This window comes from Serratia sp. Je.1.23.a (genome assembly GCF_051129805.1).
Lineage (GTDB): Bacteria > Pseudomonadota > Gammaproteobacteria > Enterobacterales > Enterobacteriaceae > Serratia > Serratia liquefaciens.
Map to the genome: position 1 here is coordinate 115,344 of NZ_JBCPSR010000003.1, position 115,343 is coordinate 230,686.

Annotated in this window: 107 protein-coding genes and 2 tRNA genes (2 of these 109 cut by a window edge); 46 read left to right on the forward strand and 63 right to left on the reverse strand. The window is 54.5% G+C overall.

All coding sequences use genetic code 11. The features are described 5' to 3' along the window. From AAZT04_RS12775 to AAZT04_RS12820, 10 genes are all read right to left on the reverse strand, one after another. Positions 1–445, reverse strand: partial view of an antitermination protein gene (locus AAZT04_RS12775; RefSeq protein ID WP_013813827.1) — the 5' portion only. Its footprint begins 377 nt before the window's first position; the window shows 445 of its 822 coding nt (coding positions 1–445); it begins with the start codon at positions 443–445; the stop codon falls past the left edge of the window. Next, positions 442–1,479 carry a DUF968 domain-containing protein gene (locus tag AAZT04_RS12780; RefSeq protein ID WP_434680378.1) on the reverse strand — a complete coding sequence of 346 codons (1,038 nt, stop codon included), beginning with the start codon at positions 1,477–1,479 and terminating at the stop codon, positions 442–444. Before AAZT04_RS12780 ends, AAZT04_RS12775 begins: the two co-directional genes overlap by 4 nt. Continuing rightward, positions 1,476–2,207: a Rha family transcriptional regulator gene (locus AAZT04_RS12785; RefSeq protein ID WP_262240954.1), complete on the reverse strand. Its 732-nt coding sequence runs from the start codon at positions 2,205–2,207 to the stop codon at positions 1,476–1,478. Before AAZT04_RS12785 ends, AAZT04_RS12780 begins: the two co-directional genes overlap by 4 nt. Positions 2,208–2,348: 141 nt before the next feature. Then, entirely contained in the window at positions 2,349–2,888 is a 540-nt protein-coding gene (locus AAZT04_RS12790; RefSeq protein ID WP_434680381.1) for a phage N-6-adenine-methyltransferase, read from the reverse strand. Further along, positions 2,885–3,127: a hypothetical protein gene (locus AAZT04_RS12795; RefSeq protein ID WP_434680383.1), complete on the reverse strand. Its 243-nt coding sequence runs from the start codon at positions 3,125–3,127 to the stop codon at positions 2,885–2,887. Before AAZT04_RS12795 ends, AAZT04_RS12790 begins: the two co-directional genes overlap by 4 nt. Further along, positions 3,124–4,221, reverse strand: coding sequence for a hypothetical protein (locus tag AAZT04_RS12800; protein WP_434680385.1), 1,098 nt, complete (start codon positions 4,219–4,221; stop codon positions 3,124–3,126). The genes AAZT04_RS12795 and AAZT04_RS12800 overlap by 4 nt, the downstream gene beginning before the upstream one ends. Then, positions 4,218–4,397 (reverse strand): DUF4222 domain-containing protein, encoded by a 180-nt coding sequence (locus AAZT04_RS12805; protein WP_434680387.1) that lies wholly within the window; start codon positions 4,395–4,397, stop codon positions 4,218–4,220. Before AAZT04_RS12805 ends, AAZT04_RS12800 begins: the two co-directional genes overlap by 4 nt. A gap of 1 nt (position 4,398) precedes the next feature. Next, complete coding sequence (locus AAZT04_RS12810) at positions 4,399–5,070, reverse strand: phage antirepressor KilAC domain-containing protein (RefSeq protein WP_434680389.1); 672 nt, start codon at positions 5,068–5,070, stop codon at positions 4,399–4,401. Between the two features lie 248 nt (positions 5,071–5,318). Further along, a complete protein-coding gene (locus AAZT04_RS12815; protein WP_434680391.1) occupies positions 5,319–5,789 on the reverse strand; it encodes a YmfL family putative regulatory protein in 471 nt (156 codons plus the stop codon). 25 nt (positions 5,790–5,814) lie between these two features. After that, positions 5,815–6,063: a hypothetical protein gene (locus AAZT04_RS12820; RefSeq protein ID WP_434680393.1), complete on the reverse strand. Its 249-nt coding sequence runs from the start codon at positions 6,061–6,063 to the stop codon at positions 5,815–5,817. 86 nt (positions 6,064–6,149) lie between these two features. Between AAZT04_RS12820 and AAZT04_RS12825 the strand changes: the two genes are divergently transcribed. From AAZT04_RS12825 to AAZT04_RS12895, 15 genes are all read left to right on the forward strand, one after another. After that, positions 6,150–6,884, forward strand: a complete 735-nt coding sequence (locus AAZT04_RS12825) for a LexA family transcriptional regulator (protein WP_434680395.1) — start codon at positions 6,150–6,152, stop codon at positions 6,882–6,884. 11 nt (positions 6,885–6,895) lie between these two features. Continuing rightward, positions 6,896–7,237, forward strand: coding sequence for a hypothetical protein (locus AAZT04_RS12830; RefSeq protein WP_434680397.1), 342 nt, complete (start codon positions 6,896–6,898; stop codon positions 7,235–7,237). Further along, positions 7,224–7,529, forward strand: a complete 306-nt coding sequence (locus AAZT04_RS12835) for a hemolysin XhlA (RefSeq protein ID WP_434680399.1) — start codon at positions 7,224–7,226, stop codon at positions 7,527–7,529. Before AAZT04_RS12830 ends, AAZT04_RS12835 begins: the two co-directional genes overlap by 14 nt. A gap of 293 nt (positions 7,530–7,822) precedes the next feature. Beyond that, on the forward strand, positions 7,823–7,981 hold the full coding sequence (locus AAZT04_RS12840; protein ID WP_434680797.1) for a DUF1391 family protein: 159 nt from the start codon (positions 7,823–7,825) through the stop codon (positions 7,979–7,981). Between the two features lie 493 nt (positions 7,982–8,474). Then, positions 8,475–8,846 carry a hypothetical protein gene (locus tag AAZT04_RS12845; RefSeq protein ID WP_434680401.1) on the forward strand — a complete coding sequence of 124 codons (372 nt, stop codon included), beginning with the start codon at positions 8,475–8,477 and terminating at the stop codon, positions 8,844–8,846. Between the two features lie 52 nt (positions 8,847–8,898). Next, on the forward strand, positions 8,899–9,726 hold the full coding sequence (locus AAZT04_RS12850) for a YfdQ family protein (protein ID WP_434680403.1): 828 nt from the start codon (positions 8,899–8,901) through the stop codon (positions 9,724–9,726). An 83-nt stretch (positions 9,727–9,809) separates the two neighbouring features. Next, positions 9,810–10,343 (forward strand): HD family hydrolase, encoded by a 534-nt coding sequence (locus tag AAZT04_RS12855; RefSeq protein WP_434680405.1) that lies wholly within the window; start codon positions 9,810–9,812, stop codon positions 10,341–10,343. Then, a complete protein-coding gene (locus tag AAZT04_RS12860) occupies positions 10,343–10,528 on the forward strand; it encodes a DUF1482 family protein (RefSeq protein WP_434680407.1) in 186 nt (61 codons plus the stop codon). The genes AAZT04_RS12855 and AAZT04_RS12860 overlap by 1 nt, the downstream gene beginning before the upstream one ends. Beyond that, on the forward strand, positions 10,525–11,208 hold the full coding sequence (locus AAZT04_RS12865) for a hypothetical protein (protein WP_434680409.1): 684 nt from the start codon (positions 10,525–10,527) through the stop codon (positions 11,206–11,208). The genes AAZT04_RS12860 and AAZT04_RS12865 overlap by 4 nt, the downstream gene beginning before the upstream one ends. Then, the gene (locus tag AAZT04_RS12870; RefSeq protein WP_434680411.1) at positions 11,205–11,723 is read left to right on the forward strand and encodes a hypothetical protein; all 519 of its coding nucleotides are present in this window, start codon (positions 11,205–11,207) and stop codon (positions 11,721–11,723) included. The genes AAZT04_RS12865 and AAZT04_RS12870 overlap by 4 nt, the downstream gene beginning before the upstream one ends. Beyond that, positions 11,723–12,355, forward strand: a complete 633-nt coding sequence (locus AAZT04_RS12875; RefSeq protein ID WP_434680413.1) for a hypothetical protein — start codon at positions 11,723–11,725, stop codon at positions 12,353–12,355. Before AAZT04_RS12870 ends, AAZT04_RS12875 begins: the two co-directional genes overlap by 1 nt. After that, a complete protein-coding gene (locus tag AAZT04_RS12880) occupies positions 12,352–12,933 on the forward strand; it encodes a 3'-5' exonuclease (protein ID WP_434680415.1) in 582 nt (193 codons plus the stop codon). Before AAZT04_RS12875 ends, AAZT04_RS12880 begins: the two co-directional genes overlap by 4 nt. 48 nt (positions 12,934–12,981) lie before the next feature. Continuing rightward, positions 12,982–13,200 carry a hypothetical protein gene (locus tag AAZT04_RS12885; RefSeq protein WP_269935844.1) on the forward strand — a complete coding sequence of 73 codons (219 nt, stop codon included), beginning with the start codon at positions 12,982–12,984 and terminating at the stop codon, positions 13,198–13,200. Beyond that, on the forward strand, positions 13,200–14,378 hold the full coding sequence (locus AAZT04_RS12890; RefSeq protein ID WP_434680417.1) for a phage integrase Arm DNA-binding domain-containing protein: 1,179 nt from the start codon (positions 13,200–13,202) through the stop codon (positions 14,376–14,378). Before AAZT04_RS12885 ends, AAZT04_RS12890 begins: the two co-directional genes overlap by 1 nt. A gap of 991 nt (positions 14,379–15,369) precedes the next feature. Continuing rightward, positions 15,370–15,741, forward strand: coding sequence for a DUF805 domain-containing protein (locus AAZT04_RS12895; RefSeq protein ID WP_048759249.1), 372 nt, complete (start codon positions 15,370–15,372; stop codon positions 15,739–15,741). 829 nt (positions 15,742–16,570) lie between these two features. On the opposite strand, the gene AAZT04_RS12900 is transcribed toward AAZT04_RS12895, so the two are convergent. From AAZT04_RS12900 to AAZT04_RS12915, 4 genes are all read right to left on the reverse strand, one after another. Further along, positions 16,571–16,646, reverse strand: a tRNA-Thr gene (locus AAZT04_RS12900). Between the two features lie 6 nt (positions 16,647–16,652). Then, positions 16,653–16,740, reverse strand: a tRNA-Ser gene (locus tag AAZT04_RS12905). A 156-nt stretch (positions 16,741–16,896) separates the two neighbouring features. Then, positions 16,897–17,226, reverse strand: coding sequence for an osmotically-inducible lipoprotein OsmE (gene osmE, locus AAZT04_RS12910; protein WP_041414766.1), 330 nt, complete (start codon positions 17,224–17,226; stop codon positions 16,897–16,899). A gap of 67 nt (positions 17,227–17,293) precedes the next feature. Beyond that, positions 17,294–18,727, reverse strand: a complete 1,434-nt coding sequence (locus tag AAZT04_RS12915) for a PepSY-associated TM helix domain-containing protein (RefSeq protein ID WP_434680420.1) — start codon at positions 18,725–18,727, stop codon at positions 17,294–17,296. A 168-nt stretch (positions 18,728–18,895) separates the two neighbouring features. Between AAZT04_RS12915 and AAZT04_RS12920 the strand changes: the two genes are divergently transcribed. Further along, positions 18,896–19,387: a DUF2946 domain-containing protein gene (locus tag AAZT04_RS12920; RefSeq protein ID WP_337047887.1), complete on the forward strand. Its 492-nt coding sequence runs from the start codon at positions 18,896–18,898 to the stop codon at positions 19,385–19,387. 9 nt (positions 19,388–19,396) lie between these two features. Here AAZT04_RS12920 and blaSPR read toward each other — a convergent pair whose 3' ends face one another. Further along, positions 19,397–20,293, reverse strand: a complete 897-nt coding sequence (blaSPR, locus tag AAZT04_RS12925) for an SPR family subclass B3 metallo-beta-lactamase (RefSeq protein WP_337047888.1) — start codon at positions 20,291–20,293, stop codon at positions 19,397–19,399. Between the two features lie 79 nt (positions 20,294–20,372). On the opposite strand from blaSPR, the gene AAZT04_RS12930 reads away from it, so the two are divergent. Further along, a complete protein-coding gene (locus AAZT04_RS12930; protein WP_434680423.1) occupies positions 20,373–21,275 on the forward strand; it encodes a LysR family transcriptional regulator in 903 nt (300 codons plus the stop codon). Positions 21,276–21,281: 6 nt separating this feature from the next. Here AAZT04_RS12930 and AAZT04_RS12935 read toward each other — a convergent pair whose 3' ends face one another. Next, entirely contained in the window at positions 21,282–21,749 is a 468-nt protein-coding gene (locus AAZT04_RS12935; RefSeq protein WP_020827796.1) for a DUF1348 family protein, read from the reverse strand. 112 nt (positions 21,750–21,861) lie between these two features. Here AAZT04_RS12935 and AAZT04_RS12940 point away from each other — a divergent pair, with 112 nt between their 5' ends. After that, positions 21,862–22,440, forward strand: coding sequence for a TetR/AcrR family transcriptional regulator (locus tag AAZT04_RS12940; protein WP_129940893.1), 579 nt, complete (start codon positions 21,862–21,864; stop codon positions 22,438–22,440). Here AAZT04_RS12940 and AAZT04_RS12945 read toward each other — a convergent pair. Both AAZT04_RS12945 and ompC read right to left on the reverse strand, forming a co-directional pair. Then, complete coding sequence (locus tag AAZT04_RS12945) at positions 22,434–22,850, reverse strand: VOC family protein (protein ID WP_129940894.1); 417 nt, start codon at positions 22,848–22,850, stop codon at positions 22,434–22,436. The genes AAZT04_RS12940 and AAZT04_RS12945 overlap by 7 nt on opposite strands. 153 nt (positions 22,851–23,003) lie before the next feature. Beyond that, complete coding sequence (ompC, locus tag AAZT04_RS12950) at positions 23,004–24,134, reverse strand: porin OmpC (protein WP_020827799.1); 1,131 nt, start codon at positions 24,132–24,134, stop codon at positions 23,004–23,006. 721 nt (positions 24,135–24,855) lie between these two features. Between ompC and AAZT04_RS12955 the strand changes: the two genes are divergently transcribed. Genes AAZT04_RS12955 through rcsB form a run of 4 tightly spaced genes read left to right on the forward strand, consistent with a single transcriptional unit; the run spans position 24,856 to position 29,837 of the window. Then, positions 24,856–25,260, forward strand: coding sequence for a DUF4186 domain-containing protein (locus tag AAZT04_RS12955; RefSeq protein ID WP_046373073.1), 405 nt, complete (start codon positions 24,856–24,858; stop codon positions 25,258–25,260). A 55-nt stretch (positions 25,261–25,315) separates the two neighbouring features. Continuing rightward, positions 25,316–26,470: an MFS transporter gene (locus tag AAZT04_RS12960; RefSeq protein ID WP_020827801.1), complete on the forward strand. Its 1,155-nt coding sequence runs from the start codon at positions 25,316–25,318 to the stop codon at positions 26,468–26,470. Positions 26,471–26,491: 21 nt separating this feature from the next. Continuing rightward, complete coding sequence (gene rcsD, locus AAZT04_RS12965) at positions 26,492–29,194, forward strand: phosphotransferase RcsD (protein ID WP_434680427.1); 2,703 nt, start codon at positions 26,492–26,494, stop codon at positions 29,192–29,194. Further along, on the forward strand, positions 29,187–29,837 hold the full coding sequence (gene rcsB, locus AAZT04_RS12970; protein WP_004947156.1) for a response regulator transcription factor RcsB: 651 nt from the start codon (positions 29,187–29,189) through the stop codon (positions 29,835–29,837). Before rcsD ends, rcsB begins: the two co-directional genes overlap by 8 nt. 50 nt (positions 29,838–29,887) lie before the next feature. Here the strand turns inward: rcsB and rcsC are convergent, their stop codons facing one another. Both rcsC and gyrA read right to left on the reverse strand, forming a co-directional pair. Then, positions 29,888–32,758, reverse strand: a complete 2,871-nt coding sequence (rcsC, locus tag AAZT04_RS12975; protein ID WP_434680430.1) for a two-component system sensor histidine kinase RcsC — start codon at positions 32,756–32,758, stop codon at positions 29,888–29,890. A 164-nt stretch (positions 32,759–32,922) separates the two neighbouring features. Beyond that, positions 32,923–35,574, reverse strand: a complete 2,652-nt coding sequence (gene gyrA / locus AAZT04_RS12980) for a DNA topoisomerase (ATP-hydrolyzing) subunit A (RefSeq protein ID WP_046373071.1) — start codon at positions 35,572–35,574, stop codon at positions 32,923–32,925. A gap of 212 nt (positions 35,575–35,786) precedes the next feature. Here gyrA and ubiG point away from each other — a divergent pair, with 212 nt between their 5' ends. After that, on the forward strand, positions 35,787–36,512 hold the full coding sequence (gene ubiG, locus AAZT04_RS12985) for a bifunctional 2-polyprenyl-6-hydroxyphenol methylase/3-demethylubiquinol 3-O-methyltransferase UbiG (RefSeq protein ID WP_115058429.1): 726 nt from the start codon (positions 35,787–35,789) through the stop codon (positions 36,510–36,512). Positions 36,513–36,572: 60 nt separating this feature from the next. Here the strand turns inward: ubiG and AAZT04_RS12990 are convergent, their stop codons facing one another. After that, positions 36,573–37,301, reverse strand: a complete 729-nt coding sequence (locus tag AAZT04_RS12990; RefSeq protein ID WP_048759271.1) for a FadR/GntR family transcriptional regulator — start codon at positions 37,299–37,301, stop codon at positions 36,573–36,575. Between the two features lie 287 nt (positions 37,302–37,588). Here AAZT04_RS12990 and AAZT04_RS12995 point away from each other — a divergent pair, with 287 nt between their 5' ends. From AAZT04_RS12995 to yfaE, 9 genes are all read left to right on the forward strand, one after another. Next, on the forward strand, positions 37,589–38,275 hold the full coding sequence (locus AAZT04_RS12995; protein ID WP_262258718.1) for an RraA family protein: 687 nt from the start codon (positions 37,589–37,591) through the stop codon (positions 38,273–38,275). 70 nt (positions 38,276–38,345) lie between these two features. After that, entirely contained in the window at positions 38,346–39,650 is a 1,305-nt protein-coding gene (locus AAZT04_RS13000; RefSeq protein WP_434680433.1) for an MFS transporter, read from the forward strand. 2 nt (positions 39,651–39,652) lie between these two features. Further along, entirely contained in the window at positions 39,653–40,666 is a 1,014-nt protein-coding gene (locus AAZT04_RS13005) for a zinc-binding alcohol dehydrogenase family protein (RefSeq protein ID WP_020827809.1), read from the forward strand. 25 nt (positions 40,667–40,691) lie between these two features. Further along, positions 40,692–41,453: an SDR family NAD(P)-dependent oxidoreductase gene (locus AAZT04_RS13010; RefSeq protein WP_020827810.1), complete on the forward strand. Its 762-nt coding sequence runs from the start codon at positions 40,692–40,694 to the stop codon at positions 41,451–41,453. A 73-nt stretch (positions 41,454–41,526) separates the two neighbouring features. Further along, a complete protein-coding gene (locus tag AAZT04_RS13015) occupies positions 41,527–41,853 on the forward strand; it encodes a UxaA family hydrolase (RefSeq protein WP_020827811.1) in 327 nt (108 codons plus the stop codon). Beyond that, entirely contained in the window at positions 41,846–43,075 is a 1,230-nt protein-coding gene (locus AAZT04_RS13020; protein WP_129940900.1) for a UxaA family hydrolase, read from the forward strand. Before AAZT04_RS13015 ends, AAZT04_RS13020 begins: the two co-directional genes overlap by 8 nt. Positions 43,076–43,670: 595 nt before the next feature. Further along, positions 43,671–45,959: a class 1a ribonucleoside-diphosphate reductase subunit alpha gene (nrdA, locus tag AAZT04_RS13025; RefSeq protein WP_020827813.1), complete on the forward strand. Its 2,289-nt coding sequence runs from the start codon at positions 43,671–43,673 to the stop codon at positions 45,957–45,959. A 68-nt stretch (positions 45,960–46,027) separates the two neighbouring features. Then, on the forward strand, positions 46,028–47,158 hold the full coding sequence (gene nrdB / locus AAZT04_RS13030) for a class Ia ribonucleoside-diphosphate reductase subunit beta (RefSeq protein ID WP_020827814.1): 1,131 nt from the start codon (positions 46,028–46,030) through the stop codon (positions 47,156–47,158). A 3-nt stretch (positions 47,159–47,161) separates the two neighbouring features. Further along, positions 47,162–47,422, forward strand: a complete 261-nt coding sequence (gene yfaE / locus AAZT04_RS13035; protein WP_041414773.1) for a class I ribonucleotide reductase maintenance protein YfaE — start codon at positions 47,162–47,164, stop codon at positions 47,420–47,422. Positions 47,423–47,716: 294 nt separating this feature from the next. On the opposite strand, the gene AAZT04_RS13040 is transcribed toward yfaE, so the two are convergent. Continuing rightward, positions 47,717–48,913, reverse strand: a complete 1,197-nt coding sequence (locus tag AAZT04_RS13040; RefSeq protein ID WP_434680438.1) for a nicotinamide mononucleotide deamidase-related protein YfaY — start codon at positions 48,911–48,913, stop codon at positions 47,717–47,719. Between the two features lie 244 nt (positions 48,914–49,157). Here AAZT04_RS13040 and tyrP point away from each other — a divergent pair, with 244 nt between their 5' ends. Further along, on the forward strand, positions 49,158–50,366 hold the full coding sequence (tyrP, locus tag AAZT04_RS13045) for a tyrosine transporter TyrP (RefSeq protein WP_041414776.1): 1,209 nt from the start codon (positions 49,158–49,160) through the stop codon (positions 50,364–50,366). A gap of 50 nt (positions 50,367–50,416) precedes the next feature. Here tyrP and AAZT04_RS13050 read toward each other — a convergent pair whose 3' ends face one another. Then, a complete protein-coding gene (locus AAZT04_RS13050; RefSeq protein ID WP_020827818.1) occupies positions 50,417–50,959 on the reverse strand; it encodes a YfaZ family outer membrane protein in 543 nt (180 codons plus the stop codon). A 334-nt stretch (positions 50,960–51,293) separates the two neighbouring features. On the opposite strand from AAZT04_RS13050, the gene katA reads away from it, so the two are divergent. Further along, entirely contained in the window at positions 51,294–52,730 is a 1,437-nt protein-coding gene (gene katA / locus AAZT04_RS13055; protein WP_048759292.1) for a catalase KatA, read from the forward strand. A gap of 178 nt (positions 52,731–52,908) precedes the next feature. Here the strand turns inward: katA and menE are convergent, their stop codons facing one another. From menE to menF, 6 genes are all read right to left on the reverse strand, one after another. Next, the gene (gene menE / locus AAZT04_RS13060) at positions 52,909–54,294 is read right to left on the reverse strand and encodes an o-succinylbenzoate--CoA ligase (protein WP_048763028.1); all 1,386 of its coding nucleotides are present in this window, start codon (positions 54,292–54,294) and stop codon (positions 52,909–52,911) included. Further along, a complete protein-coding gene (gene menC, locus AAZT04_RS13065) occupies positions 54,282–55,253 on the reverse strand; it encodes an o-succinylbenzoate synthase (RefSeq protein ID WP_174574544.1) in 972 nt (323 codons plus the stop codon). The genes menE and menC overlap by 13 nt, the downstream gene beginning before the upstream one ends. 11 nt (positions 55,254–55,264) lie before the next feature. Next, the gene (gene menB, locus AAZT04_RS13070) at positions 55,265–56,122 is read right to left on the reverse strand and encodes a 1,4-dihydroxy-2-naphthoyl-CoA synthase (RefSeq protein ID WP_020827822.1); all 858 of its coding nucleotides are present in this window, start codon (positions 56,120–56,122) and stop codon (positions 55,265–55,267) included. A gap of 11 nt (positions 56,123–56,133) precedes the next feature. After that, positions 56,134–56,901 (reverse strand): 2-succinyl-6-hydroxy-2,4-cyclohexadiene-1-carboxylate synthase, encoded by a 768-nt coding sequence (gene menH / locus AAZT04_RS13075; protein WP_048763024.1) that lies wholly within the window; start codon positions 56,899–56,901, stop codon positions 56,134–56,136. After that, the gene (menD, locus tag AAZT04_RS13080; RefSeq protein ID WP_115058422.1) at positions 56,901–58,574 is read right to left on the reverse strand and encodes a 2-succinyl-5-enolpyruvyl-6-hydroxy-3-cyclohexene-1-carboxylic-acid synthase; all 1,674 of its coding nucleotides are present in this window, start codon (positions 58,572–58,574) and stop codon (positions 56,901–56,903) included. Before menD ends, menH begins: the two co-directional genes overlap by 1 nt. A 251-nt stretch (positions 58,575–58,825) precedes the next feature. Further along, positions 58,826–60,118, reverse strand: coding sequence for an isochorismate synthase MenF (menF, locus tag AAZT04_RS13085; protein WP_130016465.1), 1,293 nt, complete (start codon positions 60,116–60,118; stop codon positions 58,826–58,828). Between the two features lie 287 nt (positions 60,119–60,405). Here menF and AAZT04_RS13090 point away from each other — a divergent pair, with 287 nt between their 5' ends. Next, a complete protein-coding gene (locus tag AAZT04_RS13090) occupies positions 60,406–69,048 on the forward strand; it encodes a GH36-type glycosyl hydrolase domain-containing protein (RefSeq protein WP_434680443.1) in 8,643 nt (2,880 codons plus the stop codon). Between the two features lie 43 nt (positions 69,049–69,091). On the opposite strand, the gene elaB is transcribed toward AAZT04_RS13090, so the two are convergent. From elaB to idnO, 3 genes are all read right to left on the reverse strand, one after another. Next, positions 69,092–69,403 carry a stress response protein ElaB gene (gene elaB, locus AAZT04_RS13095; RefSeq protein ID WP_020827827.1) on the reverse strand — a complete coding sequence of 104 codons (312 nt, stop codon included), beginning with the start codon at positions 69,401–69,403 and terminating at the stop codon, positions 69,092–69,094. Between the two features lie 86 nt (positions 69,404–69,489). Then, complete coding sequence (gene idnD, locus AAZT04_RS13100; RefSeq protein ID WP_048763018.1) at positions 69,490–70,521, reverse strand: L-idonate 5-dehydrogenase; 1,032 nt, start codon at positions 70,519–70,521, stop codon at positions 69,490–69,492. A 24-nt stretch (positions 70,522–70,545) separates the two neighbouring features. Next, the gene (idnO, locus tag AAZT04_RS13105; protein ID WP_020827829.1) at positions 70,546–71,310 is read right to left on the reverse strand and encodes a gluconate 5-dehydrogenase; all 765 of its coding nucleotides are present in this window, start codon (positions 71,308–71,310) and stop codon (positions 70,546–70,548) included. Between the two features lie 269 nt (positions 71,311–71,579). Here idnO and AAZT04_RS13110 point away from each other — a divergent pair, with 269 nt between their 5' ends. Continuing rightward, positions 71,580–72,563: a LacI family DNA-binding transcriptional regulator gene (locus AAZT04_RS13110; RefSeq protein WP_020827830.1), complete on the forward strand. Its 984-nt coding sequence runs from the start codon at positions 71,580–71,582 to the stop codon at positions 72,561–72,563. A 1-nt stretch (position 72,564) separates the two neighbouring features. On the opposite strand, the gene AAZT04_RS13115 is transcribed toward AAZT04_RS13110, so the two are convergent. The 5 genes from AAZT04_RS13115 to AAZT04_RS13135 all read right to left on the reverse strand — a co-directional run bounded on the left by AAZT04_RS13115 (position 72,565) and on the right by AAZT04_RS13135 (position 78,061). Continuing rightward, positions 72,565–73,059, reverse strand: coding sequence for a DUF1097 domain-containing protein (locus AAZT04_RS13115; RefSeq protein ID WP_020827831.1), 495 nt, complete (start codon positions 73,057–73,059; stop codon positions 72,565–72,567). Positions 73,060–73,324: 265 nt separating this feature from the next. After that, complete coding sequence (locus tag AAZT04_RS13120) at positions 73,325–74,569, reverse strand: MFS transporter (RefSeq protein ID WP_404780065.1); 1,245 nt, start codon at positions 74,567–74,569, stop codon at positions 73,325–73,327. A 170-nt stretch (positions 74,570–74,739) separates the two neighbouring features. Next, positions 74,740–75,603 (reverse strand): DMT family transporter, encoded by an 864-nt coding sequence (locus tag AAZT04_RS13125; RefSeq protein WP_401658479.1) that lies wholly within the window; start codon positions 75,601–75,603, stop codon positions 74,740–74,742. 112 nt (positions 75,604–75,715) lie between these two features. After that, positions 75,716–76,141: a cupin domain-containing protein gene (locus AAZT04_RS13130; RefSeq protein WP_046373055.1), complete on the reverse strand. Its 426-nt coding sequence runs from the start codon at positions 76,139–76,141 to the stop codon at positions 75,716–75,718. Positions 76,142–76,231: 90 nt separating this feature from the next. Beyond that, positions 76,232–78,061 carry a thiamine pyrophosphate-binding protein gene (locus AAZT04_RS13135; protein ID WP_434680448.1) on the reverse strand — a complete coding sequence of 610 codons (1,830 nt, stop codon included), beginning with the start codon at positions 78,059–78,061 and terminating at the stop codon, positions 76,232–76,234. 338 nt (positions 78,062–78,399) lie between these two features. Between AAZT04_RS13135 and AAZT04_RS13140 the strand changes: the two genes are divergently transcribed. From AAZT04_RS13140 to AAZT04_RS13150, 3 genes are all read left to right on the forward strand, one after another. Then, a complete protein-coding gene (locus AAZT04_RS13140) occupies positions 78,400–79,275 on the forward strand; it encodes a LysR family transcriptional regulator (protein WP_128864613.1) in 876 nt (291 codons plus the stop codon). A 129-nt stretch (positions 79,276–79,404) separates the two neighbouring features. Next, positions 79,405–79,665 (forward strand): type II toxin-antitoxin system RelE family toxin, encoded by a 261-nt coding sequence (locus AAZT04_RS13145; protein ID WP_115060981.1) that lies wholly within the window; start codon positions 79,405–79,407, stop codon positions 79,663–79,665. 39 nt (positions 79,666–79,704) lie between these two features. Next, the gene (locus tag AAZT04_RS13150) at positions 79,705–80,070 is read left to right on the forward strand and encodes a helix-turn-helix domain-containing protein (protein ID WP_046373053.1); all 366 of its coding nucleotides are present in this window, start codon (positions 79,705–79,707) and stop codon (positions 80,068–80,070) included. 62 nt (positions 80,071–80,132) lie between these two features. On the opposite strand, the gene nuoN is transcribed toward AAZT04_RS13150, so the two are convergent. The 14 genes from nuoN to lrhA form a co-directional block, all read right to left on the reverse strand. After that, the gene (nuoN, locus tag AAZT04_RS13155) at positions 80,133–81,590 is read right to left on the reverse strand and encodes an NADH-quinone oxidoreductase subunit NuoN (RefSeq protein ID WP_044552632.1); all 1,458 of its coding nucleotides are present in this window, start codon (positions 81,588–81,590) and stop codon (positions 80,133–80,135) included. A gap of 6 nt (positions 81,591–81,596) precedes the next feature. Then, entirely contained in the window at positions 81,597–83,126 is a 1,530-nt protein-coding gene (gene nuoM, locus AAZT04_RS13160) for an NADH-quinone oxidoreductase subunit M (RefSeq protein ID WP_020827841.1), read from the reverse strand. A 100-nt stretch (positions 83,127–83,226) separates the two neighbouring features. Further along, on the reverse strand, positions 83,227–85,074 hold the full coding sequence (gene nuoL, locus AAZT04_RS13165) for an NADH-quinone oxidoreductase subunit L (RefSeq protein WP_020827842.1): 1,848 nt from the start codon (positions 85,072–85,074) through the stop codon (positions 83,227–83,229). Next, positions 85,071–85,373 carry an NADH-quinone oxidoreductase subunit NuoK gene (gene nuoK, locus AAZT04_RS13170; RefSeq protein WP_012146014.1) on the reverse strand — a complete coding sequence of 101 codons (303 nt, stop codon included), beginning with the start codon at positions 85,371–85,373 and terminating at the stop codon, positions 85,071–85,073. The genes nuoL and nuoK overlap by 4 nt, the downstream gene beginning before the upstream one ends. Next, positions 85,370–85,930 (reverse strand): NADH-quinone oxidoreductase subunit J, encoded by a 561-nt coding sequence (gene nuoJ, locus AAZT04_RS13175; protein ID WP_020827843.1) that lies wholly within the window; start codon positions 85,928–85,930, stop codon positions 85,370–85,372. The genes nuoK and nuoJ overlap by 4 nt, the downstream gene beginning before the upstream one ends. 13 nt (positions 85,931–85,943) lie before the next feature. Beyond that, entirely contained in the window at positions 85,944–86,486 is a 543-nt protein-coding gene (nuoI, locus tag AAZT04_RS13180; protein ID WP_004947256.1) for an NADH-quinone oxidoreductase subunit NuoI, read from the reverse strand. 14 nt (positions 86,487–86,500) lie between these two features. Further along, the gene (gene nuoH, locus AAZT04_RS13185; RefSeq protein WP_020827844.1) at positions 86,501–87,478 is read right to left on the reverse strand and encodes an NADH-quinone oxidoreductase subunit NuoH; all 978 of its coding nucleotides are present in this window, start codon (positions 87,476–87,478) and stop codon (positions 86,501–86,503) included. Continuing rightward, a complete protein-coding gene (nuoG, locus tag AAZT04_RS13190) occupies positions 87,475–90,213 on the reverse strand; it encodes an NADH-quinone oxidoreductase subunit NuoG (protein WP_434680453.1) in 2,739 nt (912 codons plus the stop codon). Before nuoG ends, nuoH begins: the two co-directional genes overlap by 4 nt. 79 nt (positions 90,214–90,292) lie before the next feature. Next, positions 90,293–91,645 carry an NADH-quinone oxidoreductase subunit NuoF gene (gene nuoF / locus AAZT04_RS13195; protein WP_020827846.1) on the reverse strand — a complete coding sequence of 451 codons (1,353 nt, stop codon included), beginning with the start codon at positions 91,643–91,645 and terminating at the stop codon, positions 90,293–90,295. Next, entirely contained in the window at positions 91,642–92,193 is a 552-nt protein-coding gene (gene nuoE, locus AAZT04_RS13200; protein WP_104410952.1) for an NADH-quinone oxidoreductase subunit NuoE, read from the reverse strand. The genes nuoF and nuoE overlap by 4 nt, the downstream gene beginning before the upstream one ends. Before the next feature lie 2 nt (positions 92,194–92,195). Further along, positions 92,196–93,992, reverse strand: a complete 1,797-nt coding sequence (nuoC, locus tag AAZT04_RS13205) for an NADH-quinone oxidoreductase subunit C/D (RefSeq protein WP_020827848.1) — start codon at positions 93,990–93,992, stop codon at positions 92,196–92,198. A gap of 95 nt (positions 93,993–94,087) precedes the next feature. After that, positions 94,088–94,762 (reverse strand): NuoB/complex I 20 kDa subunit family protein, encoded by a 675-nt coding sequence (locus AAZT04_RS13210; RefSeq protein WP_012146021.1) that lies wholly within the window; start codon positions 94,760–94,762, stop codon positions 94,088–94,090. 23 nt (positions 94,763–94,785) lie between these two features. Further along, positions 94,786–95,223, reverse strand: a complete 438-nt coding sequence (locus tag AAZT04_RS13215; RefSeq protein ID WP_020827849.1) for an NADH-quinone oxidoreductase subunit A — start codon at positions 95,221–95,223, stop codon at positions 94,786–94,788. 711 nt (positions 95,224–95,934) lie between these two features. Continuing rightward, positions 95,935–96,870: a transcriptional regulator LrhA gene (gene lrhA / locus AAZT04_RS13220; RefSeq protein WP_434680457.1), complete on the reverse strand. Its 936-nt coding sequence runs from the start codon at positions 96,868–96,870 to the stop codon at positions 95,935–95,937. 860 nt (positions 96,871–97,730) lie between these two features. On the opposite strand from lrhA, the gene AAZT04_RS13225 reads away from it, so the two are divergent. Then, on the forward strand, positions 97,731–98,945 hold the full coding sequence (locus AAZT04_RS13225) for a pyridoxal phosphate-dependent aminotransferase (RefSeq protein WP_020827851.1): 1,215 nt from the start codon (positions 97,731–97,733) through the stop codon (positions 98,943–98,945). 117 nt (positions 98,946–99,062) lie between these two features. Next, positions 99,063–99,662 carry a 5'-deoxynucleotidase gene (gene yfbR / locus AAZT04_RS13230; protein WP_401658472.1) on the forward strand — a complete coding sequence of 200 codons (600 nt, stop codon included), beginning with the start codon at positions 99,063–99,065 and terminating at the stop codon, positions 99,660–99,662. Positions 99,663–99,688: 26 nt separating this feature from the next. On the opposite strand, the gene AAZT04_RS13235 is transcribed toward yfbR, so the two are convergent. The 4 genes from AAZT04_RS13235 to yfbV form a co-directional block, all read right to left on the reverse strand. Further along, the gene (locus AAZT04_RS13235) at positions 99,689–101,530 is read right to left on the reverse strand and encodes an SLC13 family permease (RefSeq protein ID WP_434680460.1); all 1,842 of its coding nucleotides are present in this window, start codon (positions 101,528–101,530) and stop codon (positions 99,689–99,691) included. Positions 101,531–101,627: 97 nt separating this feature from the next. Then, positions 101,628–102,284 (reverse strand): sugar phosphatase, encoded by a 657-nt coding sequence (locus tag AAZT04_RS13240; RefSeq protein WP_046373051.1) that lies wholly within the window; start codon positions 102,282–102,284, stop codon positions 101,628–101,630. A 16-nt stretch (positions 102,285–102,300) separates the two neighbouring features. Further along, entirely contained in the window at positions 102,301–102,795 is a 495-nt protein-coding gene (locus AAZT04_RS13245) for a YfbU family protein (protein WP_020827855.1), read from the reverse strand. Positions 102,796–102,941: 146 nt separating this feature from the next. Continuing rightward, positions 102,942–103,397 carry a terminus macrodomain insulation protein YfbV gene (yfbV, locus tag AAZT04_RS13250; RefSeq protein ID WP_020827856.1) on the reverse strand — a complete coding sequence of 152 codons (456 nt, stop codon included), beginning with the start codon at positions 103,395–103,397 and terminating at the stop codon, positions 102,942–102,944. Positions 103,398–103,751: 354 nt separating this feature from the next. Here yfbV and ackA point away from each other — a divergent pair, with 354 nt between their 5' ends. After that, positions 103,752–104,954, forward strand: coding sequence for an acetate kinase (ackA, locus tag AAZT04_RS13255; RefSeq protein ID WP_020827857.1), 1,203 nt, complete (start codon positions 103,752–103,754; stop codon positions 104,952–104,954). A gap of 74 nt (positions 104,955–105,028) precedes the next feature. Continuing rightward, the gene (gene pta, locus AAZT04_RS13260) at positions 105,029–107,191 is read left to right on the forward strand and encodes a phosphate acetyltransferase (protein ID WP_041415539.1); all 2,163 of its coding nucleotides are present in this window, start codon (positions 105,029–105,031) and stop codon (positions 107,189–107,191) included. Positions 107,192–107,257: 66 nt separating this feature from the next. On the opposite strand, the gene yfcD is transcribed toward pta, so the two are convergent. Together yfcD and yfcE are read right to left on the reverse strand one after the other, a co-directional pair. Next, a complete protein-coding gene (yfcD, locus tag AAZT04_RS13265) occupies positions 107,258–107,815 on the reverse strand; it encodes an NUDIX hydrolase YfcD (protein WP_020827859.1) in 558 nt (185 codons plus the stop codon). Positions 107,816–107,905: 90 nt separating this feature from the next. After that, positions 107,906–108,457, reverse strand: a complete 552-nt coding sequence (gene yfcE, locus AAZT04_RS13270; RefSeq protein ID WP_129983424.1) for a phosphodiesterase — start codon at positions 108,455–108,457, stop codon at positions 107,906–107,908. Between the two features lie 259 nt (positions 108,458–108,716). On the opposite strand from yfcE, the gene yfcG reads away from it, so the two are divergent. The 3 genes from yfcG to AAZT04_RS13285 all read left to right on the forward strand — a co-directional run bounded on the left by yfcG (position 108,717) and on the right by AAZT04_RS13285 (position 110,765). Beyond that, positions 108,717–109,346, forward strand: coding sequence for a GSH-dependent disulfide bond oxidoreductase (gene yfcG / locus AAZT04_RS13275; protein ID WP_020827861.1), 630 nt, complete (start codon positions 108,717–108,719; stop codon positions 109,344–109,346). Between the two features lie 104 nt (positions 109,347–109,450). Further along, the gene (gene folX / locus AAZT04_RS13280; protein ID WP_012146035.1) at positions 109,451–109,822 is read left to right on the forward strand and encodes a dihydroneopterin triphosphate 2'-epimerase; all 372 of its coding nucleotides are present in this window, start codon (positions 109,451–109,453) and stop codon (positions 109,820–109,822) included. 28 nt (positions 109,823–109,850) lie between these two features. Continuing rightward, positions 109,851–110,765, forward strand: a complete 915-nt coding sequence (locus AAZT04_RS13285; protein WP_046373050.1) for a TIGR01777 family oxidoreductase — start codon at positions 109,851–109,853, stop codon at positions 110,763–110,765. 44 nt (positions 110,766–110,809) lie between these two features. Here AAZT04_RS13285 and hisP read toward each other — a convergent pair whose 3' ends face one another. The 6 genes from hisP to purF all read right to left on the reverse strand — a co-directional run. Then, a complete protein-coding gene (gene hisP / locus AAZT04_RS13290; RefSeq protein WP_020827863.1) occupies positions 110,810–111,583 on the reverse strand; it encodes a histidine ABC transporter ATP-binding protein HisP in 774 nt (257 codons plus the stop codon). Between the two features lie 18 nt (positions 111,584–111,601). Next, complete coding sequence (locus AAZT04_RS13295) at positions 111,602–112,306, reverse strand: ABC transporter permease (RefSeq protein ID WP_020827864.1); 705 nt, start codon at positions 112,304–112,306, stop codon at positions 111,602–111,604. Next, entirely contained in the window at positions 112,303–112,989 is a 687-nt protein-coding gene (locus tag AAZT04_RS13300) for a histidine ABC transporter permease HisQ (RefSeq protein WP_020827865.1), read from the reverse strand. The genes AAZT04_RS13295 and AAZT04_RS13300 overlap by 4 nt, the downstream gene beginning before the upstream one ends. Positions 112,990–113,074: 85 nt before the next feature. Continuing rightward, positions 113,075–113,857: a histidine ABC transporter substrate-binding protein HisJ gene (hisJ, locus tag AAZT04_RS13305; protein ID WP_020827866.1), complete on the reverse strand. Its 783-nt coding sequence runs from the start codon at positions 113,855–113,857 to the stop codon at positions 113,075–113,077. A gap of 302 nt (positions 113,858–114,159) precedes the next feature. Then, on the reverse strand, positions 114,160–114,732 hold the full coding sequence (locus tag AAZT04_RS13310; protein ID WP_020827867.1) for a UbiX family flavin prenyltransferase: 573 nt from the start codon (positions 114,730–114,732) through the stop codon (positions 114,160–114,162). A gap of 131 nt (positions 114,733–114,863) precedes the next feature. Beyond that, positions 114,864–115,343: the 3' end of an amidophosphoribosyltransferase gene (gene purF, locus AAZT04_RS13315; protein ID WP_020827868.1), read on the reverse strand. Its footprint extends 1,038 nt past the window's final position; only the last 480 of its 1,518 coding nucleotides appear in the window; its start codon lies beyond the right edge, outside the window; it ends in the stop codon at positions 114,864–114,866.

A 115,343-nucleotide genomic window follows, 5' to 3' on the forward strand; every position in this document is an offset into this window, starting at 1 on the left:
ACCCATTCTTGATGCTGAATTTGTTCTCTTCCCACTCGATGGCCAGCTCGTTGCGGTTAATCTGGGTTTTTCGCACCAACCCTCTACCCTGGCAGCACGAACACGACTCAGCTGACAATGCCGAACGACAAAACTCACCGTAAGCCATTGCGGCCATGATACGCAGGCAACGACCAAACTTAGCCCCGGCGGCTCGCTTTATCGCCCTTGGCGCTTTCTTGCTGGCAAATTGAGTCAGCATATCAACCGACCGCTGGCGATCCTCTTCACTGACACCATACTTGCCGAGACAAAGTGCCATGCCAAATACTGCCTTGGCTTCTACCATGCCGAGTGCTGCCATGATGTCAGTACCCGTTAATGCTTCGCTCGCCGTGGCTCTGGACGAGTCGGAAATATTCAGGCTTTTAGGGCTGAAGTGTTTCAGTGCTGATTCGAGATTCATCGTTTTGCCCCGCGCTTGTTTGCCGTGCTGATCGCCCCAATACCAAATGCCTTGTTCAACGTGCGCACCAGGTGGAATAACTGGCTGCCGTGCTTGGCCTCCCATGCGGCCACATCATCATGCAGCTCGTCATGGCATTCACGGGTCAGGGGGATGGTGAAAATGTCATGTGGTTTGGTGCCGGTGCCGCCGAGCCCGTGATCAATAATGTGGTGCGGGTCGTCTGCCGGGCGTTTGCAGCCACAGCAGCATGGCTGTGACTTCACCCACTGGGTGTATTTCTCGCACTCCCAGCGGGTAAGCTTGGGCAGCAGCATAAAACCGGCTGGTGGCTCGGGGTCGACATCAACGGTCAGCGCCGGTTTCACCTTCTCCACGCACTCGTTAATGATCGCCTGTGGGGCTTTCTCCCAAACAATATCCGCCTCTCTGCGCGTTCCCGTTGGGATGGTGGCTGGTGGAAGGCGTAGGGAGAACCGGGCTACCGCATCAGGCAATAGATCTGACACCTGCAGCAGCACAGCCCACCAGCATAATTCCGGAAGGCTAAGCTGGTGGTCCTCACCAAACATGAAATGAGAGCGGGCGCGGTAAACTACCCACTCCGCCACGTTCTGCGCAGCGATAACATCCAGCTCCGGCAACGTTTGCTCCCGCAGGCGGTGCTCATGGTGCCAGCACAGGCGGACCGGGCGGCCGTCATAGTCCAGGATGTCCATATTATGGTGGTGGTAATCGTCGCCGGTGGTCCACTGACATTCTGTGCTGCGCATCAACCACTCTTTCAGGCCTGCAACACCACCAGCTGCATCTATGACCCGTTCATTCTGGAAGAAAGAGGACAACCGCGGATCCGCCGCCAGGCTCTGATCTACTGCTGGCAGCAGGCCGGAAGGCAGCGGTTTTAACTCTTCCGGCTCACTGGCGATCAGCAGACGGCTGCGCCCGCTGAAATAATGCAGCAAGTCGCTACCTGGGCGTAGCAGTACCACACCCAGTTCACGCTGCAGGTAAGGGGTTAGTAGCAGCCTCACTCTGCGCCTCTTCGGATTTCGAAGCGCCCTATCGCCGGGTGCTGCCAGAATTTGCCTTTCTTCGGCGGGGTTGATTCGTCCAGCAGGGTGCGCATGGCGGTTTCGAATTCACATTCTTCGATAACCGTAACATTCGACAAAATGCCGTTGGGCGCCATGAAAGGGACTTTTTTGTTGGGGACGGAAAAGGCGGCGGCCAGATCTTTCACCTTCTGGCTTGAGATTCCAGACTTTGCCGAAAGGTTGCGGATGGTTTCCCAGCCGGCGGGGATGGAACCAGAAGATATTTCCTCGATCTTCTGCTCTACGCCATTTACCTGCTGCTGAATGGCCATCATCTTGCGCTCAGAAATTGCAGCCTCGTTTACCATGCGAGCAAGCATTTCAAGCTGAGTGAGCGGTGGCTGGGCGTGTTCAAGTTCCTGCCAGCGATCGACCAGGCGGGCGGTAAACTCAGGGGAAAGCTGTGCAACAACGATAATACTGTCACGCTTACCCTTCTCACCTTCAAAAACGTAATAGCTTACAGGCCGACCTGCTGTAGGCTTTTCCTCAGTTTGAGGGAAAGCAATGACGCCCTTGCTGACCAGGCTCTCAATGGTCCGCTTTACGTTATCGTGGCGAGACTCTACCAACTCGGCGATCTCCAAGCTGGTCATGGCTAATTCGAGGGTGTTAACGGTAGGTTGGTACGCGTAAGCGCCACCAATCAGATTAGACTGATTCATGTTCTTTTCTCCACACATGTTTGTAACGGTCCCGCCCCGCTATCTGCAAATAGACGGAACCAACCAGCGTATCTCTTACCCCTGCAAGGGTGGATGCGCACGGATCACTATATTGCTTATTTTTCATGATGTCACCCCCACTTATGCCGCCACTTCGCGAAGCACATCGGTACCGATGCCGATCAGATCTTCACGAGATACCGTGGTGAACTGGCACCGCGGCTTGATGAATGGCCGCCAGATAAACAGCATGCTGCCCTTGCTGTTACCGTTCTTGCCGGGCTTACCTGTGGCTGAATTGATAAACGCCAGACGCCCATCAGTGATCAGTCGGACTTCATCGACCGTCTGCAGCGCCAGCGAGAACCAGCCCGTTGAAGTATCGGCTGGCAGCAGCATCACAATCGGTTGATTCTGTGCACGACATTGCTCTGCAGCCTTCTCCACCCAGGGTGTAATTGCGCTATAGGGTGGATTGCACCAGATGGCGCCGTAGCTCTCCCACTCCGCCACCAGCGCGTTATCCTGCTCTGTCAGGTAACGGGCACACAGCGCGTTGCTGTGGTCTGCTGCAGCGTCCAGGTAGAAACCAAACTCAACATCAAGTGCACTGAATATCTCGATCGGGGTCTGCCAACGGTCTTTGTGCTCTGTAGGTGTGTTGCTTGAATATACGGTCACAGGATCCCCCTTTGCTGTTCAGCGGTGGTCAGCAGCTTGATGAAGCGATAACGCGCCTCGATGTTGAATTGGGTCAGTACACGCACCCAGTTACGTTCCCGGGCGATACGGCGCAGATCCTGATCATCAGCCCAATACCCGCGCAAATACCGCAATGACCACCAGCGGCGAACCTGTTGCAGCATGGCCACCAGCGGAAATACGGTGACACCTAAAATTTGATGTGTTGCTGGTTTCATCCTGCCAACCTCCCCAAGTCATTCTCGCTGGCCTGAGCCACTGCATTCGCCCAAATTCCTACCCATGCCTTGCGAGCATCGTAATCGGTCATGCGCCCCAGTGAACCCGCCAGGCGCTGGGCTATGGTCTCTACCTCGTTGCGTGGCTTGCGGCGCTGGGTCACGATACGCAGGTAAGCATCATCGCGGGCGGTGGTGTCCAGTCTCTCGACTTTCGGCAGGTCGTTGGCCCGTTCTTCCTTGACCGACAGGTAGCATTTCTCGGTGATCAGGTAGTCGAAATCCTTCTTGCGCCATGTCTTGCCGCTGGTGGTATCCGGGCGGTCTTCGAGCATCCAGCGGCATTTCTTGGCGATGTAGCGCAGGTAAGCACCCCACTTCTCGATGTTCAGGTCGTACTCTTTCCACAGCTTGCGCAGCACTTTGCGGCGGGCTTCGGTCACTTTGATAACCTGTGGCAATTCAGGCAACGTGTCGTGGAAGGTTTTCAGCACAGCCTGATAATCAATTTTCAGAGAATCATCCGCTTGCGGGTCGGCTGGCTCAGCCAGTTGACCAACAGGTTTTATGATCTGTTTGTTCTGATCTGAGTAATGATCTGTATAGAGATAGGATTCCGTAGAATCGCGGCGTTGTTCCTGCACTTCTGCGTTTTCCATTCCGTGATTCTGCGTAATGGATTCCGTAACTTCGCGTTTTCCATTCCGTGATTCTGCGGATTCCACTGCTGGCGGGAATATCAGAGCAATTAGCTTTTCACCGTCGATACGATAATGGTTCTTCGGGGTGCCATTCACCTTACGGGTAGATACTTCAATAACACCCGGCAAATACTTCTTGCGGAGTTTGCTAACAACGCGCTGTACCTGGTCCTCACTGACCCCACGCAGTTCACCCGCAAGCTCTTCATGCGTTTTGTAAAACCAGCCATCGTCCTGTGATGACTTCCCTGTCCAGAACACCAGCTGATTCAGCACGGCGGCCAAAGCAAAGGACTGCTGATCACTGGCAAAGAAGTCCAAGTACGGGCCTGGGATCACAATGCAGTTCTTCTGCCCAGACATGGCCTGAACAACTTCAAATATTCTGCTCATACGTCAAACCTGATAAATCGTGACCGGAAAATAATCATCGGCGTGGTGATCGCCCATTCTTGCCCTACCGGGCTGTAGGTGACGGTCTCGCGCTCCGGATCTGTGCTGTGCACCAGCACCACTGCGTGATTGCTATCGCGGTAATGGCAGCCAGCCTGAATAAGTAAGTTCGCCATATCAGCTCACCATCAGCTCAGAGGCGTAACGCTCAGCGATCCACTGGATGCCGCGCGGCGTTACCCGGGTTTGAGTGAAGGCATGACCAAAATCTGATTTGCCGGTTTTAACCGCGAAAAGACCGTCACGCTGGCGGAGGGCATGAGGTAAAAGATTGCCCGATAGGCGAAACAAAACCTTGTCCCGCAAAAGCGCATCAATCATCGCCTTCTCTGGCATGTTCAGGATTTTGGCTGTCTCACGCAGGCTCTTGGCACCGCTGGCGTCAACGTAGTGATCGACAAAGGCCACTTTCGGGGCGTCGGCCTGCACCTTCTGCTCCAGGGCTGCTTTCTGCTCTGCCATGTCGGCGGCCAGGCGCAATGCCTCAGGAAGTGACTGTGGGACAGAGGTCTGGTTTTCCAGCTCTTGCCACCGGTCGACCAAACGGGCTGTAAATTCAGGTGATAGCTGGGCAACCACAACATAGCTGTCACGCTTGTTCACCTGGTACTCGCTGTACTGTCGACCGTTCTGGGGGTGGGTGTACGGCATTGCCGCATACCCCGATATCGCGCCGCGCTTCACCAAACGGTCAATGGTGGTGCAGACGTCAGAATGGCGGGACTCAACCAACTGAGCGATTTCGCGGCTGCTCATGGTTCTATTTGCCGAAGTGATCATGGTATTCATACATCCTCCCGCACACGCGTCAGCCACTTACCGCCATCTACCACCCAGCGCGCAAACTGGTAGTTGCTGGCAATCCACCGACCCATTACATTTACTTCATACCGGAACGGCGACGCAGATTTACCGCCAGTCATTGCACGGCAGCGGATTTGCGGCACCATTGAATTTCTGGTTAAATTGCTCATGCGATTATTTCTCCACACACTGATTTACTCGCACCGACGCCCAGCGGCTGCAACCTCTGGGCGTCAACCTTTTGGGCCTTTCCCTAACCCGTACAGGCTCAAGAATCCAATGAGCTCCGCTGTTTTCGTCGCTACATAGCGATCCAGTTTCTTCCACAAGGCTTTCTCCTCTTCTTCATCGATAACACCGTCAGCCATAGCCTCCTGCATTTTCTGGTCATACTTGCCGCGGTTGATGTCACCCTGCAGGCGAACGTGATGGAGCTCTACAGAGTCGATCTCTGCTGGGTTAGTCTTATCCACCAGCAACTTGTTACGGCGGCTTGCGTGGTACTCGGCCAGATAATTGGTGTTGGAAAATTCCTCTATCGCCTCAACCTCGTGATATTCGAAGAAACGGCACCCGTTCTTTTCATAGAGGTTGTTGTTGAACTGTGTCAGCGTCATGCCAAGGGCGCCGGCCATTGCCGATCTACCGCCTGGGTACGCAGAACACATCGCCTTCACTACATCTTTCAAATTTGGCTCTACCATGTTGTTTTTCCTTTGGTAGTTACGTTTATGCAACTGATTCGTTAGTCTTTTTCGGGCGATCAGGATTAGCCTCGACTAAGAGCCATTCTTTTGTGAATTTTCCACCTGAAGCACTGGCTAGCATTTCTGCATAGTTAGTTTTTTGGGTGTATTCGGTCCTTGGCAGGCATGCATTCTTCACCCACTTATGAATAGCGACCGGGGACTTCTCGCAAATTTTTGCTGCCGCAGCTTGGCCACCAACGGCTTCAACTGCGAATTCGACAGGGTTCATTGACGCTCCTAAAAATCACAAATTAACCAAAAGTTAATAATAAATATTAACTGACAGCTAAGTCAAGTTCGACGGATGATTAACCAATGGTTAAGAGAGACAATTCCAAAGTATCCTTTACCGCCAGATTGCTTGAAGCCTGCCAACTGGCCGGGCTTTCTGAACGCGGGAAAAATAAAAAGCTCGTAGACTCCATGAAAAAGATCGGGGTCGAAGTATCTACGCCTGGCGTTTGGAAATGGTTCAATTCTCAAGCAATACCTGACGCCGAGAATATCGTTGCCCTAAGTAAGGTGCTTGGTGTTCGCGCCGAGTGGCTTGAATACGGGGTTGGCCAACCTACAGAGACTGGTGAAGTAAAAAGCATGATTACTGATTCAGAGTCTGACGTTTACCGCGTTGAAGTGTTGGATTTAGCGGTAAGTGCGGGATCGGGGAGCTATATGCTTTCTGACTATGTTGAGGTGCTATACGCGATCGAGTTCACCAATGAACACGCCAGATCCTTATTTGGCAACCGCACGCCTGAGCAAGTAAAGGTAATGACAGTAAGCGGCGACAGCATGGCCACTACGTTGATTTCAGGTGACCGATTATTCGTAGATATTGCCGTCCGTCACTTCCTGACAGATGGAGTGTATGCCTTTGTGTTCGGCAAGACATTTCACGTTAAGAGATTACAGATGCAGGGCAACCGCTTGGCTGTTCTTTCCGATAACCCAGTATATGAAAAATGGTATATCGAGGAAGGAACCCAAGATCAGTTTTACGTTATGGGTAAGGCATTGATTCATGAATCAATAAAATATAACAAGCTTTGATGGTGACCAGGATGGCGAGCGAACAAGGTTTCGAAATCATTACCTTTGATGCGTTTATTTCGTTTTTGAACGTCAAAGGGGTCGCATTTAAGTGCAACCTCTGTATGCGTGAGCAGTTAACTGTCCCTCAAGTTTCAGCTTCATGTAACATGCCTGTAGGCACAGCGCTTGGCACATATGTCAACGTCTTCAAAGAAGAAAGTATTTACGGTGGGGTCGCAGACAGGTTTTATATTTCTCTCATCTGTAAAAACTGCGGACATGTCATGAAGATCGACGCCTACACTGTTTTGAATTGGGCGAAAGAGTATTTTGCCGCCCTTCGAGAAGGAGAAAAAAATGCCAACTCCTGACAGCAATGTTGTACCATTTACTAAAGACATTCCCAGTGTGCCGCCTCGACATGGCGGTGGAGATGACGGAGGTGATGAAATGCTTGAGAAAAGAGTAAAGCTGCTTGAAGATACTCTTGCTGAAATCCGAACCGATATAGCAGTAATGAAGTCTAACTATGCGACAAAAGAAGACATTGCGTCCGTTCGTATAGAAGTCCACCAGGCAATTTCAGCTCAGACAAAGTGGCTTGCCGCCACAATGCTAGGAATTACCGGCCTAGCCATGGCCGTAGCAAAACTAATTTTCTAACCCGGTCATAGCACCGGGTTTTATCTCTAAAATTTCCCATCCCTAACCAAGATCTCAGCTTCCCCAGCTATGAAAGCTGGCTGGTCATCTTCCATATCAACCTCCTCTTTCCTGTTCATTTTTTCACCTCACCATACTTAATCAGAAAATTAAATTCTATTTAAAATCAACCAATAACTGATTAACAACCAAAAAATTAACCAATGGTTATTTACAATAATTATCCAATGGTTAATTATATATTCATCGACAGCGCACGGGCGCACAGCCAGATACTCAGTAAGGGCAACGAGATGAACTCTACTTATGACATGGGCAACAACGAAACCGCTAAAACCGGCATTTTCCCTAACGGTAACGGTACTTTCACCGCAATGACCTTCACTAAGAGCAAAGAGTTTAAAACTCAATCTAGTGCCGCTAAATGGTTGAATCGCCAACTGGCTGGCTAAAGCAAATGCCGCGCCCTACGGGGCGCACTGAGGCAATCATGAGCGCAAAAGGTTGGAAGGCAGTGGTCTATAGCATTGTGGCTTGCATCCCGTTCTGGTTGGTTGTTGGTTTTTGTGTAGTGGTGGCAGTCGCCGGGTAACAGGCGCACAACGGCATGCTCACTCGCCCTTTCCCTCAATTCTGGGAGCGGTGGAGGATCCTAACTCATGAGTGAGCATACCGTTGTGGATCTGGCTGGTGGACTTCGGGGCGTTGTCCGCCGACCACCACAACCATGTTAGTGCTGTGTGTAGTCTTTGGCGGCCTCGCCGAGCTTCTACCCCTCGGAGGTGAAGATAATGTTCGTAGGCTGGCCGCCCTTTTTTTACACATCAGGTAGCGCACTGGGCAGTTCAATTTTTCATATTGCACAGTATAAAAACCCTGTACCGGTGCGCTACCTGGTGTGTGGAGAAAACCGCGGCGTTCGCCGCTTCGTGTGAGGAGTATTCAATGAGTGAAGACCGCAAGACCAACGTACCGGAATTTCTGGGCGAACTGGATGCCGGTGTGTTTCAAAATAAAATCTCAGCAGCTTTAAACGCTACGGCTCTGGGTGTTCTCAATAATGGTGGCAAGGGGAAGGTTGTTCTTACCTTTGACCTTGACCGCTTAAGCAATTCAGTTGAAGAAAAACGTGTTGCTATTAAGCACCAACTTAAATTTGTAACTCCTACCCCGCGCGGAAAAGTTTCAGAAGAAGACACCACTGAAACACCAATGTATGTCGGTAAAGGTGGAAAGTTAACAATTCTGCAAGAAGACCAAGGCCAGCTATTTACTGTTAACGGAGAAACCGACGGTAAATTACGCGTCGCTAAGTAATACTGCGACTTATTAATAAAAACAGTTATTTTCAACATATAGGATTATATCTATGTCTCAATTAGATGGCAGCGCAATTCAACAAATTAAAGACCTTGTTATTTCAGGTTATCATCTCAGTGATGTCGAAGGGTTGGCCTGTTCAACTGCGATCTTGCCAAAAGATGTAAGTGTTGAAAGCCTTGAGCGTTTCCAGAGCTTCCGTTTCCGTTTCCGTGGGGCAATGGAGACAACCAGTATTGAAGATTTTGTGCGTTATTCAACGGGCTATGCAGGCACTGAAGAATTAGCTCGTTGCTTCATCGACGCTGAAAATATGAGCGCAAAATCTATCTTCAACATTGGTACAATTGATAATCCAGGTCATGCCGATAATATCGCGGCGATCAAGCTAAAAAAGACCGCTCCATTCAGAGCCTTGCTGGCAATCGATGGTGAACGCCTGCGTCAAAAAAATATCGCTGAATGGTTAGAAGACTGGAGCGATAGCCTAAAGGCGTTCGATGCTGAAGGTAACTCAATGCCAATCTCTCAAGCCGCCACCGCAGTTCGCCGTGTCAGCATTAAGCAAATGTCAGAAGCGGATCATGAAGACGGTGATTTCAGCGGTAAAAAATCACTCATGCAAAGCATTGAAGCCAGCAGCAAAGACGTTATGCCAGTTGCATTCGAATTTACTTGCGTACCGTATGAAGGCCTAGGGGAACGTAGTTTCAGCCTTCGCAACAGCTTATTAAAAGGCGATGAGCCATTATTTGTTCTGCGAATTGTCCAGCTCGAAGCTCAGGAAGAAGCTATTGCCAACGAGTTTCGCGATCTACTGATCGGTAAATTCGATGGAGATTCTGTTGAAACTTTCATTGGTAATTTTAAAGCTTAATTAAACTTCAGTAATACAGCCTCAAATACCCCAGCAATGGGGTATTTGGTGAAGTGTTGCCAAAAACTGTGTGGAGAGAAATTATGTCTTGGATTCTAACATTTACTGGCAAGCGTTTTGATTACGCCGCGCCATCCGTGGACGATATTTGCATTGAAGATATCGCTCAAGCGTTATCGCATGAATGCCGTTTTAACGGGCATATTCCTGAATTTTATAGTGTGGCTCAGCACTGTGTTATTGCAAGCCAGATAGTGCCTCCTGAGTACGCACTTGAAGCATTATTGCATGATGCTCATGAAGCTTATTGCAAAGATATTCCATCGCCGCTTAAGCAATTAATTCCTGACTATCGTGGCATTGAAAACAATATTGATTTTGTTATTCGTTATAAATTTAATCTGCCAGCAACAAATAGCCCCGCCGTCAAGCATGCCGATCTGGTGATGCTGGCCACCGAACGCCGCGACCTTGATATTGACGACGGCACACCCTGGCCAATGCTCGAAGGGATCACCCCTTCTGAAGATTTCCTCGTCTCTCCGGTAAACCCGGTGCAGGCACGGACCATGTTCCTGCAGCGCTTCCACCAGCTGACCGCTGAGAGGGTTGCGTGATGTTCGGCCTGTTCCTGCTCGTCTGCTACACGTACCAGCCGTGTGAGTTCGTGCCGCAAGGCTGGGTGTATCCAGATCAAAGCAACTGCCTGGCGGATGTCCACCAGCAGCAGTTACCACCGCAGTATGAATGCCTGCCGGTAGATGGCGTGATCCCGGCACGGCACCAGGGAGAAAAGGAATGAAAGAAGAAAACGTTCTGGAGCGCTTCAAGTCCGATACCCGCAATCATTCAATATCCGTTGATAACGATAACGGTGTGTTTAGGCACCTGCATTTTTCACAGGGCGGCAGCAGCTGTTATCACTTCACTTTGACCACCTGGCCTGGCCATCTGTGCATTGGCGGCGATATGGGCACTTACGTTTTCCGCCGGCTGCATGACATGTTCGATTTCTTCCGTATGGATTACCGCGACTACCAACGCCACGGTGATGACCCAGTGATCAACATAGGCTACTGGGCTGAAAAGCTTCAAATGGGTTGCGGCTACAGCCGGGAAATATTTACTGAATGGTCCTCAGATGCTTTCGAAGCGCGTGCCCAGGAGTTTTACGATGACTGGCTGCAAGATATTGAAGATGCCGATGGCATAACTGACGAAATCAAAGCGGAAGAACTGGCAAGCATCAACGAGCTGAAGCGCGGCTCATATAGCGAGTGGGAAGCCGGTATCGCATATCAGGATTTCAGTTCCGAATACGTCGACCTTAGCGACTTTTGGGAAGACAGCTGCAGAAGGGTTACGAGTGGTTTTACCTGGTGTCTGTTCGCCATCGTCTGGGGTATCCAACAATATGACCGCCGTAACCTGGTAAACGGCGCCATGAATAAGTTCTTTGTCTATCAACTGGAGGCAGCATGAACCAATTAATCACAGCAATAGCACCGCAGCGCGATGAAAACGGCTACTGGACACACCCTGATTACTTTGTGCCGGCTAACGGTGGAGAGTTTGCAGCGCCTGGCGAGTTTGAAGCGTGGCTGGATACCAATCGGATCGTTGGCCATCTCCAGTGGATGGAAAGCGATGTCACTGACGAACAGCTGGAAGCCCTGGAAGCAGGTGATGGTGATATCAGCCAATGGAACCCAACCACGCCAGATGGTGATGGCTGGTTTATCGGCTCTATTCACGATACTGAAGACGGCCCAGTTTGCTACTGGCTCCGCCCTATCGAAGGTGAGCCAACTGCATTGGCAGACCTCATCAGCAGATGCCATTTTGAGGCACTGAAGATCGAGTTTTTCCGACTGCACCAAGCATGCACACGGGCTGCTTACGATTATTTCTGCGCTTGCGAGCTGGGTGAAGAACGCAGCAACGCTGGTGAAATTTATCAACGTATCCGTTTGGCTACTCGCCGCGGGGGCTACTGATGAGCAAAGAGGCTGAAAAACGCTGGGAGTGTTTCAATACTCTATGTGAAGAGATGGCAGGCTTGGCCAGTGATATTTTAGAGCTGGAAGAAGAATGCCGGGCAGACGGTTTTCCCCGGGATCGCCTTGTAGGTCTATATGACCTCTCTGATTCTGTTTTCGGGGCAGCAAACATTAAACGCTTACTCGACGCGTTAAGTGCCAAAACTAACCAGGAGGCGCAGCCGGTTGGCTACATCGCAGAGGTCAGCGGCAATAGAGTTGGTGTGCTCCGAGGGCTACCATTGCCAGATGTTGGCTCATTGATCTATACCGCCCCGCCTGCGCCAGCAGTGCCGGATGCGATTGGTGTTCAGGAAGCCAAGGAACTATTCAACTATTTGATAACAGAAGAAGAGCTTAACGCAACGGTAAATGGTTATAACGCCTGCCGCGCCGATATGCTCAATGGTGCCCTCATCGGTGAGGGTAGCAACAAACCTGTAAAACAGGGTTACAAGTTGGTGCCGGTTGAGCCAACACCAAAGCAGTGGGCGGCAGGCGTAAAAGCCATGGATACAGGCATGGATAAGGTCACGCTCGTCTATAAAGCAATGCTGGCAACAGCACCAACTCAAGGTGAAAACCAATGAACAACCTGATGATTGACCTGGAAACCATGGGCAACAAGCCCAACGCGCCAATCGTGGCGATCGGTGCTGTGTTCTTCGACCCGGCCACCGGTGAACTGGGCCAACTGCAATTCTATACCGCGGTGAATCTTGCCAGTGAGCTGGCCGCCGGCGCCGTTCCCGATGGCGACACCATTAACTGGTGGTTGATGCAAAGCAGCGAAGCCCGGGCAGCGATCACCAATGACCAGGCGAAGCCAATAGCTGATGCCCTCAATGCCCTCTCCAGTTTTGTTGCTCTTAGTTGCGAGCGGCCGAAGTACCTGAAGGTCTGGGGTAACGGGGCCGCTTTCGATAATGTCATCCTGCGTGGGGCATATGAGCGTTGCGGAGTGGCGCCATGCTGGAACTGGTACAACGATTTGGACGTGCGCACCATGGTTAACCTCGGCCGGCAGATAGGCTTTGACCCTAAACGTGATCTGCCATTCGACGGCGAACGTCATAACGCTTTGGCAGATGCTATTCACCAAGCGCGGTATGTTTCAGCAATCCACCAGCGATTACTTGAACCCCACCAGCAACCGACCGAACTGTAATTTTTACCGGCCCGTTGCAGCGGGCCTCTATCGTGTGGAGAAAAAACCATGGCGAATGAAGACAGATTGATGCGCGCCAGCAAATGGCTAAAGCGTGAATTTGAAGAAGGTTCAATCCCTGATAAACGCACTGTTAAGCGTTGGATTGAGCGCGGACAACTTCGAGGAAGGGTAATAGACGGTATGTCATGGGTTTATTCATCTGAAAAGTGGGGAGTTCAATCCGAAGTTTCCCACGCCGTTAATCAACTGATCAGGGAGTCGTAATGGCTGCCCGCCCGCGCCGACGGGAAAATCGGCATCTTCCTGATTTACTCTATTTTGATAAGGCGACGGGCGTTTATCGCTTCACTCTTGTAACCGGGAAGCGTAAATCACTCGGCAGTGATCGCGCTATGGCGATCGCTATCGCGCGTGAATATAACAACAGGATGCGCCCTGAAACGTCAGTATCTATCGACTCGCTGATCCGGGAGTCTGGCGGAATTCAAGGTGAGGCCTTGCCATTCGCTGAGCATGTCGACCGCATTATGGCTCGCGCGATAGAAGACGAGCAACCGTCCGAGAGCACCCGGGATGACTGGAATAACGATGCGACCCGTGTGAAAGATTTTTTCGACAAGATCCCGGCATGCGATATCGAGCTGGAACATGTCAACGCGTATATAAAGGAGTACCACGCTGATTCATCTGCAAACGTGCAAAACCGTAAAGTCAGTTTTCTGAAGAAGCTTTTCAGCTATGCGGTCGATGAATCGCTGATGCTGGATAACCCAGCCACACGTAAAAAAATGCGCAGAATAGAAGAGAAGAAAAGACAGCGTTTGTCATTCGACAATTTTATGGCCATTCGCAGAGCTGCAGCCCCATGGTTAAGAACGGCCATGGATTTAGCATTGCAGACAACCCATGCCCGGCTTGAGGTTTCACGGATCCGGTATTCTATACGGGAGCCTAAAAACGGCGTTTGCGGTTGCGTATGGTTGGACCAACCGTTAAATGGCATTCACGGCACCCTCTATATCCACCGCCAGAAAGTGCAGAAAAAAGAGGCCTCGCATGTAGCGATTCCGATCGGGGACGAGTTGAAGCGAATTATTGACGACAGTCGAGACAATGTGGCCAGCCCATACATAGTACACCGCATCCCAGAACGTAACGTAAAACGCAGCAAAGAAGTTGCGCACCCTACCCAGGTAGCGCCTGACTATCTTAGCCGTTCATTTTCAAAGCTGCGGGATCAGCTTGGGTTATCCGATCATTTAGAAATGGAAGAGCGCCCAACGTTCCACGAGATCCGGGCATTAGCCGCACACTTGTTCGATAATCAAGGGATAGATCCGCAGGGGCGTATGGCTCACAGCGATGCAAAATCCACGAAGATTTATACCCAGAATCATATCGATTGGGTGGTCGTTCCCCACGGTGAGATCAAAACAGGGTGATGGTAAAAGCGACCCTAACCCATTGATGTATATAGACCGATTTTGGCGAGAAATGCACTGTTTGTATGAACAGTCAAAATAAAGGAGAGTCAGTCGTGGCGGGGCTTTCAGCGGTTTAGCGTCGGTGTCATGGGGTGTCGGGGGTCGGAGGTTCGAATCCTCTCATGCCGACCAAAAATCCTTAGAGAAACCAACCCTTTGCGGTTGGTTTTTTTTAACAAAATCTTCAATGGTAAAATTGCCGACAAGACCGCCATTTTTACGACGTTAAATTCAGAAGAGCGTGAAGTTATCATCAAACTCATCAGCATGCCATGCTACGCTTTTCATAATCATGATGTAATCGATCCCCCTAGCTAAGTGACACCGGCCTCTCTATCTCAAAGATGAAGGCATCATCGTATGTCTTATCTAGCCAATAACCACCGCCACATTCTTTTGGCCGTTGAATGAACATTACTCTTCCAAGGGGAATGTAATCCCGCATTTCTCCGCGGTATAAATGTCATAGTCACCGTCTTTGCAACCCATACAATCCTCACGCAACGACTGCTTATACACACATATATAAACATGGCAAAATCATTGCGCGATGATAAATTTACACGGTGAATGATATACTGCTGATAGGCAAAGAAATAAATATGTTCGGGACCTCTCCCGGCCTTATTACTACTCCCTGGCTCCCTCCCCTTGCTCACTTGATGCCAGTTTCGCCACTCTCAGGCTCTGGAAAATTCAATATTAACTGTGATTCATTTTAAATTTAATAAAGATAAAAACACATTTAGAACACCCAGAAAGCTCAAAAGACCATCGGAATCGCCATCATAGACTGCCTATTCGCGGTAGCACATCAGTTGAAGGAGGCAAGTAGAAACGGGACTTCGGGGGTTACGAGAAAGTCCGAATTACTGGCTTCAAAGGTGGAGTAAACGCGCTACTGATGTGATAATCTTTTCTGTGTTTAGACTTGATAACAGGATTTATCATGAAAAATATTTTTCAAGACACCTTTTTGGGCTTCAAAGAAGGAAGACTAAAAAGGCTACGTTATTTCTTATATACTCTCGTTTCATATATTTTCTTAATTATTGCTTTCTATAGCTTTATCAGCAACCCTGAATCAATGTCAATTATCTTTGTTTTTATTTTAACACTCATAATTTTCATGTATTTAAGTATCTTGTTCTTAACCAAGAGATTTAGAGACATGGGGCTTCCCCCATTAATATCCTCATTAGTCTACTGGGCATTCTTCTTCGTTCTATCGTATTTTTCAAGAGAGGATATATATTATGCCATCGCGGCTATTATATCTTTGGCCATATGTTTATCACCTTCGAATTCATTCGCGAAGTAGCCTGTTCGGGTATAACTTACAACAACGATATCTAGTATAAATTGCTGGAATTTCTCCAGGCACTGCTGCCACTCCTTGTTTTATTTGATAGGTGCTAGTGTTTTCACCTGGCACCTTTTCTTGACCTCCCGGTTCGGTTACCTCTGACTGTTAAGGTTCCTGAATAACTTCGCCTTCCAGCCATGGTATGAACTCCGCCTCGTCACCACCAGGCACCTCTACACGTAAATCAATTCAGCGACCCGCAGGGATATCGATTGGAGCCCCCGCTTCATATTTGCACCTGATCATCGCTTCTTCAAGGTAAGGAGTTATCAAACGGTCTACAGTGGTTAGGGCTTGTTCTTATCCCCCTTCAAATCTGCTAATCAATCCACTATTTCTTTCCTTTTATCTCGCGTAGCTGATTTTTTAGATTCACCCTTCACGCGATCAACGCATTCCATTTCCCAGAAGGTAATTGACGAATTTTAGCCATTTTCAAGACCTCTCATGTTCTTATAAAGAAATATAAAATATTGAAATAATTATCCTTGGTTAGTCATGGGATTGAGGCTCGAATCCTCTCATGCCGACCAAATCAATTAAAAAAGCCTGCTTTAAAGCAGGCTTTTTTTCGTCTGGTGTTCGAGGGGCTTACGCCTTCTAATCGATAATCTTTTACTGTTTTCGTTAGAAAGCCGTCACTTCTTCCCCATCGTGCTATGAGCGTATTCAACCCAACGAAGGCACGGGTTCCAGAGGTTACGAGGACGTAAAACGAAAAACCCCAGTAACCGTTAAGATTACTGGGGTTCGTGGGCGTGATTAAGCGCCTGTACTGCTTATATGGTGCCGGCTACCGGAATCGAACTGGTGACCTACTGATTACAAGTCAGTTGCTCTACCTACTGAGCTAAGCCGGCTAAATTTGGCGGAAGGACAGAGATTCGAACTCTGGGAGCTGTTACACTCGACGGTTTTCAAGACCGTTGCCTTAAACCACTCGGCCATCCTTCCAATGGGCGCAGATATTAGCGCTACCGTTATGAAATGTCTATCGTTTCATGAAAAAAAATGCAGGAAAAAGTGCGTTTGCTTAAACTTCAAGCCGCTAACGGTTAAAAAATGAAAAACCCCGCAAAAGCGGGGCTGGATTGCTCACTTAATCGGGGATTATTTAGGCTGTGAGTCATAATCAGAACAGGTCTGATAGCCTTTGTTCATCACATGTCCGGTATCGCTGTAGCTAACAAAATAGGTTTGCACTTTCCCGTCACGCGGCGCTACCGCATAGGTATCGCAAGTCCCCTGAGCGTGAACCAAAGTCGCCGTGGTTGACGGTGGACCGGCAATGGCACGAACCTGCTGTTTGGTCATCCCCACTTTGACATCACTGACCACAGGCTCCTGAACGTAACTGGCGGCCCTGTCATAAGCCGTACAGCCGGCAAGAATAGAAAATGTCGCTGCTGTGCAAACGGCTAAAATCAGCTTGTTCGTCATGACTTGTCCTCTTGGAGTACGTTTGTTGTACTCTAAGTCTAGAAGAGGAAAGGCTTTTCTACAAATTTCACTTTGTCGATAGGTGCGGTTTACGCCGCCGCGTAGCCAGATACCACAGCAAATCACACAGCAGAAACATCAGTAAACTGACGCCCATCACCGGTAAACAAAAGCCCAGCAGCAGCGTCAGGCAGACAATCAGCAACAGCGGCCCTTTTGGCGTTTTGCGCAGCAACATAAAGGGGGAACGGGCTGGTTTACGTACTACTCGCGTTGGCCGACCTCGCCACCACATCAGGTACCCCATCACCACCATCGCCACCAACCCGGCGGCAAAAACCACCAGCACCAGCTCATTGACCAGGCCAAACAGGACGCCCATATGCAAATCGATTCCCCAGCGCGTTAATTTCGCCGCGAGCGGGTATTGTTCAAAACTGACGCGATCGGTAATGGCCAGGGTTACGGGATCGATAGCAACAGCATCAACCTGCGTCGGCCAACGGCGATCGATCTCCATGACCGTCCAGGCCTGCCCCGCCATCGCCGGCTGCTTGATTTCAACCCTGGCGGCGTCGATACCGGCCTGCCGTGCACCGGCCAGGGCCATGTCATACATGGCGCCATCCTGAGGTGGTTCCGCCCTGACCATCATATGCTCATGGTGTTCCGCATGATCGCCGGCAGGTACAGCGTCCTGCCCGTTAATCGCCGTCGACAGCGAGGGCGTCGACCAGCCGAATTGCTGGCGCAGCACGCTGATATTCTCCCCAGCCCACTTTGACCAGGTCAGCCCGGTGGCAGAAAAGAACAGCAGGCCAACCAGCAGCAGTACGCCACTTTTTTCATGTAACCTGCGTAAGCCACTTTTTTCATGTAACCTGCGTAAGCCACCACGCTGACGCGTTACCTTCTTACGCCTGCGCGCCCCCCAGAGGATCAGCCCCCCCAGCGCGGCAATCCATAGCCAGGAGGCCGCCAGTTCGCTGTAATTGCGCCCTACATCCCCCAGCAACAGACTGCGGTGAAATTGGTCCAGCCAGGTGCGCAACGGCAATACGCCGCTGGTACCATAAACCGTCATTACGCCGTGCGTCTGCGCCGTAACCGGATCAACAAACACCGCCAAACGTTCCGAAGCCTGAAGCCCCGCGACGTTAAACAGAACCCGGGTATTCTCGCCCTCTGTCGGAGAAGGACGCACCGCCGACAGAGAGGCTTTTGATGGCGCTATCGCCTGAGCAGCCATAATCTGCTGTTTTAACGGTAGTGCCGGACCGGTACTGTCGTTATACAACTGCGGGGCATAAAGCCGTGATTCAATGTGCGGCGTCAAGGCATAAAATATGCCACTCAATGCCGCAATAAGTAAAAACGGCCCAACAAAAAAACCAATATAAAAATGAATCCGCATAGCCAACGGAATAAACCAACTGCGAGTAGTCACCTGCAGGTTAATATTCTGCGCAGCAGCAGGCAACGCAATATTGCGTTCAGACATGATAAGTCATCCGTGGTCAAATGGAATTACCCGGAATCTACCCGAATTAAATTCATTTAACAAACAGATTTCTTCTCTGTTTAGCTTAATTCTCATCAATGTTACAATAGTGGAACAACTGCTGACATTGTCATTCCTTTACGCTTTAACCCTGCAAGGACGCTCCTGGTGAAACTGTCAATTCAACATATGCGCACGCTGGCCTGGCTGGGCCTGTTCGCTATGTTGATGATATTCATCGCGCCATCAATCTCCACCCATCTTGCAAAAAATAGCATGGATAACAGCGAGATGATTGGCATGCCCATGAGTGCGGAGCATGCCGAACACAGGACAATGATGAGCCAGAACCTCGCCAATAGTCCGCCGGCAGGGCACAACATGGCGGACATGAGCACCGGCGACTGTTTTAACTTCTGTGGCTACTGCAGCCTGTTTCATCACAGCCCGCCACTGGTCATTTTGCCGTCAGCACTCACGGCGATCAATATTCAACGCGCGCCATCCCTTATTCAAAATCTTTTTCACATTATTATCCCCTCTGCCTTTCCGCCTTATCAAACCCGGGCCCCACCTTTCATTCTCATTAATTTTGTTAAATATATCCAAATCACATGCCTTATTTTATTGGGTAGGGTTAATTGCGCCAAAATAAAATAGAAAGATAACTTAATCTTTACTTTGCTGCTGTTGTAACTGCGTCTCAAAAGCCCGTTGAGACTGCTGCACATATTGCTGTAGCCCCAGCCGATCGACAAAAGCATCCCGATCGCCAGCCTGCAGTCGCGCCATTTTATTTTCCAGATCGAAGCGCGTTCCCTTATTGGCGATAAAAATATCCGCGTGCTGCTGGGCCAAAAGCCTAAAGCTGCTGCGGATGTCCTGCACCAGACTCGGGTAGTTTTTGTTATCGACCAGATAGTAGTCCGGGGTTGCCAAACTGTCGGCATAGACCAGCCGATAGGTTTTCCCACTCTGCCGCAGCGTGGTCGTCCATGAAGTGGCGCCAGGCAAATGCCCCGGCGTCATTAACGCCGTAAACTTCAGCCCGCCCAAAGTAACGCTATCCCCTTGCCCGACGATAATGTCGGCCTTCACCGCTGGAAAACTCAGCGCATCCCCCAAGGCAAAATCCTGTTTTCCTCCCCGTGCCAACTGTTGGGCATTAGCGGCGCTGGCAACTACTTTTGCTCCGCTCCAGGCTTTCAAACGAGCGATGCCTCCAGCCTGATCGAGACGAGCATGGCTGTTAAGAATGAAGCGCAAATCCTTGATGTCGAAACCCAATGCCTCAATATGGGATTTTATCACCGGGGCACTGGCATCTAACCCCGCGTCAATAAGAATCAATCCTTCCGGCGTGCTGAACAGCACGGAAGAAAGGTTGCGTGTGCCGACATAATACACCTGAGGGAAAATCTGGAATGGCGCCACCGGCTGCGCCCATTGCTCAAACAGTGAATATGGCGGCGCGCTGGACAACGGTTGCGCAGGATCGAGCTGTGCCTGAGCGTTAAAGCACAGTGAGAATGTCATAGCCATCAGATAATCCATGTTTTTTTTCATGTTTCAGCTCTACGGGGAAAAACAGGGCTGAAGTATACTCAGCCTAATATTGAAGCGTATTCAATTTAAAAGGCTATTAATGAACGTTCTGCAAATGGACATGAACCTGCTGAAAGTGCTCTACCTGTTGACCAGCACCGGATCCAGCCAGAAAACGGCGGATAAGCTCGGCATCAGCACTTCTGCCGTCAGTCACGCCCTGGCCCGCCTGCGTGAGGTGCTGGATGAGCCTCTGTTCCGGCGGGAAGGGCATCGCCAGGTGCCGACGCTGTTTGCCCTGTCGCTTAAAGAAACGCTAACGCCCTTGTTCTCTTCGCTGGACAGTGAATTGTTCGGCCATGTGCCGGACGCGCCACGGCATTTCACCCTGGTCGTCCCGCCGGCACTGCATCCGATCTTATTGCCGTTGCTGGCGCAGAAGAGCACGCTCGCCAATGCCGATATCCGCTGCCAAAATTTTGAGCGACGCTCATGGCGCACTGAGCTGCTGGAAGGCGCGGTAGATATGGTGATTGCCGTTGGCGATCACCAACAACGCACCAGCGCGCTGCGTTATGAGCTTATTGGCAGCACCCGCCTGGTGGCGGTATTCGGAACGCCGTTGTGCCAGGTATTAGGTCACAAAAGCGGGCTGACATTTAGTGAACTGGCAGACTACCCGCACTATTACTGCCATCCCTGGCCACAGGCAGAGAACGAACTTGACCGTCAGTTGGAACGCCAGGGTTTACAACGCAGGATCCAGCTCAGCTGTGCCGATTACGCGCAGTTGCCACCGGTACTGCGCGCAGCGCCACTGATGGCGGTAGTTCCGCAACCCTGGTTCAATGCACAGCAGGACAAGCAGGGACTGTACGCCCTGCCGATCCTGGACGATCTGGCGATTGGTTATCTGTTTTCACACTATCGCCAGGGTGAAATCGAGTGGAAAAAACGGCTGATCTCCGCTCTCCACGCGGAGTTGAAGCCTTATTATCAATAATGGCAATCAGAAGCCAAACTCGCTCAAAGCCGCAATATCATCCGGACGGCGGCCGAGCGGCCAGTGGAATTGCCGATCCTGCTCGCGGATCGGCATATCGTTGATGCAGGCGTGTCTGTTGATCATCTGGCCATCCGTATTGAACTCCCAGTTCTCGTTACCAAAACTGCGGTACCAGTTGCCGGAGTCATCACGCCATTCGTAAGCAAAACGCACTGCGATGCGCGCCCCGTCAAATGCCCATAATTCTTTGATCAGCCGATATTCCAATTCCTTGGCCCACTTGCGTTGCAAAAAAGCACAGACAGCCTCACGGCCATCAACAAACTCAGCGCGATTACGCCAATGGGTATCGACCGAATAGACCTGCGCTACCCTTTCCGGGTCGCGGCTGTTCCAGGCATCTTCCGCCAAACGGACTTTCTCAATCGCCGATTCACGAGTAAAGGGCGGCAAGGGGGGTTTAATGCTCATAGCTTACCTCGGAGGTTAAATTGATGTAGACAGATTTGTCTACACAATTACGCTAGCGCAAGTAGACAGAGTTGTCTACAATCATCGCAGCCTATTTTATGGAAGTATTTAAATGCACGCAGCTCCCCAACCTCTGCCCCCACGCCAGCGTATCCTGCTGACTGCCCACGATCTGTTTTACCGCGATGGGGTGCGAGCGACCGGTATCGATCGCATCATCAGCGAGTCTGGTGTGGCAAAGGTGACCTTTTATCGCCATTTCCCCAGCAAAAACGAGTTGATTGAGGCGTTTCTGGCTTACCGCCATGAGCAATGGTTGAGCTGGTTCAGTCAGTCACTGGCACAGTATGTCGAGCAGTTCGGGGATGTCTTACCTGCCTTGGTGCCTTGTCTCGAGGAATGGTTTAGCGATCCGCACTACCGCGGCTGCGCTTTTATCAATACGGCGGTTGAACTGGCGGATATGTTGCCGGAAAGCCTGGACATCGCCCGCCGACACAAGCAGCAAATGGCCGAAGAGATCGCCCGCTATCTACCCCTTGGCCCGGAACGAGAACAACGGGCAGAGATGCTGGCGATGCTGATTGACGGGGCGATCGTCAAGGTGCAAATAGAGCAGCAACCGCAGAATGCCTTATTGCTGCTGAGCGAAACGCTGAAGGCCTTAGCCGAAGTTTGGCATCATCAGTAATTGGCCCAAATCCCCGGCGTCACCAGCTCCATCAGATGACCGTCGGGATCGCGGAAGTAGATGCTCTCACCGCCGTGATCCCAGCTCATCCGCCCTTCTATCTCGATCCCCTGAGTCGTCAGATGTTGCTCCCAATGCGGCAACTGTTCTTTCGCCACCGCTAACCCGATATGCAGTGGCCCGCTGCCGTCATGCGGGGGGATATACCCTTCTGGATAATGCGCGCCTTTCAGCGAGTCCCCTTCGATAAACAACAGCAACACGTTTTGTTCACCGACGTTGTAAGCGCGGAAACGCTCGTTCGCCACCATCACCGGTAGTTTTAAAACCTGCTGATAGAATGCGCCGGCGCGTTCGATATCCTTGACGTACAGTACGGTTTCAACCACCCGATTTATGCTGAGTTCCATGCTAACCTCCTGATTTATCACTGTGCAGAAAGTTTAGGTAAGCCGCAGGCTCTCAGAATGGCAATCCGTGCCTCATTCATGCCAATTCGTGCCAAACCGCAGGCAAAAAAAACGCGGCCCGAAGGCCGCGTGGTCACATTCACACTATGTTGCTTAGAACTGGTAAACCAGGCCCACGGCAACCACGTTGTCGGTATTGATACCGGCAGACTTGGTGAAGTCGTTGTCGTCCAACAGGTTGATTTTGTAGTCAACGTAGGTGGACATGTTTTTGTTGAAGAAGTAAGTCGCACCCAGATCCACAAATTTGACCAGATCTTCGTCGCCGTAATCCTTGCCGTTAGCGGCCAGACCCAGGTTTTTACCCTTGGTTTGGTTATAACCAACGAATGGACGCAGACCGAAGTCAAACTGATAGTGTGCGTAAGCTTCGATACTTTGCGCCTTGTTGGCATAACCGTAAGCATCGCTGCTGGTAGAACCAAAGCGTGCGGCATTGTAAGACTGGGTGAACATCACGGCCAGGTAAGCGTCGTTGGCGTCATATTTCAGACCACCAGAATAACCTTCTGCACGGTCACCACGGCCCATGATGCCACTGTATGCGCCACCGCCGTTTTGCTCGCTGGTACGTTTGGAACTAAAGAAGGCACCTGCAGCGCTGATGCCATAGCCGATGTCGTAGTTCACCGACATGCCGTAGCCGTCGCCGTTCTGATTGAGAACTTCACGGCCGTTGTTCGACTCTTCGCCGCTGCCGTTTTTGCCCTGGTACTGCAGAGCAAAGTTCAGGCCGTCAACCAGACCGAAGAAGTCGGTGTTACGGTAAGTTGCCAAACCGCTGGAGCGTTGGAACATGAATTGGTCGGCACCGTAAGTGGAGCCGTCGAACTCAGGCTGCAAGTCGGTATAAGCCGCAACGTCATACAGCACGCCAGTATTACGGCCGTAGTCAAATGAACCGTAATCGCCAAACTTCAGGCCGGCAAAACCGTAACGGGTAAAGTTTTTGTTGTCTTCGCTTTCAGCGTGATTGAGGTTTGCCTGATATTCCCATTGGCCAAAACCGGTCAGTTGGTCGCTGATTTGTGTTTCACCGCGCAGGCCGAAACGCATATAAGACATATCACCATCAGAGCCATTGTTGTCGGAGAAATAGTGAAGGCCGTCAACCTTGCCGTACAAATCCAGTTTGTTGCCGTCTTTGTTGTAGATTTCTGCCGCGCCTGCGGTGCCTGCAACCAGCAGTGCGGGTACGATCAGAGAAAGAACTCGAAGTTTCATTGTTATTATCCTCGTTTATTTTGTCGAGCTATGGCCACTGCCCTTTTGAGCATTATTAGCACGACTGTGCATTACCATTCTGGTAACAAGGATAATATTAATCCAGAAAGAAAATGATACCAAGTATCCGATAGTGTTTCAGTGTGATTATTAAAGGTTTCCAAATGTAAACCTGAGCGAACTTCCACAGAACATTACAAACACAATAAATAAGGCACGCAATGCCAACAAAAATACTTATAGGCATAAAATCATAGAGTTATACAAAAACTTAAGAAAAAAAAGATAGCCATACAAAAGTCACTCGCAATAAGCACATTGTGCCAAAAGCATCACATAACGCTGACGTTATAATAATCCCGCTATCATCATTATTTTCATTATTACCTTCATTATCTGTAAGATAATTTTCGTACACTCTGTACAATTCGACCGGCTTATGGCCGGTTTTTTATTGGCTAAAATCTTGCTCACATTTCACATCAATGCGCACTTTATGCCAAAAAATAATCACACAAAGATATCATTACCCTAATTAACTTCAGCACTAATCGCTAATCTTTTCTCGTATTTTAGACTATTTATTAACCGCATTAATTTTAAACTCCCCCGATTACTGAAATATCTTACACTACGTGCGGCAACCTGTTTGAGGCGACAACATTGGCCGTCCCCCTTCTATTTTGTTAACCTGCCCAAAATGCTCTGAAGAAGATGACCCATGCTATTTCAACCCGAAGCGCTGTGGCGTCGGTTACAAAGTTCCCCTTTCCGCGCCAAATTTCGCCTGAATTCTAAAGACCAGCTTTATTTTGATACCAAAGGGCTGCCGCTGATCCTTAGTCACGCGCGAGATTTCATCGAACAACGCCTGGCGCCGCCTTTTCCGAAGAATGACGGCAAGCAGACCCCCATGCGGGGCCACCCGGTGTTTGTCGCCCAGCATGCCACCGCAACGTGCTGTCGCGGTTGTCTGGCCAAGTGGCATAGTATTCCGCAAGGACAGGCACTGGACGAACAGCAAAAGCAGTATATTGTGCACGTCATTAGCCTGTGGCTGGAACGTCGAGCGGCAGCAAAGCCCGATGATGGCGCAAATCCTTTCGACCCGGATCGCGGATTGTGATAAAAACACTCCATAACTTTCAGCCCGCATTTCCACAACAGATCCTGATGCCCACATGACATCCACCTTGTGCAACGAACAGCAAAAACCCGGCGTCCCGGCGCAGATCGCCACGCGATTGGCCTTTTTTGTCGCCGGTTTCGGCATGGCCGCCTGGGCGCCCCTGGTTCCCTTCGCCAAAGCGCGCATCGGCATTGATGATGGCTCCCTGGGTCTGCTGCTGCTGTGCATTGGTGCTGGTTCGATGCTGGCGATGCCGCTCACCGGTTATCTCACCGGCAGATTGGGTTGCCGACCGGTGATCTTGCTGGCCGGTCTGGCCTTGTGCATTGATTTGCCACTGTTGGTGCTGATGGATACCACCACCGGCATGGCATTGGCGCTGCTGCTGTTTGGCGCGGCTATCGGCATGATCGATGTGGCGATGAACGTGCAAGCCGTGGTGGTCGAACGCGCCAGCGGCAAGGCCATGATGTCCGGTTTTCATGGTTTTTTCAGCGTTGGCGGCATTGCCGGCGCCGGTGGCGTCAGCGTGATGTTGTGGCTGGGGATGCCTCCCTTGCTGGCAACTTGCGTCACAGTCCTGACCATCGCAGCACTGCTGGCCGTTGCCAGCCGAAATTTGTTGCGTGAAAGCGGCGGTGAAGAAGGTGGACCGATGTTCGTCGTGCCACGCGGCTGGGTGATGTTTATCGGCATCCTGTGCTTTATCATGTTCCTGGCCGAAGGTTCAATGCTTGACTGGAGCGCCCTGTTCCTCACTACCCTGCGTGGGGTTGACCACAGCCAGGCCGGTTTAGGCTACGCGCTGTTCTCCATTACCATGACCCTCGGCAGGTTGAACGGTGACCGCATCGTCAACGCCCTGGGCAGATATAAGGTCTTGCTGCTCGGCAGCCTGTGTGCCGCTATCGGTCTGAGCATGGCGATTGTGTTCGATAATGCCATGGTCTCGCTGATCGGGTTTATGCTGGTAGGGTTGGGTGCCTCTAACGTGGTGCCGATCCTGTTCAGTGCCGCAGGCAATCAACATGATATGCCGGCCAATCTGGCTATCGCCTCAGTGACTACCGTAGGCTATGCCGGCATTCTCGCCGGGCCGGCGTTAATCGGCTTTATCGCCCAGTTCTCCAGCCTGACGGTAGCCTTTGCCTGCGTTGCCGTCTTACTCCTGGCTGTTACCGCCAGCGCCCGAGCGATAACCCGTTGATTCAGGAATGCGCAGCCAACTATGCAAAACAAACAACTGACCATTAGCTCAAGCAATATTACCCGTTGCTTCCTGCTATTTGCCGTGCTGCTGACGATTGCCATTGGCCTGTACGGCTACAACTATACCAACGCCTGGCTGGCGGAGAAAAAATATGCGCTGAACAGCATCGCCAATGGGCTGCAAAAGCGCATCGACAACTATCGCTACGTCACCTATCAGATCTACGATAAATTCGGCAATGCGGCCTCCCTGAACGTCGATCCCAGCCTGCAAGAAACCCGACTGCGGCCAGACGTTTACTATCTGGAAAAACCTCACAAGAAAACCGACGCGGTGATTTTCGGCAGCCATGAAGAAAGCACATTGGCGATGATCGCCAATATTTCGGACTATCTGGATGCCCGCTGGGGTGCCAAGACCGAAAATTACGCCATGTATTACCTTAATGGTCAGGACAACAGCCTGAGTCTGATCACCACTCAGCCGTTAAAAGAGTTGGCCTCTCGCTTCAAGGAAAACTATCTGACGACGTCGGCGGAAGATCGTCGCGCCGAAATGCTGCAACAGGCAAATATGCTCGACGAGCGCGAAAGCTTCTCCGCCTTACGCAAGCAACGTTTCCAAAACGCCTATTCGTTTTCAATCCGTACGACCTTTAATCAACCGGGGCATCTGGCCACGGTGATCGCCTTCGATTTGCCGATTAACGATATCATCCCGATTAATATGGCGCGTGCCAACTTTATGCTGCTGCCCGATAACAGCAATCTGGACGATGGAACTCTGCCGATTGAAGGCACCACCAACGCCGGTATAACAATGAGCGGCAACTGGGTCGACTTCACGGCCTCCTTGCCCAACGCACCGCTAAAAGTGGTTTATCGGGTTTCCGCCATCAGCCTGGCGATCGACCTGCTGCGTAACAATATCTGGTTAATCGCCATCAATCTGTTGCTGTTGGCGCTGTCGCTGACAGGCATCTACTTTATTCGTCGACAATACATTCGCCCTAGCGAGAACATGGCGGTTGAACTGGAGGCCGAACGCGCGCTGAATCAAGAGATTATCGCCAGCCTGCCTTCCGGCCTGCTGGTGTACAACTTTGCCAGCAATACGGTGATCGCCAGCAATAAGATTGCCCAACATCTGCTGCCTCACCTGAGCCTACAAAAAATTGCCCATATGGCCGAACAGCACCACGGGGTGATTCAAGCGACGGTCAACAATGAGGTGTATGAAATTCGCATTTTCCGCAGCCAGCTCTCAGCGGAAACTTACCTGTTCCTATTAAACGATCAGGACAAGGAAGTCATGGTCAACAAGCGGTTGCAGCAGGCACAGCGCGAGTACGACAAAAATGTACAGGCACGCAAACTGATGCTGCACAATCTGGGGATCGAGCTCAACCAACCGGTGCGCCAAATGCACGATCTGGCCGATCGCCTGCGTACGCAACCGGATGAAGAACAACAGCAAGCGCTGCTAACAGAGTTGACCGCACAGTCGTCTTCGGTGCTGGGCTTGATTGAAAACATCACCCTGCTCACCCGGCTGGAAACTCAGGACTGGCAACCTTCGCGCCACCCGTTCAGCCCCTCGACCCTGATAGATGAATTGCTGCGCGAGGCCCTGCCTTCCATCAATCAAAAAGGACTGTCGCTGTTCAATCATTTCCAGCTTGATGTCGAGCAGCAATACATCGGTGACGCTAACGCGCTACGCAAGGTGATCTCGCTGCTGGTGCATTACGCGATTATCACTACCGCCTGCGGCAAGATTTCTCTGGTGGTTGATCATGAACCCGAGCACCCCGATCGCCTGGTGTTCCACATCAATGATACCGGCTCGGGTATTTCCAACGAGGAAATCAGTAACCTCAACTATCCGTTCCTCAGCCAGACGCTGGTGGATCGCTTTAATCATGGCTCCGGGCTGACCTTCTTCCTGTGCAACCAGCTGTGCAAGAAACTCAACGGCCAGTTGGATATCCGCAGCAAGGTCGATATCGGCACCCGCTACACCATTCGCGTGCCGATGGAAATGGAGAAAAAGGATACGGAAGCGCAGGAAAAACTGCTCGACGGCGTAACCGCCCTGTTGGACATCACGTCCGAAGAAGTGCGCGGCATTGTTACCCACTTGCTACACGCCTATGGCGCGAGCTGCATCATTGCCGATGAACGTCAGATTAACCGCGACTACGATGTTTTGCTGACCGACAATCCACACAGGGCTGACGATTATACCCTGCTGCTGACCAGCGATGAGGCCGGATGGCAACAGCTTGAGAAACGCTATATTCGAGTAAACTATAACCTGAGTGGCGCAATGATAGACGCCGTGTTGATGCTGATTGAGCAGCAAATGGCCGCCCTGGAACAGCCGGAAAGCCCGCTTTCGCTGACCGCCGACGACATCCAACTCTATGAAAAACAATTGAAATCAAGTGATTACTATGGCCTGTTTGTTGATACAGTACCCGACGATATCAAAAAACTGTATACTGAGGCGGGCAGCAGTGATTTCAATGCTCTGTCACAGACAGCACACCGCCTGAAAGGCGTGTTTGCCATGTTAAATCTGCTTCCCGGCAAGCAACTGTGTGAATCGTTAGAACAGCACATCGCAGACGGTGATGCGCTCAAGATCGAGAATAACATCAGTCAGATTGATTTTTTCGTCAGCAGACTGCTGGAGCAAGGTAGCCAACAACATGAATAACCTGAACGTAATTATTGCTGATGACCATCCTATCGTACTGTTTGGCATCCGGAAGTCACTTGAGCAAATTGAATGGGTGAATGTCGTTGGGGAGTTTGAAGACTCAACAGCACTGATCAACAACCTGTCCAAACTGGACGCCAATGTACTGATCACCGACCTTTCTATGCCAGGCGATAAATATGGCGACGGCATTACGCTGATCAAATACATCAAGCGCCATTATCCACAGTTGTCGATCATCGTTCTGACCATGAACAACAACCCGGCGATTCTGAGCGCCGTGCTAGATCTGGATATCGAAGGTATCGTGCTGAAACAGGGTGCGCCTACCGACCTGCCGAAAGCGCTGGCCGCATTGCAAAAAGGCAAGAAGTTCACGCCGGAAAGCGTCTCCAAACTGTTGGAGAGGATCAGCGCCAGTGGTTACGGTGACAAGCGCCTGTCGCCAAAAGAGAGCGAAGTACTGCGTCTGTTCGCCGAAGGTTTCCTGGTGACCGAGATCGCCAAGAAGCTCAACCGCAGCATCAAAACAATCAGTAGCCAGAAAAAATCGGCAATGATGAAGCTGGGTGTCGAGAACGATATTGCACTGCTCAACTACCTCTCTTCCGTCAGCATGGCACCGCTGGACAAAGAGTAAGCTTCCCGGTAGTTAACGAGGGCGCGGCATAATGCTGCGCCCTTTTGCTTTCAGGCGTTTTCCGATTCGGCACGCATGTTACGCACCTGCAGGCTGTAATACGCCAATGTTTGCTCCAGCGTTTCCAGCGTCACCGGTTTCGACAAGCAGTTATCCATCCCCGCCTCAATACAGCGCTGTTTCTCTTCCGCCAGGGCATTCGCCGTCACACCGATCACCGGAGAGGTAAAGTCCAACTCACGCAGACGCTGAGTCAGGTGATAACCATCCATGTTCGGCATATTGACGTCGGTCAGTACGATGTCGACGGTGTTACGACTGAGTACATCCAACGCGTCGACCCCATCATTGGCCGTCACCACCTGGTAGCCCAGCGAGCTAAGCTGATCGGACAGCAACCGACGGTTGATCGGATGGTCGTCCACCACCAGTAAATGAATATCACCGTTGTCGATCAGGCTGGCCTTGGCCGGCAACGGCAATTGTGCCAGGGTATTGCCGCTTTCAGCTTGAGTGCCAAACAGCCGGTTAAGCAGCACCAGGGTTTCACGCGGCGTAGAGGTGCTGTGCATCCAGTAGCCCGGGCGCGTTTCCTGCGACGGGCCGATGTGTTCAATGGAAAATTGGATCTGCGCCAGCAGCGGCGTGCTAATCATCAACGGGTGATCGCTGAGCATCACTTCGCCTTCGGCGGTGTCCTGCCCCTGATGGCGTAATACCGTCGCACCATAACCGCCCAGGATCTCCATCAGGTAACTTTCCAGCCGTTGGTTGCGAATATCCAGCCACAGCGTTTTGCCCTGCCAGGTATCGCTCGGCTGCGGGATCGGGAACTGGGCGCTAAACAGAGGAATACGGATGGTGAACAGGCTGCCTAATCCCGGTTCGGATTCAACGGCAATGTCGCCGTCCATCATGTTGATCAGCTTCTCGCAAATCGCCAGCCCCAGTCCGGTACCCTGGAAATGGCGCTGCACACCGCTGCCCACCTGGAAGAACGGGTCAAACAGGCGGGTAATTTCTTTCTCAGGAATACCGACGCCGGTGTCGCGAACGCTGAATTCCAGATAATTGCCACGGGTGCAGACCTGCAGGATGATGCAGCCGGTATCGGTGAACTTAATGGCATTGTTCAGCAAGTTGGACAACACCTGCTGCAATCGAACTGGATCGCCGGAAATGCGCTCAGGCACGTTTTGCTCGATAAAGCAGTACAGCCCCAACCGCTTCTTCACCACCAGCGGTAAATAGTTGCCGGCGATGTGGGTAATCACCTCCAGACAGGAGAACTCCCGCGGTTCAATCTTCAACTGCTCGGATTCAATTTTCGAGAAGTCCAGAATATCGCTGATGATCTTCAGCAGCAGCCCGGAAGAATTGTTCATCGCATTGACCAGTCGATCAACGCCCTGCGGCAACGCCTTGGTCTGCAGCAAATCGAGGTTGCCGATAATACCGTACAGCGGCGTACGTAATTCATGGCTAACGGTCGCCAGGAACATCGATTTCGATTGGCTGGCCTGTTCCGCGGCGGCGGCCATCTCTTGCAGCGATTCTTCCATTTTCACGCGGGCGCTGACATCCACCAGCACACAAATCGCCACATCCTCATTACGATAGCGAGAATGAACGAAGCTGATCTGCAGGTTATTATTATTACTGGTCATCACATCGACAAAATTCACCTGCTGTTCGCAGATGATACGTGTAATGCGGTCACGGTCTTCGTGGGTCAGTAAGTTGATGTAATTGTGCGCCAGTTCGTTACTCAGAATGTTGGTTCCGTCGCTGATGCGCAGAATACAGATGCCCACTGGCGCCGAGGCGACAATTTTGCGGTTAAACTGCTCATGTTCTTCCAGCCGGAAGGCGTTGTCCTCTGCCGGCAGGAACATTTTTCGCTCAAACAGCCAGGCCAGCGTAAACAGCACAATGGCGGACAACAAGTTCAGCAGCACCGCATTGAGAATCAACATCTTGAAGCGCTCAACCACCGTCTTTACCGGCACGGCATAAACGATGCTGAGCGAGGACGGCGGCAACGCCTTTTTCATTATCAGGTCGTGGTAATTATCGACATAACCAAAGTAGGCCTGATCGGGCGGATAGCTGTCGGGCGCTTGCGCATTGCGTTCACCATCCGCCAGTTGCAGTATCGGTTCGTTGTTTTCGTCCAGCAAGGTCACAGCAATGGGCAAGTTGCCGGTAGTCACGAAGTCTTCCAGACGTATAGTCTGCTCTATGCCCAGCAACGCCTCCAGCTTGGAACCAATATAGATTGGCGTCAGCACATACAAATAGCCGACATCCGGTCGCTGCTGGCTTGGGCTGATCCAGTACAGGTTATTGTCTTTATCCTGGTACTTAGCGTTGCGATATTTAAGGATGCGCTCATGCAGGGTTTTCAAGGCCTCTGCGCGGTTAGCCACGCCGCTGCTGCTGCCGAACTCTGCCATACACAGGCTATCGCCACCGATGAAAAATACCCGGTTGAGATCGTAAGCCGCGACGAAGTTCTCTTTCCAGTACTGGATCAGCCCGCTCAATGCATTGAGCGAGTTACGATAGGTGGTATTAAGTGAACAGTTAGACTCAGGATACAGCGGGAAAAACTCCGGCGAGCTGGTCTTGCCGGGAAAAATGCCGCTGAACATATCCATACTGCTGACCGAGCCATTGAGGCGGTTTTCTGCCATATATTTGATATCACGAATGATATCGGCCGAATGACGGATATAGCCCTGTGCCTGATCAAAATTGAGATTGTAGTCCTGGCGGATGTCAGACTCTTTCTGATGCAGGATATTCAGGATATAGAAAGTGGTGAGCAACGCCCCCAACGACCACAGCATTATCGCCAGCACCCGGAACAGATAGCGGGAAATCTTTAACGTGGTGCGAAAAGAGGCTAAATATTTCAATCGGATACCATACGAATGTGAGTGGCGACCAGCGCGTTCATAGCAGAGCCGGGAGCTTTAGCTTGAGTTCGCTAATTAAACCATATAACTGAAAAAGGGCCTAGCATCGCTGCCAGGCCCTGTATTCATCTGTGCGATAGGGGCGTTATGCCGCCCACTATGGCTTAGACGTTGTCATCTTCCGCGTCGTCTACCGCTTCAGAATCGTCGTCGCCTTCATCCAGCGGCGTAGCGTCTTCTTCTACGGCTTCTGCGCCGGCTTCCAGACTATCCAGCTCTTCGTCTTCTACCGGTTCGGCAACGCGCTGCAGGCCGACGACATTCTCGTCTTCCGCAGTACGGATCAGCGTAACACCCTGGGTATTACGGCCAACCACGCTGACTTCCGAAACGCGAGTACGCACCAGCGTACCGGCATCGGTGATCATCATGATCTGATCGGTGGTATCCACCTGTACCGCACCCACTACCTGACCATTACGCTCGCTCACCTTGATGGAGATAACCCCTTGGGTGGCACGTGACTTGGTCGGGTATTCGGTGACCGCAGTACGCTTACCGTAGCCGTTCTGGGTAACGGTCAGAATATCGCCTTCACCGCGAGGCACAATCAGGGAGATAACGCTGTCGCCTTCACCCAGGTTGATACCGCGCACGCCGGTAGCAGTACGGCCCATTGAACGCACCTGCGTTTCCGGGAAGCGAACCACTTTACCGTTGGCGGAGAACAGCATGACTTCGTTACTGCCGTCGGTCAGGTCAACACCAATCAGCTCGTCACCCTCATTGAGGTTAACGGCGATGATGCCGGCGCTGCGTGGGCGGCTAAAGTCGGTCAACGCGGTTTTCTTCACGGTGCCGCTGGCGGTTGCCATGAACACATGACGCCCTTCTTCATACTCGCGCACCGGCAGAATGGCGGTGATACGCTCATTGGCTTCCAGCGGCAGCAAGTTGACGATTGGACGACCACGCGCGCCACGGCTGGCTTCAGGCAGTTGATACACCTTCATCCAGTACAGGCGGCCACGGCTGGAGAAGCACAGGATCGTATCGTGGGTGTTAGCCACCAACAGACGATCGATAAAGTCTTCTTCTTTAATACGTGCAGCAGACTTGCCCTTACCGCCGCGGCGTTGCGCTTCATAGTCGCTCAATGGCTGATACTTCACATAGCCCTGGTGCGACAGCGTAACTACCACGTCTTCCTGGTTGATCAGGTCTTCGATATTGATATCTGAAGTATTGGCGGTGATCTCGGTACGACGGCCGTCGTTGTACTGCTCTTTAATTGCGACCAGCTCTTCGCGGATCACTTCCATCAGGCGGTCTGGGTTTTCCAGAATAAAGATCAGCTCGGCAATGGCAGTCAGCAGCTCTTTATACTCGTCCAGCAGCTTTTCATGCTCCAGGCCGGTCAGTTTCTGCAGGCGCAGATCCAAAATCGCCTGAGCTTGCTGCTCGGTCAGGTAATATTTGCCGTCACGGATACCGAACTCCGGCTCCAGCCACTCAGGGCGAGCCGCGTCATCACCCGCGCGTTCCAGCATGGCACCTACATTACCCAGATCCCACGCCTGAGCGACCAAACCGGCTTTCGCTTCCGCAGGGGTTGGCGCACGACGGATCAGTTCGATGATCGGATCGATGTTGGCCAGAGCGATAGCTAAGGCTTCCAGAATGTGGGCGCGATCGCGAGCTTTACGCAGTTCAAAGATGGTACGACGGGTGACCACTTCACGGCGGTGACGAACAAACGCCTGCAAAATGTCTTTCAGGTTCAGCAACTTCGGCTGGCCCTGGTGCAATGCCACCATGTTGATGCCGAAGGTGACCTGCAATTGCGTCAGTGAGTACAGGTTGTTCAGTACCACTTCGCCAACCGCATCGCGTTTGATCTCAACCACGATACGCATGCCGTCTTTGTCGGACTCGTCGCGCAGTGCGCTGATGCCTTCCACGCGCTTTTCTTTAACCAGCTCGGCGATCTTCTCGATCAGACGCGCCTTGTTCACCTGATACGGGATCTCGTGAACAATAATGGTTTCGCGCCCGGTCTTGGCATCGGCTTCCACTTCAGCGCGTGCGCGCAGATAGATTTTGCCGCGCCCGGTGCGGTAGGCCTCTTCGATACCGCGGCGACCGTTGATGATCGCCGCCGTCGGGAAGTCCGGCCCCGGGATGTGTTCCATCAGGCCTTCGATGCTGATGTTTTCATCATCGATATAGGCCAGACAGCCGTTGATAACCTCTGACAGGTTATGCGGCGGAATGTTGGTGGCCATACCCACGGCAATACCCGACGAGCCGTTAACCAGCAGGTTCGGGATCTTGGTTGGCATGACGGCTGGGATCTGCTCGGTGCCATCGTAGTTAGGCACGAAGTCGACGGTTTCTTTTTCCAGATCCGCCAGCAGTTCGTGAGCAATTTTTGACATGCGCACTTCGGTATAACGCATTGCCGCGGCGGAGTCGCCGTCGACGGAACCGAAGTTACCCTGACCGTCCACCAGCATATAGCGCAGTGAGAAAGGTTGAGCCATACGCACGATGGTGTCGTAAACCGCGCTGTCACCGTGTGGGTGATATTTACCGATGACGTCCCCGACGACACGGGCCGATTTCTTGTATGGTTTATTCCAGTCGTTACCCAGTACGTTCATCGCGTACAAAACGCGGCGGTGTACCGGCTTCAGTCCATCACGAACATCTGGCAGCGCACGTCCGACAATTACGGACATCGCGTAGTCCAGATACGAGTTTTTCAACTCGTCTTCGATGTTTACCGGTGTGATTTCTCTGGCAAGGTCGCTCATGGAGCTGCTATCCCTCTACTAATGATTCATCTGCCCGCTGCCATAGTGGCAAAGGTGTAAAACTATATCACAAAGCACGCTTTACGGGAAAATAACCGCCGCCGATTCACTGAAATTGTGCATATATGTGCGCTAAAAATGCATCGGCGCAGACGGCGCTGCGCCGGAACATGTATAATCCGCGCAACGAGAACCAGGAGCAAAATACGCCCATGAATGCAGAATCATCCAGCCAAGCGCAAAACGTAGACCATCAGGAAATCGCCAAGTTCGAGGCCGTGGCCTCTCGCTGGTGGGATTTGGAAGGTGAGTTCAAACCGCTGCACCGTATCAACCCGCTGCGTCTGAATTATATCCTGCAACGTTCAGGCGGCATTTTTGATAAAACCGTCCTCGACGTGGGCTGCGGTGGCGGCATTCTGGCGGAAAGCATGGCGCGTGAAGGTGCCAAAGTGACCGGTTTGGACATGGGCGCCGAGCCATTGCAAGTGGCTCGATTACACGCGCTGGAAACCGGCATGAATGTGAATTACGTGCAGGAAACGGTAGAGAGCCACGCCCAGGCCAACCCACAAAAATACGACGTCGTGACCTGCATGGAAATGCTGGAGCACGTTCCCGATCCGGCTTCGGTGGTGCGCGCCTGCGCTCACCTGGTCAAACCGGGTGGTCATGTGTTCTTCTCCACCATCAACCGCAACACCAAGGCCTGGTTGATGGCGGTCATAGGTGCGGAATATATTCTGAAGATGGTCCCGCAGGGTACCCACGACCATAAGAAATTCATCCGCCCTTCTGAACTGATCGGCTGGATCGACCACACGCCGCTGCGCGAAAAACACATGATTGGCCTGCATTACAACCCGATCACCGACCACTTCAAGCTGGGCGGCAACGTTGATGTGAACTACATGGTACATACTCAACACGAAGGCTGATGCCACTCTCAAATGCGGTGAGTATTTAAGCGCTCGCCGCACAAAAATAAATGCCCTTCTTCAGGCCCCGTCATTGGCCTTCTCACCCTTTTCAATCAAAGAGTTGACCGCCGTATTAAAATGGTTCGTCATCGCTTTCATCGCTCCTTCCGCGTCCTTGGCGCAAACGCAATCGCAAATATCCTGATGCAAAGAGACAATCTGTTTTCTTTCGGCGTCGGTTCCACTTTGCGCTTCGAGACCGGCATGGATAGAACGTCTGAGTTGTTCATGCAGGGATTGCAATAAAATACCGGACAGAGGGTTGCGAGATGCCCTGGCAATAATGAGATGGAAGTTAATGTCATGCTGAATGAATTTGTCTGTATCGAAGATACAATCCTCAATCTGCTTCATCTCATCCTGTAACTGGCGAAAATCCTCTTCATTGCCGTTGGTCGCCGCCATGCCAGCACTGCCGATTTCAAGCCACTGGCGCACGCTAAGTATTTGGGAGACGGACACCTGATTTGAAGCTATAGCAAAGCCAAAAATAAGCTCAAGCACGCTGCTGTCGAACGCTTTCACCCGCGGGACTTTACCGCTTTTTATCTCCAGAATACCCAGAGCGGATAGCGAACGGTATGCCTCACGGATCACCCCACGACTGACACCCAGCTCCTCAATTAATTTTACTTCGCTTGGAACCGCCATCCCCGGCGTCAGCTGTTGCTGGCTTATCATATCCAGCACGTAATGCTTGATTTGCGAGGACAATGTGTGGCTCTGAATCGGCATCTTTGTATCCATTTTAAACGACTCCAAAATTTACAACTTCAAATGAACTAGATGAAAGCAAAGCAGAAAACATCACGATATTTTCTTCTCTCAGACCACCACCACAATTCAACACCATCAACGGCCCCTTCCGGGCGGTTCTCGCCGCCATTTTACTAAAAATGTGAGCTTAATATCATATATAAAATCATCCCTATCAACCTGTTTGACAGGTTGATAGGTTGCGCGTAATTTTTCCTGTGCAAACACCCGAGCCTGCTCTTAAGGCCAAATAGAAATTGTCTTTTCAGGAGAAAAAAATGTGGTCGAATGATAAAGAGCTGTTCCAACTGATGCGCACCAAGCTGTTCCCCGCCGTTGTGGGTGATATTCTTGATACTATGGGATTTTTACATCAGTTTTTTGCCCCCTCCATTAAACCGCTTCAGATGAATATGGTGGTTGCCGGCAGAGCGATGCCGGTGCTCGAAGCCGATGTCTACGAGCTCAAATCCAGCTCTGGGCATAACGAAATCACCCAACAGCCTTTTGGGTTAATGTTTGAAGCACTGGATTCGTTGAAAGAAGACGAGGTGTACATCGCCACAGGAAGTTCTCTGCGTTACGCGCTTTGGGGCGGCCTGATGTCAACCCGGGCTCGTCATCTGAAAGCGGCTGGCGCCGTGCTGGATGGTTATGTACGCGATAGCAATGAAATCCTGGAATTAAATTTCCCCACGTTCTCACACGGCACTTATGCACAAGATCAAGGCCCCAGAGGAAAGGTGATCGATTATCGCGTTCCTATTGAATTTAACGGAATAAGGGTAAACCCAGGCGATATCGTCTATGGCGACCGCGATGGCATCTTAATCATCCCGCAAGAAGTTGAACGTGACGCCATTAGTTTGGCATTAGAAAAAGTCTCCACAGAGAATCGCGTCAGGACGGCCATCAGCAATGGCATGAGCACGGTAGAGGCATTCGAAACCTTTGGCGTAATGTAATTTCACTAAGCCCATAATATTGATTGGCAAGGTGGGTTTATATTTAGTCATACAATATGAGTATGCAATCATGAAACAGAGAAATAAAATAATAACACTCTTGTTTATAGCTAGCATTATTAACTACCTGGATCGGGCTGCATTTTCTGTTGCCATGCCCTATATAAAAGATTATCTACAACTCTCTCCTGCTGAAATTGGTGTAATGCTGAGCAGCTTCTTCTTCGGCTATGCCTTATTTAACTTCGTCGGGGGGTACCTGTCTGACATTTACGGCCCGCGCAAAGTGATGGCCATTGCCATGCTTACCTGGTCGTTATTCTGTGGTCTGACAGGGGTCGCTTTCAGCTACATCATCCTATTTATTATTAGAGTCATTTTTGGGATGAGCGAAGGCCCGGTCAGCACCAACATCAATAAGGTCATCACCCACTGGATCCCGATTCACCAGCGTGCACGCGCCATTGGTATTGCCAATGCAGGCAACCCACTCGGAGGGGCTATCGCGGGCCCCATCGTTGGATTCCTGATCATTATGTGGAACTGGCGAGTGGCATTTATCATCCTCATGTCACTTGGCTTTGTGTGGACCTTCTTCTGGCTGAAAAACTTTACTGACCACCCTAAAGATCACCCGAAGACCCAGCCTATTGAAATTGAAGAGTTTGAAACGGCTCTGCACAATGCGCCGGTAAACCATGATACCCAGACCAAGCTGCCGTTTCGCTTTTATCTGACACAGCCACTGGTTTTGGCGACCGGCATGGCGTTCTTTGCTATCAACTATATTCTTTATTTCTTCCTGACCTGGTTTCCCAGCTACCTCTCAATGGCAAAAGGGCTGAACATTGCTGAAATGAGCATTGCCTCCTCGATCCCATGGTTACTTGGCAGTGTGGGCATGGTCATGGGAGGCGCTGTCTCCGATTATATTTACAAGAAAAGCGGAAGATTACTTTTTTCCAGGAAGCTGCTTATTGTTGTCGGGCTAATTGCCTCGTCTATATGCATCTGTATTGCCGGGATCGTAGACTCCGTGACCTTTGCCGTCATTATGATGTCATTCGGCATATTCTTTATGTATCTGGCAGCATCATCGCCCTGGTCTATTATTTCCGACAGTATTTCCGCAGATAAAGTGGGTGGCGTGGGCGGCTTTGTTCACCTGCTGGCGAATACTTCAGGCATGATCGCCCCTATTCTGACCGGTTTTATCGTTCAATACAGCGGTGGCAGTTTTATTTCAGCCTTCGTATTAGCCGGCATTGTAGGTATTTTCGGCGCATTAAGCGTAGCGTTATTTGTCAAACCCATTAATTCAAATAAAAAAGAACAACCTCTCACGGACACCTTAACAAACCTGAGGAAACAATAATAATGAAAGCATTAACCATTGATAAAAATTCCCATACCGAGTTCGTCGACATCCCTGAGGCCGTATGCGGTGATAATGATGTTCTTATTGATGTCCAGCGCGTCGGCCTCTGCGGCTCCGATTTAAATACCTACCGTGGGTTTAACCCCCTGGTTGTATACCCTTGCATCCCCGGTCATGAAATTAGCGGCGAAGTTATCCGCACAGGGTGCAATGTCACGACGGCCAAACCGGGCGATCGTGTGGTGGTCTTGCCTTGTACAGAATGCGGGGTTTGCAGCAGTTGCCTTGCTGGCAGGCCGAACGCTTGTAAGCACAATCAAACGCTCGGCGTCCAGCGTCAGGGGGGTATGGCGCAAAGGCTGGTTATCCCAGCGAATAAAATTCTTGTTTGCAATGCCCTGAGCTTTGATGAACTGGCTCTGGTTGAACCTCTGGCCGTTGGGCTGCACGCCGCCCGTCGTGGTGCCATTCAGGTTGGAGAATGGGTGGCCGTGATAGGTTGCGGTGTCATTGGTCTGGGGGCCATAGCCGCTGCAGCAGCAATGGGAGCACGGGTGATCGCCATAGACATAGACGATCGCAAACAGGCCGTGGCTCTGGCCTGCGGCGCTTGCTCATTCCTCAATGGGACAAAGGTCGACCTCGCCGACGAGCTGGGCAGGATCGACGAAGGCCGTGGCCCGGCACTGGTCATTGAGGCCGCCGGGCAAACCTCTTCAATAGAGCAATCTCTCGAACTGGTCGCCTTTTCTGGCCGCATCGTTTACGTCGGCTACGCAAAAAAACCGGTTAACTACAACAGCGCGCTTTTTTTGCTGAAAGAGGTGGATATCCGCGGCTCACGAAACGCCACGGTGGCAGATTTTCGCGCCGTTCTGGCCTTGATGGAACAACAGCGCTATCCCCTGCATTCAATTATCACCACTCATTACCCGCTCGACCAGGCAGGTGAAGCCTTTATGGCGTGGGCAGCCGATCCTGGTGCCGTGACCAAAATACTTATCGCCTTTTAACCGCAATTAATCAGAGATTATAACTATGTTAAAAAATGCATTTTCACTCGAAGGTAAAACGGCATTAATTACTGGCGCGGCCAGCGGCTTGGGTTACGCAATGGCTGAATGCATGGTGGCCAGTGGCGCAAAAGTCATCATAGCCGACCTCAATGGCCCACTCGCTCAGCAGGCTGCTGAAAACCTCGGTCCTATGGCAACCTACAGTCAATTTAACGTCAGTGAAACCACCAAAACCCAGGCATGGGTGAACGGTTTGCTCGACCAGGTTGGGCAGATCGACATCCTGGTCAACAACGCGGGCAACCATTGCAAAAAGCCCATCGAGGAGATGAGCGTTGAGGATTTTGAATCCGTTCTTGATGTTCACGTTGTCGCAGCGTTTGCCTTGACCAAAGCGTTAGTCCCGCACATGAAGCAGCATGGCAATGCCAGCGTTCTGTTTACCGCCTCCATGACGTCATTTCTCGGACAGCCCTATGTCGCCGGCTATGCGGCGGCGAAATCGGCCTACCTAGGGCTTATCCGCGCGCTGACCACCGAACTGGCTGGGGCAGGCATACGCGTCAACGGCATTGCCCCGGGCTGGATCGACACACCCATGCTGCGGAAGGCCATTGAAGGAGATGATGAGCGCCGAAATAAAATTCTCGGACGAACCCCGATGAAGAAATTCGGCAAGCCAGAAGACATTGGCTGGGCCGCTACTTATTTGGCTTCAGAGGCAGCCGCCTTTATCAGCGGTCAGGTTCTGGTGGTTGATGGTGGCGCTCTGATTGGTTTCTGATTGATTAGCCAGTGCTATTGCTTGGTGATAGCACTGAATATCCAGTCTAAATAATAAGATCAGGAGGGCTATTATGGAGCAAGTCGCATACAAGATTAATGACGTTGATAATGTCGCTACGGCGCTAACACCCATACAAACGGGCAAAGTCTCGGTTCGCGGCTGTGGGAATGACACCGTCATCGCCAATGAGAATATCAATATCGGCCATAAAATAGCGTTATGCCCCATTTCCATGGGCGACCCCATCATTAAATACGGCATCAACATAGGCAGTGCGACCCAAGCGATAAAAACCGGCGATTGGGTTCACCTGCACGTTATGCATAGCAACTATGACGAACGCTCATCCCATCTGGATCTGGTGACCGGTGCCCCTAAGGATGTCAAATATGAATAAGTTAGAAAGCCTGAAATCGGTGACGTGGTCAGGTTACCAGCGCCAGAACGGCACCAAGGGGATCCGCAATAAAATATTGGTTATTTACACCGTGGAATGCGCCCATTTTGTGGCCGATAAGATAACCGAAAAAGTGAATGACGCCGAAGTTGAAGCGGTTGGGTTTTCCGGTTGTACCGACAATGAGTACGCCGTAAGAATGCTGATCTCATTAATTCGCCATCCTAATGTCGGTGGTGTCCTTGCCGTAGGGTTAGGGTGTGAGTACATCCAGCCAGAGTGGCTTAGCAATATCGCAAAAGAAGAAGGAAAGCCGACGGCCTGGTTCTATATTCAGCAAACCGGCGGCACAAAAGGCAGCGTGGAGTTAGGCGTTGAGCATGTCAGGAGAATGCAGACAGAATTAACGCGCACCAGCCGAGTGCCTATGGGCTTTGCAGACTTGATTATCGGCAGTGAGTGTGGGGGCAGCGACTATACCAGCGGGCTGGCGGGCAATGTGGCGGTGGGCAACTTTTTTGATTGGTTGGTCGATGCGGGCGGTACGGCAATTTTTGAAGAGATCGTGGAAGCCATAGGCTTGATTGATATTTTGTCCCAGCGCGCGGCATCCGAAAGCGCTAAGGATGAAATCGTTGCCACCTACAATAAGGCGCTCGATTACTGCAAATCGGTGAGGCAATACTCGGTCAGTCCAGGAAACTTTGCCGGTGGACTATCCACAATCGAAGAAAAAAGCATGGGCGCCGTAATAAAGAGCGGCTCTCGCCCCATTCAAGGCGTGCTCAAAGTCAGCGGTTGTCCCCAGCGAAAAGGCCTATGGTTACTTGATAGCACGCCAGATCCTCACTGGATGCAATTTGGCATCACTAACCCTAATGATAATGAAGGGCTGATGGATCTTATCTCCTGCGGTAGCCATATTATCTTTTTTGTCACCGGTCGCGGCAGCGTAGTGGGCTCCGTGGTTGCCCCCGTGATAAAAATCACCGGCAACAGCCAAACGTTTGAAAACATGATTGATGATATGGATGTGGATGCCGGCCGGCTGCTAAGCGGGGCCATATCGCAACAACAGCTTTCTCTGGAAATCGCTCAATTGATGGTGGCGATTGCAGCCGGGCAAAAAAGCAAAAGTGAGGAACAGGGCCATAAAGAATATTTTATTCCTTATAAATATCAAAGCAAAGAGGTGCTGATCCCCACGCGATGCGAAAGCTAGCCGTATCAACCGCCATCAGTCGATACCTAAAAATGATCAATTTACGGGAGTGAGGCGACATGAAAGCTCCCGTAAACCTCTTGTGGCGCAAACGCTCTATTGCGAAAGCAACGGCTGGAACCCGCGATCTCTGGTCTGATATCGCACGGACGAGAAACCGTGGTTAATGGCAGCCCTCATTTTGGGGTAAAGTAGCTACGTGGAATCACACAGGCAGACATTGGACAAAAGATTGCGCCAGCCCAGTGTTCTTCTTGTTTATGAATTTTTAGAACTTTGATGGCTAACAATATGCCGTTTTTTTCTAACGTTTAATAAAGCGGCAAACGATCACGTTTTTCTGATTATAGGGAAAATCTTATCCCGCTTATTGACAAGCTTGTCGCACCAGTCACAGCGCGCACTGCGAAAGACAAGTCACATTTCACCCCCAAGTTATCCACAAATTAGGCCACTTTTGTTCACTTGCAAACGCCCTGTTTTCTCACTATCTTGTTACCTCACCGACATACACCCCCTATATATAGTGTTTACATACTGAGCAGAGCTACTACACTTCTGCTTAGGGGCACCATACGGACAGGTAAAACACCACATGAACCAAAGTCTGCTTGTTACTAAACGCGATGGGCGTAAAGAGCGCATCAACCTCGACAAAATCCACCGTGTCATCGACTGGGCCGCGGAAGGGTTAAACAACGTCTCCGTTTCTCAAGTAGAGTTGCGTTCCCATATTCAGTTTTATGACGGCATCAAAACCGCTGATATTCATGAAACCATTATCAAAGCAGCAGCCGATCTGATCTCGCGCGACGCGCCGGATTACCAGTATCTGGCCGCGCGCCTGGCCATCTTCCATCTGCGTAAAAAAGCTTACGGTCAGTTCGAGCCGCCAAAGCTGCTCGCTCACGTGACGCGCATGGTAGAAATGGGCAAGTACGATAAGCATCTGCTGGAAGACTACAGCACTGAAGAGTTCGAGCAGATGGACTCCTTTATCGATCACTGGCGTGATATGAACTTCTCCTACGCGGCCGTTAAGCAGCTGGAAGGGAAGTATCTGGTGCAGAACCGCGTCAGCGGCGAGATCTACGAGAGCGCGCAGTTCTTGTATATCCTGGTGGCCGCGTGCCTGTTCTCCAACTACCCGCGTGAGACCCGTCTGGACTACATTAAACGTTTCTACGACGCGATCTCCACCTTCAAAATCTCACTGCCTACGCCAATCATGTCCGGCGTGCGCACCCCTACCCGCCAGTTCAGCTCTTGCGTGCTGATCGAGTGCGGCGACAGCCTGGATTCCATCAACGCCACTTCCAGCGCCATTGTGAAATACGTTTCGCAACGCGCCGGCATCGGTATCAACGCCGGTCGTATCCGTGCGCTGGGCAGCCCGATCCGTGGTGGTGAAGCCTTCCATACTGGCTGTATCCCGTTCTACAAACACTTCCAGACCGCGGTGAAGTCCTGTTCTCAGGGCGGCGTACGTGGTGGTGCAGCGACGCTGTTCTACCCGATGTGGCATCTGGAAGTTGAAAGCCTGCTGGTGCTGAAAAACAACCGTGGTGTTGAAGGCAACCGCGTTCGTCACATGGACTACGGCGTACAGTTGAACCGCCTGATGTACCAGCGCCTGATCAAGGGCCAGGACATCACCCTGTTCAGTCCTTCTGACGTCCCGGGCCTGTATGACGCATTCTTCGCCGACCAGGACGAGTTCGAACGTCTGTATACCAAGTACGAGCAAGACGACAGCATTCGCCAGAAACGCGTGAAAGCGGTCGAACTGTTCTCGCTGATGATGCAGGAACGCGCCTCTACCGGCCGTATCTACATCCAGAACGTTGACCACTGCAACACCCATAGCCCGTTTGATCCGCAGATCGCGCCGGTGCGCCAGTCTAACCTGTGCCTGGAAATTGCCCTGCCGACCAAACCGCTGGACGACGTCAACGACGAAAACGGCGAAATCGCCCTGTGTACGCTGTCCGCCTTTAACCTGGGCGCCATCGAAAGCCTGGACGATTTGGAAGAGCTGGCTACCCTGGCAGTGCGCGCATTGGACGCCCTGCTGGATTACCAGGACTACCCAATCAAAGCCGCACACCGTGGCGCCATGGGTCGTCGCACCTTGGGTATCGGCGTGATTAACTACGCTTACTATCTGGCGAAAAACGGCGTGCGTTATTCCGATGGCAGTGCCAACAACCTGACTCACAAGACATTCGAAGCTATCCAGTATTACCTGCTGAAGGCCTCGAACCGTCTGGCTCAGGAACAAGGGGCTTGCCCTTGGTTCAATGAAACCACCTATTCGCAGGGGATCCTGCCGATCGACACCTACAAGAAAGATCTGGATGTCATCTGCCAGGAGCCGCTGCACTACGACTGGGAAACCCTGCGTAAAGAGATCAAGGAAACCGGTCTGCGCAACTCGACCCTGTCGGCGCTGATGCCTTCGGAAACCTCTTCGCAGATTTCCAACGCCACCAACGGCATTGAGCCGCCACGTGGTCACATCAGCATCAAAGCGTCGAAAGACGGCATCCTGCGCCAGGTGGTGCCGGAGTACGAACGTCTGAAAAACGACTACGAGCTGCTGTGGGAAATGCCGAACAACGACGGCTACCTGCAACTGGTCGGTCTGATGCAGAAGTTTATCGACCAGTCGATCTCTGCCAACACCAACTATGACCCAACCCGTTTCCCGGGCGGCAAGGTGCCAATGAAGCAGCTGTTGAAAGACCTGCTCACTACCTACAAGTTTGGTGTCAAGACGCTGTACTACCAGAACACCCGCGACGGCGCGGAAGACGTCCAGGAAGATTTGTTGCCGGCCAAGGGCGGCGATGATGACTGCGAAAGCGGCGCCTGCAAGATCTAAAGTTTGAAACAGCGGGCCGGAACTCTTCCGGCCCCTTCATTTAGCCACGATACGATGGACTCAGGCTTATGGCTTACACCACATTTTCTCAGAATAAAAACAACCAGTTGCTGGAACCGATGTTTTTCGGCCAGTCGGTTAACGTTGCGCGTTTCGATCAGCAAAAACATGAAATTTTCGAAAAACTGATTGAGAAACAACTGTCCTTCTTCTGGCGCCCGGAAGAGGTTGACGTTTCCCGCGACCGTATCGACTATCAGGCGTTGCCGGAACATGAAAAACACATTTTCATCAGCAACCTGAAATACCAGACGCTGCTGGATTCGATTCAGGGCCGCAGCCCGAACGTGGCGCTGCTGCCGCTGATCTCGATCCCGGAATTGGAAACCTGGGTGGAAACCTGGTCATTCTCTGAGACCATCCACTCACGTTCTTACACCCATATCATCCGTAATATCGTTAATGATCCGGCGCTGGTGTTTGACGATATCGTCACCAACGAAGAGATCCTCAAGCGTGCGAAGGACATTTCCGGCTACTACGACGATCTGATCGAGATGACCGGCTATTACCATCTGCTGGGTGAAGGCACGCATCAGGTCAACGGCAACACCGTTACCGTTAGCCTGCGCGCGCTGAAAAAACAGCTGTATCTGTGCCTGATGAGCGTTAACGCGCTGGAAGCCATCCGCTTCTACGTTAGCTTCGCCTGTTCATTTGCCTTCGCGGAACGCGAACTGATGGAAGGCAACGCCAAAATCATCAAGCTGATCGCCCGTGACGAAGCGCTGCACCTGACCGGTACCCAGCACATGCTGAACCTGATGCGCTCCGGTGCCGATGACCCGGAAATGGCAGAAATCGCCGTTGAGTGTCAGCAACAGTGCTACGATCTGTTCGTGTTGGCGGCCGAGCAGGAAAAAGAGTGGGCGGAATACCTGTTCCGTGACGGCTCGATGATCGGCCTGAACAAAGACATTCTGTGCCAGTACGTGGAATACATCACCAATATCCGCATGCAGGCAGTGGGCCTTGGCCTGCCGTTCGCCACCCGCTCTAACCCAATCCCATGGATTAACGCCTGGTTGGTCTCCGACAACGTGCAGGTTGCACCACAGGAAGTGGAAGTCAGCTCCTACCTGGTAGGGCAGATCGACTCGGAAGTCCATGCCGACGACCTGAGCGACTTCGAACTCTAAGCGATGGCATCATCAATCGTGACGCTGCGTACCACGGGTACGCAGCTTACCTGCCCCAAAAGTGAAAATTGCCTGCTCGACGTGCTCGAATTGCACGACGTTGAGGTGGAGTATCAGTGTCGTTCCGGCTACTGCGGCGCCTGCCGCCTGAAGCTGGTAAAAGGTGAAGTGACCTACCGCCAACAGCCATTGGCGTTTATCAACCAGGGTGAAATCCTGCCTTGCTGTTGCATGCCGCTGACGGATATCGAGTTGGAAATCTGATTTTCAAGAACATCCTTCCATCACCTGAATATACCCTATGACTTTCGAGTTACAGCCAACAACGCTGCAGCTTGAAAGACGACGGGTATAAATACCGAAATCGTAATACATACAACGGCTAACGAGTGAAACACCTGCTTTAACTGCATGCTTGCCTCCTTGCTGTGAAGAGGCTAGCGTAACGGTGTCTAGGCGGTATGTGCAGCCCCATTCTGATTGAGAGTCAATACAGTTTGGGGCTTTCATCTATCCGCCTTGCCACACAATGCCCAAGACCAACAGTCTCAAGCCTCCCTATTCGATAATCTCCAGCGTCTCCAGCCAGGCATTCCTGCCGCATACCGGCCCACCGTTCAACCACCGCCGCAGCATGTCTAGCGCCAGCATCGCCACCGACTCTTGCCTTAACCGCAGGCTATGCCGTGCAGCCCGATAACGTACTGTCTGCCCGATGCTGCCTTTTGGCGTATGCAGCCCAATGCTCACCCGATCGCCGCTCATGGCGCTGACCGCCAATGCCAGCTGCGCTCCGGTCAGTTCCGCCAACGAACGAGCGCGCGCCAACGTGGTTTCCAGCGTTTCCACGCAGTGCGACGGCAACAATTCACCACCGGCCAACGGCGCCCCTTCGCTCTGCAGTTGCAGATTGATCAGCCCGGCGCTGAACTGTTCGCTCAGCGCCAACTTCAACCCTTGCTGATTCAACCTCTGTGTCAGCACTGCCGGCAGGCCAAGGGTTCCTTCAAACAGGGTGTTATCACCCGCAACCTGACGAACCCGCTCCCACGCTTGCTCCATCGCCGCACGCTGGGCAACCGGGCCGGTCAGCTTCAGTTCAATGATCGGGCTGGAGGAACGATAACCCAGAACCACATCCGGCGGCAGCGGCATGCCGTCCAGCTCAGCAGCCAGATCGCTTTCCGAAGTACCAAAAGTGGTTAACCGCAGGCACAGCGGAGGTGCCGGTAAGGTAAAATGCTGACGCAGGCGCGGCACAATTTGCTGTTCGACCATCACTTTGAATTCAGATGGCACGCCGGGCGTGAAAAACATCATGCATCGGTTCAGTTGCAAAGCAAAACCACAGGCGGTGCCAACCGGGTTGTCGAGCATCTCTGCGTTAGCGGGGATCTGCGCCTGCTTGCGGTTTGAGGCCGCCATCGGTCTGCCGCGCTCGGCAAAATACGCCTCGATACGCGCCATCCATTCAGCATGTTCAACCAGCTCGACGCCGCAGGCGGTCGCGGCCGCCTGAGCACTGAGATCGTCACTGGTCGGCCCCAGACCGCCGTTAACGATCAGCACGTCGGCGATATGACTGCGTTCCTGTAATGTTTCGATCAGAGAGGAGAGACTGTCCCCCACCGTTTCACGGCCGCTCATCGGCATGCCCTGCTGGAACAGATAGTCTGCCAGCCAGGCGGCGTTGGTATCTATAATTTGCCCGTGTAGCACCTCATCACCGGTGCTGAGCATCTCCACCCTTAACATTGATCTCTCCCACATTTTCCGATCTTTCCACTATAGAAGCCTGTAAATAAGTTTTCACTAGGCACCACCAGTTAATTTCGGTTAAAGGCATTTTTTTGCGAGATAGCGCAGCCTGCAACATCGTAAAGATAAGTTAACAGCACCCGTAACGTCCGTTTGACACGAAATATTCCATCAACTATCCTGCCGCACTTAGAATCAGTTACCTATAATTTTCCAAAATCTTTGGTTGATAGAGAAAAACGTGAAAAATCGCACGCTTGGCAGTGTATTTATCGTAGCAGGAACCACCATCGGCGCCGGGATGCTGGCAATGCCGTTGGCGGCGGCCGGTGTAGGCTTCGGCGTCACCCTGGCTCTGTTAGTCGGCCTGTGGCTGTTGATGTGTTATACCGCACTGCTGCTGGTTGAAGTCTATCAACATGAACAGGCCGATACCGGCCTCGGTACCCTGGCAAAGCGCTACCTCGGCGGCGGCGGCCAATGGCTGACCAGCTTCAGCATGATGTTTTTGATGTATGCCCTGACTGCCGCCTATATCAGCGGCGCCGGTGAATTGCTGGCGGCCAGCATCAGCCAGTGGACGTCGCAGGACTTCCCCACCACGCTTGGCGTCTTGCTGTTTACTCTGGTGGCCGGCGGCGTAGTCTGCATCGGTACCCACTCGGTCGATCTGTTTAACCGTATTCTGTTCAGCGCCAAAGTGGTGTTTCTGATTGTCATGCTGGGCCTGATGCTGCCCAATATCCACCAGACCAACCTGATGACGCTCCCACTGGAGCAAGGGCTGGCGCTGTCGGCCATTCCGGTGATCTTCACGTCGTTCGGCTTTCACGGCAGCGTGCCAAGCATCGTGAACTACATGGGCGGCAACATCCGCAAGCTGCGTTGGGTGTTCATTATCGGCAGCGCCATTCCGCTGATAGCCTATATTTTCTGGCAGTTGGCCACGCTCGGCAGCATCAGCTCCACCACTTTCGTCGGTATCCTGGCACAGCAAGCGGGTCTGAACGGCCTGTTGCAGGCGGTGCGCGACGTCGTGGCTTCCCCACATGTCGAACTGGCGGTGCATTTGTTTGCCGATCTGGCGCTGGCAACCTCCTTCCTGGGGGTAGCGCTCGGGCTGTTTGATTTCCTGGCCGATTTGTTCAAGCGCCAGGATAACGTACGAGGCCGTCTGCAGACCGGTGCCATCACCTTCTTGCCGCCGCTGGCTTTCGCGTTGTTCTATCCACGTGGCTTTGTGCTGGCGCTGGGCTTCGCCGCCATCGCACTGGCAGTGCTGGCGTTGCTGCTACCGTCAATGCTGGTGTGGAAAACGCGTCAACAGCATCAGGCGAAATACCGCGTCTGGGGGGGGACTCCGGCGCTGGCGGTGGTGTTTGTCTGCGGGGTGACGGTGATTGCCATTCAGGTGGGTATCGCCAGCGGTATCCTGCCGGCCGTCGGCTAATACATTTTTCGATAAAACGAAGGGGCCAATTGGCCCCTTCGCTGTTTATATCAGAAGCTCAGACCCACGCCAACATAAGGGCCATCGGCCAAGGTGTTGTCACGACGCCCGTCCTTCCCTTGCATCTGAATATAGCGGTAACCCACATCTACGCTAAGCGGGCGGAAAACAGTCCAACGCAGGCCGCCGCTGGCTTCGTTGTAGGCCTTAACGCCACTGGTCAGTGATTCCGGGGCGAAATAGCCTTCGCCATGCAGGCTGAGAGAACGCGTGATTGCCCAGTCAAGACCGCCGCCCAGTGCCAAAGCCCCACCGCTCTTACCGTCCTTCGGGCTCAGATACAGCGCCTTGCCCCCTAACGTCGCAGTCAACGGTCCCAATGGCAGGCCGAAGTTCAGCCCCAGGCTGCCAACGTTGCCGTTATGATCGCTACGGGCCCAGTTACCCGTTAAACCCAAACCGCTGGTGCCTGTGTCCTGACCGAAGCCGAGGTTGGTGTAATGCTTGCCGGCTTCGCCAGACAGGCTGAGCGCGTTCGCCGCACCGGTCATAAACAGCATGCTTGCCGCGCAGGCGACCAAAGTCTTTTTCATCGTCTCTCCCTCTTGCTACTTCATCCATTAAGAATGATATGAGTTAACCCGTAATAATACCGTCACGAGTCTATACCAAACCACAACCAGTTCTTAAGGGATAAAAGCGAAAAAATTCTTCTGTAATCAAATGAATGTAAAGTTTTGCAAGGAAAAGCGTCCTCCCGGGTGGCAATAGCAACGATAACCCAGACCTATTTGCCGAGTGCGTTCAATAGGTCTACAACTAGTAGTGGCATTGATTAGGGTCAGGGTGAGAACGCCCTGGCGGATTATGATGAAAGCTTGAGTCGCCCAAGTCTTCACTCAATTGCAATACGATAAGGAGCAAGTGATGAGCAAGAAAGGACTGACCACCGCAGCCGGAGCCCCGGTTGTCGATAATAATAACGTGATCACCGCAGGTAAACGCGGCCCGATGCTGCTGCAGGACGTTTGGTTCCTGGAAAAGCTGGCTCACTTCGACCGTGAAGTGATCCCCGAGCGCCGCATGCACGCCAAAGGATCCGGCGCCTACGGCACTTTTACCGTCACCCACGATATTACCCAGTACACCCGCGCAAAAATCTTCTCTGAAATCGGCAAGCAAACTGACATGTTTATCCGCTTCTCCACCGTAGCCGGTGAGCGCGGGGCCGCCGACGCCGAACGCGACATTCGCGGTTTCGCGATGAAGTTTTATACCGAGGAGGGCAATTGGGACCTGGTGGGTAACGACACCCCGGTGTTTTACCTGCGCGACCCGCTGAAATTCCCCGATCTTAACCACGTGGTCAAACGCGATCCACGTACCAATCTGCGCAACCCAACTTATAAATGGGATTTCTTCTCGCTGTCGCCGGAAAGCCTGCACCAATTGACCATAGACTTCAGCGACCGCGGCATCCCGAAATCCTACCGCCATATGCACGGCTTCGGCAGCCACACCTTCAGCTTTATCAATGCCAACAACGAACGCTTCTGGGTTAAATTCCACTTCCGCTGCGAACAAGGCATTGAAAACCTGATGGATGACGAAGCGGAGGCGATCATTGCCAAAGACCGTGAAAGCTCACAGCGCGATTTGTATGAAGCCATCGAACGGGGTGATTACCCGCGCTGGAAACTGCAGATTCAGATCATGCCGGAACACGAAGCCTCGCAGACACCTTACAACCCCTTCGATCTGACCAAGGTATGGCCGCACGGCGATTACCCGTTAATCGACGTTGGCTTCTTCGAGCTGCACCGCAACCCGGAAAACTACTTCGCGGAAGTGGAACAAGTGGCGTTGAACCCAGCCAACGTAGTGCCTGGGATCAGCTTCTCGCCGGATAAAATGCTGCAGGGTCGCCTGTTCTCTTACGGGGATGCCCACCGCTACCGTCTGGGCGTTAACCATCATCAAATCCCGGTTAACGGCGCAAAATGCCCGTTCCACAACTACCACCGCGACGGCGCGATGCGCGTGGACGGCAACAGCGGTAACGGCGCGACCTACGAGCCAAACAGCTTTGGCCTGTTCCAGGAGCAACCGGACTTTAGAGAGCCACCGTTGAGCATTGAAGGAGCCGCCGACCACTGGAATCACCGTGAAGACGGGGATTACTTCAGCCAGCCGCGCGCGCTGTTCAACCTGTTGAGCGCAGAAGAACATCAGCGTATGTTCACCCGTATCGCCGGTGAGCTGTCGCAGGTGCCGGAACAGATCCAGCGGCGTCAGGTCGATTTGTTCACCCAAGTGCATCCGGATTACGGCGCTGGCGTAGCCAAAGCGCTGGGCCTGAAATAACCGTCGGCAGTCACTGAGGCCGTTGAAAAGTGCTCTGTTGTTTAATGGTAGGGGCGCAGCATGCTGCGCCCAATAGCATAATCAATGGGTTAAATCGGGTCGAACATGTTCGACCCCTACCGGTTTAGCCGTTTCGCAGGTTTGTCAGCAGTCTGAGGCCGCCTTTGGGCGGCCTTTTTTATCGATGGGATAGCTGTTCAGCCACCCATTGCTGCAGTTGACGGCGGGAGATCTTGATCCCCCCGGTTTTCAACTCGGCGGGCATCGCCAACAAAGCAACCGGCCGTTGGAAATTCACCAGACGATCCTGCGACCACGCCAGCAGATCTTCCAGCAAAAGCGGTACCCCACTGTCGATCACTGCCACCGGTCGTTGGCCAAACTCGGCGTCATCCACCGGCACCACCACCACCTGCAAGATCTGCGAGTGAGCCGCCAGCACGCGTTCGATATCCTCCGGCTGAATGCCTTCCCCACCGCTGAAAAACAGGTTATCCAACCGGCCAATGATCCGCAGTTCACCCTGTTCCATGACGCCGCGATCGCGGGTATGAAACCAGCCTTGATCATCGACGAGCGGCAGCAACGCACCGCGTTGCCAATATCCCAACGCCAGACTCAGCGCACGGATCCACACTTCCTCATTCACCAGCTTAACTTCCCGACCAGCCAATGGCAGCCCAACGCCTGGCAGCCCGTCAGCGCGCTTGGCACACACCGTGGAAGCCAGTTCGGTCAGGCCGTAGCCGCACCAACAGCGAATGCCTGCCGCCTCCGCCTGCGCGGTCAGCTCTGGCGGGATCATCGCGCCCCCGAGCAGCACTTTCTTCAACGTCAGCGCCGCCAGCGGCTGCGCCAACAAACGCCAAAGCTGTGTCGGCACCAGCGAGGCATGGGTACACCCTGCCAATGCGTCAGCCAGAGGATGCATATCACGCACCACCAGTCCGGCCCCCGCCGCCAGCCAGCGCCAGACAATGCCCTGGCCGGAAACGTGAAACAGCGGTAAAGACAGTAGCCAGCGGTCCTGAGGTTGGAAGTCCATCAGCCGCAGTACCCCTTCGGCGCTGGCCAGATGCGCGGCATAGCTGTGCGCAGCGGCCTTTGGTCTGCCGCTGGAGCCGGAGGTCAAGGTCAGCGTCGCCAGCCGTTGCGCATCCCAACGCGGTGGATTCAGCCAGCGAGATTCGGTAGAGGGAGGGGTTAAAGGGATGACCGTGGCCGGTAAGGTCGGTAACCGGTCCGGACTGAAAGCAAAATCGATATCCAGATCAGGCAGCAACGTCGCCAACTGGGCCGCGGGCAGCGCCGGATTCAACGGCAGCAGCCGCGCACCGCACTGCAACAGCGCCAAATAAGCCAACAGCAACGGGTAGCTGTTCTTGCCGCATAACGCCACGCCACAGCCGGGCTCGACGCCCTGATGCTGAAAATCTGCCGCCAGCCTATCCACCTGACGGCGCAACACCAGCCAACTCACCGGTTGGTGCCCCACCGTCACCGCCGTCGCCTGTGGCCGTCGCTGCGCCCACTGCCGCCACGGCCAGTCTTTTAGCTGCGCCATAAACACTCCAGCGCTGATGTATCCAATAGCGGCAGCTCGCTGTCCGGCCAAGGGCGTAGCAGCTGCGCCTGCATCAGATCCAGCGTGTCCAGTCCAGGTACGGTATTCGGCGTCAGCCAGTGCGCGATGCGTGCCAGTTGCGTCAACCCCAGGCTCGATTCGATGCTGGAGCTGATCACCGCCGTTAACCCCGCCGCATGGGCCTGCTCCACCAGGGTACGGCAACGAACCAGACTGCCGGTCAAAGTTGGTTTAATGACGATCGCTGCCACGCCCGGTTCAGCCTGTACCACAAAGTCCGCCTCGCGCACGCTTTCGTCCCAGGCGATAGCAATGCCGGTCGCCAGCGCGAAATCCCGCGATTCATCACGGGTTTTGCAAGGCTCTTCAAGGAAAGCAATGCGTTCACGCAGCGCCGGTGCCACGTATTTAGCGAACCCGTCCGCCTTGGCACGAGTCCAACTGCGGTTGGCGTCCAGCCGCAGACGCAAATCGGGAAGGGCTTCCAGCAAGACGTTGACTATCATGCCGTCGCGCACCGCCTCATACAGCCCAACCTTCACCTTGGCAACTTTCTCTCCCGGCAGCGCGGTCAATACCGCGAACAGCTCGTCAGGATCGCCGGTACACAGCGGCGCTTTGCGGTAATCTGCCTGCAGCGGCAACCGCTGTTCCAATTCCGCCAACGCGCAGCTGGTGCCGAACGCTACCGAAGGCAACGGGCTGTCTGACGGCAAGGTCCCGCCTTGCCAGTCCTGTACCCAGCGCAGCGCAGCCTGCTCGGCCTGCGCCAGCGTTTCCTGGCTGAACTCCGGCAGCGGCGCTATCTCACCCCAGCCTTCCTGCCCGCCCTGCTGCAGATGGATCAGCAAACCATCGCGGGTTTTCAGCCGCTGGTTGCGCAGCACCACGCCAGCCTCCATCGGCAGGCTGTAACGGTAAACGGCGGCGTTACGGATCGGAGCATTCATTACGGATTACGCTTGAATTTGCTGAAGTCCGGCTGGCGTTTTTCGTTGAACGCGTTGCGCCCTTCCTGACCCTCATCAGTCATGTAGAACAGCATGGTGGCGTTACCCGCCAGCTCCTGCAGACCGGCCTGACCGTCGCAGTCGGCATTCAGGGCCGCTTTCAGGCAGCGCAGCGCCATCGGGCTGTTTTGCAGCATTTCACGACACCAGCGTACGGTTTCTTTTTCCAGGCTCGCCAAGGGCACCACGGTGTTGACCAGGCCCATGTCCAGCGCGGCGGCAGCGTCATACTGACGGCACAGGAACCAGATCTCGCGCGCTTTCTTCTGGCCGACGATTCGTGCCATGTAAGAAGCGCCCCAACCGCCATCGAACGACCCCACTTTCGGCCCGGTCTGGCCGAAGATGGCGTTATCCGCCGCGATGGTCAGGTCACACATCATATGCAATACGTGACCGCCGCCGATCGAATAGCCGGCAACCATCGCCACCACGGGTTTCGGGCAGGTGCGGATCTGGCGCTGGAAGTCGAGCACGTTCAGATGGTGCACGCCGCTTTCATCCTGATAACCGCCGTAGTCGCCGCGCACTTTCTGATCGCCGCCGGAGCAGAAGGCTTTGTCGCCGGCGCCGGTGAGAATAATGGTGCCGATGCCGTCGTCGTAGCGGGCATTGGACAGCGCTTCGATCATCTCTTTCACCGTGTGCGGCCGGAAGGCATTACGCACCTGCGGACGGTTAATGGTGATTTTAGCGATGCCGTCGCTGGACTTGTGGTAGAGGATATCTTCGAAATCACCGGAGCAATCCTGCCACTCGATGGCGGCGTACAGCTGTTCTTCATTCGGATAGAGCATGTTCTGTTCCTTTAACCAGGGTTAACGAGAAAAGTGCGCAGTTCGGCGACGAAATCCTGCGGATTGGCCAGGTGCGAGTTATGCCCGGCCTGCGGCACGATGCGTAACGGCAACCCGGCGTCACGCGCCAACTGCTGAAATTTGTGATCGTCGGCACCGCACAACACCACCAGCGGTATCGCCAGCTGTTGCAATTGCGGCACCAGAAAGGGCTGCTTGCCCAACGAAGTGGCTTCCAGCATGTCCGCCACTGCCGCGCCGGAATTGTCCTTGCGGGCACCGATCAGCGCATCGCGGTGCACCGCGCTGAGATTGGCGAAGACCGGCTGCTGGTACCAATCCGCCAGCACCTGTTCAATGGGTTCGTGGCGGAAACGTTCCGCCCAGGCCGCATCGTGCGTCAAACGTTGAGCACGCAGGGCCGGATCGGCCAGTCCGGGATTTCCGCCTTCAATAATTACCCCTTGCAGGCCGGTAGTATCGCCGCAGCAGGCGTGGTACATGGCTATGCGCCCACCCAATGAATAGCCCACCAGCCAATAGCGTTCGATGCCGTGCATCTGCAAGGTGCTGCTGATTTGCGCGCTGATATCGTCAAAGCTGCTGCAGGTCACCGCAACGGAATCGCCGTGGCCCGGGAGGTCGATCGCCAGCGACGGCCACTCCGGGCAGCGGGAAGCGATCACCCGCCATTCATTGTTGTTGCCCAACAGGCCATGCAGCCAGATTAACCAGGGCCGATCGGCTTCGCCCTGTTGCAAGACTTTTGTCGCCAGCATTATTGCTCCGCCATCTGTTGCACCAGATGCTGCAACGTCTGTGCACCATCGCTCGGCGGCACCTGCAGCTCAATCAGCGTGGCACCGCTGTGGCGCCACCCCTGTTCCACCGCCTGCAGCAACTGTCCCCAGTTTTCCGGGCGGGCGTAAGCGAGTTGGAACATCGCTGCGGCATGGCTGAACTCCACGTCCTGCGGCATGCAGTAGAAGCGCTGCCGGTCTTCTTCCGGCGTTGGCAGCAATGAAAAAATCTGGCCGCCATTATTATTAACCACGATCAGCACCGTTGGCGCAGAGCATTGACGCAGCAGCGCCAGCGCGTTCAGGTCATACAGGGCGGAAAGATCCCCCACCACCGCCAGCGTTGGTTTGGCGGTGGCCCGCTGCACGCCTGCGGCGGTAGAGATCAGGCCGTCGATGCCGCTGGCACCGCGGTTACTGAACACCGGATAACCCGCCGGCAAGCGGGTCAAGGCATCAATCAAGCGTACGATCAGGCTGTTGCCCAGAAACAGCTGGCCGTTTTCCGGTAGCAGCTCCGGCAGGCGGTGCGCCAACTGCGCCTCGCCAAAGCGGTTGACCAGGTGGCCCGAGACCGCGTCCAGCGCGTTATCCGCCAGCTGCGTCAGTTCATCTGCCCAAGGGGTGCGAGGCTGGGCCGGGTGCAACTCAAGCCACTGCGCCACGCTGGAACGAATGCGCCGCCCCCGGTGGTGCGCCGGGTCGAGTCGCCCCGGTAAATCGTCGATCAACCAATATTCCTGCGGCTGGCACTGCTCCTGCCACTGCAGCAGGCGTTTACCGGTCAGGCTGCTGCCGAACTGCACCACCAGTTGCGCATCCGCCAGCCGTTTTTGCGCCTGCGGCTGAGCCAACCATAAATCGGCACAGGGCAGCGGTTGCCCGGTCTGAGACAAAACGTCGCCTATCAGTGGCCAGCCGAGCATGGCGGCCCATTGCGCCACCTGCTCACCCTCCTCCGCACTCATGCGGCCTGCCACTACCACGCCCCGTTTTTGCCGCCAGAAGAACCAGTCCGGCTGTTTGAGCACCACGTGCGGATCCATTTCGCGCAGCCAGGGCTGGCTGCCTTGCCACCAGTCGCCAAGCGTCGCGGACCAATCGTCGTACTGCTGCTCATCGCCGCCGTACAGCGGTTCGGCAAAGGGGCAGTTAATATGCAGCGCGCCGTGATGCAAACGTGCCATGGCGCTGTCGAGGGTGGAAACCAGCCAACTGGCGGAAATATCCGGCGTCGGGCGCGGCAGATCGAGACTCAAAGATGGATGGCTGGCATACAGGCCGTTTTGGCGGATGGCCTGATTGGCACCGCAGTTGATCAGCTCAGGTGGACGATCGGCCGTGAGAAACACCAGCCGTTCGCCGGTCAGCCCGGCTTCGATCAAGGAAGGGTACAGGTTGGCGGCCGCGGTGCCGGAAGTGACGATGACCGCCACCGGCTCCCGCGACGCCTTCGCCAGGCCAAGCGCCAAATGGCCCAGCCCGCGCTCGTCAAAATGGGTATGGCAGATAAAAGACTTGTTGGCCGCCGCAGCCAGCGTCAAAGGCGTAGAGCGCGATCCCGGAGCGATACAAACATGCCGCACTCCATGGCGAGCCAGCGCTTCCAACAGCAACGCCGCCCACCGGCGATTAAAAACACTTGTCGACATAGTTCGCTCACAAGTCGGTTAACAGAATCTGCCTCTGGCACCCGCCGATCGGCGGCATGCCAAAATGATGTTCTGCATTATATGAGTAGTTATCTTTACGACTTTTGCGCCAGCGCAAAAACGCCGTACATCCCGGTGACTTTATGGTAGACAATTAATTGATTTAGAACAAAAAATAAACATAAAAATCACACGCAGTTTACACTCACCGCGCCGTTCTCTCAATAAATCCGTAACCCAAGCAGGGAAATTCAGGGCAAAGCGTCTGGCTGTAATAACGTCAGCAACCCGGCGGCCTTGTTTTCGATCTCCAGCCACTCTTCGGCGGCGTCGGAACCGCTCACGATACCGGCCCCGGCGTACAGCCGTAATCGGTCGCCGTCTAACTGCGCGCAGCGTAGCGATACGCAAAACTCGCTGCGGGACGCGGACAAATAGCCGGCAGAACCGGCATACCAGCCGCGGGAGAAGGGTTCATGCTGCAGGATAAATTCGCGTGCTGCCTGACGCGGCAAGCCGGCGACCGCCGCCGTAGGCTGTAACCGATGCAAGCAATCGGCATCGTCCTCACGTTTCAGCCGGCCTTCAATACGGCGCCGCAGGTGCTGCACCTTACGCAAACGCACCACTTCCGGCGGCAACACATCCACGGCATTAGCTCCCCCTTGCAGGCGCTGGCAGATGTCGTCCACCACCAGCAGATTTTCACGCCGGTTCTTGCCATCCTGCAGCAACCATTGCGCCAGGGCCTGAGCCTGTTGGTGTTCGGGGTGATTAGCCACGGTGCCCGCCAGAGCTTCCGTCAGCAGTTGACGCCCCTTGCGTAGATACAGCCTTTCCGGGCTGGAACCGAGAAAGGCGGAATCTGCATCAAATCGCAGCATATAGTGGTAACATCGGTGGTTCACTCTGCGGCTGGCTTCCATCATCGCCGGCGCAAACAGCGGGCCATCCAGCGTCAGTAGCGTACTGCGCGCCAACACCACCTTCTCCATCTGTTGCCGATCTATCGCCTTCAGCGCTTCGTGCAACATGGTTTCCCACCCGGCACGTTCCGGTTGATGCTGCACCTTTCTCACTTTCGCCTTTAATGGCGTCATAGGCCGTGCAGCCACGCTATTTTCCAGCCAGCACTCGGCGACGATCGCATCGTCGCGTAGCGAACTTTCAGAAAACAGATTCAGCATTAATTGTGTTTCACCCTCGCGGGTCAAAATTTCCAGGCGTGGCAAAAATAAATGCGCTGTGCCATCGAAGGCGTTCAGCCCCCACACACGCGCACCTTCATGCGCCTTGAGAAATGCCTGTGCTTGTTCCGGTTGGGTAAACAGGCGCAGAGCACCGCAGGCCGCGGCCTCTTCATGTCCGTCGCGATGATGCCAGTAAAACTGAGGGAATGTCGGCTGTGCCGCTAACCATGCCAGCAAGGGGGTGGTCAACGGCGCGGGAACGGGAAGTGCAAGCTGGCGGAAGCCGCCCGCCACGGGAAAATGTTGTTCAAACTGCCGGCGTAATCGCCGCAGCAATGCCGAAAGTTGTTCCACGGCCACCTCAATAACCAAACTTAATGTAGGGAATTATACGGTAAATCAAGGATCAACGGCGGAAAAATAGCGTCATAACGCCAACGGCAGGGCCCGCAAATTGTTTATTAAAATTAAACAATCAGCTCAAAAAGCGGCCAAGAATGCATTGTACGACTATACTGAGAAAGCATGTTCCTGCCTGCTGTGAACCCACGCCAGATCTTACTGGCGCTAAAAACAGGATGTTCACGCTCTCCCAGCGGTTTCACCGGCTGTCCTTTGGGTCAGATGTAAGGAGCTTTTGTGTGAAAGAAATACTAATCAATTGGTTAAAAAAACAACGTAAAAATTCGAAAATTAAATCATTGCCGCTGCGGCGTCAAAAAGATGCTCCTGACAACAGCGGCGGTGCCATTAAGGCAGAACTGTTTTCTGTCGATCAAATGGAGCGTTACGGGCAACGCCTGGCGCGTTCCCATAAGCTGGCAACCCGCAAAACGCCCTACTACCTGCTGAAGCGTCTGGACGACAACGAACGCATTTTGGCGGAAAGCTGCCACCAGCTCAGCAACGGCAAGAAAGCCAGCATGACTCCCGCCGGCGAATGGCTGCTGGACAATTACTATCTGATTGAAGAACAAATCCGCGTTGTGCGCCACCACTTGCCGAAAACCTTCGGTCGCGGTCTGCCGCAGCTGGCGCCGCCGCATAACTGTCCGCGGATCTATGACGTGGCTGCCGAAGCCATCGCGCACGGTGACGGCCACTGGGACGCAGAAAGCCTCACGCGATATATCGCCGCCTATCAAAAAGAAGTCAATCTGACGCTCGGCGAACTCTGGGCGCTGCCCGGCATGCTGCGCCTGGCGTTGATCGAAAACCTGCGCCGCGTCAGCGTAGAAGTCGCGCAGGCCCAGCAGGAACGCAATCTGGCCGACAGCTGGGTGACGAAAATGCTGGAGTCGGCGGAAAACGATCCCGCCAACCTGATCGTGGTGATCGCCGATATGGCGCGATCCAATCCCCCACGCACCAGCGCCTTTGTTGCCGAGCTGGTGCGCCGCCTGCAGGGGCACGGTACCATGCTGGCGCTCCCACTCACCTGGGTAGAGCAGCGTCTGGCGGAAGTCAGCCTGACCTCAGATGAATTGATCCACCGCTTTAACCAGCAACTGGCCGTCAGCCAGCTGTCGGTCAGCAACAGCATCTCCGGCCTGCGCCAGCTAAGCGAAATGGATTGGGCAGAATTTGTCGAAACCATGAGCCAGGTAGAACAGACCCTGCGTGAAGATCCCGCCGGTGTTTACCCTTTGATGCACTTCACAACCCGCGACAACTACCGCCACGTGATCGAAATGCTGGCGCGCCACTGTCCACGTAATGAAGTGCAGGTCGCTCAACACGTGCTTAATATGGCGCGCGTAGCGGCTGAAGACCCGTCCAGCGATCCACGCCGCAATCACATCGGTTACTACCTGGTTGACGATGGTCGCCCCGAGCTGGAACAGCAATTAGAGGTAAAACTCGGACGCATTACCCAATTGCGCCATGCGCTCAGTCAGGCGCCGCTGCTTTCCTGGCTCGGCAGCCTAAGCCTGATCACCACCGCATTTTGCGCGGAACTGCTGCGTCACGCATACAGCACCGGCATCAGTTGGGGACTGGTGCTGCTGTTCTTCCCCATGGCTATCGTGGTCAGCCAGTTCGTGCTCAATTTACTCAGCGAGGTCACTACCCGCAGCCGCACGCCGCAACCCTTGCCGCGGTTAGATTTCTCCTGCGGTATTCCCGCTGAATTCCGCACCCTGGTAGCGATCCCGACGTTAATCGACAGCAAAAGCGGCGTCGATAAACTGATCAATGCGCTTGAGGTTTGTTATCTGGGCAACGCGATGAAACATTTGCACTTTGCCCTGCTCACCGACTTCAACGATGCGCCCCAACAACGGCATGCGGACGACGCAGCCCTGCTGGATTACGCCTGCCGACAGATGGAAGCATTGAACGGACGCTATCCCTGCGAAGGGCCCAGCCACTTTTTCCTGTTTCACCGCGACCGCGAATGGAATGAAAAACAGGGAGTATGGATGGGGTTGGAACGAAAACGCGGCAAACTGAATGCGCTCAACGACTGGCTGCGCAACCGAGGTAACGCCTTCTGCACGCAGATTGGCGATGGGCTGGAGGTGCTGAAAAACGTCAAGTATGTCATTACGCTCGACAGCGATACCGTCCTGCCACGCGAAAGCGCCCATCAGCTGATCGCTGCGATGGCGCACCCGCTCAATCAGCCCCAGTACGATGCGCGCCAGCAACGGGTGGTTGAAGGCTATGCCATTTTGCAACCGCGCATGGCCGAAGAAATCCCCAGCTACGGCCAGGGCCGTTATGCCGCCCTGTGCAGCAGCACGCCGGGTAATGACCCCTATACGCTGATGGCCTCGGATATCTATCAGGATCTGTTTGGCGAAGGCTCGTTTATCGGCAAAGGCATTTACGACGTGGACGTGTTCTCCCACAGCCTGAAAGGCACCTGCCCGGCGAACCTGGTACTGAGCCACGATCTGCTGGAGGGCTGTTACGCCCGCTCCGGCCTGCTGAGCGACGTGCTGCTGTACGAGCAATATCCCAGCAATTATCTGGTGGACGTCGCGCGCCGCACGCGCTGGATCCGCGGCGACTGGCAATTGCTCAACTGGCTTCTGCCACGGGTGAAAACCGAAGATGGCAGCCGCACCGCCAATCCGCTGAGCACCCTGTCGCGTTGGAAACTGTTCGATAACCTGCGCCGCAGCCTGACCTCACCCAGCCTGTTGCTGTTACTGTTTTGCGGTTTTGTCTGGCTGCCTAACACCCGTTATTGGCTAGGGATTTTCGCTATCATTCTGCTGCTGCCGACGCTGTTGGCACTGATACAGGATGTGGTACGCAAACCGCCGCGCAGGCCTTTCTTGCAACATTTGCTGTTGGCGTTGAACGGTTCGCTACATCGCCTGGCACAGGTCGGGCTACGGTTGGCGACCTTGCCGCATGAAGCGCTGTACAGCCTGAAAGCGATTGCCGTGACCCTGTGGCGACTGTTGATTAGCAAGCGCAATCTGCAAGAGTGGACCAGCTACGATCAATCCAAGGCTCGTCAGCAGGTCACGCTGGAAAACTTCTATCGCGCGATGTGGATCAACCCGGTCGCCGGTGCCGCACTGCTGTTGTTCAGTTTCCTGCATAATCCAATGGCGCTGATCATCACATTGCCGTTCGCCACTCTGTGGATCCTGTCGCCGTTCCTGCTGTACTACCTCAGCCAGGAACCGCAGCGCAGCAAAACCGCCATCAGCGATGAACAACGGCGCTTTCTGCGCCAAACCAGCCGCCAAACCTGGGACTTCTTCAATACCTTCGTCAACCAGCAGGAAAACTGGCTGCCGCCGGATAACTACCAGGAAATACCGGAGCCGGTGGTGGCGCACCGTACCTCACCGACCAATATCGGCCTGTCGTTATTGGCCAACCTCACCGCCTATGATTTCGGCTATCTGACGCTCAGCGACGCGCTGCGGCGCATCGAACTGACGCTCAACACTCTGGATCGGCTGGAACACTATCGTGGCCATTTGTACAACTGGTACGACACCCGCACCCTGGAGCCGCTGAACCCACGTTATATCTCCAGCGTCGACAGCGGTAACCTGGCCGGTCACCTGCTGACGCTCAGCGCCGGCTTGCCGGCACTGGCCCACCAGCCGGCCATAGATCCGCTGCGGGTGCTGACCGGTCTTGGTGACAGCCTGCAACTGCTGGAACAGCACTGGGGCGACGCCGCACCGAAAAATCTGTCGAAGCTGCGCAACCATTGGGAGCAGGCCCACCACAGCCACCCGGCAGCCCTGCTGGCGGAACTGAACGCCATGCGCAACTACAGCAACGGGCTGCAGGAACCGGCGCTAAATCATGATGAGGAAACCAAACGCTGGGCCGGAGCCTTGCACCAGCAGCTTAACGAACTGTGTGCCGAATGGGCGCAGTGGTTCGGCTGGCTGAGTGACGGCATGCCCGAACTGGAGCAGGTGCCCAGCCTACACTGGCTGGCTAACCCGCCTGGCCAGTTGACGCTGTCGCCGGAACAGCAAAATCAGCTGAGCGCGGCGGGTGCGCTAGCGCAGGAACGTCTGACGCAGTTGCAAAGCCTGCAGCAGCGGTTGGAAAAAATGGCGCAAATGGATTTCAACTTCCTGTATGACGAATCAACCCATTTGCTGACCGTTGGCTTTAACTGCGATCAAAACAAGATGGACAGCAGTAAATACGACCTGCTGGCCTCCGAGATTCGTTTAACCAACTACGTCGCCATCGCCACCAATCAGATACCGCAGCGCAGCTGGTTCGCACTTGGCCGCCTGTTCACCGTGATCGACCACGAACCCGCGCTGATGTCGTGGAGTGGGTCGATGTTTGAGTACCTGATGCCACAGTTGGTGATGCCTGCCTACCCTGATTCACTGCTGGTGCAGATGTGCCATGCGGCGGTGGAGCGGCAGATTGCCTGGGGTAAGGAACGCGGGGTTCCCTGGGGCATTTCCGAATCCGGCTACTTCGGTTTCGACGCCGACCAAAACTATCAGTATCACGCCTTTGGCGTTCCGGGTCTGGGCCTGAGACGCGGGCTGGGTGACGATATGGTGGTGGCGCCTTACGCCACGGTGATGGCGCTGATTGTCGATCCGGACGCCGCTTGCAATAACCTGGTTACGTTGGAGAAAAATGGGGCCAAAGGCCGCTACGGTTTCTACGAAGCGCTGGATTACACCACCGCTCGCCTAAGCCGGGGGCAACTGTATGTCATCATCCGTTCCTATATGGCGCACCACCAGGGCATGAGCTTCCTTGCCCTGTCGCATCTGTTGCTGGATGCGCCTATGGTAGCGCGCTTCGCTGAGTATCCGGCGTTCCAGTCAACGCGGCTGTTGCTGCAGGAACGGGTGCCGGATGCGGTCGAGCTGTACAGCACCCGCCGCCATTTCGAAACCCACGAGGGTACCATCACCCCGGCCAGCTTCGCCGCACGCGAGTTCAACCGTGTGGACTCCCCGATCCCCGAAGTGCAGTTGCTGTCCAACGCCAACTATCACCTGATGCTCACCCAAGCCGGCGGCAGCTACAGCCGCTGGCAGAATCTGGCCTTGACCCGCTGGCGCGAAGACGCCACCTGCGATAACTGGGGCGCTTTCTGTTACCTGCGCGACCCGCAAACCGGTGAGGTCTGGAGCAATACCTGGCAACCGATCGGTAGTGCCGCCAAGGGGTACAGCGCCGCGTTCAACGACGCCGGGGCCGAGTTCCAGCGTCAGCAAGGGTCGCTGTCGGTGAAAACGCAGGTGGTGGTATCGCCGGAAGATGATATTGAGCTGCGCCGCGTGACGTTGGTCAACCGCAGCAAGCAACCGCGCACCATCGAAATCACCAGCTATGCAGAAGTGGTGCTGGCACCGGCCGGCAATGATCTGGCCCACCCGGCGTTCAGCAACCTGTTCGTACAAACCGAGCTGTTGCCGGATCAAGACGCCATTTTGTGCCACCGCCGCCCGCGCGAACCGAAAGAAAAATGCCCGTGGTTACTGCACATGATGACGGTGCAAGGCCGCACCAGCCAGACATCGTTCGAAACCGACCGCGCCAAATTTATCGGCCGCGGTCGCACCCCGGCCAATCCGCAGGCGCTGTATCAAAATACCCCGTTAAGCAACAGCGCCGGACCGGTCATTGATCCAATCATCGCTATCCGTCAGCGCGTGGTGCTGGAACCAAATGTACCGCTCACACTGGATATCTTCTATGGCGTCAGTGAAGACCGCGCCAGCAGCCTGGCGATGCTGGAAAAATACCGCGATCGCCATTTGGCAGACCGGGTGTTTGAACTGGCCTGGTCGCACAGCCAGGTGGTACTGCGTCAACTGAACGCCAATGAGGATGACGCCAACCTGTTCAATCGTCTGGCCAGCGCGGTGGTCTTCCCGGCGCAGGAAATGCGCGCCGCCAGCAGCGAAATCATTAATAACCGCCGTGGCCAGTCTGGGCTGTGGGGATATTCAATCTCCGGCGATCTGCCGATTGTGCTGCTGACCGTGACCGACGGCGAAAACATCGAGCTGGTTCGGCAACTGATCCAGGCGCACAACTACTGGCGTCTGAAAGGGTTGCAGGTGGATCTGGTGATCCTCAACGAGGACATCGGCGGCTACCGTCAGGATCTGCAAAACCAGATCATGGGCCTGATCGCCGCCGGCATGGAGTCGACCCAAACCGATAAGCCGGGCGGTATCTTCGTACGCACCAGCGAACATATGTCACCGGAAGATCATCGTCTGCTGCTCAGCGTCGCGCGTATTTACCTCGACGATCGACGCGGCGGTTTAACCGAGCAGCTCAACCAGCGCCTGCAGTTGCCGCAGATCCTGCAGCAACCGCTGTCGCCGGTGACCGCCTCGTCGAAACTGGCGACGGTGGATAATTTGCCGCGCAACCTGCATTCGCCGCAGTTGCCCGACATTGCCGCGCTGCAGTTCTATAACGGCCTCGGCGGCTTCTCGGAGAATGGCCGCGAATATGTGATTGCGATGAACGAAAGCAAGATCACCCCGGCGCCCTGGTCGAACGTGATGGCCAACCCGATGTTCGGCTCGGTGGTTTCGGAAAGCGGCCAGGCCTACACCTGGTACGAAAACGCCCACGAATACCGTCTCACGCCTTGGGACAACGATCCCATCTGTGACCGCAGCGGCGAAGCTTTCTACCTGCGCGACGAAGAGAGCGGCCATTTCTGGTCGCCGACTCCGCTGCCCGCCCGGGGCCGAGGCCATTACCTGACCCGTCACGGTTTCGGCTACAGCGTTTTCGATCACCGCGAAAGCGGCATCGACAGCCAGTTCACCCTGCTGGTGGCCAAAGATGCCCCGGTAAAACTGTTCCTGCTGACGCTAACCAACACCTCAGGACGCACCCGCAAGCTCTCGGCTACCGGTTATGTGGAGTTTATCCTCGGCGATCTGCGGCAAAAGTCGGCCATGCATATCGTCACCCAGGCGGCTACGTCTGACAACGGCTGCGGTATCCTGGCGACCAACCACTATGGGGGCAACGGCTCGGATCGCACCGCGTTCTTCGGCGTCTCGGGGGCGCATTGTTCGCTCACTGGGGACCGGCGTGAATTTATCGGTCGTAACGGTTCGCTGGCCAATCCGGCGGTGCTAAAACTGCGGCGCCTGTCTGACAAAGTCGGGGCCGGTATGGATCCGTGCGGCGCGGTGCAGTCGGCCATCAGCCTGATCGACGGCGATCAACGCAGCTTTGTGTTCGCCCTCGGGTTGGGGCAAAACGCCGAAGAAGCCGAAGCGCTGCTGCACAAATACCTCCAGGAGGACAACCTGCAGGATGAGTTGCAACAGGTGGCTGCGCACTGGGACGGTATTCTCAACAAAGTGCAGATAGGGACACCGCAACCGGCCGTCGATTTGCTGGCCAATGGCTGGCTGCTGTACCAGACCCTTGCCTGCCGTATTCAGGCGCGCAGCGGTTACTACCAATCCGGCGGTGCCTTTGGCTTCCGCGATCAACTGCAGGATACTTTGGCACTGACTCACGCCGCCCCGGAACGGCTGCGGGAACAGATCCTGCTGTGCGCTTCGCGCCAGTTCGTCGAAGGCGACGTGCAACACTGGTGGCATCCGCCGCAGGGCAACGGCGTGCGCACCCGCTGTTCGGATGATTATTTGTGGTTGCCGCTGGCCATTTGCCACTATCTGGACGCCACCGACGATCAGAGCATCCTGGATGAACAGGTGGGCTATCTGGAGGCGCGCAAACTGGCACCCGGCGAGGAGTCGTCCTATGAACAACCGGCGCAGAGCGTAACGCAAGAAACCTTGTATCAGCATGGCGTCCGGGCGTTAAAACACGGATTGAACTTCGGCGAACACGGTCTGCCGCTGATGGGAGCCGGTGACTGGAACGACGGCATGAATATGGTGGGCCTGGAGGGGCGTGGCGAGAGCGTCTGGCTTGGCTTCTTCCTGTTCCATATCCTGCAGCGTTACGGCAAGTTGGCAACCGCGCGTCATGACGATGAACTGGCGACGCTGTGCCGCCAACAGGCCGAGACGCTGCGCAATAATCTGCGTGACCATGCCTGGGACGGCGAATGGTACCGTCGGGGCTATTTCGACAGCGGGGAGCCGCTGGGCTCTCATCAGTCGGCGGAGTGCCGTATTGACGCCATTGCCCAAAGTTGGTCAGTGCTGTCCGGTGCCGGTGATGAGCCGCGCAGCCTGCAAGCCATGCAGTCGCTGGATAAACACCTGGTCGACAACCAGGCCGGCCTGATCAAACTGCTGACGCCGCCTTTTGACGGCAACGGCCCGAATCCGGGCTATATCCGCGGCTATCTGCCTGGCGTGCGGGAAAACGGCGGACAATATACCCATGGCGCGGTGTGGGCGGTGATGGCCTTCGCCGAAATGGGCAATATCGAGCGCGCCTGGGAACTGATGGCGCTGATCAACCCGATCAACCACAGCCTGGACAGTACCGCGGCGGAACGCTACAAGGTCGAGCCGTATGTGGTTACCGCCGATATTTACGCGGTGGCGCCGCACGTCGGTCGCGGCGGCTGGAGCTGGTATACCGGCTCTGCCGGTTGGATGTATCGGCTGATCCTCGAGTCACTGCTGGGTCTGAAACGCCATGGCGATCGGCTGAGCGTCAATACCCGCCTGCCGGCGGACTGGCCACAGGTGACGCTTAACTACCGGGAGGGTAGCAGCGAATATCGGTTGGTTGTTCGTCAGGGGCAAGGCGCGGCGCAGATCAGCGTCGACGGTGAAAAACAGTCGGAAGCTGTGATAACGCTGGTAGACGATGGCAAAATCCATCAGGTGGAAGTGACATTGGGGCAGTAAATATCGGGGCGCGGCGGGTGCCGCGCCCAACGTCTACAAGCCGTTATTTACGCGCCAGCAACAAGCCCAGTACCAGGCCAACCGTTGCGCCAATCCCTACGCTGCACCAGGGGTTTTCACGCACGTATCCGTCGGTTCGGCAAACGGCGTCCTTGGCGCGCGCATAGTAGGACTCGGTGGTGTCAGCCAACCGCGACTTGACCTCACTCAATGCCTCTTCGGCATGAGCTTTGATATCGATATAGGCCTGATCGGCACGATCGCCGGAGTACTTCAACACTTCTTCCAGCGTGTCGCTCAGCATTCTCAGATCGTCATCGAGCGTGGTTTGATCCGCATCCGTATTTCTCGCCATGGTAAGTTCTCCGTGTTTAAAAAATGAAACGGCCCTTAACTATAGACAAGGATCGCCGATCCCCGCCATCAGACTGATGGCTAAAATCAGAACACCAGTTGGACTTTGGCAGCTCGACTCTTGTCACCGGCAAACGTCAGCGCCTCAGCCAGTTGACGATTGTCGAACTCGGCGGACAGCAGCGGCAGCGGATTGACTGTCCCCTCGGCCAGCCACGTCACAGCCAAGGCGAACTCTTCAACAAACCGGAAGGATCCCAGCAGATTCAGCTCTTTGGCGATCAACAGCATCAGCGGGAAATCCGGGAAGCTGCTTCCCATACCGACTTGCACCACCGTCCCCTTGGCGCGGGTGACCTCCAGACAACGCTGCAACGACAGTGGATGGCCGGAGACTTCAAAAGCGATATCGAAGTACCCTTTTTCCTGCTGATAGCTGCTGAAATCGTCATTGCCGGCATGCAGACAGCGGGATGCCCCCATCTCTCCGGCGATATCCAGGCAACGCGGGCTGAGATCGGCGCAGACAATTTCGTCGGCGCCCAACGCCTTCAGCGCCGCCACCAGCAGGCAGCCTATCGGGCCGACGCCGGACACAAACACCTTTTTCCCTTTCACTTCACCGGGCTGCCTGGCGGCATGTATCGCCACCGCCAGCGGCTCGGCAAAAACCATCACCTTCTCGTCGCAGTTGGCGTCGAACGCAATGCATTGCGCGCTATCAACCACCTTGTACTGGGTAAAAGCGCCGTCAACATGTGGGAAGTACATCGCGCTGCCGAAAAAGCGCATTTGAGTACATTGGTTTTGTTGATCCGCCAGGCAATACTTACACTGCCCGCAGGGCTTGCTGGGGTTTAACGCCACTTTCTGGCCCACGGGCAGACGAGCCGTGTCGCTGGCGACCACTTCGCCGATCACCTCATGGCCCAGCACCATCGGCTGACGCACCTGAAAACTGCCGACTTTACCCTCCTGATAATAATGCAGGTCTGATCCGCAGATGCCACCACGGGTGATTTTCACCAGCGTGCCGTGGCCCTGGTACTCAACCTCCTGCTCCACTACCGCCACGTCATATTTGCCGTTGACCACGCAGGATTGGGTTTGAATTTTCATCATCATATTCTCATAAGCAGGCGGCTATACCGCGGCCGACATTCCGCCATCGACAAACAGCAGGTGACCATTGACAAAATCAGAGGCTTTGGACGACAGGAACACCGCCGCGCCAATCAACTCCTGCGGATCGCCCCAACGGGCAGCCGGGGTACGCTTGGTCAGCCAGGCGGTAAACTCTTGGTTGTCCGCCAGTGCCTGAGTCATTTCGGTTTTGAAGTAGCCCGGGGCAATACCATTGACCTGAATGTTGTAGCGCGCCAGCTCTACGCACATGCCGCGCGTGAGCATTTTCACCGCCCCTTTGGAAGCGGCATAGGGGGTGATGGTGTCGCGGCCAAGTTCGCTCTGCATCGAGCCGATATTGATGATTTTACCGCTTTGACGCTGCACCATATGGCGGGCTACGGCTTGTGACACCATAAATACCGCCTTCTGGTTGACGGCAATAATGTCGTCCCAGTCTTTTTCCGGGAATTCGGTAAACGGGTGGCGACGCTGTATGCCCGCGTTGTTAATCAACACATCGATCCCACCGCTTTGCGCCTCAATTTTCTCAATAGCGGCATGAATGGCCTGGGAGTTAGTGACATCAAAGGCCGCGGCATCGGCGCGGAAGCCCTCACGGCGCAGTGCTTCAACGGCTCGCTGGGCGTTTTCTTCGGTGGTCGCATTGACCAATATGTGAGCGCCGTACTCCGCCAACCCACGCGCCAGCAGAAAACCAATGCCCCGAGAAGCGCCGGTAATCAGTACTTTTTTATTATCCAGTGAAAATAAGTTGTTCATAACGTCCCCGGCAGTGTCATTCAGATAAGACAGGTGCCTATCTCAGCGGATCGCCGCCGGCAAAAACGTGATGACGATCACTTAAAACAGTGTTACTAAAACCTGTTACCTTTAACGTGAAGCCACGCAATCTCGCGGGAAATAAACTCAACACATTTCATTGAAAAATAAGATTTTTATACTTTATGTCGTCGATTGTTATCACTAAATCGATTTGTTAACATGGCGTTATTCGCGATTTCGCCGCCCCACCCTGTTAAGGCCTCAGAATGAAGAACCAACGCGTCACGCTGCAAGATATTGCGCTGCTCGCCGGCGTGACCAAAATGACCGTCAGCCGCTATCTGCGTACGCCGGAAAAGGTGGCGGCCGAAACCGCCGAGAAAATTGCCCAGGTGATGAAGGAAGTTAACTTTACCGACGGCGATGAAGCACGCTCAACGCAAAAGCCGCGCATTGGCGTTTTGATCCCCTCGTTCAACAACCAAATTTTCGCCGATCTGCTGGCCGGAATCGAATCCATCACTCTGGAACAGGGCTACCAAACCCTGGTAGTGAACTATGACTACAGTCGGCAGCGCGAAGAAGAGCATATCGTCCAACTGCTGGCTTACCCGATTGCCGGGCTGATCCTGACGGATTCGGAGCATACTCTGCGGGCGGAAAAGTACCTGACGGCCGCCAAAATCCCGGTGGCGCAGGTGATGGATCTGGAAGGTCCGGAAGGAAGGATCGCCGTGGGGTTCGATAACTTCCAGGCGGGTTACGACATGACCGAAGCGCTGCTCGCCAGCGGTAAACGTCAGGTGGTTTATTTTGGCGCCATGTCCGATGCGCGCGACACCAAACGTTTTCAGGGCTACTGCCGGGCGATGGAAAAACAGGGCCTGACACCGCGCCAAATCACACCGCACCGTGTTTCGTCGGTGACGGTCGGCTCCGACATGCTGGCCATGGCACGGCAGCTCTACCCGGATTTGGACGGTATCTTATGCACCAATGACGATCTGGCCGTTGGGGTCTTACAGGAGTGTCTGCGGCTGGGGCTGCGGGTTCCGCAGGATATCGCTTTGTCGGGATTTCACGGCCTGGATATCGGCAAAGCCACCACGCCGGGCATCGCCAGCGTTATTACACCCAGGTTTGATATCGGCAAGGTGGCCACAGAGATCTTGTTGAAACGCATTAAAGGGGTGCCGTGCATTGAGCGCGTTGATCTGCACTACCGCATCTCACTCGGCGGCACCATTTAACTCAGCGGTTAACATGTTCGGTAACAGCGGCCGCCGGTTTCGGTTTTTCGCTGCGCGCCGCCAGCCACAGGCCGCTGTTTTTCATCGCGTAGCCAAACACTAATCCCACCAACAGAGAAAGGGTCACCAGAGACCAATTGCCGCCGCCGGCGAAGGTGGCGCAAGCGCCGATAAAGGTGCCGGGCACAAAACCCAGCCACTGCTGCTTTGCCTGAATGCACATCAGAAAAGCCACCGCGCCGGTCAGCAGATAACCGAGCAGGCTCCAGCCGGGCGCCAGCTCACTGCCGTGAATGATCGCCATCGCCCAAAATACCCCGCTGCAGCAGGTCAGCGTGCTGATCAACAACCCTTTCAGCCCCCCCTGCGGGCAAGCAAAATAGGCCGTACAGCCCAGGAAACCGGCCCAACTGATCAGCCCCAGGCTAACAGCCACCCATCCCCACACGCCGGAGAGGATCCCGGTAGTCACAGCAATGGCAAAAAGAACGTTCATAAACTGACCCGCAGCAAAGAAAGCGCGCAGTTTACGCGAAAATCGGCAAATTCAAGTGATGTAAATCACAAAAATTTTGTAATGAGAAATACTGAAATTGCAGAATTGAGGAATTTGTCACAAAAAAAACCAGCGTGACTAGCACGCTGGAAATGACACACAACAACACCAGGGAAATCGTTCGCCACCTTGCGTGGCTAAAATCGTTGTTCAGCTACCCTGCGAATTTCACGTTGCCGACGGACAACCTGAAACTCGGCGGGTATCAGCGCGGGAAGCCCGCGCGGGTCACCATGAAGCTCAAAGATAAGCAAACCACGGCACTGACCAGAAATAACAGATTGACCGCCAGATGCAGGCTGGCATGGTCGATAACCGCCCCCAGCAGGATCGGAACCCAGTTGGCGATATAGGCGATTACGTAAAACAGTGAAATCAGTCTCGCATGGCTGGCCTTCGGTGAAATCAGGTTCACCAAGGTGGCACTGCCGACAAAAATCGCCCCATAGGCGTAACCGGCAATCACCATACCGGCACTGGCCAGAGCCAGCGAGTGGATCTGAATCGCCTCGGCGAACACCACCACTGACAACGCCTGCGCCAGACAGCCAAACATCAGCGAATGGCGCGCATTAACGCGACGGCTCAGGATCTGGCTAATACCGGCAATCACCAGATAAACCGCAATCACATAGCCGTAAACGCCCCGGCTGTGCATGCCCAATAGCTTTTCCGATACGCTTGGCCCTATCGCCAGAATACTGGCAGCCACTGCCCAGCAGATGAACAACGCGCCAGCACACAGGAAGAACTTGCCTCCGGTAGCGCGCAGGCCATCCGCCAACGAACTTTTTTCTGCCGCGGCTTCTGCTGCCGGTGCCCCACTGAGGGGTACCGCAACGGCTTCAACCGGCCATTTCAGCATCACGCCCAGTGCGGCAACTGCCGCCACCGCCATGATGATAATGAACGGCAGCGAAGTCGTGTGGAACCCGGTTTGCAGCGCCACGCCGCTGAAAATCGGCCCCAAAGCCAGACCGGTGGTGAATGACAGCGTGGCAATCAGCGCCGCATTTTTACCGCCGTCCTTCGGCCCAAAACGCACCAGCGCAATGTTAGCCGCACCGGTCAAAGCCCCGGTGCCGATCCCGGCCAGCAGACGCGCCATAAACATCATCAAAAACGAATCGGCCATCGAAAACAGCAAGGCCCCGGCCAACACCACCAGCAGCGCCGGTACAATCATGCTGCGTAGATCTTTGACCTTGCCGGCCATGTTGCCCACGCCGAACAGCGAAATCAGCACGCCGGCGGCATAGGCGCCATAAATGACGGTCAGGCTGACCGAGCTTAGCGCCAACTCATGTTGATAAAGCGGGTAAAGCGGTGTCGGCGCACTGCTGTTCAGCAATGCTGACATCAATGCCAGGGCTAAAAACAGCAGGATGGCAAAATGCGACTCACCCGACTTCGCTTTAGCGGCTTCATCAACAGCCACACCTTCAGACATTTTTCTCTCCCGAAACAATCTGGATAAACACCTAACCCTGAAAACCAAACTCCTCAGGAAACGCGTTTATCATACCTTTCGGGTATAACGGTCAAAATAGCCAAGAATGCATCATAGTGATTCATTAATGCATTTGCGCTGACGCCCGCCAGCGCTTAATGCCGTGCTCTTTACACCGCCGCTGCCTTCGAGGTTTTTGCCGGAGCGCGTTTCACTATCGCCAACGCACCGGAGAAAATAATCAGCGCCATGCCGCCCGCAGCAATGTAGGACAGCTTCTCGCCAAACAACAGATAGCCGAGCAGCGTGGAGAAAATGATGGTGCTATAGGAAAGAATACTGACAATCACCGCATTGCCGCTGCCGTAGGCGCGGGTCATGGTGATTTGCCCCAGGCTGCCGAACACACCGATGGCGCAAACGCACAGCATCATGGCGCAGTCCAACGCGGTAAACCCCACCACAGTGGTCATCATGCCGCCCACCAGGGTGCCCACCAACGAGAAGTAAAACACCACTCGCAGTTCGGGTTCGCCACTGCGCACCAGCTTACCGACGTTAAAATAGGCCAGCGCGGTCAGCAGGCCGGAAAGCAGGCCAATCAGGGTCGCGGCATACTCGCCGTTCGGCGTATCGGGGCGCAGCAGCACCAAAATGCCGATAAAACCCAGCAGTACCGAGAACAGCAGCTTGCCGGTCAGCTGGCCTTTGCTAGTGACAAAGGCAATCGCCGACTGAAAGATAGGATTCGTGTAGCCCAACGTGGTGGCCGTGGCGATCGGCAGATGGATTAGTGAGTAGAAACCGCAGTACATCGCCGCATTGCCAATGGCGGCGCGTTTCATGTGCAACCCCAAATGCTGGGTGCGGAAACCGAGATTTTTCACATGGATCAGCGCGGCAACGATCAGGACGTTAATCACAGAGCGGTAAAAAATGATGTCGAAAAAACCGACCTTGGCCGAAGCCAGTTTGATGCTGGCCCCCATCAACGCAAAGAACCCGCTGGCGACGACCATCCACAAAGCAACCATGATTTCCTCGGTATATCACCCCAACGGGCGACAAAATAAAACGGGGCGAATTGATTCGCCCCCTACGGCTAATGCAGTCAACATCGCCGCAGCTTAAAAAACGGCGGGGATATTATTCGGCAGCTTTCACCGTCAGCGGTTTGTTATCAGCACAGGCGAAGAATACCAGCATCTCCGCGCCTTTATCACCAGAAACCCCTTGGTGAACGATATCTACCGTGTCGGTAAAGGAGTCGCCCTGCTTAAAGGTGTGTTTCACGCCGGTTTTCTTGACCGTCAGCGAAACGCTGCCCCCGGTCATATACACCGCGCTGATGCACGGGTGAGTATGCCAGGCGAGCACCTTGTTCGGTTCCACCGTGACCTTCAACATGGTGATCTGCGGAGCGCCGGCCGGATAATGCTGGTACGGCGTCCCCTCCCATGAGGTTTCGGTTTTCAGCAAGGTTTCTTTGTTTATGCCTTCGCCGTGATCCTCTGCGGCCTGTGCAGCGCCTTGAAATGCCATCATTAATGCCAGAAGTGTCAGTTTATACATTGTTATCGCTCCATGACTACGGTGAACAAAATAGAATGGCGTGATACAAAGGACAATGAATGACGACTCCTGGAATCTGGGGTTACGCCTTTACAAGCCTTTGATACGCTGCTCGTATTCTACGATGCTCTCGGCATAGTATCGATTAGGCGCCACATGATTTCCTACCAACACTTCTATCAGGAAAGGCCCCTCGTGCTCAGCCGCGGCGGTCAGCGCTTCGTCCAGTTCCTCCAGCGTCGCCGCTTTGGCGGAGGCAACCCCCAGGCTGTTGGCGAAGGCCTTCCAGTCATGGTTCGGCAACGCGGTATAGTCCGCAGATACCCCACGGTTTTGCAGGGTGTCGATGTGCATTGCTCCGTGAGCGCAGTTGTTCATCACCACAAAGGTCATTTTGACCTGATAACGGGCGGCCGTCTGGATCTCGATGCCGTGCATCAGCATGCAGCCGTCGCCGGTGACCACCACGCAGTCGCGGTGCGGCGCTGCCAGTTTGATGCCAATGCCGGCGCAAATCGCCCAGCCCATCGGCGCCAGGGAGCTTGAGGTATGGTAATCGCCCCGGCCGCTGGCCTGCCAGTGGTGCGCCATAAAGATACGGTGTGCGCCGGAATCGACCACCACGTTGGTGTCCTGATTCATACGGCTGCGGATGCGTTTGATGGCGTCGCCGGGGTACATGTTGGCCTCACCCTCAGCAAGACGCACCTGCAAATCGGGCCGTTGCTGCTCTAGCGGCAGTTGCCCCACCAGCTCAAGCCAGCCGTTACGCAAGCGTTTAATGCTGTTCAGGTGCGCGTCATCGTCGCTGACCGCATCCAGCAGGTGGTGCAACGAGCCGGTCAGGCTGGAGAAAATCTGCATATCCGGTTGATAATGCGAGCTGACCTTATCGAAATCCTCGTCAATCACCACCAGCGTTTTGGTGCCGTGCAGTCGCGGATTCCAGTTCAGGCTATCGCGTTGGCTCAGATCGCAACCCAGCACCAGCAACACATCCACTTCATCGCCATTGATGGTTTCCACCGCCCGGGTATGGCCGGCAAAACCATACAGCCCCAGCGCCAGCTCGTGCCCTTCGGGAAACGCGCCCTTGCCGGACAGCGTAGTGGCAACCGGCAGACGGTATTTCTCCGCCAGGCGCAGCAACAGGGCCGCATCCAGCGGATTATTCATGCGGTTACCCACCAGGCAGGCGACGTTCAGCCCGCGCAGCAGATAGTCATCCAGCACCTGATCCAATGCCTGTGGGTCGATGGCGGCCTCTCGGCACTGCGGCGTGCGTGGCGGGCTAACTTCGTGACCGCCGGCCACCTCTTTCTTTTGCATATCGACCGGTACGCTGAGATAGGTGCGACCTTTTCGCTGAGTGTTCAGGAAGGACAGACTGCGCCGCAGTTCGTGCTGCAACGTGAGATTATTTTTCACTTCTATCGCAGCGGAAAGCAGCGGTTTGACGATAGTCAGCTCATCGATGCCACTATTGCTGCCGTCCTGGAAGGCACCCTGCGCCTCATGATAAGTGGCAATGCCGCCGGCCAGATACAACACCGGAATTTTGTCGGCCTGCGCCGCCGCCATCGCCGGCAGGAAATTCATGGTGCCGGGACCGGAGATGCCCAGACAAACGCCAAACTTGCGGCTGGCGCGGGCATAACCGTCCGCCATAAAGCCGCAGGCGGTTTCATGGGCACCGACGATGCCGGCAATGCCTGAATGTTCAATGGATTTTATCAATGGGTACACCAGCTTGCCGGGTACCAGGAATATGTGCTGAATGCCGCGAGCTTCGAGACTCTGGATAATCGCATCAGCGTTGCTTTGCGTTGCCGCTTTCGCACCGGGGGTTGCAATAACTCTGACACCGTCCGCAGTTGCCAGTGCTACGGGGGTGTATAACTTCTCTGCGTGAGACTCCATTTTCAATGTCCAGTCGTGGTGGGCCAACCTAGATTCAGAGTCGATCCCACCAGGCGATTAGCCCACAGAGACAGGCTCTCATGCGCGTCTGCTTACGCGTTCAGGGTAACATTGGCACAAAATGTGCGCCAGATCACAGCATAAACGTTGATAAGCATAAAGATTGTCGGGTAAAAATAAAGATGCAAAACTGCTTCACGTTGATGCATTTATTCATATCCTGAAACATAATTAATAATTATGATACGTGGGCCTCATTTGCAGCCAAAACCAGAGCCGGTACGGTTGCGCAATAATGAACACAGACAAGACCGATAAGCCTGCACAAAGGAAATGGCATGATGAATTGGGATGATGCACGCTTCTTCCTGGCGGTCGCACGCTGCGGCACTTTACGAAAAGCCGCCAATGAACTACACGTCGACCAAGCCACCGTCGGGCGGCGTATTACCGCTTTTGAAGAGAGCCTGGGATCCAAACTGTTTATCCGTACGCCAAAATCGTTCTCCCTCAGTCCGTTGGGAGAGGAAATGCTGGCGGACGTGATGAACATGGAGAACTCGGTGCAGGCGATTGGCCGCAAAGCCACCAGTGGCGACGACAGCCTGTGCGGCAACGTACGCATCGCCACCACCGATACCATGGCCGAGGCTTTTGTCATCCCGGCGCTGAAGGCGCTGCGAGAGCAATACCCGTTAATCACCGTCACCATGCTGACGGCGGTCAATATCTCTGATATTTCGTACCGTGGCGCAGATCTGGCGATCCGCGGCGCCCGTCCCGAATCCGATGAGCTGATTATCAAACGCATGGCCACCATCGAAATGGGGCTGTATGCGACGCAGGACTATCTCGACAAACACGGCATGCCGACCAAGGGCGACCATCTGCGGGGTCATGACCTGCTGATGTTCCCGCGAGAACTGGTACCCCGCCACTGGAACAACTTCTGTGGCGAAACGCTGATCGATCCTAACGTGGTGCTGCAGTGCAATTCACAGTTGCTGCTGCGCTCTGCAACGCGCAATGGGTTGGGGATTGGCCTGCTATCCTCGTTCCTGGCGGATAAGGACCCGGACCTGGTGCGAATTTTCCCGGAAAACAAAGACTGGGTAGATATCTGGCTGGTGCTGCATCCTGACCTGCAACGTGCCGCCAGGGTGCGTGCCGTAGTCCAGGCGCTGGAAACCTCATTTAAAAACAATCCCGGCTGACCCCCCCTACTCAGGGGTCAGGGTGACTTACCCTGCCCCTCTTATCCCGTTTCACCACATTGTCATGATTAGATAAAAAGCTTATTATCTAATCAACGCACAGGACGTGCCCCCACAGTCGAGGGAATGATGGCAAAGGTTAACTGGTCGCGCAAAGCAGTTAAACAATTGATGACGCTACCGACTCAGGATCGCTCAGCCATTAGAGACAAGGTCGGGCTATTAAGCGCGTTTCCGGCCGCCAGACTGGATATCAAAAAATTGCATGGTGCTGACAGCCAATTTCGCCTGCGCGTCGGCAGCTATCGCATTATTTTTGAGATGAGTGATGGTGAACCTATTGTCTGTCTAATCCAACAAGTGAAGCGTAGAACGTCGACAACTTACTAAACCGCGTTGAGCTGAAATTTATAATCCGAGGTATGCCAGATGGCGAAGTTACAATATATCCATGATGAATCAGGCAAACCGCTGTACGTGATATTGCCTCTCGATGAATATAAAAAGCTGGTAGGCCGGCAAGATGACTATGAGTCTGTTCCCTATCATAGCGATGCGCACGATGATGAAACTGTTCCTCATGAAGTGGTCTCTATCATGCTGGATCAGAACATCAGTCTGATAGCCGCATGGCGAATTTTCCGCGGCTTCTCGCAGTACGATGTGGCGACAAGACTGGGGACTACCCAATCTGCCGTTTCTCAGTGGGAAGCCATTGACTCTAAACCGCAAAAAAAAACCCGGGAAAAACTGGCAGAGTTATACCGCTGTAGCCCGTCGCAGATGATGCTCTAATCCGTTCCCCACGCCATAAAAAAAGGTCGCCGAAGCGACCTTTTTTACTGCCCTGATGCCCATCAGAACATCGGTTGTGCCATCTGTACCAGCGTAATCAGCGGCTGCGGATAAACACCCAGCAGCAGCACCAACGCGGCGGAGATCAGCACCACTACGCCGCCTGCGGTCAACGCCCAGTTATTTGGGGTATCGCGCTGCAGCGCTTCCGGCGCGCTGAGGAACAGGCTGACGGTGACGCGCAGGTAGTAGTACAAACCAATGGCGCTACCCAGCACCACGGCGCCGGTCAACCACCACAGGTGAGCGCTGACGCCCATTGCGATCACGAAGAACTTACCGATAAAGCCCAGGGTCATCGGGATACCGGCCAGTGACAGCATCATCACCGTCATGACGGCGGACAGAATTGGCTTATGCCAGAACAGACCGCGGTAGGAGAACAGTGAATCTGCATCCGGGCCACGGTACGGGCTGGACATCAGGCTGACCACGCCGAACGCGCCCAGGCTGCTGAACAGGTAACCGGCCAGGTAAACCCCGGCGGTTTCCAGCGACAGCTGGTGGGTTTGCACCGCAATCAGCGCCACCAGCAGATAACCCAGGTGGGCAATCGACGAGTAACCCAGCAGACGCTTGATGTTGGTCTGGCTGATGGCCATCAGGTTGCCGAACAGAATCGAACAGACGGCAATGATAGACAGCACCATGCGCAGCGCTTCGTTGTCGGCAGCAGGCGCATACAGGAACAGACGCATAACGACCGCAAAGATAGCAATCTTGCTGGCGGTGGCCAGGAAGGTTGAAACCGGCGCAGGCGCCCCCTGATACACATCCGGCGTCCACAGTTGGAACGGCACCAGCGACAGCTTGAAGCCCAGACCGACAATCATCATGCCCATACCGGCCAGGATCAGCGGCTGGTGCATCATGTTTTCTTGCAGGCTCTTGCCCAGGCCGGCCAGCGACAGGTCACCGGACTCCGCATACAGCAGCGCCATACCGAACAGCAGGAAGGACGACGCCGCGGCGGACAGCAGCATGTACTTGATGGCCGCTTCCAGCGGTCGCTTCTGGCGGTAGGCGTAGCCCACCAGACCAAACAGCGGCAGCGAGATCAGTTCAATACCGAGGAACAGCGAGGCCAGATGGTTGGCGCTCGCCAGCAGAATGCCACCCAGGGTAGCAATCAGCACCAGCAGATAGAACTCTTCGCGGTTGTCCGGGTAACCGACCAGCCACGGATAGGCAAAGGTACAGGTCGCCAGACTCGCCAGTATCACCAGCCCGGTATAGAACATCGAGTAGCCGTCAACCCGCAGCAGCGGGGTGACATCCATTGGGCCTGCCTGGCCGACAAAGTACAGCGAAAGCAGCGCCAGGTTTAGCCCGATCACGGTCAGGGTGGCGTTGATAAAGTGGTCGCGTCGCCACGCAATGCCTAGCATCACAACCACCACCGTCAATCCGACGATCAACAGCGGCAACAGTGCGATCAGTTGTTGAGGAGTTATTGTCATGGCGAATTACGGCCTTGTTGTTGAAATTGCTGAAACTGACGAACCAAACCAGTGTTGCACGTTGCTCATCGCCGCATTAGAAGTGTCCAGAATCGGTTGTGGGTAGAACCCCAACAGAACCAGCAACACCACCAACAGCAGAATGATGAACAGCTCACGCGCGGTCATGCCCGGCAAAGGTTGGTCAGACTTGGCTTTGCCGTAGTAGGCACGCTGCATCATGATCAACGAGTAAACCGAAGCAAACACCAGACCGAAGGTAGAAATCACGGTGATCACCGGCACAACCTGATAGCTGCCGAACAGGATCATGAATTCACCGACGAAGTTACCGGTACCCGGCATCCCCAACGTAGCCACCGCGAAGAACAGCGACAGCGCAGGGATGTATTTGATACGCCCCCATAGGCCGCCCATTTCACGCATGTCGCGAGTGTGCAGACGTTCGTACAACTGACCACAGATGATGAACATACCGGCCGCAGACAGGCCGTGTGCAATCATCTGGATCACTGCCCCCTGGTAAGCCAGTTGGCTGCCGGTGTAGATGGCGATCAGGACGAAGCCCATATGGGAAACCGAGGTGTAAGCGATCAGACGCTTGATATCGGTCTGCGCAAACGCCATCCAGGCGCCGTAGAAGATACCGATAACACCCAGCCACATGGCGATTGGCGCGAACTCATGCGAAGCTTCCGGGAACAGCGGCAGGCTGAAGCGCAACAGGCCATAGGCCGCGGTCTTCAGCAAGATCCCCGCCAGGTCGACAGAACCTGCGGTAGGAGCCTGGCTGTGCGCATCCGGCAACCAGCCGTGCAACGGCACCACCGGCATTTTCACCGCGAAGGCAATGAAGAAGCCCAGCATCAACAGGTATTGCACGTTGTGCGACATTGGCGTTTGCAGCAGGTCTTCGTAATCGAAGGTCCACACGCCGGTCGCGTTATAGTGCACAAACACCAGGCCCATAATGGCAATCAGCATCACCAGACCGCTGGCCTGGGTATAGATGAAGAACTTGGTAGCCGCAGTGATGCGGGTTTTCCCGTCCGACGCCTTGTGACCCCAGAGTGCGATCAGGAAGTACATCGGCACCAACATCATTTCCCAGAAGAAGAAGAACAGGAACATGTCGATGGCGAGGAACACGCCGATAACCCCACCCAGGATCCACAGCAGGTTCAGGTGGAAGAAGCCCTGGTATTTCTGGATTTCACGCCAGGAACAGAGGATAGCCAACACGCCCAGCAGGCCGGTCAGCACTACCATCAGCAGTGAAAGTCCGTCCAGCGCCAGGTGGATGGAAATGCCAAAGCGTGGGATCCACGGCAGCAGGAATTCAGACTGCCACTGCGGAATGCCTTTCGGCGTAGTCAACGTGTAGCCGCCCTGCATCCACAGATGCAGAGAAAGCGCCAATGTCAGCCCCATTGCGATCAACGCAATCCAGCGCGGCACCTTAGTACCGAAGCGCTCAAACTGCCAGCACAGCAGACCGCCAATAAAGGGGATAAGAATTAGCCAAGGTAATAGCATGGCGTTTTGTGTCCCTTATACGAATAATTTCAAACTTTGTACGTAGCGCCTGCCCTGCAGAGCGCTACGCCCGAAAAATGCGTCTGTTTAAATTATTCAATTAAACCAAAATCAACAGAGCCAATACGACCACTGCACCCACACCCATAGACGCTATATACCAACGCACCTGACCGTTCTCGCTCACTGTCAGACCACGGTTCCCCCAGCGGGAGAAAATGGCCGGCAGGTTCATCATCGAGTTCAGCGGATCACGTTGCAGCAACTTCGCAATACCCAGGTACGGCTTGACGAATACTTTGTCGTACAGCCAGTCGAAGCCCCAGGCATGGAACCACCAGGTAGAGAAGAAACGTCCCGGTGCGCTATTGGCGATGCGGGTAACCAGGGTACGTTTACCCAGCCACAGCGCCGCCGCTAACAGGATGCCAACAATAGCCACTACGCCGGAGGTAATCTCCAGCTGCAGCACGCTACCGTGCGCCAGCTCGGTGGTATCTGGCAGCACGCCCTGCAGTGGCGGAACAATCATCGCGCCAACGAAGGTGGACAGCACCAGCAGAACCAACAGCGGCAGGTGGTGAGTGATGCCTTTACCGGCATGCGCTTTGATTTTCTCTTCGCCATGGAACACGATGAAAATCATACGGAAGGTGTACAGCGAGGTCATGAACGCACCGACCAGGCCGGCAATCATCAGGTTGATGTGACCGTTGGCCATCGCACCCGCCAGGATCTCATCCTTACTGAAGAAGCCTGCGGTGATCAGCGGCAGTGCCGACAGCGCAGCGCCCCCCACCAGGAAGCAGACGTAAACCAGTGGAATGCTCTTGCGCAGGCCGCCCATCTTGAAGATGTTCTGCTCGTGATGGCAAGCCAGGATCACTGAACCGGAGGAGAGGAACAGCAGCGCCTTGAAGAACGCATGGGTCATCAGATGGAAGATTGCTGCATCCCACGCCTGCACACCCAACGCCAGGAACATGTAACCAATCTGGCTCATGGTGGAGTAGGCAAGTACGCGTTTGATGTCAGTCTGTACCAGCGCGGCAAAGCCGGCCAGCACCAGGGTCACTGCCCCGATAATGCCCACCAGATGCAACACTTCCGGCGCCATCAGGAACAGGCCGTGCGTACGGGCAATCAGGTAAACGCCCGCGGTCACCATGGTCGCCGCGTGGATCAGTGCGGAAACCGGGGTTGGACCCGCCATGGCGTCTGCCAGCCAGGTCTGCAACGGCAGCTGCGCTGATTTACCGACCGCGCCGCCCAGCAACATCAGGGTAGCCCAGGTGATCGCCGTATCGCCGACCGCCAGTTTTTGCGGTGCCAGGATCATCAGTTCGCGGATGTTCAGCGTGCCCAGCTCGTTGTAGAGGATGAACAGCGCGAACGCCAGGAACACGTCGCCGACGCGGGTCACGATGAAGGCTTTCATCGCCGCCGCACCGTTGGCCGGATCCTTGTAGTAGAAGCCGATCAGCAGGTAGCTGCACAGGCCCACGCCTTCCCAGCCCAGGTACATCAGCAACAGGTTGTCTGCCAGTACCAATACCACCATGCTGGCGATAAACAGGTTGGTGTAAGCGAAGAAGCGCGAGTAGCCCTCTTCACCGCGCATGTACCAGGACGCGAACATGTGGATGAAGAAGCCCACGCCAGTGACCACGGACAACATGGTCAACGACAGGCCGTCCAGCGTCAGAGTCACGCCGATATTAAAGTTACCGACGGTCATCCAGTTCCACAGGCTCTGCTCAAACAGCTGCACACCCGTCGCTTTCTGGGCGAAGAAATCCATCGCCACATGCACCGTGACCAACGCAGCCAGGCCGATAGAGCCTACGCCAATGGTTGCCGAGACGTTCTCAGACCAGCGGCCTCGGGAAAAGGCCAACAGCAGGAACCCGATCAGCGGTAGCAGAATAGTTAAATATAATAGGTTCATCCGCGCATCTCACTGACAGTATCAATATTCAGGGTATGACGGCGACGGTAGAGCTGCAGCAGCAACGCCAGACCGATACTGGCCTCGGCTGCCGCCAAACTGATCGCCAGGATGTACATCACCTGCCCATCCGGTTGGCCCCAGTAACTACCCGCCACGATAAACGCCAATGCTGCGGCGTTGATCATCACTTCCAGACTGATCAGCATAAACAGCAGATTACGACGAACCAGCAACCCGGTCAGACCCAGGACGAACAGGATCGCCGCCAGAATCAGGCCATGTTGAAGAGGGATCATGCTTGCTCCTCCGATTTTCTTCTCGCCATTTCGCCACCGACCGGCGCGTTGCTCAACACCTCACCCGGTTTGTGCTCACGGCCAATGTGGAAGGCAACAACCAGACCTGCCAACAGCAGCATTGAAGCCAGCTCAACCGCCAACACGTAAGGACCGAACAGGCTGATCCCCACGGCTTTGGCGTCTACCATCTCACCGCTGATGCCCTGATCGGACACGCTGCGAATCGCGAAAATCAGCACCGCCAGCAGCAGCAACGACAGCAGGCCCGGGCCGATCCATACCGACGGCTTCAGCCAGTCGCGCTCTTGCTTTTGTACCGCGCTGCCGAGGTTCAACATCATGACCACGAACACGAACAGCACCATGATGGCACCGGCGTAAACGATGATCTCCAACGCCGCTGCGAAGTACGCGCCGAGTGAGAAAAAGACTGCAGAGATCGCCAACAGCGAGACGATCAGATACAGCAACGCATGCACAGGGTTGGTATGCGAGATCACGCGAATGGTCGCGATCACCGCAATCAAACCTGCCAGATAAAAGGCAATTTCCATGCTTGCTGGCTCCTTAAGGCAACAGACCTTTGACGTCGATCGGTTTGGCTTCGTTTTCGGCTTCGCCCTTGGCTTTGCCGTCAATCGCCATACCGGCCATCCGGTAGAAGTTATATTCCGGATATTTACCCGGCCCCGAGATCAACAGATCTTCTTTTTCGTACACCAGGTCCTGGCGTTTGAACTCACCCATTTCGAAATCCGGCGTCAGCTGGATCGCGGTAGTTGGGCAAGCTTCTTCGCACAGGCCGCAGAAAATGCAGCGCGAGAAGTTGATGCGGAAGAACTCCGGATACCAACGGCCATCTTTCTGTTCTGCTTTTTGCAGCGAGATACAGCCCACCGGGCAGGCAACCGCACACAGGTTACAGGCTACGCAACGCTCTTCACCGTCCGGATCGCGCGTCAGCACGATACGGCCACGGTAACGCGGCGGCAGGTAAACCGGTTCTTCCGGATACATCTGGGTTTCGCGCTTGGCGAAGGCATGCAGGCCTATCATCCAAATGCTGCGCACCTGGGTGCCGAAACCAACCAATAACTCTTTCAATGTCATGGTTTATTCACCCCTTATTGAGCGTTGTACAAAATGACTGCGGCAGTTGCCAGCAGGTTCAGCAGCGTCAACGGCAGACACACTTTCCAGCCGAAGGCCATTACCTGGTCATAGCGCGGACGTGGCAGAGCAGCACGAATCAGAATGAACATCATCATGAAGAAAGCCGTTTTCAGCGCGAACCAGATGAATGGCGGCAGGAATGGACCCTGCCAGCCACCGAAGAACAACGTCACAATCAGGGCAGAAACGGTGACGATACCGATGTACTCACCCACGAAGAACAGACCGAACTTCATGCCGGAGTATTCAATGTGGTAACCGTCAGCCAGTTCCTGCTCGGCTTCCGGTTGGTCAAACGGGTGACGGTGACACACCGCAACGCCGGCAATCGCAAAGGTCACGAAACCGAAGAATTGCGGGATGACGTTCCACAGATGCGCCTGAGATTCAACAATGGTCTGCATGTTGAAGGAGTCCGCCTGCGCCACCACGCCCATCAGCGACAGGCCGATGAACACTTCGTAGCTCAGGGTTTGCGCAGAAGCACGCATCGCCCCCAACAGCGAGTATTTGTTGTTGCTCGACCAGCCGGCGAACAGCACGGCGTATACCGCCAGGCCGGCCATCATCAGGAAGAACAAAATACCGATGTTGAGGTCGGACACCGCCCAGGTCGGACTGACCGGGACGATGGCAAATGCCAGCAAAAGGGAAGTGAAGGCGATCATCGGCGCCAGGGTGAAGATCACCCGGTCGGAGAATTTCGGAACCCAGTCTTCCTTGAAGAACATTTTGATCATGTCGGCGACCAGCTGCAGCGAACCGCCCCAGCCGACACGGTTTGGTCCGTAACGGTTCTGGAACAGGCCGAGCAGGCGACGTTCGCCGAAGCTCATGAAAGCACCGCAGGTGACGACGACCAGCAGGATCACTACCGCTTTAAGCACGGAGATCAGAATGTCGATCACCTCAGGGGTAAACCAGCTCATCGTGTTGCCTCCCGCAGATTTTCAACCGTCGCACCCACCAATACCGGCGGGATCCCTGGCAAGCCGAGCGGTAAGCCCACCTGGCCCTGGGTCAGCGTTTCACTCAGGCGCACCGGCAGACGCAGCGTCTGGCCCGCACAGCTGAACTCCACCAGCGCACCGGCATTCACGCCAAGCGTAGCGGCATCCGCCGGGTTCACCATCACGTAGGCCTCTGGCATACGCTGCTGGATCACGCCGGAACGCTGTGACATTTCATCACTGCCGAACAGGTGGTAATAAGGCGCGACACGCCAGCCTTGCTCATGATCAAAGGCGGCAGGCACCTGGGTGAAGTAATCCAGCTTGCCCTCCCCTGCTTCGATCAGACGCACGCCCGGATCGCCATGGCGCAGCTTGCCGCCCACTTCGGCCTGGAACTTGTTCCATGCCTGCGGTGAGTTCCAACCTGGTGCCCAGGCGAACGGGATCTGCTGACGATCGGCCAGCGGGCTGTTGTTCCCTTCCATCGAGAAGGCGAACATGGTGTCTTTATCCTGCGGCTGACGCGGCTCGTGCACGCTGATGTTGGCGCGCATGGCCGTACGACCACTGGAACGATGTGGCGAACGTGCCAATTTTTGACCACGAATGCGGAAACTTGCGTCCGGTGCCGCGTCCACAATGCCCTGCAGCTGCGGCAACGCGGTAACACAAGCTTCGATAACGTGATCGAGCTGCGTCCAGTCCGCGTGACGGCTGGTATAGGTGGAATGCAGCGAGTGCATCCAACGCCAGCTTTCCAGCATTATGGTGTAAACGTCTTTTTTCGCGTCGTCGTAGTAGGCCGGATCGTAAACCTGGAAGAAACGCTGTGCGCGACCCTCCTGGTTGACCAGGGTACCGTCGCTTTCTGCAAAGCTGGCCGCCGACAGGATCAGGTTGGCCCGATCCATGATCGCGGTACGCTGATGATCAACCACGATCAGGTTGCTGACCTTGGCCAACGCGGCGTCCACTTTTGCCGCCTGCGCATGCCGGTAGAGATCGTTTTCCATCACGATAGCGGTGTCTGCTTCGCCGTTTTCCAGCTGCGACAGCGCCTGATCGAGCGAACCACCGCTAATCATCGACAAACCGATGCTGTTGGCGGCGCTGGCCACGAAGGTGATACCCACATCAGAGCCGCGATCCTTCAGCGCTTTGGCGATGTTGGCCGCCGCTTCGATGATGGCTTCGCTGCCGGCGTTGCTACCGGTGACGATCAGCGGTTTACGTGCGTCGGTCAGCGCCTGCACGATGATATCGACTTTCTTGTTCAGGCCGTCAGCCAAATCGTTGACCGCCGGTGCCGCATTATCCAGCCCGTGGGCGATGGCGAAGCCGAGACGCGCTTGCTCATCCACCGGTGCACGGTAGTTCCACGCAGCGATGTCGTCCAGACGGGTGTTATCCACGTTGGTGACGAACAGTGGGTACTTGGCATGCTGACCAATGTTTTGTATCGCGGCAATCTGCCAGTCGGCAACGCGCTGGGCTGCAGCCATGGCGCGAGCCTTGCCCTTCACCGCCTGACGTACCGACAAAGCAATACGTGCGCCGGTCTGGGTCAGATCTTCACCCAGCACCAATACCGCGTCGTAGCCTTCAATTTCGCGCAGCGCAGGCGTGTGAACGCCGCTGTTTTGCAGCACGTTCAGCATCAGGTTCAGACGCCCCTGTTCCGCCTGTGAAATACCGGTGTAGAAATTCTCGGCACCGACCAGTTCACGCAGTGCGAAGTTGCTTTCCAGACTGGCACGGGGTGAGCCGATACCGATGGTTTTCTTCGCCTGACGCAGGATGTCCGCCGCGCCCTGCATAGCCTGTTCGGCGTTCAGGGTGATCCAGTCGTTGCCGCGCAGCTGCTGTGGCTGACGTGGACGATCTTTCTGGTTCACGTAGCCATAACCGAAGCGGCCGCGGTCGCACAGGAAGTAGTGGTTCACGCTGCCGTTATAGCGGTTTTCGATGCGACGCAATTCACCATAGCGCTCGCCCGGGCTGGTGTTACAGCCGATGCTGCACTGCTGGCAAATGCTTGGCGCAAACTGCATGTCCCACTTACGGTTATAACGCTCGGAGTGGGTTTTGTCGGTGAATACGCCGGTCGGGCACACTTCTACCAGGTTGCCGGAGAACTCGCTTTCCAGCGTGCCGCTCTCAACACGACCGAAGTAGACGTTATCGTGCGCACCGTACACACCGAAGTCGGTGCCGTCCGCATAATCCTTGTAATAGCGCACACAACGGTAGCAGGCGATGCAGCGGTTCATCTCATGCGAGATAAACGGCCCCAGTTCCTGGTTGTTGTGGGTACGCTTGCTGAAGCGGTATTTACGGAAGCTGTGGCCGGTCATTACTGTCATATCCTGCAGGTGACAGTTACCGCCTTCTTCACATACCGGACAGTCGTGCGGGTGGTTGGTCATCAACCACTCAACCACGCTTTCACGGAACTGTTTGGCTTCGGCATCGTCGATGGAAATAAAGGTTCCATCGGATGCCGGTGTCATACAAGACATCACCAAACGGCCACGCGTATCTTCCGCGTTTTGGTATTGCTTTACCGCACATTGGCGGCAAGCGCCGACGCTTCCCAGCGCCGGATGCCAGCAAAAGTAAGGAATATCGAGGCCGAGAGAGAGACAAGCCTGCAACAGGTTGTCAGCTCCATCTACGTCGTATTCTTTGCCGTCTACATGAATCGTAGCCATAGTCAGCATGCTTCCAAGTGGCCTGCCTTGCGGCAGGCGTTAATCAAAAATTCTGGCCGTGTCGTCGGGGCGAGTCGGCTTACCAGCGTTGCTTCAGCAGGTTGTTCGGCTGAATGCCGCCAATCGCATGCGCGTTACTGAAATGCTTCACGGCGATGCCCGCTTCGAACTCTTCACGGAAATATTTAATTGCGCTTTGCAGTGGCTCTACGGCACCTGGCGCGTGGGCGCAGAAGGTTTTGCCCGGGCCGAGGGAACGGCACAGCTGCTCGAGGGTTTCGATATCCCCCGGCTGCCCTTGGCCATTTTCCAACGCACGCAGGATCTTCACGCTCCACGGCAGGCCGTCACGGCATGGCGTACACCAACCGCAGGACTCGCGAGCGAAGAACTCTTCCAGGTTGCGCACCAACGGAACCATACCGATTTCGTGGTCCACCGCCATCGCCAGCGCGGTGCCAAGACGGCTGCCGGCTTTACCGATGTTCTCGAAGTCCATTGGCAAATCGAGATGATCGGCAGTCAGGAAGTCGGTCCCTGCACCACCTGGCTGCCAGGCTTTGAAACGCAGTCCGTCACGCATGCCACCGGCGTAATCTTCCAGAATTTCACGTGCGGTGGTACCAAACGGCAGCTCCCAAACGCCTGGGTTTTTCACCCGGCCGGAGAAGCCCATCAGTTTGGTCCCGGCGTCGTTACTTTTGCCGGCGGAGATCCCCTTGTACCAGTCAATGCCGTTCGCCAGAATGGCCGGCACGTTACACAGGGTTTCTACGTTGTTAACGCAGGTCGGTTTGCCCCATACGCCGGAGGAAGCCGGGAATGGTGGCTTGGAGCGCGGGTTGGCGCGGCGGCCTTCCAGCGAGTTAATCAGCGCGGTTTCTTCGCCGCAGATGTAGCGACCGGCACCGGTATGAACAATCAGCTCGAAGTCGAAACCGCTGCCCATGATGTTCTTGCCCAGATACCCGGCTTCGGTAGCCTCGGCAATCGCACGGCGCAAATGCACCGCCGCTTCGATGTACTCACCGCGTAGGAAGATATAGCCGCGGTAAGCCTTCAGCGCGAAAGCCGAGATCAGCATGCCTTCCACCAACAGGTGCGGCATCTGTTCCATCAGCAAGCGGTCTTTATAGGTGCCCGGTTCCATTTCATCGGCGTTACACAGCAGGTAACGGATGTTCATGGATTCGTCTTTCGGCATCAGGCTCCACTTCAGACCGGTGGAGAAACCTGCGCCGCCGCGGCCTTTCAACCCGGCGTCTTTCACCAGGTTGACGATCTCGTCCGGAGCCAGGCCTTTAATGGCCTTTTCGGCGCCCGCATAGCCGTTTTTGCTGCGGTATTCATCCAGCCAGACCGGCTGTTTGTCATCGCGCAGTCGCCAGGTCAGCGGGTGCATTTCGGGAGTGCGTACAATGTCTTTAATCATTGATACTGCTCCAGTAGCGTCTCGATATCTTCAGGCTTCAGCTGACTGTGAGTGTCCTCATCAATCATCATGGTCGGCCCTTTATCGCAGTTGCCCAGACAGCAGGTTGGCAGCAGAGTGAAGCGACCATCAAAGGTGGTTTGACCCGGTTTGATGCTCAGCTTCTTCTCGATGGCGGCCTGAATGCCCTGGTAACCGGTGATGTGACAAACAACGCTGTCACAATAACGGATCACGTGACGTCCTACTGGCTGACGGAAAATCTGGCTGTAGAACGTGGCCACGCCTTCTACGTCGCTGGCAGGAATGCCCAGCACTTCCGCGATGGCATAAATCGCACCGTCCGGAACCCAGCCGCGCTGCTTCTGCACAATTTTCAGTGCTTCGATTGAGGCGGCGCGTGGATCCTCGTAATGGTGCTTTTCGTGCTCGATCGCATCACGTTCTTCCGCGCTCAGCTCAAATGCATCAACGCCGCTCTGAGGAGCGGCCGCATTGATGGGTTCAAGCGCTTCGTTATTCGCGTGATTGTCTTTTTGATCATGCATAGTTAGCGGTCCACATCTGACATTACAAAATCGATACTACCCAGATAGACGATCAGGTCGGAGACCAGGCTGCCACGGATTACCGCTGGGATTTGCTGCAGGTGCGCGAAGCTTGGCGTACGTACCCGGGTGCGGTAGCTCATGGTGCTGCCGTCGCTGGTCAGGTAGTAGCTGTTGATCCCTTTGGTGGCTTCAATCATCTGGAATGATTCGTTGGCTGGCATCACCGGGCCCCAGGAAACCTGCAGGAAGTGGGTGATCAGCGTTTCAATGTGCTGCAGCGTACGCTCTTTCGGCGGCGGCGTGGTCAGCGGGTGATCGGCCTTGAACGGGCCTTCCGGCATGTTGTTCAGGCACTGCTCAAGGATGCGCAGGCTCTGGCGCAGCTCTTCTACCTTCAGCATCACGCGGGTGTAGCAGTCGCTGTTGCCGTCGCCGACCGGGATTTCGAAGTCGAAATTCTCATAGCCGGAATACGGACGCCATTTGCGCACGTCGAACTCGATACCGGTAGCGCGCAGGCCGGCGCCAGTCACGCCCCACTCCAATGCTTCTTTGGCATTGTAGGATGCAACACCCACGGAACGGCCTTTCAGGATGCTGTTCTTCAGCGCAGCCTTGACGTAGGAATCCAGGCGTTTTGGCATCCACTCCAGGAATTCACGCAGCAGACGATCCCAACCGCGCGGCAGATCGTGTGCAACACCGCCAATACGGAACCAGGCCGGGTGCATACGGAAACCGGTGATCGCTTCCACCAGATCGTAGATTTTCTGACGGTCGGTAAAGGCGAAGAACACCGGGGTCATGGCGCCGACGTCTTGAATGAACGTACTGATATACAGCAGATGGCTGTTGATGCGGAACAGTTCGGACAGCATTACGCGGATAGTGTCAACGCGCTCCGGCACCTTGATACCGGCCAGCTTTTCAACCGCCAACACGTAAGGCATTTCGTTCACGCAGCCGCCGAGGTACTCGATACGGTCGGTGTACGGAATGTAGCTGTGCCAGGACTGACGCTCGCCCATTTTCTCGGCGCCACGGTGGTGGTAACCGATATCCGGAACGCAGTCGACGATCTCTTCGCCATCCAGTTGCAGAATGATACGGAATGCACCGTGCGCAGATGGGTGGTTCGGACCAAGGTTGAGGAACATGAAGTCCTCGTTCTCGGTGCCACGCTTCATGCCCCAGTCTTCCGGCTTGAAGGTCAGCGCTTCCATTTCCAGATCTTCTTTCTGTTTGGTCAACACAAAGGGATCGAACTCGGTGGCGCGCGCCGGGTAATCCTTACGCAGCGGGTGGCCTTCCCAGGTTTGCGGCATCATGATGCGCGTCAGGTGCGGGTGGCCGTCGAAGGTAATACCGAACATTTCCCAGGTTTCGCGCTCATACCAGTTGGCATTAGGGAAAACCTTGGTTGCTGTGGGCACGTGCAGGTCTTTTTCAGACAGCGCCACTTTCAGCATGATATCGCGGTTGCGTTCGATAGAAATCAGATGGTAGAAAACAGAAAAATCCGCGGCCGGCAAACCGTCACGGTGGGTGCGAAGACGCTCGTCCACGCCATGCAGATCGAACAGCATGACGTAAGGCTTCGGCTGTTTTCTCAAAAACGTCATTACTTCCAGTAACTGGTCAGGCTTGACCCATACCACGGGCATTCCGGTACGGGAGGGCTGAACAGTGAAGGCTTCCGGCCCAAAACGGTTGCGCAGTTCGCCAATCACCGGATCGTCGAGGTGATCTCGGGTCTGCCAGGCCGGCAAGGCGTCGTGCGTCGTTGAATCTGTCATAATTTTTTTCACCACACTAAAGGGTTATTTCGCCGCAAGTTCACTTTTCGCTGTGTTAACCAATAGCGCACTAAGATGGACGTTAAATGAACGTCTTAAATCTCGTCAGGCGTCCGAAGGTTGGTCACCGCGATACGCTCGCCGTGTTTACGCTCTCTTTCAGACTGCATATTGGCGCGGTAAACGCCCTGATCGCCAACAACCCAGGACAGCGGACGGCGTTCTTTACCGATCGATTCCTGCAGCAGCATCAGCGCCTGCATGTAAGCTTCTGGACGCGGTGGGCAACCCGGGATATACACATCGACCGGCAAGAATTTGTCCACGCCCTGCACGACGGAATAGATATCGTACATGCCGCCGGAGTTGGCACAGGCGCCCATGGAGATCACCCACTTAGGCTCCAGCATCTGTTCGTACAGGCGCTGAATAACCGGGGCCATCTTGGTAAAGCAGGTACCGGCTACGACCATCAGGTCAGCCTGACGCGGCGAAGCACGCAATACTTCGGCACCAAAACGAGCCACGTCGTGAACGGCGGTAAACGACGTCACCATCTCCACGTAACAGCACGAAAGGCCAAAGTTATAGGGCCAAATAGAGTTTTTACGCCCCCAGTTCACCATGTCATGCAATGCATGTTCGAGTTTACCCATGTAAACCGTGCGGTGAACCTGTTGATCCAGGGGATCGGCGACGACCTCCTGTTTTTGCAGGGGGTAACGGTCGTTCTCACCGTTCGGGTCTATGCGGGTGAGCGTATAGTCCATCTTAATGCCTCGTTTTTTACCGACTACTGCGGATGACTGTTGGTGTTAGTGATCGTGCCTGGTTTACTCAGACGTTTGGAACGCGACGGTGTCCAGTCCAATGCGCCGATACGCACCAGATAAAACAGACCGGCCAATAGCACCAAAATGAAAATGGCGGCTTCGATGAAGCCAACCCAACCGCTCTCGCGAATGGAGACCGACCAGGCGTACAGGTACAAGGCTTCAACATCGAAAATAACGAAGAACATGGCAACCAGGTAGAACTTGGCGGACAGACGCATACGCGCCGTGCCGACAGAGTCGATGCCTGATTCAAACGGGGTATGTTTGGCACGCGCACGGGCTCTCCCACCCAGGAAGAACGCGCCCAGCAGCATTAAACCGCAAAGCCCGATAGCCACGACAAAAAATACGGCGAACGCCCAGTGATGAGCGATAACTTCAGTGGTTGTTGACATACTCTATGCTTACTCATCAAAAGTGGCGTCGATCGCTCTGCTCTTGTATCTGGCAGTTAGTGCACCACATCGATTTAAGGGAAGGATAAATAAACCACACAAACAAACTGCTTTTACAGCGAGTTAGGCAGCGTTTTACTGTGGGCTTTTTACTCCTTTCTATAACCTTTTGTCAACTTTGACAAAAGTATCTACACACTAGTTTACATACGTATCATTTAATTAACATTTGATGCGCCTGGCTTAGGCTAAATCGTGTCAGTTAATTGCCGTGTAGAAACAGATAGATATAAACCAACATGCACATTTCAGTTTTACTATACCATTGTCTCAGGAATCTCCTGTTCTTCCACTCACTACCTAGGGGTATTTTTTTGATCCAGGACACGTTTTCAGCATAAAACCTCAAAAAAAGTGTGGCCCTTTAATAAATTTTGTCAATTCTGGCGGTAAAAATTGCCGTGACACGCTATCAAAATAACCCTATTTATTCCAGGTCTTTAGCAGCGAAATTAATCGTTCAAAAAAACAGCGAAAGTCATTTTTTTCGTCTGATAACCGTTCTCATTACCCAGCAAAACTTAAATAAATACCTACTTCGATATCTGAATCAAACGAACTCGACATAAATAAAACTTTTACCGAATTTTGGCCAAAAAAAACCTCCGCCGAAGCAGAGGTTTTATCATCCCGTTTTAACGCGTTTCGGCGTTATTCTTCATCATCAACCAAACAAGCATCATCTTGCAACGATGCCCCAGGTCCGTTGAAGCTGTAGTTGTCATTGCCATTCTGCATAGCGCTGAAAATCGCCATAGCCAGCTCGTTACCGCACTGTGAGTCTTTGCACAGGCTATATTGAGTATCAGGAAGTGCTGGCAACCCTTCCGCTGTGCCAAGCACTCGCAGATCCGGACTCATCATTTCGATAGGACGAACGGTAATACCCAGACCGGCCTTGCAGGCAGCGCGAACGGCGGAAAGCGTCGAAGCCACATAGGCGATCCGCCATGGGATCCCAGCGTCGTCCAGGTGTTTGATCGCCATCGCGCGGAACGGACTTGGATCGTCCATCACAACCAACGGGATCGGCTCACCGGCCTGGAAATAGTAATCCGCCGCGCAATACCACAGGGTTGGCGAAGTACGCAGCACAATGTGCGGACGATCTGCGGCAGCTATAGTGGTGATAGCCAGATCGACTTCGCCGCTTTCCAGCATGTCGACCATGAACGAGCTGGGTTTCACCCGGACATCAATCGCCAGTTTTGGGTACACCGCCGTGACGCGGTTAAGCAAGAAAGGCAGGATGGTATCGGCGGTATCGTCGGAAGCGCCAATAGTCAGAACACCCTTTATATTGTTGTACATCAACGAAGTACAGGCTTCGTCATTGAAGCGCAGGATTTTCCTGGCGTAGCCGAGAAGCTGAATACCGTGTTCGGTCAGTAATTTATTGCGCCCATGACGGGCAAACAACTCTTTGCCAACCAGTTGCTCTAACCGCTGCATTTGTTGGCTGACGGCTGATTGAGTGCGACAAACGGCGACTGCCGCCGCCGCAAAAGTATTCAAATCAGCAACAGCTACAAAGGTTCTTAGCAGATCGAGGTCGAGATTGAGTATCGGACGATTTGCAGTTGTCATAGTGTTTTCTTCACTTTTTGAATTCTAATTTACAAACTACCCTGGTGTGTTTCTAAGACATCGTTTAAAGGGCGATGTCAGACATGACAGTACCCCACTCATTAGTGGAGGGCAAAAAAATTACTTTTATTTCGTTACCTCTATCGCCTTTTAAAATGTGATCTATCGTAAATGCTTATCGAATGCCATACTTTATAAGTGGTGAAAGTGTTTGATTTTGACCGGGCTAAATATTTTACTCATTCAACGCGTGAGATTTCCACACCAATCGTGCTGCACAACCCCCGCATCCAGACTGGCCTCAGCGTCATTTTATATACTGAAAAGTAAGTAGCTCGCAGCGTAACGTTCGGTTCATTTTTTCACGACTTTAATAAATTCAACCAGTAACATTTTATGCGTGAATAAATCTCTAATAACTACTTAAACGCTGCTTAAGATAGAAACTGAAATATGGCTAATGTAATTCATTGTTGTCTTTCAGTGTGGATCGCCGATTGCCATCCCGCTATCAGACTACTCCGGCATTATCATTTCTTTACATTTTAACTTCTTTAATCTCTGGCGCCGCTTAACAGTTTTCCAAGTTTCCTTTCTCACACGGCGTGAGTGTGGGTAATTATGACTGTACGCCACCCGACAAGCAGAACAAAAAACCAAATAAATAAAAAATAGCAATATTAAAAACCACAAAAAACACTTTAACATTGCTTATCTCACTTGGGTTCCTGCGTTCCCCACTGAGTTTGCACCAAAGGCGTGCATGGCCCTTCAAAAGCGCCCGCGCCAGGAGTACATTGGGCAGGTTGCGGTGTTCCACGGTAGGAACGCCCCCATCCCAGCAAAAGGCTCAACTTTTTATGTCCCCCATTGAGAAATCCAGCAAACTGGACAACGTCTGCTATGACATTCGTGGCCCGGTGCTCAAAGAAGCTAAACGTCTTGAAGAAGAAGGCAACAAAGTCCTTAAACTGAACATTGGCAACCCTGCCCCTTTCGGTTTCGATGCTCCTGATGAAATCCTGGTCGACGTGATCCGCAATTTGCCCACGGCGCAAGGCTATTCTGATTCCAAAGGACTCTTCTCGGCGCGCAAAGCGATTATGCAGCACTACCAGGCCCGCAACATACGCGACGTTACCGTTGAGGATATCTACATTGGCAACGGGGTTTCCGAGCTGATCGTGCAATCCATGCAGGCGTTGCTCAATAGCGGCGACGAAATGCTGGTGCCGGCGCCGGATTACCCACTGTGGACCGCGGCAGTTTCGCTGTCCGGCGGTAAAGCCGTGCATTATCTGTGCGATGAGCAAGCCGGCTGGTTCCCGGATCTGGATGACATCATCAGCAAGATCACTCCACGCACCCGCGGCATCGTGATCATCAACCCGAACAACCCCACCGGTGCGGTGTACAGCAAGGCCTTGCTGGAGCAGATCGTCGAGATCGCCCGTCAGCACAACCTGATCATCTTCTCCGATGAGATTTACGACAAAATTCTATATGACGAAGCCGAACACCATTCGATCGCCGCGCTGGCACCGGACCTGCTGACCGTCACCTTTAACGGATTGTCCAAAACTTACCGTGTGGCGGGTTTCCGTCAGGGTTGGATGGTGCTGAACGGGCCGAAAAAACACGCCAAAGGCTATATCGAAGGCCTGGAAATGCTGGCGTCGATGCGTCTGTGCGCTAACGTACCGATGCAGCACGCTATTCAAACCGCACTGGGCGGTTACCAAAGCATCAGCGAATTTATTCAACCCGGCGGCCGTCTGTATGAACAGCGTAATCGCACCTGGGAACTGTTGAACGAAATCCCAGGGGTTTCCTGCGTGAAACCTCAGGGCGCGCTGTATATGTTCCCACGCATCGATGCCAAACGTTTTAATATTCACGACGATCAGAAATTGGTGCTGGATCTGCTGCTGCAGGAAAAAGTGCTGCTGGTGCAGGGCAGCGCCTTCAACTGGCCGTACCCGGATCATGTGCGCATCGTTACGCTGCCGCGCGTAGATGAACTGGAAATGGCGGTCGGCAAACTGGGCCGCTTCCTGGAAGGCTATCGTCAATAGTCATGATGGGCGCAGCCTGCTGCGCCCTTCTCCCTCATCACCGCACTGCCTGAGTTGCATAACCCGCCATCACTGCTCACAATGGAACCCTCACTTGCCGTTGTATAAGAGAGCACCATGAGCCAGAGCCACTTTTTTGCCCATCTGTCACGTTTGAAACTGATTAACCGCTGGCCGCTGATGCGCAATGTACGTACCGAGAACGTTTCCGAGCACAGCCTGCAGGTGGCATTTGTCGCCCATGCGCTGGCGGTGATCAAGAACCGGAAGTTCAATGGCAACCTGAGTGCCGAGCGTGTCGCCCTGCTGGCGATGTACCACGATGCCAGTGAAGTGATCACCGGCGATATGCCGACGCCGATCAAATACTACAATCCGCAGATCGCCCACGAGTACAAGAAGATCGAAAAGATCGCCCAGCAGAAACTGCTGGATATGATCCCGGTCGAATTGCGCAACGATTTCCGCTCGATTCTCGACGAGCACTATTACACCGAAGACGAAAAGTTGGTGGTGAAGCAGGCCGATGCGCTATGCGCCTACCTGAAGTGTCTGGAGGAGCTGTCTGCCGGCAATAACGAATTCAAGCTGGCGAAGGCGCGATTGGACAAGACCTTGCAGCAGCGCAGCAGCCCGGAAATGGACTATTTCATGAACGTGTTTATTCCCAGCTTCAGCCTGTCGCTGGACGAAATCAGCCTCGACTCCTCCCTGTAAATCTTATGGCGCAGCACGCTGCGCCGTTAAAAAGCATAAAGCCAGGGCACGATAATCACGCTAACCAGCATCACCAACAGCGTGAACGGCACGCCCATACGCACAAAATCACCGAACTTATAGTTCCCTGGCCCCAACACCAACGTGTTCACCGGTGAAGAAACCGGTGTCATAAAGGCCGCCGAAGCGGCAATGGCGATAATCATGGCAAACGGGTACGGTGACACCCCCATTTCGCGGGCGGCGGCAATGGCGATTGGCGCCATCAACACCGCGGTTGCCGTATTGGAGATAAACAACCCAATAGTGGCGCACAGAACAAACAGGCACACCAGCATCACCCTTGGCCCGGCACCGCCGGCAACGTCCATTAACCCGCGTACGATCAAATCCACCCCGCCAGTCTTCTGCAATGCCTGAGCAAAGGGCATCATGCCGACAATCAAAATAATGCTCGGCCAGTGGATCGATTTGTAGGCACTTTCCATGTCGATACAGCGGAACTTACCCATCAGCAGGCAGGCAATCAATGCGGCGATCGGATTGGGGATCTCGTCGGTCAGCATCATCGCCACCATCAATGCCAGACAGAATAATGCGTGCGGCGCCTGGGTGATGGCTGGTGCAACCTCGTCGACCTCGGCGGGCAGATTGAGCACGATAAAATCGTGGGTTTTCGCCTGCAGTTGGCGAATCGCCTTCCAGTCGCCAATCACCAACAGAATGTCGCCCAACGCCAGGGGCTCATCCACCAGCTTGCCCGCCAGGGTTTCGCCATTGCGGCGGATCCCCACCACGTTCAGATCGTAACGGCTGCGAAAGGCGGATTCGCGCAGGCTTTTGCCCAACAGCGTCGAGTCAGGAATCAACGACACTTCCGCCATACCGACGTTGCGCGACTGCTCGGAAAAATAGTCGCCGCGCAGAACCATAGGTTCCAGTTGCTGCTCACTGCAAAATTCCCGTAAATCGACCTGGCTGTCCGACATGTCGAGCAGCAGCACATCGCCTTCGCGCAGCTCGGTGCTGCCGGATGCGCTGACCATTACCCGCCGAAAGCGCTTCCAGCGTTCAATGCCCACCACATTGGCGCCGTAGCGAGCACGCAGGTGCAGTTCGTCAAGGGAATGTCCCACCAACGGCGAACCGCTGCGCAGCGCCAGCCGACGCGCCCGGCCGGTCAGCTTGTAGTCACGGATCAAATCGCGGAAAGTGCGTCGCTGCCAGGTTTCGCGCGCCTTATCGCCGTCTTCATTACCCAGCCAACGGCGAGCCACCAGCATATAGCCCACGCCCAACACCAGCACCGCCAGGCCTACCGGCGTCACACCGAAGAAGCCAAAACCGCTGATGCCTTCGCGCACCAGCTCGCTGTTTACCACCATGTTCGGCGGGGTCGCCACCAGGGTCATCATGCCGCTGATCAGGCCGGCAAAGCTCAGCGGCATCATCAACCTTCCCGGGGCAATTTTCATTCGCACCGCCACGCTGAGCACTACCGGGATAAAAATTGCCACCACGCCGGTCGAGCTCATGAATGCCCCCAGGCCGGCGACGGTGACCATCAGCAACATCAGCAACATCAGCATTTTGGTTTCGCTACTGCCGGCGACCTTCACCAGCCAGTCTCCCACCTGATAAGCCACCCCGGTACGCACCAGCCCTTCACCAATCACGAACAGCGCAGCAATCAGGATCACGTTGGGGTCGCTGAACCCGACCGTGGCCTCCGGCAGGGTCAGGGTACCGCTCAGCACAAAGGCGATGATCACCAGCAACGCCACTACGTCCATACGCAGTTTATTGGTGGTAAACAACACAATGGCAATCAACAGTAAACTCAGCACCCACAGTAATTCGCTGTTCAAAACGGCCTCACCCGGCAGAGATATCCAAGGGCTTAAAAATTAGCATAAAAAAACCCCGCGGGTGCGGGGTCTAATCAATTTGGGTGAAGATAACGCGTTACGCCACCAGGTTAATCGCGGCGCCCTGCTCCGTTTTGCTCACGGCGATCTGCTCAAGCGATGACAGCAGCAGATCGACCTGATCCAACTTTGGCGCATCGGCTGGAGCATTGACGGCAATCACCTGGCAGCCTGCGGCCAACCCGGAAAGAATGCCGGCAGCGGCGTCTTCCACCACCACACAATCTTGCGGTGCCAACCCCAGGCGCTCAGCCCCCAGCAGGTACGCATCCGGCTGCGGCTTGCCCTTTTTCACCTGCTCGGCAGTAATGAAAACCTCCGGCTGTGGTAGGCCACCGGCGTTCCGCCGAGCGGTAGCTACCGGGATCGAGCCGGAAGTGACGATCGCCCAGGGAATGTCGAGTTGATTCAAGCGCGCCAGCAAGGCAGCGGCGCCGGGCAGTGCGGTAACGCCCTCGGTGTCCTGCGCTTCCACCTGTTCCAGCAGCAGAAACTCCTGCTGGATCGCCGCCTCGCTTTCACCCGGCATAAAATGACGCAACGAGGTAATGGCCTGTTTACCGTGAATAAAATCCAGCACGTCCTGCGGATCAACGCCGCGGCGTTTGGCCCAGTTAACCCAGGCGCGCTCTACCGCAGGCAATGAATCCACCAACGTCCCATCAAGATCGAACAGAAAACCCTTACACTCCACAGGAAACCTCTTTTAATCAGGCATTGATAATTTGCGCTATCTCAACGGCGCTCAAGTGATACTGGCGTGGGCATGACAGCCAGATAGCCAGCATACGCTGGTACTTTTCCCACATTTTGGTTTGGGCGTTGAAGCCGTGGCTGCCGGAATCGAAATGAGTATAGCGCCCCTCGGTGTTAACCAGGAAACGCACGTAGCTCAGATGGCGCGCCTCGGTCGCGGCGTCAAAGCCGAGAAACGCCAGGCGGCGGGCTTCAATACCTTGTTTGTCTTTCAGATTGTCCCAGGAAACCTGCAGCGCGTGGTGCATTTCCATCACGTTGATAATGGTGCGGCACACGTCTTCGCTCATTTCGCCGAAGTCGCGATCCAGCTCGCGCATCTGCAGGCCAAAACCGCGTTCGATAATGGTCTGCAAGCGACGGTAACGTTCGGCGTTATCCGGGTCCAACAGTGTCATCATCTTGTATTGGTTCGACAGGATCAGGCGTTGGGCGTGGGTCATTTCCATTATAATTTCCTCGATAAATTACTCATGGCGAAAGCATCGCACAGCGCAATATCACAGGAAATCACAACTCGCCGGTTCTTTGATTTGAACGGGGGTTATTGGCCAGAACGCTAAAATGGCCGCCGGCAATACGGCCATTTTTAGTGTTAAAGGTCATCCAGGAAGGTTTTATCCAACTGCTTGAAGGCGCGCTTCAGCAGGTCTGCCAACGACTGGTAGGTTGGCGTGCCTTCTACCGGCGCGACGGCCTGACCGGCTTCCGTCAGCTTGTTGCGTACCTCATGGAACCACTGCAGCAGCGTGGGCGGCAACGGGGTAACCGAACGACGGCCCAACCACCACAGACCCTGCATCGGCATGCTGCAGGCAAACAGTGCGGTGGCGATCGCCGGGCCCAGTTGGCCCCCCAGGGCAATCTGCCAGGTCAGGGTAAACACTGCCAGAGGCGGCATAAAGCGGACGGCAAAGCGGGTGGCACTCGCAACGCGATTCTCCGGAAAGACCGGAGCCAGACGTTTGTCTGACGGCCAGGTTTTCATGTAATGCTGCCCGCGCTGGAAGACCTGAAACCAGCTTACGGAACCGGACGGTTTGCTCGTCATCGCGTACCTCAACGTCACAAAGAAAAATAAGGGCACGGCCAACACATACTAAAAAATTTGAAGCTTTAAATTTATTTTGTGTTTGCCTCGGGCTATCGGTATCCTAGGCCGGCCTTTTGGCCGGTAGAAGATGACAATAATTCTGTCAACTTTTAGCCCTATAAAAATCAAGATTATTTAAACCGCAGAGAAATCATCGGTTTTTTCATCGTCATGTGGTTTGTGCAATTCACATGATGTTAATCATAAATGTCAACGGCATTATGCGCTACGCTTGTTGTCTGATTGACGATTAATTCACCACGTGTTTTGGTATTTCCTTTAACAACACGAACTATTTAAGTAGGTACTTCCATGTCGAGTAAGCTAGTACTGGTCCTGAACTGCGGCAGTTCTTCCCTGAAGTTCGCTATCATCGATGCTGTCAACGGTGAAGAACACCTCTCCGGCCTGGCCGAATGTTTCCACCTGCCTGAGGCTCGCCTCAAGTGGAAGATGGACGGCGCCAAACACGAAGCGGCTCTGGGTGCCGGCGCTGCGCACAGCGAAGCACTGAACTACATTGTTAATACTATTCTGGCACAAAAACCGGAGCTTTCTGCACAGCTGACCGCTATCGGTCACCGCATTGTGCACGGCGGCGAGAAGTTCACTTCTTCTGCCGTAATCAATGACGAAGTCTTGCAGGGTATCAAAGATTCGGTGCCATTTGCACCACTGCATAACCCAGCACACCTGATCGGTATCGCTGAGGCATTGAAATCCTTCCCTAAACTGGCGGATAAAAACGTTGCCGTGTTCGACACCGCGTTCCACCAGACCATGCCGGAAGAATCCTACCTGTACGCCCTGCCGTACAGCCTGTACCGTGACCACAGCGTTCGTCGCTATGGCGCACACGGCACCAGCCACTTCTACGTAACTCAAGAAGCTGCGAAAGTGCTGAACAAGCCGGTTGAAGAAGTTAACCTGATCACCTGCCACCTGGGCAACGGCGGTTCCGTAACCGCAGTGCGCAACGGCAAATGCGTTGACACTTCTATGGGTCTGACCCCGCTGGAAGGCCTGGTCATGGGCACCCGCAGCGGTGACATCGATCCGGCGATCATCTTCCACCTGCACGACTCTCTGGGCATGAGCGTTGATCAAATCAACAAAATGCTGACCAAAGAATCCGGCCTGCTGGGCCTGACCGAAGTCACCAGCGACTGCCGTTACGTTGAAGACAACTACGCAACCAAAGCCGATGCAAAACGCGCTATGGACGTATTCTGCCACCGTCTGGCCAAGTACATCGGCGCTTACAGCGCACTGATGGACGGCCGTCTGGACGCGGTGATCTTCACCGGCGGCATCGGCGAAAACGCCGGTATGGTGCGTGAGCTGACCCTGGACAAACTGGGCCTGCTGGGCTTCGAGATTGACCACGAACGCAACATGGCCGCTCGCTTCGGTAAATCCGGCGCCATCACCAAAGACGGCAGCCGCCTGGCGCTGGTTATCCCGACCAACGAAGAGTTGGTCATCGCGCAAGACGCATCCCGTCTGACCGCGTAACGCTCTCCGACACCGTCAGCCCAGGCTGACGGTGCTGTTTTAGCCTCATGTTAATTCGTGAAGAGGACTATTCTGTGTCACGTACAATTATGTTGATCCCCACCGGCACCAGCGTCGGCCTGACCAGCGTCAGCCTGGGTGTCATCCGCTCCATGGAGCAAAAAGGCGTTAGCCTGAGCGTGTTCAAACCTATCGCTCAACCACGCACCGGCGGCGACTCGCTCGACCAGACCACCACCATCATCCGCAGCAGCAACTCCACCATCACGGCGGCCGAACCGCTGCGCATGAGCTACGTTGAAGGCCTGCTGAGCTCCAACCAGCAAGACGTGCTGATGGAAGAGATCGTGGCGCGCTATCACGAGAACACCAAAGACGCGGAAGTGGTGCTGATCGAAGGCCTGGTGCCGACCCGTAAACACCAGTTCGCCAACGCGCTCAACTATGAAATCGCCAAGACCCTGAATGCGGAAATCGTTTTTGTACTGGCACTGGGCAATGATTCCCCGGCTCAGTTGAAAGAGCGCATCGAGCTGGCTCGCAGCAGCTTCGGCGGCAGCAAGAACAAAAACATCACCGGCGTGATCATCAACAAGCTGAACGCCCCGGTTGACGAGCAGGGCCGCACCCGTCCTGACCTGTCCGAGATCTTCGACGACTCCACCAAAGCCAGCGTAACCAACGTTGACCCGGCGCAACTGTTCGCCAACAGCCCGCTGCCGGTGCTGGGCTGCGTGCCGTGGAGCTTCGACCTGATCGCGACCCGCGCTATCGACATGGCCCGTCACCTGAAGGCCACCGTGGTCAATGAAGGCGACATCATGACCCGTCGCGTGAAGTCTGTAACCTTCTGTGCGCGCAGCATTCCGCACATGCTGGAACACTTCCGCCCGGGTTCACTGCTGGTCACCTCGGCAGACCGTCCTGACGTGCTGGTTTCTGCCTGTCTGGCCGCGATGAACGGCGTGGAAATCGGCGCAGTGCTGCTGACCGGCGGCTACGCTATCGACGAGCCAATCAGAAAGCTGTGTGAACGTGCGTTCCAAACCGGCCTGCCGGTCTTTATGGTCGAAACCAATACCTGGCAGACCTCGCTGAGCCTGCAAAGCTTCAACCTCGAAGTGCCGGCGGACGACCACCAGCGCATCGAGAAAGTGCAGAACTACGTGGCCAGCCACATCAACGCCGAATGGATCGAGTCACTGACTGCGACCTCCGAGCGTTCGCGTCGCCTGTCTCCACCGGCGTTCCGCTATGAGCTGACCGAGCTGGCACGTAAAGCCGGCAAACGCATCGTGCTGCCGGAAGGCGACGAGCCGCGTACCGTGAAAGCGGCAGCTATCTGCGCCGAACGTGGTATCGCTGAGTGCGTGCTGCTGGGCAACCCGGAAGAGATCCAGCGCGTTGCCGCTGCGCAGGGCGTTGAGCTCGGCAAAGGCATCGAGATTGTTGATCCGGTCGCCGTGCGTGAGCAGTACGTTCCACGTCTGGTTGAGCTGCGTAAGAGCAAGGGCATGACCGAAGTGGTTGCGCGCGAGCAACTGGAAGATAACGTGGTTCTCGGCACCCTGATGCTGGAGAAAGGCGAAGTCGACGGCCTGGTTTCGGGCGCGGTTCACACCACCGCCAACACCATCCGTCCACCGCTGCAGCTGATCAAAACGGCACCGGGCAGCTCGCTGGTGTCCTCCGTGTTCTTCATGCTGCTGCCTGACCAGGTTCTGGTATACGGCGACTGTGCGATCAACCCGGACCCAACCGCTGAACAGCTGTCTGAAATCGCGATCCAGTCGGCAGACTCCGCTGCGGCCTTCGGTATCGAACCACGCGTTGCCATGATCTCCTACTCCACCGGTAACTCCGGCGCGGGTAGCGACGTTGAGAAAGTGCGTGAAGCGACCCGTCTGGCGCAGGAAAAACGTCCTGACCTGATCATCGACGGCCCACTGCAGTACGACGCCGCCATCATGGCCGACGTCGCCAAGTCCAAAGCGCCAAACTCTCCGGTTGCAGGCCAGGCTACCGTGTTCATCTTCCCAGACCTGAACACCGGTAACACCACCTACAAAGCGGTACAGCGTTCTGCTGACCTGGTGTCCATCGGGCCAATGCTGCAAGGCATGCGCAAGCCGGTGAACGACCTGTCACGTGGCGCACTGGTAGACGACATCGTTTATACCGTCGCCCTGACCGCCATTCAGTCTTCCCAGGCTGATGCAGCAGCAGTCAAAGCCTGATAATCCCCGGATTATCAGATAAAAAAAACCGGTCAATTGACCGGTTTTTTTATTTGCGCGAACGCATCAGGCATTTTCATCGCTATCGCGCAACGGCTTGCCATAGGCCTGTTCGTTGTTGCGCGTCAGCCACAGCGACAGCGCTTTTAGCGAGTCCGGCGTGAATTCGTCGCAGCGGGCGGTGATTTCTTCCGGCGTCAGCCAGCTAACCTCAACCACTTCTTCTTCCTGCAGTGCAAAGGGGCCATGCGAGACACAGCTGAACAGCGCACCCCACACCCGGCACTGCTCTTCTTCAAAGTAGAACAGCCCGTGCTCGGCAAAAGGCACGCCGGCAATGCCCAGTTCCTCTTCCGCCTCGCGGCGAGCGGAGTCCAGCACGTTCTCCCCGCTTTGCACTACGCCACCGGCAGTGGCGTCCAGCCAACCCGGATAGAAATCTTTAATGTCGGTGCGACGCTGCACCAGAATTTTTCCCATTCCATCATGCACCACAATATAGGTAGCACGATGACGCAGCCGTTGAGCACGCATCTGTTGGCGACTGGATTGAGCAATCACTTCATTTTGCTCGTTGACGATATCAACCCACTCGGTATCTGCAGCCTGACCCTGTTCCGCCATCCTCTAAAACCTTCTATTTTGGCGCGATGCATCCCGCGCACTGGTTAATCAATGAGTGTTTTTCAAAGATTTTTATTGTGTGTGTATAAATTAGTGCGTTAATGCCACCTCTGCAACAGCCTTGCCGCCGTCCAAAGTGACCACACTTAAAATGCCGTCCTCCAGTATGCCATAGCTGGCGGGAAAGCCCCCTTTCGGAATGCTGACCGACCCTGGATTAAAGCAGTAAATTTCGCCCTGCAGTTCCGCCTGCGGTAAATGGCTGTGCCCATAGACCAGCACATCACCGGCAGATAACGGTGGCAGTGCGGAGGGATGATAAAGGTGTCCGTGGGTTAAAAACAATCGTCTTTTTTGCAATAGCACCTGCTGCCAAGACGCGGTGATGGGAAATGACAATAACATCTGATCAACTTCACTGTCACAGTTGCCGCGAACGGCGATGATCTTGTCGCTATAGCGATTCAATTGTTCAGCAACCTGCGCCGGTTGATAGCCCGCTGGCAACGCATTTCGCGGCCCGTGATTCAGCAAATCACCCAGCAGGATCAGCCAGTCGGCACCGCTTTGCTCAAAACGTTCCAGCACGCTTTCGGTGGCGGGTAGCGAACCGTGTATATCGGAGGCGAATATCAGCTTCATAACCTTTCCTTTGGCAGGGAAATAACGGCTATTTTATCGCAGTGGCCAGCGACGGCAAGGCTGCCGAGGAAGCGATTCCTGAAGACCCGGAATTGTGATGCATGTTGTAGAGATAGCATCAGACGAATCTCACATAGCCTGCTATTCTTAGCTGCTATTGTTGGTAACCCTATAGAAAGATCTCTGATATACCTTTGTGCGCGGCGAAGACCGCAACAACGTGTAATGACTTACAGATCACCTTACCGCAGGAGGCAACATGATTGACCTGTATTACGCGCCTACTCCCAATGGTCACAAAATTACCCTGTTTCTGGAGGAGGTTGGCTTACCCTACCGTATCCATCGCGTAAATATCAGCGCCGGCGACCAGTTCAAGCCGGATTTTCTGAGCATTTCACCCAACAACAAAATTCCGGCCATCGTCGACCAGCAGCCGGTTGATGGCGGTGCGCCGATCAGCCTGTTCGAATCCGGCGAAATCCTGCTGTATCTGGCGGAGAAAACCGGCAAATTGCTGAGCAAAGGCCTGCGCGAGCGTGCTGCTACGCTACAGTGGTTGTTCTGGCAAGTCGCGGGCTTTGGGCCGATGCTCGGGCAAAACCATCACTTTAACCATTACGCGCCGCAGCCGGTGCCCTACGCCATTGAACGCTACCATCTGGAAACCAAGCGTCTGTATGCCGTGTTGGAAGCCGAGCTGCAAAAACACCCGTACCTGGGCGGCGACAACTACAGCATCGCTGATATTGCGACTTACCCCTGGGTGGTGTCTCACCCACGCCAGCGCATCGATCTGGCGGATTACCCGGCGGTACGCAACTGGTTTGAACGCATCAGCAACCGTCCCGCTACCGCACGCGCCTACAAGCTGGCCGAACAGGGCTAAATTTCCCGCTCCCCGACCCGCGGGGAGTTTCCTTTAGCTCGTTATCTTTTCCTTACTTTCCGTGTATTCTGAGCGGCAATAATCAGACCTGTGGAGATCTTCTGATGTCATTCAGTCAACCCGACGCCATTATTCGTATAAAAAACCTGCGGTTGCGTACTTTCATCGGTATCAAGGAAGAAGAAATTAACAATCGTCAGGACATCCTGATTAACGTAGTGATCCACTACCCGGCGGATAAAGCGCGCGACAGTGAAAATATCGACGACGCGCTCAATTACCGCACCATCACCAAAGCCATCATCCGCCATGTGGAAGATAACCGCTTCGCCCTGCTGGAAAAATTAACTCAGGATGTGCTCGATATCGTGAAACAACATGCCTGGGTAACCTATGCTGAAGTAGAGATAGATAAACTACTGGCCCTGCGCTACGCCGACTCGGTTTCGATGACCATGAGCTATCGCCGGGCCTGAAAACCACCTGTTTCAGGGAGAATCGACCATGCGGATCCTGATCACCGGCGCCACAGGATTGATAGGGAGCAGCCTGACGCGGCGGCTGTTGGGCCTTTCTCACCAAGTCACGGTGCTGAGCCGTAACGTGCCCCGCGCTCGTGAGCGCTTCGGTGAACAGGTCAGCTACTGGTCAACGTTGCAGGATCAGCCTTCGCTCGATGGCTTTGACGCCGTGATCAACCTGGCCGGCGAGCCGATCGCCGACAAGCGCTGGAGTAAGGCGCAGAAAGAACGCCTGTGCCACAGCCGTTGGGATCTGACCGAGCAGTTGGTGAAATTGATTAACGCCGGCAGTACCCCGCCCAGCGTGCTGATTTCCGGTTCCGCGACCGGTTATTATGGCGATCAGGGCCAGGCGGTGGTCACCGAAGATGAAGCGCCGCATGACGAGTTCACCCACCAGCTGTGTCAACGTTGGGAATCGTTGGCGCTGCAGGCACAAAGCGATGCCACCCGCGTCTGTCTGCTGCGCACCGGCGTGGTGCTGGCGGCAAAAGGCGGCGCGCTGGCGAAGATGTTGCCGCCGTTCCGCTTCGGACTGGGCGGGCCCATCGGCAGTGGCCGTCAATACCTGCCGTGGATCCACCTGGACGACATGGTCAATGGCATTATCTATTTGCTGGAGCACCAGACCCTGCAAGGCCCTTTCAATATGGTTGCCCCCTACCCGGTTCACAACGAGCAGTTTGCCGCTCAGTTGGCCAACGTGCTCGATCGACCGGCATTTTTGCGCGTACCGGCATTCGCCATGCATTTATTGATGGGGGAAGCGGCAGTGTTGGTCTTGGGCGGGCAACGTGCGGTGCCGAAACGGCTGGAAGAGGCAGGCTTCAGCTTCCGCTTTCTGGAGCTGGAGCAGGCGCTGGATGATGTGATCAATCAGCGGGACCCAGTCCGCTGAGGAAGAATATATCGGGGCCAGAAAAATCCGGCCCCGACAATCGATTATTTTAATGCGCCGGAAAGAAACTGCTGTAAACGCGGGCTTTTCGGATTGCCAAACAGTTCGGCCGGTGGCCCCTGCTCTTCGATCAGCCCTTTGTGCAGGAAAATCACGTGGCTGGACACGTGGCGAGCAAACTCCATCTCGTGCGTCACCACCACCATGGTTTTCCCCTCTTCCGCCAGCTTTTGCATGATGCGCAGCACTTCCCCTACCAGTTCCGGATCCAGCGCCGACGTCGGTTCATCAAACAGCAAAACTTCCGGCTCCATCGCCAATGCCCGGGCGATCGACACGCGCTGCTGCTGCCCGCCGGACAGGTGCACCGGGTATTTGCCGCGAGCACGTTCATCGATGCCGACCTTATCCAGATAGCGTATCGCGCGCTCACGCGCCTCGGTCTTGCTCAACCCCAGTACCTGCACTGGCGCTTCCATCACGTTCTCCAGCACCGTCATGTGGCTCCACAGGTTGAAGTGCTGAAACACCATGGTCAGGCGGGTACGCAGCAGCTGCAGCTGTTTCTTGTCGAACACCTTAAGCTGCCCGTCCTTGTCGCGCACCATGCGGATATCTTCATTGTTCAGGCTAATGGATCCTTCACTCGGCTTTTCCAGGAAATTAATGCAGCGCAAAAAGGTGCTTTTACCGGACCCGGAAGAACCGATGATGCTAATCACATCCCCTGCGTTGGCCGCCAGCGATACGCCTTTCAACACTTCGTGTTCGCCATAGCGCTTATGCAGTTCGGTGACGGCTAATTTATTCTCAGACATAGTGTGTTCCCGTCATTATCAGTGATTAACGTGTGCCATCCAGCGCTTTTCCGCCTTGCGGAACAGGCTGATTAACCCGTAGGAGATGATCAGATACAGTACCGCAGCAATGCCGAAGGCATAAAACGGTTGATAGGTCGCCGCATTGATGTCACGCGCTATCTTCAGCAGATCCGGCACGGTGGCGGTAAACGCCAGCGCGGTAGAGTGCAACATCAGGATCACTTCGTTGCTGTAGGCCGGCAAAGCGGTGCGCAGCGCGGAAGGTAAAATGATGCAGCGATACATTTTAAAGCGTGAGAAACCATAGGCATTGGCTGCCTCGATTTCACCATGCGGTACCGCGCGAATAGCACCGGCGAAGATTTCGGTGGTATAGGCGCAGGTGTTCAGCGTCAGCGCCAAAATGGTGCAGTTGAGCCCGCTGCGGAAGAAGGCGTTGAGGAAGTCCGTACCGCGCACGATTTCCAGGCTGTACATGCCGGAGTAGAACACCAGCAATTGCACATACAACGGCGTGCCGCGGAATATGTAGGTATACAGCCATACCGGGAAGCGCACCCAACTGATGGAGGAAACGCGCGCCACCGCCATCGGGATCGCCAGCAAACCGCCCATCACCACCGAGGAGATCAGTAACCACAGCGTGACCGCCACGCCGGTAAAGCGATAACCGTCGCTCCACAACAACGACTGCCAATACTGTTGCAAAATTTCGATCATAGCTCAGCCCTCCGGACGCCGAGGGAATAACGCCGTTCAAGCCACAACAGCACGCCATTGGACACGGTGGTGAAGACCAGATAAACCACCCCGGCCACGATCGCGAAGAAGAACGGCTGATAGGTGCCTTTACCGGCCAACTGGGTGGCCTTCACCACGTCGTTCAGGCCCAGAATCGACACCAGCGCCGTCGCCTTGAGGATCACCTGCCAGTTATTGCCGATGCCCGGCAGGGCAAAACGCATCATGGCAGGGAACAGAATGCGGCGGAATATTTGCGAACCGGAAAAACCGTAGGCGGTGGCCGCTTCTATCTGCCCTTTCGGCACCGCCAAAAAGGCCCCACGGAAAGTCTCAGTGAAATAGGCACCGTAGATAAACCCGAGGGTGATGATCCCCGCGCTGAGCGGATCAATATCGATTTGCGAAAAACCAAGCAGTTCGGTGATGTTGTTAAGTGCAATTTGCAGGCCGTAGAAAATCAGCAGCATCAGTACCAGATCGGGTACGCCACGGATCAGCGTGGTATAAGCGCCAAACAGCGTGGAAAGCAGGCGGTTATGGGAAAGCTTGCCACCGGCGCCGATCAAACCAATCACCACCGCCAGCAGTACGGAACTGAGGGCCAGCTCCAGCGTCACCAGAGCGCCCTCAAATATCAATTGGGAGTAGCCTTGCAGCATTTACTTCACCCTGTCGTCATAGGATCCCGAACCATCGGGGCCGGCAGACCGGCCCCGTAGTCACAACATGGAAGGGTATGCGGCATTAACCGCCGTAGACGTCAAAGTCGAAGTATTTCTTCGCAAACTTGTCGTAGGTGCCGTCTTTGCGCATTTCGGCAAAGGCCTTATCCAGCGCCGCCTTGAGCTCGGTATCGGTCTTGCGCAGGCCCATGCCGGTACCTACGCCAAAGAATTTGTCATCCTTCACCGATTCGCCGGCGAAAGCGTAATCCTTGCCTGGAGGCTGTTTCAGGAAGCCATCACTCCCTGCGACTTCATCCTGGAAGGCGGCATCGATACGGCCGGATGCCAGGTCGGCGTAGACCAAATCCTGGTTCTGATAAGGCACAACGGTGATGCCCTTAGGTTGCCACATGGCGTTGGCATAGGCTTCCTGAGTGGTGCCCTGCAGCACGCCGACGCTCTTGCCTTTCAGCGCATCCACGGTAGGCAACAGTTTCGACCCTTTCGGCGCGATCAGGCGGGCGTTAGCGGCATACAGCTTGTCGGTAAAGGCAATTTCCTGCTGGCGTTTTTCGGTGATCGACAAAGAGGAAATGATGGCGTCAATTTTCTTCGCCTTCAGGGAAGGGATCAGCGCGTCAAAATCGCTTTCCACAAAGGTACATTGGGTATTTATGCGTTTGCACAGCTCTTTGGCCAGATCGATATCAAAGCCGACCAGCTCACCTTTGGCATTTTTGGACTCAAAGGGTGCATAGGTCGGATCGGTACCTATCTTCAAGGTCGATGGTACGGCGGCAAATGCGCTGCTTGCCGCGCTTAAAGCCAAGACTAAAGGAAGAACCTTAACCAGCTTTTTCATAAATTACCCTCAAATTGATTTTTTCGATGCCACTGCGGGCATTATTTTTCCACCAAATCAATTTGCAGTAATCGTGCCACATTGGTTGCTGTAGGCGGAGGGAACGGCTCCGACCTTCACAAAACTGTTTCCTGGGACGATAACCGCAAAATTAAATCGGCCTGGCTGGGCCGCGCCACGGGCAATGGAGAAATACCAGCGCCTTGAAACAGTGAACGTGATGAAGTGGGATCATTATGGTGCAGGTGCCGCCCTAATTCAGTGCGGTGTTGCACAAATGTGCCAAATTGGAGAGAAATTTGTTAATTGGCACCTTGCCAGCGGGAAAATAAATCTTTGGGTAATTCAATATCGAACTGATCGACCACCCGGTTCACCGTTTGGTCGATGATGTCTTCTACACTTTCGGGGCGGTGATAAAACGCCGGCACCGGCGGCATAATGACGGCCCCCATTTCTGCCGCTTGAGTCATCAGGCGCAGGTGGCCCACGTGCAGCGGAGTTTCACGCACGCACAGCACCAACCGGCGACGCTCTTTAAGCACCACGTCAGCGGCGCGCGTCAGCAGACCATCGCTGTAGCTGTTGGCGATACCGGACAACGTTTTGATTGAGCAAGGTAAAATCACCATCCCGATAGTTTTGAACGATCCGGAAGAGATGCTGGCGCCAATATCGCGCGAGTCATGTACCACATCGGCCAGCGCCTGCACTTCGCGCAGGCTGAGCGCGGTTTCCAGCGACAGCGTTTGTCGCGCTGCATTACTCATCACCAAATGGGTTTCCACCTCTGCGACGTCACGCAATACCTGCAGCAGGCGCACGCCGTAGATAGCGCCGCTGGCGCCGGAAATACCGATGATGATTCTTTTCATAAAGCTGGCCTCTGCCACGGAAAAAATAGGATCAGGCAGACTTTGCCGCAATGGCGCTATATAAGCAAGTCAGGCGGGAATAATGCACCGCAGCGACCGCCGCGGTGCACCATTTTGGTCAGTGCGAAGGCTTAGCCTTCGTTGTGCATTTCCAGATTTTCCGCTTCGGTCTGGCTACGCATTTCTTTGGCGTCGTCATTGCGCAGCGATTCCAGATACTCGAGGTAGCTCTGGTCGACGTCTTTGGTGACGTAGATACCGTTGAATACCGAGCATTCGAACTGGCTGATGTCCGGGTTCTCTTCACGCACCGCTTCAATCAGATCGTCCAGATTCTGGAAGATCAAACCGTCGGCGCCGATGATCTGGCGGATTTCATCCACTTCACGGCCGTGGGCAATCAGTTCGTTGGCGCTTGGCATGTCGATGCCGTACACGTTGGGGAAACGAATCTCCGGCGCTGCGGAAGCCAGATAAACACGCTTCGCCCCGGCGTCGCGCGCCATTTCCACGATCTGTTCAGACGTGGTACCGCGCACGATGGAATCGTCCACCAGCAGCACGTTCTTGTCGCGGAATTCGGCGCGGTTGGCATTCAGTTTGCGGCGTAC

Excerpts from the sequence above, each read along its gene's own strand:
- AAZT04_RS12785 (WP_262240954.1), bottom strand. The coding sequence starts at position 2,207 with ATGAATCAGTCTAATCTGATTGGTGGCGCTTACGCGTACCAACCTACC.
- AAZT04_RS12795 (WP_434680383.1), bottom strand. The coding sequence starts at position 3,127 with ATGAAACCAGCAACACATCAAATTTTAGGTGTCACCGTATTTCCGCTG.
- AAZT04_RS12800 (WP_434680385.1), bottom strand. The coding sequence starts at position 4,221 with ATGAGCAGAATATTTGAAGTTGTTCAGGCCATGTCTGGGCAGAAGAAC.
- AAZT04_RS12805 (WP_434680387.1), bottom strand. The coding sequence starts at position 4,397 with ATGGCGAACTTACTTATTCAGGCTGGCTGCCATTACCGCGATAGCAAT.
- AAZT04_RS12810 (WP_434680389.1), bottom strand. The coding sequence starts at position 5,070 with ATGAATACCATGATCACTTCGGCAAATAGAACCATGAGCAGCCGCGAA.
- AAZT04_RS12815 (WP_434680391.1), bottom strand. The coding sequence starts at position 5,789 with ATGGTAGAGCCAAATTTGAAAGATGTAGTGAAGGCGATGTGTTCTGCG.
- AAZT04_RS12820 (WP_434680393.1), bottom strand. The coding sequence starts at position 6,063 with ATGAACCCTGTCGAATTCGCAGTTGAAGCCGTTGGTGGCCAAGCTGCG.
- AAZT04_RS12825 (WP_434680395.1), top strand. The coding sequence starts at position 6,150 with ATGGTTAAGAGAGACAATTCCAAAGTATCCTTTACCGCCAGATTGCTT.
- AAZT04_RS12830 (WP_434680397.1), top strand. The coding sequence starts at position 6,896 with ATGGCGAGCGAACAAGGTTTCGAAATCATTACCTTTGATGCGTTTATT.
- AAZT04_RS12835 (WP_434680399.1), top strand. The coding sequence starts at position 7,224 with ATGCCAACTCCTGACAGCAATGTTGTACCATTTACTAAAGACATTCCC.
- AAZT04_RS12840 (WP_434680797.1), top strand. The coding sequence starts at position 7,823 with ATGAACTCTACTTATGACATGGGCAACAACGAAACCGCTAAAACCGGC.
- AAZT04_RS12845 (WP_434680401.1), top strand. The coding sequence starts at position 8,475 with ATGAGTGAAGACCGCAAGACCAACGTACCGGAATTTCTGGGCGAACTG.
- AAZT04_RS12850 (WP_434680403.1), top strand. The coding sequence starts at position 8,899 with ATGTCTCAATTAGATGGCAGCGCAATTCAACAAATTAAAGACCTTGTT.
- AAZT04_RS12855 (WP_434680405.1), top strand. The coding sequence starts at position 9,810 with ATGTCTTGGATTCTAACATTTACTGGCAAGCGTTTTGATTACGCCGCG.
- AAZT04_RS12860 (WP_434680407.1), top strand. The coding sequence starts at position 10,343 with ATGTTCGGCCTGTTCCTGCTCGTCTGCTACACGTACCAGCCGTGTGAG.
- AAZT04_RS12865 (WP_434680409.1), top strand. The coding sequence starts at position 10,525 with ATGAAAGAAGAAAACGTTCTGGAGCGCTTCAAGTCCGATACCCGCAAT.
- AAZT04_RS12870 (WP_434680411.1), top strand. The coding sequence starts at position 11,205 with ATGAACCAATTAATCACAGCAATAGCACCGCAGCGCGATGAAAACGGC.
- AAZT04_RS12875 (WP_434680413.1), top strand. The coding sequence starts at position 11,723 with ATGAGCAAAGAGGCTGAAAAACGCTGGGAGTGTTTCAATACTCTATGT.
- AAZT04_RS12880 (WP_434680415.1), top strand. The coding sequence starts at position 12,352 with ATGAACAACCTGATGATTGACCTGGAAACCATGGGCAACAAGCCCAAC.
- AAZT04_RS12885 (WP_269935844.1), top strand. The coding sequence starts at position 12,982 with ATGGCGAATGAAGACAGATTGATGCGCGCCAGCAAATGGCTAAAGCGT.
- AAZT04_RS12890 (WP_434680417.1), top strand. The coding sequence starts at position 13,200 with ATGGCTGCCCGCCCGCGCCGACGGGAAAATCGGCATCTTCCTGATTTA.
- AAZT04_RS12895 (WP_048759249.1), top strand. The coding sequence starts at position 15,370 with ATGAAAAATATTTTTCAAGACACCTTTTTGGGCTTCAAAGAAGGAAGA.
- osmE (WP_041414766.1), bottom strand. The coding sequence starts at position 17,226 with ATGACGAACAAGCTGATTTTAGCCGTTTGCACAGCAGCGACATTTTCT.
- AAZT04_RS12915 (WP_434680420.1), bottom strand. The coding sequence starts at position 18,727 with ATGTCTGAACGCAATATTGCGTTGCCTGCTGCTGCGCAGAATATTAAC.
- blaSPR (WP_337047888.1), bottom strand. The coding sequence starts at position 20,293 with ATGAAAAAAAACATGGATTATCTGATGGCTATGACATTCTCACTGTGC.
- AAZT04_RS12930 (WP_434680423.1), top strand. The coding sequence starts at position 20,373 with ATGAACGTTCTGCAAATGGACATGAACCTGCTGAAAGTGCTCTACCTG.
- AAZT04_RS12935 (WP_020827796.1), bottom strand. The coding sequence starts at position 21,749 with ATGAGCATTAAACCCCCCTTGCCGCCCTTTACTCGTGAATCGGCGATT.
- AAZT04_RS12940 (WP_129940893.1), top strand. The coding sequence starts at position 21,862 with ATGCACGCAGCTCCCCAACCTCTGCCCCCACGCCAGCGTATCCTGCTG.
- AAZT04_RS12945 (WP_129940894.1), bottom strand. The coding sequence starts at position 22,850 with ATGGAACTCAGCATAAATCGGGTGGTTGAAACCGTACTGTACGTCAAG.
- ompC (WP_020827799.1), bottom strand. The coding sequence starts at position 24,134 with ATGAAACTTCGAGTTCTTTCTCTGATCGTACCCGCACTGCTGGTTGCA.
- AAZT04_RS12955 (WP_046373073.1), top strand. The coding sequence starts at position 24,856 with ATGCTATTTCAACCCGAAGCGCTGTGGCGTCGGTTACAAAGTTCCCCT.
- AAZT04_RS12960 (WP_020827801.1), top strand. The coding sequence starts at position 25,316 with ATGACATCCACCTTGTGCAACGAACAGCAAAAACCCGGCGTCCCGGCG.
- rcsD (WP_434680427.1), top strand. The coding sequence starts at position 26,492 with ATGCAAAACAAACAACTGACCATTAGCTCAAGCAATATTACCCGTTGC.
- rcsB (WP_004947156.1), top strand. The coding sequence starts at position 29,187 with ATGAATAACCTGAACGTAATTATTGCTGATGACCATCCTATCGTACTG.
- gyrA (WP_046373071.1), bottom strand. The coding sequence starts at position 35,574 with ATGAGCGACCTTGCCAGAGAAATCACACCGGTAAACATCGAAGACGAG.
- ubiG (WP_115058429.1), top strand. The coding sequence starts at position 35,787 with ATGAATGCAGAATCATCCAGCCAAGCGCAAAACGTAGACCATCAGGAA.
- AAZT04_RS12990 (WP_048759271.1), bottom strand. The coding sequence starts at position 37,301 with ATGGATACAAAGATGCCGATTCAGAGCCACACATTGTCCTCGCAAATC.
- AAZT04_RS12995 (WP_262258718.1), top strand. The coding sequence starts at position 37,589 with ATGTGGTCGAATGATAAAGAGCTGTTCCAACTGATGCGCACCAAGCTG.
- AAZT04_RS13000 (WP_434680433.1), top strand. The coding sequence starts at position 38,346 with ATGAAACAGAGAAATAAAATAATAACACTCTTGTTTATAGCTAGCATT.
- AAZT04_RS13005 (WP_020827809.1), top strand. The coding sequence starts at position 39,653 with ATGAAAGCATTAACCATTGATAAAAATTCCCATACCGAGTTCGTCGAC.
- AAZT04_RS13010 (WP_020827810.1), top strand. The coding sequence starts at position 40,692 with ATGTTAAAAAATGCATTTTCACTCGAAGGTAAAACGGCATTAATTACT.
- AAZT04_RS13015 (WP_020827811.1), top strand. The coding sequence starts at position 41,527 with ATGGAGCAAGTCGCATACAAGATTAATGACGTTGATAATGTCGCTACG.
- AAZT04_RS13020 (WP_129940900.1), top strand. The coding sequence starts at position 41,846 with ATGAATAAGTTAGAAAGCCTGAAATCGGTGACGTGGTCAGGTTACCAG.
- nrdA (WP_020827813.1), top strand. The coding sequence starts at position 43,671 with ATGAACCAAAGTCTGCTTGTTACTAAACGCGATGGGCGTAAAGAGCGC.
- nrdB (WP_020827814.1), top strand. The coding sequence starts at position 46,028 with ATGGCTTACACCACATTTTCTCAGAATAAAAACAACCAGTTGCTGGAA.
- yfaE (WP_041414773.1), top strand. The coding sequence starts at position 47,162 with ATGGCATCATCAATCGTGACGCTGCGTACCACGGGTACGCAGCTTACC.
- AAZT04_RS13040 (WP_434680438.1), bottom strand. The coding sequence starts at position 48,913 with ATGTTAAGGGTGGAGATGCTCAGCACCGGTGATGAGGTGCTACACGGG.
- AAZT04_RS13050 (WP_020827818.1), bottom strand. The coding sequence starts at position 50,959 with ATGAAAAAGACTTTGGTCGCCTGCGCGGCAAGCATGCTGTTTATGACC.
- katA (WP_048759292.1), top strand. The coding sequence starts at position 51,294 with ATGAGCAAGAAAGGACTGACCACCGCAGCCGGAGCCCCGGTTGTCGAT.
- menE (WP_048763028.1), bottom strand. The coding sequence starts at position 54,294 with ATGGCGCAGCTAAAAGACTGGCCGTGGCGGCAGTGGGCGCAGCGACGG.
- menB (WP_020827822.1), bottom strand. The coding sequence starts at position 56,122 with ATGCTCTATCCGAATGAAGAACAGCTGTACGCCGCCATCGAGTGGCAG.
- menH (WP_048763024.1), bottom strand. The coding sequence starts at position 56,901 with ATGCTGGCGACAAAAGTCTTGCAACAGGGCGAAGCCGATCGGCCCTGG.
- menD (WP_115058422.1), bottom strand. The coding sequence starts at position 58,574 with ATGTCGACAAGTGTTTTTAATCGCCGGTGGGCGGCGTTGCTGTTGGAA.
- elaB (WP_020827827.1), bottom strand. The coding sequence starts at position 69,403 with ATGGCGAGAAATACGGATGCGGATCAAACCACGCTCGATGACGATCTG.
- idnD (WP_048763018.1), bottom strand. The coding sequence starts at position 70,521 with ATGAAAATTCAAACCCAATCCTGCGTGGTCAACGGCAAATATGACGTG.
- idnO (WP_020827829.1), bottom strand. The coding sequence starts at position 71,310 with ATGAACAACTTATTTTCACTGGATAATAAAAAAGTACTGATTACCGGC.
- AAZT04_RS13110 (WP_020827830.1), top strand. The coding sequence starts at position 71,580 with ATGAAGAACCAACGCGTCACGCTGCAAGATATTGCGCTGCTCGCCGGC.
- AAZT04_RS13115 (WP_020827831.1), bottom strand. The coding sequence starts at position 73,059 with ATGAACGTTCTTTTTGCCATTGCTGTGACTACCGGGATCCTCTCCGGC.
- AAZT04_RS13120 (WP_404780065.1), bottom strand. The coding sequence starts at position 74,569 with ATGTCTGAAGGTGTGGCTGTTGATGAAGCCGCTAAAGCGAAGTCGGGT.
- AAZT04_RS13125 (WP_401658479.1), bottom strand. The coding sequence starts at position 75,603 with ATGGTTGCTTTGTGGATGGTCGTCGCCAGCGGGTTCTTTGCGTTGATG.
- AAZT04_RS13130 (WP_046373055.1), bottom strand. The coding sequence starts at position 76,141 with ATGTATAAACTGACACTTCTGGCATTAATGATGGCATTTCAAGGCGCT.
- AAZT04_RS13135 (WP_434680448.1), bottom strand. The coding sequence starts at position 78,061 with ATGGAGTCTCACGCAGAGAAGTTATACACCCCCGTAGCACTGGCAACT.
- AAZT04_RS13140 (WP_128864613.1), top strand. The coding sequence starts at position 78,400 with ATGATGAATTGGGATGATGCACGCTTCTTCCTGGCGGTCGCACGCTGC.
- AAZT04_RS13145 (WP_115060981.1), top strand. The coding sequence starts at position 79,405 with ATGGCAAAGGTTAACTGGTCGCGCAAAGCAGTTAAACAATTGATGACG.
- AAZT04_RS13150 (WP_046373053.1), top strand. The coding sequence starts at position 79,705 with ATGGCGAAGTTACAATATATCCATGATGAATCAGGCAAACCGCTGTAC.
- nuoN (WP_044552632.1), bottom strand. The coding sequence starts at position 81,590 with ATGACAATAACTCCTCAACAACTGATCGCACTGTTGCCGCTGTTGATC.
- nuoM (WP_020827841.1), bottom strand. The coding sequence starts at position 83,126 with ATGCTATTACCTTGGCTAATTCTTATCCCCTTTATTGGCGGTCTGCTG.
- nuoL (WP_020827842.1), bottom strand. The coding sequence starts at position 85,074 with ATGAACCTATTATATTTAACTATTCTGCTACCGCTGATCGGGTTCCTG.
- nuoK (WP_012146014.1), bottom strand. The coding sequence starts at position 85,373 with ATGATCCCTCTTCAACATGGCCTGATTCTGGCGGCGATCCTGTTCGTC.
- nuoJ (WP_020827843.1), bottom strand. The coding sequence starts at position 85,930 with ATGGAAATTGCCTTTTATCTGGCAGGTTTGATTGCGGTGATCGCGACC.
- nuoI (WP_004947256.1), bottom strand. The coding sequence starts at position 86,486 with ATGACATTGAAAGAGTTATTGGTTGGTTTCGGCACCCAGGTGCGCAGC.
- nuoH (WP_020827844.1), bottom strand. The coding sequence starts at position 87,478 with ATGAGCTGGTTTACCCCTGAGGTGATCGACATTCTGATCTCCGTGCTT.
- nuoG (WP_434680453.1), bottom strand. The coding sequence starts at position 90,213 with ATGGCTACGATTCATGTAGACGGCAAAGAATACGACGTAGATGGAGCT.
- nuoF (WP_020827846.1), bottom strand. The coding sequence starts at position 91,645 with ATGATTAAAGACATTGTACGCACTCCCGAAATGCACCCGCTGACCTGG.
- nuoE (WP_104410952.1), bottom strand. The coding sequence starts at position 92,193 with ATGCATGATCAAAAAGACAATCACGCGAATAACGAAGCGCTTGAACCC.
- nuoC (WP_020827848.1), bottom strand. The coding sequence starts at position 93,992 with ATGACAGATTCAACGACGCACGACGCCTTGCCGGCCTGGCAGACCCGA.
- AAZT04_RS13210 (WP_012146021.1), bottom strand. The coding sequence starts at position 94,762 with ATGGACTATACGCTCACCCGCATAGACCCGAACGGTGAGAACGACCGT.
- AAZT04_RS13215 (WP_020827849.1), bottom strand. The coding sequence starts at position 95,223 with ATGTCAACAACCACTGAAGTTATCGCTCATCACTGGGCGTTCGCCGTA.
- lrhA (WP_434680457.1), bottom strand. The coding sequence starts at position 96,870 with ATGACAACTGCAAATCGTCCGATACTCAATCTCGACCTCGATCTGCTA.
- AAZT04_RS13225 (WP_020827851.1), top strand. The coding sequence starts at position 97,731 with ATGTCCCCCATTGAGAAATCCAGCAAACTGGACAACGTCTGCTATGAC.
- yfbR (WP_401658472.1), top strand. The coding sequence starts at position 99,063 with ATGAGCCAGAGCCACTTTTTTGCCCATCTGTCACGTTTGAAACTGATT.
- AAZT04_RS13245 (WP_020827855.1), bottom strand. The coding sequence starts at position 102,795 with ATGGAAATGACCCACGCCCAACGCCTGATCCTGTCGAACCAATACAAG.
- yfbV (WP_020827856.1), bottom strand. The coding sequence starts at position 103,397 with ATGACGAGCAAACCGTCCGGTTCCGTAAGCTGGTTTCAGGTCTTCCAG.
- ackA (WP_020827857.1), top strand. The coding sequence starts at position 103,752 with ATGTCGAGTAAGCTAGTACTGGTCCTGAACTGCGGCAGTTCTTCCCTG.
- yfcD (WP_020827859.1), bottom strand. The coding sequence starts at position 107,815 with ATGGCGGAACAGGGTCAGGCTGCAGATACCGAGTGGGTTGATATCGTC.
- yfcE (WP_129983424.1), bottom strand. The coding sequence starts at position 108,457 with ATGAAGCTGATATTCGCCTCCGATATACACGGTTCGCTACCCGCCACC.
- yfcG (WP_020827861.1), top strand. The coding sequence starts at position 108,717 with ATGATTGACCTGTATTACGCGCCTACTCCCAATGGTCACAAAATTACC.
- folX (WP_012146035.1), top strand. The coding sequence starts at position 109,451 with ATGTCATTCAGTCAACCCGACGCCATTATTCGTATAAAAAACCTGCGG.
- AAZT04_RS13285 (WP_046373050.1), top strand. The coding sequence starts at position 109,851 with ATGCGGATCCTGATCACCGGCGCCACAGGATTGATAGGGAGCAGCCTG.
- hisP (WP_020827863.1), bottom strand. The coding sequence starts at position 111,583 with ATGTCTGAGAATAAATTAGCCGTCACCGAACTGCATAAGCGCTATGGC.
- AAZT04_RS13295 (WP_020827864.1), bottom strand. The coding sequence starts at position 112,306 with ATGATCGAAATTTTGCAACAGTATTGGCAGTCGTTGTTGTGGAGCGAC.
- AAZT04_RS13300 (WP_020827865.1), bottom strand. The coding sequence starts at position 112,989 with ATGCTGCAAGGCTACTCCCAATTGATATTTGAGGGCGCTCTGGTGACG.
- hisJ (WP_020827866.1), bottom strand. The coding sequence starts at position 113,857 with ATGAAAAAGCTGGTTAAGGTTCTTCCTTTAGTCTTGGCTTTAAGCGCG.
- AAZT04_RS13310 (WP_020827867.1), bottom strand. The coding sequence starts at position 114,732 with ATGAAAAGAATCATCATCGGTATTTCCGGCGCCAGCGGCGCTATCTAC.